Consider the following 111,393-nt stretch of genomic DNA (forward strand, 5'->3'; position numbering starts at 1 on the left):
CATCTGATCGGCCGCCAGGCCGGACTGGATGCCGGCGTGCCGGTGCTGATCCAGGTCGAGCACAACTCGCGCGAACGCTATATGCCCTGGAGCCTGCGCGAGAGCCGGCGTCTGGCCGACAAGAGCGCGGCCCTGGTCGGCGTCAGCGAGGGTGTGCGCCAGAGCCTGCTGGCGCAGGGCCTGCCGGCGGACAAGATCCTCGCCATTCCCAACGGCGTCGACCTGTCGCGCTTTGCGGTGGCCGGTGGCGAGCGCGAGGCCGGTCTTGTCATGTCGGCCCGCTTTGCGCGTCAGAAGGACCATGGGACTCTGGTCGAGGCCATGGGGCTGCTGGCCGGGCAAGGCCTGAATCCGCGGCTGCAATTGGCCGGCACCGGGCCGCAGCAGAGCCGCATCAAGGCCAAGGCGGCAAGGCTGGGCCTGGGCGGGCAGATCGTCTTCCTCGGCCACCATGCCGACATGCCTGGGCTGCTGCGGTCCCAGTCCATCTACGTGCTGTCCACCCACTACGAGGGCATGCCCCTGGCTCTGGTGGAAGCGATGGCGGCGGGCTGCGCCTGCGTGGCTTCCGATGTCATCGGCGTGCGCGGCGTCATCGAAGAGGGCGTGACGGGCCTGTTGGTGCCCGAGAGTCAGCCCCGGGCGCTGGCGGATGCCATCGCGCGTTTGCTGCGCGACCCCGCGCTGGCGGCACGCCTGGGCTCGGCGGCTCGCGAACGCGCCCTGGCCGAGCATGGCCTGGCGCTGATGCGGGAGCGCTACGAGGCGTTGATCACGCGCTGCGCCACCACTGCAGGCCACGCAGCCAGCGTCCCCGCCTGAAGTAGGCGGCCAGCAGCTCGCGTTTCGTCAGCGGCGAGCTGCTGTCGAAGCGTTCGGCGTCCAGGGCCGAACCACGCAACGCCTCTCCGTCCAACTGCTGTCTTCGACGCTTGGCACGCAGCAGGGTGCGGGCACAGAAGTGCGCGATCTCGAAGCGTGTGTCGTCGGTCAGCTTCGGCAGCTCGGCGGCCAAGCCGGCGAGAGCCCAGGTCCAGTCGTCCAGGCGCTTCACGTCGAGGCTGGCGAGCAGGCTGCCACCGCGCTGGCGGTAGGCAATCCAGACTTCGGCCACATGCAGATGCCGCGGCGTGTTCAGCAGCAGGCGCGGGTAGACGGCCATGTCCTCGAAGACGCGCCCCTCGGGGAAGCGCAGGGTGGCCGGCCAGCAGGCGCGGCGCACGACCTTGCTCCAGGGGTGGAACTGGCCGTGGACGAAGAAGCCGCGCAGGCGCTGGTCGACGTCTTCCGTCAGCACGCCAGAAGGGCCGTCGAAGCTGGCGATATGGCGGTGGCGGGGCTTGAGGGATTCTGTCGACGGGCCGTCGTCGAAGACGCGGAAGTCGCAGCTCAGCAGGTCGGGCCGGTGTTGTTCGATCAGCGCCTTCAGCCGCGGAATGACGCCGGGCTCGACAAGGTCGTCGGGGTCGATGAACCACAGATAGTCGCCGCGCGCCTCATCCAGCAGCCGGTTGCGCGCCGCGCTGACGCCGCGGTTCTCGGGTTGGCGGATCAGCCTCGCCCGCGGCAGCAACTGTTCAACAAGGGCTGCCGAACCGTCTGGCGAAGCGTCGTCGACAAAGACCAGCTCGACACCTTCATCGAGCTGAGGCTTCAGGGATTCAATGCAGGCCCTCAGCCAGGGCTCGACCCGATACATCGGGAACAACAGGCTGAGCCAAGGCACCGCGCTCACGACTTGCTGTCGAGCAGATGGCGCAGGGCGCTGAAGGGCGATACCCAGCCGCGCCGCCAGTTGCGCTCGACGACGGTGCGGTCGCCGCCGCGCAGTTTCAGCACGGCCGGCAGCACGCGGGGGCAGGGCACCAGGGCCAGGCGGGCGAACAGGTGGCGCTTGCGCCAGCCCACGCCGGCATGCCAGGCGAAGGGGCCGTCCTCGGCGCGCAGCAGCACCAGGCGCGCGATCTGCGGCTCGCGGTCCAGCAGCTCGCTGGCCGCCACATGCATCAGCAGATAGCGCTGGAAGTCTTCCGTCAGGGCCTGCACCACGCGTTCGCGCCGGCCTTCGCCTTGCAGGCGTTGCAGCAGGGCTTCGGCGCCTTCGTCCAGCGCACGGTCGAAGGCAGAGGCGAGCGCGGTGGCGAAGTGGCCGCCGGGCACCGAGGCCATCAACCAGTTCTCGACGATGGGCAGTTCGGGCCGCGTCGTGTAGCGGTCGATGTAGAAGCCGACATAGTCCGCGGCGCGCTTCTTGCGGGTCTCGTGCAGCCAGGCCAGGTCGCGGCTCAGCAGCATGGAGGCATCCATCCAGATGCCGCCGTGGCGGGCCAGCAGATGGATGCGCAGCCAGTCGGCCTGACGGTAGGCGGGCAGGGCGTCGAAGTCGGCGCGCAGCTCGGGCAGCCAGCTCATGACGCTGTCGCGGTCCAGCAGGCGCACGTCATGGTCGGGCGCGAAGCGGCGCCAGTTGGCCAGGCAGGCCTGGATGAAGTCAGGCGCGGGTGCGGCCTGCCAGTAGGTCCAGATGATCCTGGGAATGTCGTCCTGGCAAAGGGGCGCGTTGTCTCCCACCATGACGGCCCGCGTCTGCGTCGGCACCTTGGCGCGCAGCACGGTAGCCAGCTCGCGCAGCACCAGGCCGGCGATGACGGCCATCAGGCCGAGAACGACGATGTTCATTCTTTCCAGTGGTCGGCGATCCAGCGTGCCGGGCGGGCATGCCGCCAATTGCCGTTGCTGCGGCCGGCCAGCGCGTCGGGCGGGTTCATGACGCCGTGGAAGATCAGGATGCGAGCGCCCTCGGGAATGAAGGGATCACGCCAGTAGCTCGTCGGCCAGGCCGGGATGCAGTGGTATTTGTAGCTGGCGCACCAGGCGGCGTCCCAGTACTTGAGCAAGCCCCGCCGGTGCAGCACGGCGGACAGGAAGGCCTGCTCGTTGCGGAACTCGGCCTTGGCCTTGGCCTGGTCGGCGACGAACTCGGTCAGCACATCCTGGTGGGCGCCCAGCTCCCAGCGGTAGACCGAGGAATTGCCGGTGACGCGCCAGGGGCGCTTCCAGTCATGGATGACGAGGAACTCGCCCGGCACCTCGAAGAAGGGCGTGATGTCGCCGACGATGACGACGTCCAGGTCCAGGAACAGCGCGGTGCCGCTCAGGCCGTACTCGCTGACGAGGACGGGGCTGAAGGTGGTCAGCTTCTTCCAGCCGCGCTCGGGCTCGCCATTGGGCAGGGTCAGTTCGGGGATGGGGAAGCACTTCACTTCGCCGCGGATGCCTTCGGTGCGGTCGGTCAGGCAGGCGAACTGGAAGTCGCCCTTCAGATGCCGGCGCACCATCGCATACAGCCGGTTGACGTACTCGGGGCCGTACTTGGTGCCCCACTTCATGCAGACGATGGTGCGGTCAGAGCTCTTCGACATGGCGCGGCGGGTAGGTGTCCCAGTTCAGGCAACCGGGGCACTGCCAGAAATAGTGGGCGGCTTCGAAGCCGCAGGCGGCGCAGCGATAGCGCAGCAGGGGCTTGGTGGCCCTCTCCAGCGTCTGCACCATGGGGCCGGCCTCGTCGGCAGGCAGGGCGGAGGCGTTGAGCTTGAGCAGATCCGTTGCGGCTGACAGCGCCGGCTGCTCGCGCAGATGGGCGGCCAGGCGCTCGCGCTGCGGGCCGGGCTGCAGCGTGGCCAGGGCGCGCAGCAGATGCATGCTGGGCGCGCGCTGGTACTGCTCCAGCAGCAGGGCGATGGCGCGCTCGGGCTGGCCCAGGCTCTGGGCCGCGGCGGCGCAGTCGGCGGCGACGAGGTTGAAGGCCGGCGGGTTGGCGGCCAGCAGCTTGGCAAACGCCGCCAGGGCAGCCTCGGCCTGGCCGGCCTTCAGCAGCAGCTGGCCTTGCAGCACGTAAGCGCGGGCCGCTTCGGGCGCGCGGCGCTGGGCCTGGTCGAGCAGGGCCGGCACGAGGTCGGTGTGGCCCTGCGATTGCGCGACCAGAGCCTGCTCGCAGAGGTAATGGGCGATGCGGTTGGAGAAGGAGCCGGTGCCGGCCGACTCCAGCTCGGCCGCCACTTCCGCGGCCTTGGCCCAGTCGCGCGAGCGCTCGTACAGCGACAGCAGGGCCAGGCGGGCTTCGCGCTCGAAGGCGGTGCCGCGCAGCTCGGCATAGGCGGCCTCGGCGCGGTCGAACAGGCCGGCCTTGAAGAAGTCCTGGGCCAACTCGTGCTGGGCGCGATCGCGGTCGGTCTTGGGGAGGTCGCCGCGGCGCAGCAGGTGCTCGTGCACGCGTACGGCGCGCTCGGTCTCACCGCGGCGGCGGAACAGGCTGCCCAGCCCAAAGTGCAGTTCGGAGGTGTCGGGGTCGTTCTGGACGGCTTCGATGAAGGCGTCGATGGCCTTGTCCTGCTGCTCGTTCAGCAGCAGGTTGAGTCCCTTGAAATAGGCCTTGGGCGACTCGCGCTGCTCGAGCTTCCACTGCTTGGAGTCGAGCTTGGAGGCCAGCCAGCCGAGGACGAAGACGACGGGCAGGACGAAGAGCAGCCAGCGCGGATCAAACTCCATCTTGGTGGGCGGCGTAAGGGGCAGAGGGGACTTCGGTGGCCGGGGCGGGCGTGCCGGGCAGAGGTTCGGCGCGCTGGGCGGCGCGGCGGTGGCGCCACCAGGACGGCACCATGGCCAGCACGCCGAAGGCCGCGCCGAAGCCGAAGGCCAGCAGCACGATGATGACCTGCGGTGCGCGCCATTCGTGGCCGAAGAACCAGCGCACGACGGCCTCGTGGCTGTTGTTCAGCGCGAAGGCGAACAGCGTGAAGAAGAGCAGGGCCCGCAGGAGCCAGACAAGGGTGCGCATGGCCCCGGATTTTGCGTCAGGCGTCGGTGACGGGGAGATGCTTGTCGACGGCTTCGCGCAGGGCCTTGCCGGGCTTGAAGTGGGGCGCCAGCTTCTCGGGGATCATGACCTGCTCGCCGCTGCGCGGGTTGCGGCCGACGCGGGGCGGGCGGCGGCTGATGGAGAAGCTGCCAAAGCCGCGGATCTCGATGCGGTGGCCGCGCGCCAGGGCGTCGCTCATGGCGTCGAGGATGGTCTTGACGGCGAACTCGGTGTCGCGCTGGGTCAATTGGCCAAATCGTTCGGCGAGCACGGCGACGAGGTCGGAGCGGGTCATGGCGGAGCGGCTTTGTCGTTCTTGAATTGAAACAGGCCCGCTGGCGAGGCCGGCGAGCCTGTGGGGAGCATACCCGGCCTCCGAGGAAGCCGGGCAGGTCAAACAGAGCTTAGTTGCCCTGGTTGTCCAGCTTGGCGCGCAGCAGGGCGCCCAGGCTGGTGGTGCCGGCGTTCTCACGCTCGCTCGACTGGCTCAGGCGCTGCATGGCTTCCTGGTTGTCGGCGTTGTCCTTGGCCTTGATGGACAGCTGGATGTTGCGGGTCTTGCGGTCGATGTTGACGACGATCGCGGTGACTTCGTCGCCTTCCTTCAGCACGTTGCGGGCGTCTTCCACGCGGTCGCGGGAGATTTCCGAAGCGCGCAGATAGGCCATCACGCCGTCAGCCAGCTCGACTTCAGCGCCGCGCGGGTCCACGGTCTTGACCTTGCCGGTCACCGAGGCGCCACGGTCGTTGATCGTGGTGTAGGCGGTGAAGGGGTCGCTGTCCAGCTGCTTGATGCCCAGGGAGATGCGCTCGCGCTCGACGTCCACGGCCAGCACGACGGCTTCGACTTCCTGGCCCTTCTTGAAGTTGCGAACGGCGGTCTCGCCGGACTCGTCCCAAGACAGGTCGGACAGGTGCACCAGGCCGTCGATGCCCTGGGCCAGGCCCACGAACACGCCGAAGTCGGTGATGGACTTGACCGGACCCTTGACCTTGTCGCCGCGCTTGACGTTCTCGGCGAACTCTTCCCACGGGTTGGCCTTGCACTGCTTCATGCCCAGGCTGATGCGACGCTTGTCTTCGTCGATTTCCAGAACCATGACTTCGACTTCGTCGCCCAACGAGACCAGCTTGCTGGGGGCGATGTTCTTGTTGGTCCAGTCCATCTCAGACACGTGAACCAGGCCTTCGATGCCCGGCTCGATCTCGACGAACGCGCCGTAGTCGGCGATGTTCGTGACCTTGCCGAACAGGCGGGTGCCGGTCGGGTAGCGGCGGGCCACGCCGAACCACGGGTCGTCGCCCAGCTGCTTGATACCCAGCGAGACGCGGTTCTTCTCGGCGTCGAACTTCAGGACCTTGGCGGTCAGTTCCTGGCCGACCTGAACGACTTCGCTCGGGTGGCGGACACGGCGCCATGCCATGTCCGTGATGTGCAGCAGGCCGTCGATGCCGCCGAGGTCGACGAAGGCGCCGTACTCGGTGATGTTCTTGACCACGCCCTGGACGATCGCGCCTTCCGACAGCGTTTCCAGCAGCTTGGCGCGCTCTTCACCCATGGAGGCTTCGACCACGGCGCGACGCGACAGCACAACGTTGTTGCGCTTGCGGTCGAGCTTGATGACCTTGAATTCCATGGTCTTGCCCTCGAACGGGCTCATGTCCTTCACCGGGCGGGTGTCCAGGAGCGATCCGGGCAGGAAGGCGCGGATGCCGTTGACCAGGACGGTCAGGCCGCCCTTGACCTTGCCGGAGACGGTGCCGGTCACGAAGTCGCCGGACTCCAGAGCGGTTTCCAGGCTCAGCCACGAGGCCAGGCGCTTGGCCTTGTCGCGCGACAGGATGGTGTCGCCGTAGCCGTTTTCGATGGCGTCGATGGCGACGGAGACGAAGTCGCCGACTTGGACTTCCAGTTCGCCCTGGTCGTTCTTGAATTCGTCGATGGGCACATAGGCCTCGGACTTCAGGCCGGCGTTGACGACGACGAAGTTGTGTTCGACACGAACGACTTCAGCAGAGATCACTTCGCCAGCGCGCATGTCGGAGCGCTGCAGCGACTCCTCGAACATTGCGGCAAAGGATTCCATGCCGGAAGCGGCGGTTTGGGTTTGGGACATGTTGATAGATCCTGGTGCGGCGGGGAACCCCGACGCGGCGTGCAGACGAGCTGCGGGTTAAGTTGTTGACATCGCGGCCCTCAGTGAACTGACGTTCGGAGGGAAGGGCCGCGGGCCGTGGCTTCTCAAGCCTGGACCTTTTTGAAGACCCGTCAGTAACGAGCCGTCAAAAAGGCCGGCGCTTTTGCCACCAGTCCAGCACCTGGGTCACCGATTCCTCGATGCCCAGCGCCGAGTTGTCCAGCAACAGCGCGTCTTGTGCGGGAGCCAGAGGTGAGGCCGAGCGGTTCTTGTCCCGTTCGTCCCGCGCCTCCAAATCTTCGCGCAAGCTCTCGATATTAGCCGAAATCCCTTTGGAAATCAATTGCTTATACCGTCGCTCGGCGCGCGTGGCGGCGCTGGCCGTGAGGAATACCTTGAGCGCGGCATCCGGGAAGATGGCCGTGCCCATGTCCCGGCCGTCGGCCACCAGGCCGGGCAGGCGGCGGAAGTCCAGCTGCAGCTGGTTCAGGGCCTGGCGCACCTCGGCGTGGGCGGCCACCTGGGAGGCCAGCAGGCCGGTGGCTTCGGCACGCAGCCGGGCGCTGACGTCTTCGGCGCCCAGGAACACCTGGCCATTGCTGAAACGCAGTTGCAGCGTCGGCACGATGGCGGCCACGGCCTGGCCATCGTCGAGATTCAGGCCGGCGCGGCGCGCGGCCAAGCCGGTGACGCGGTAAAGGGCGCCGGAATCCAGCACGCCGAAACCCAAGGCCTTGCCGACCTCGTCCGCGAGCGTGCCCTTGCCGGAAGCAGTCGGGCCGTCGATGGTGATGACGGGAATGTCTGCGGCCTTCGCCGCGACGACGCCGAACAGGGTCTCGAAATAGTCCGGGAAGGTCTTGGCGACGCAATGCGGCTCGAGGATGCGCACCGGCACGGCTTGGTCGGTGACCAGACCATTGAAGGCAGCCAGCGAGAAGCACATGGCGACGCGGTGGTCGTCATAGGTGTGGATGGAGGCGTCCTTCCAGTCGCGCAGCGGCTGCACGCGGATCCAGTCCGGGCCTTCCTCGACCGTCGCACCCAGCTTGCGCAACTCGGTGGCCATGGCGGCGATGCGATCGGTCTCCTTGACGCGCCAGCTGGCGATATTGGTCAGCGTCGTCGGGCCGTCGGCATACAAGGCCATGACCGTCAGGGTCATGGCCGCGTCGGGGATGTGGTTGCAGTCCAGCGTGATGCCCTTCAGCGGCCAGGCGCCGCGCCGGACTTCCAGCCAGTTCGGGCCGGCCTGGACCTCAGCGCCCATGGCGGCGGCGGCCTCGATGAAGCGCACGTCGCCCTGCAGGGATTCGCTGCCCACGCCTTCGATGCGGACGGGCGTGTCGGCGGCGGCGATGGCACCCAGGCCGACGAAATAGGAGGCCGAGGACGCGTCGCCCTCGACGAAGACCTCGCCCGGCGAACGGTAGCGGCTGCCGGCCGGGATGACGAAGGCCTCCCAGCCCTCGCGCTTCACTTCGATGCCGAAGCGCGCCAGCAGGGCCAGCGTGATCTCGATATACGGCTTGGAGATCAGCTCGCCGATGACCTCGACGCGGACGTCCTGCTCGGCGACCAGCGGCAGGGCCAGCAGCAGGGCGGTCAGGAACTGGCTGGAGACGTCGCCGCGCACGCGCACCGGCGTGTCCAGGGCCAGCCTCGACGGGCCGCGCAGGCGCAGCGGCGGGTAGCCGGCATTGCCGAGGTCGTCGATCTCGCAGCCCAGGCCGCGCAGCGCGTCGACCAGGTCGCCGATGGGGCGCTCGTGCATGCGCGCCACGCCGGAAACCTCGAAGCTGCCGCCTTGCGTGGCGGCCAGCACTGCGAGGGCGGCGGTGAGGGGACGCATGGCCGTGCCGGCATTGCCCAGGAAGAGCTTGGCCTCCTTGGCACGCAATTGGGCGCCGAGGCCGTCGATGACGATGGCTTCGCCTTCGCGCCAGACGCCGCAGCCCAGCGCCCGCAGCGCGTCCAGCATGACGGCCGTGTCGTCGGAAGCCAGCAGGTCACGCACGACCGTCTTGCCTTCGCTGAGCGCGGCCAGCAGCAGCACGCGGTTGGAAATGCTCTTGGAGCCGGGCAGGCGCACCGTGCCTGCGGCGCCGCGTAGCGGCGGCAGGTCGAGGAAGGGGATCTTGAACATCACTTGCCGGCCGGGCGGCCGGGTGGGGAAACGGGGGGCGGATTGCCCCAGGCGGAGCGGCCTTCGGAAATGGGGCGCAGCGCGGCCTCGAGGCTGGCGGCGTCGCCGGATTCAATCAGGGCCTCGAGTTGGTCCAGCATGGTGCGGAAGCGCTTGGACTGGGCCAGTACCTCGTGCTTGTTGGCCAGGAGAATGTCGCGCCACACGGCGGGCTCGCCGGCGGCGATGCGGGTGAAGTCGCGAAAGCCCGGTCCAGCCAGGCTGAGATAGTCGCGCGCCGCCGGTTGCTCGGCGATGGCCTGGAAATAGGCGAAGGCCAGCAGATGCGGCAGGTGGCTGACGGCGGCAAAGGCCGCGTCGTGGTTGTGCGGCCGCATCTTCAGCACCGTGGCGCCCAGGGCCGACCAGATGTCCGTCGCGCGTTGCACCAGCATCGGGTTGGTGAAGGGCTGCGGCGTCAGGATGACCTGGCGGCCCTCGTAGAGCGTGGCCTCGGCGTGCTGCACGCCGCCCGACTCCTTGCCGGCGATGGGGTGGCAGGGCACGAAGCTCGCCGCCCGATCACCCAGCGCACGACGCGAAGCCTCGATGACGTCGCACTTCGTCGAGCCCACGTCCATGAACAGGACGCCCGGGTTGACGAGGTGGCGGATGGCCTTGAGCGTGCTCTCGGTGGCCGACACGGGGACGGCGATCAGCACGATGTCCGAGCCCGACACCGCCAGCAGGGCCGATTCGGCGGCGACGTCGATGACGCCGAGCTTCTTGGCCTGCTCCGTCGTCGACGGCGACTTGCTGTAGCCGACGACACGCTTGACCAGGCCGGCCTTCTTCATCGCCAGCGCAAAACTGCCGCCCATCAGGCCGCATCCGATCACGCCGAGCTGGTTGAACATGATTTAGTTTTTCACCGGGTAGGCGCCCAGCATCTTGAAGAAGGCGCAGAGCTCGCGCAACTCGTTCAGCGCTGCAGCGACGTGAGGCTGGGTCGGGTGGCCGTCGAGGTCGATGTAGAAGTAGTAGTCCCACTGGCCGGTGCGGGCCGGGCGGGACTCCAGGCGGGTCATGGAGACGCCATGCTTCTTCAGCGGCACCAGCAGGTCATGCATGGCGCCGGGGCGGTTGGGCACGGAGACGACCAGGCTGGTGCAGTCGCGGCCGGTGGCCGGCGGCGTGGCCATGGTCTGGGGCAGCGTGATGACGGCGAAGCGCGTGCGGTTGTAGGCCTCGTCCTGGATGGCGTGGGCCACGATGTGCAGGCCGAACAGCGTGGAGGCGCGCTCGCTGCCCAGGGCCGCCCAGGCCGGGTTCTCGGCCGCCAGGCGCGAGCCTTCGGCATTGCTGGACACCGCGCGGCGCTCGACATCGGGCAGGTGCTTGTTCAGCCAGTTCTGGCACTGGGCCAGGGCCTGGGGATGCGCCAGCACCGCCTCGATGCCGTGCATGGACGGCTCCTTGCGCATCAGGTTGTGGCGGATCAGCAGGCTGACCTCGCCGACCACGTGGCAGGGCGTGTGCAGGAAGAGGTCCAGCGAGCGCGTGACGACGCCCTCGGTCATGTTCTCCACGCCGACGACGCCGAACTGCGCGCTGCCGCTGGCCGTCGCGTGGAAGACCTCGTCGAAGTTGGCGCAGTAGGTCATGTCGGCCGCGCCACCGAAGTACTCGAGGGCGGCCTGCTCGCAGAAGGTGCCCATCGGACCCAGCACGGCGACGCGCTGCGGCGACTCCAGGGCCAGGCAGGCGGACATGATCTCGCGCCAGATGGCCGACACATGCTCGGCCTTCAGCGGGCCGGGGTTGGCAGCGCGGATCTTGTCGATGACCTGGGCGACACGGTCCGGGCGGAAGAAGGGCGTGCCTTCGGCGCGCTTGATCTCGCCGACCTGTTCGGCGACGCGGGCGCGTCGGTTCAGCAGTTCCAGCAACTGCTTGTCCAGACCGTCGATCTGGCCGCGCAGCGCCAGCAGGGCCTGGGAGGCGACGGGTTCAGCCATGGCGGGCCTCGAAATCCTTCATGAACGACACCAGGGCCTGCACGCCTTCCAGCGGCATCGCGTTGTAGATGGAGGCGCGCATGCCGCCCACCGACTTGTGGCCCTTGAGCTGCAGCAGACCGGCCGCCTTGGCCTCAGACAGGAAGCTGTCGTTCAGCTTCTCGTCCTTCAGGAAGAAGGGCACGTTCATGCGCGAGCGGCAGGTGGCGTCGACGCGGTTCTCATAGAAGCCGGACGCGTCCAGGGCCGAATAGAGCAGGGCGGCCTTGTCGATATTGCGCCGCTCGATGGCCGCGAGGCCGCGCCTGCCGCCGTATTCGAGGCCCTTGACCCACTGGAACACCAGGCCGGCGACGTAGATGCCAAACGTCGGCGGCGTGTTGTACATGGAGTTGTTCGCCGCCACGGTCTCGTAGTTGAAGGCCGTGGGGCAGATGTCCAGGGCGCGGCCGAGCAGGTCCTCGCGCACGAAGACGAGCGTGACGCCCGCGGGGCCGATGTTCTTCTGCGCGCCGCCGAAGGCCAGGCCGACGCGGCTCCAATCGATGGGGCGGGACAGCAGGTGCGACGAGCAGTCGATGACCAGGGGCACGCCGTGGGTCAGATGCGGCAGGTCGTGGAACTCGACGCCGTCGATGGTCTCGTTGGTGCAGACGTGGACGTAGGCTGCGTCGTCGCGCAGTTGCCAGTCCCTGGGGATGATTCGGCCGTTGCCTTCAGCGGCCACGTGCACATCGGCATAGCGGCGTGCCTCGGACGCGCTCTTGCGCGACCAGGAGCCGGTGACGACGACGTCGACCTTGCCGCCGCGGCTCAAGTTCAGCGGCACGATGGCGTTCTCGCCCAGGCCGCCGCCCTGCATGAAGAGGATGCGGACGTTGGCCGGCACGGCGAGCAGCTCGCGCAGATCGGCCAGGGCTGTTTCCAGGATGCTGCCAAATTCCTTGCCGCGGTGGCTCATCTCCATGACGCTCATGCCGCTGCCACCCCAGTCCAGCATCTCGCTCGCCACCCGGTGCAGCACCGGTTCGGGGAGGGTCGCCGGGCCGGCGGAGAAATTGAACGGGCGGGCAGTGGTCATCGAGGTGAGAGCGGCTACTTCTTGGGCGCCGAAGCTGCGGCCTTGGGCGCTGGTGCGGGTGCCGCGGGCTTGGAGGCCGCGGCAGGCTGTGGCTGAAGGCCCAGTTGCTTGGCGAGGTTGGTCTGCAGGGTCTTGAGGCGACCTTCCAGCGTCGGGCCGGCTTCGGTCATCACCTTTTGAGCGATGGCCTTCTGCATGTCGACGTTGGCGAGGCCGAATTTCTGGCTGAGCGGGGATTCTGCCCAGGCCACGATCTGTTTCAGTTCGTCCTCGTTGAAGCGTTCGTCCAGCAGCGCCGAAGACGTGCTGGGCAAGGTCTTGGAAATCTTGTCGCGAACGTAGGACACGTTCTCGTCCATGAACTTCTTCATTTCGGCGTCAAGCGCCTTGGCGGTAGCTTCACGCTTGTCGCTCGGCACCTGCTGCAACGCAGCGCCCACGCCCTGGATCAACGGCGCGAGCGGTTGCTGGACGAGGTTGCGTGCCATGCCTTCCGCGCTTTGCTGCTGCAGGGCGAGGAGCTTGTCGATCAGGGCCTTCTTGGCCGGAGAGGGGTCGGCCATGGCGGTGCTCGTGGCCAGCGCGACGGCGAGGGCCAGGCCCAGCTTGCGAGAAATCATGTGTCAGTCCTTGGGAGCTTCGGTGTTGTCATCGGCCGATCCGGCTTCACCGCCCTCGGCGGACGTGTCGGCTTCGTTGGCATCGTTCTCGACGATGCGTTGCAGGCCCGACAGCTTGGCGCCGTCGTCCAGTGCGATCAGCGTGACGCCCTGCGTGGCGCGGCCAAGTTCGCGGATCTCGGCGACGCGGGTGCGCACGAGCACGCCCTTGTCGGTGATCAGCATGATCTCGTCCTCCGGACGCACCAGCGTCGCGGCGACGACGCGGCCGTTGCGCTCGCTCTGCTGGATGGCGATCATGCCCTTGGTGCCACGGCCGTGGCGGGTGTACTCGACGATGGAGGTGCGCTTGCCGTAGCCGTTCTCGGTGGCGGTCAGCACGCTTTGGGTTTCGTCTTCGGCCACCAGCATGGCGATGAGGCGCTGGTCGGGCTCGAGCATCATGCCGCGCACGCCGCGGGCGGTGCGGCCCATCGGGCGCACATCGTCCTCGTCGAAGCGCACGGCCTTGCCGCCGTCGCTGAACAGCATCACGTCGTGGTGGCCGTCGGTAAGCGCAGCGCCGATGAGGTGGTCGCCCTCGTCCAGGTCGACGGCGATGATGCCGGCCTTGCGCGGGTTGCTGAAATCCTTCAGCGACGTCTTCTTCACCGTGCCCATGGCCGTGGACATGAAGATGAAGTGATCCTCGGGGAAGCTGCGGAACTCGCCGGTCAGGGCCAGCACGACGGTGATCTTCTCGCCGGCCTGCAGCGGGAACATGTTGACGATGGGCTTGCCGCGCGAATTGCGCGAGCCCTGCGGCACTTCCCAGACCTTGAGCCAGTAGACACGGCCGCGGTCGGAGAAGCACAGGATCCAGTCGTGGGTGTTGGCGATGAAGAGCTGGTCGATCCAGTCGTCTTCCTTGGTCGCCGTGGCCTGCTTGCCGCGACCGCCGCGGCGCTGGGCGCGGTACTCGCTCAGGGCCTGGCTCTTGATGTAGCCGGTGTGCGAGAGCGTCACGACCATGTCGGTCGGCGTGATCAGGTCTTCGGTGCCGAGCTCCTGCGCGTTGTGCTCGATGACGCTGCGGCGGGCGCCGAGCTTGGTTTGGCCGAACTCGGTCTTCAGCTGCGTCAGCTCTTCGCTGATGATGGTCGTCACGCGCGAAGGCGTGGCCAGGATGTCGAGCAGGTCGGCGATCTCGGCCATCACGTCGCGGTATTCGCCGACGATCTTGTCCTGCTCCAGGCCGGTCAGGCGCTGCAGGCGCATCTGCAGGATTTCGCCAGCTTGCGCTTCCGACAGGCGATAGAGGCCGTCGGCCTGCATGCCGAACTCGGCTTCCAGGCCTTCGGGACGGTAGGCGGCGCTGCCGCCTTCAGCGCGCGACAGCATCTCGCGCACCAGCGACGAATCCCAGCTCTTGGCCATCAGCGCGGCCTTGGCGACGGGCGGCGTCGGCGAGGTCTTGATGGTCTCGATGAACTCGTCGATGTTGGCCAGTGCGACGGCCAGGCCTTCCAGCACGTGGCCGCGTTCGCGTGCCTTGCGCAGTTCGTAGATCGTGCGGCGGGTCACCACCTCGCGGCGGTGCTCCAGGAACACGATGATCATGTCGCGCAGATTGCAGAGCTTGGGCTGGCCGTCGACGAGGGCGACCATGTTCATGCCGAAGCTGTCCTGCAGCTGGGTCTGCTTGTAGAGGTTGTTCAGCACAACCTCGGGCACCTCGCCGCGCTTGAGCTCGATGACCACCCGCATGCCGGACTTGTCGGACTCGTCCTGGATGTGGCTGATGCCCTCGATCTTCTTTTCCTGCACCAGCTCGGCGATGCGCTCGAGCAGGGTCTTCTTGTTGACCTGGTAGGGGATCTCGTCAACGATGATCGACTGGCGGTTGCCCTTGTCGATGTCCTCGAAATGGACCTTGGCGCGCATCACCACGCGGCCGCGGCCGGTGCGGTAGCCGTCGCGCACGCCGGCCAGGCCGTAGATGATGCCGGCGGTCGGGAAGTCTGGTGCCGGGATGATCTCCATCAGTTCGTCCACCGTGCATTCCGGGCTCTTCAGCGCGAACAGGCAGGCGTCGACGACTTCGTTCAGGTTGTGCGGCGGGATATTCGTCGCCATACCCACGGCAATACCCGCCGAGCCATTCACCAGGAGATTCGGCAAACGGGTCGGCAGAACCAGGGGCTCCTTATGGCTGCCGTCGTAGTTCGGCCCGAAATCGACGGTTTCCTTGTCGATGTCGGCCAACATTTCGTGAGCGATTTTGTCGAGACGAATCTCGGTGTATCGCATCGCCGCGGCGTTATCGCCGTCGATGGAGCCGAAGTTGCCCTGGCCGTCGATCAGCATGTGGCGCAGGCTGAACGGCTGGGCCATGCGGACGATGGTGTCGTAAATGGCCGAGTCGCCGTGCGGGTGGTATTTACCCATGGTCTCACCGACAGCCTGCGCACTCTTGCGGTACTTGGCGTTGTAGGTGTTGCCCATCTCGTTCATCGCGTACAACACGCGACGGTGCACCGGCTTCAGGCCGTCACGGGCGTCTGGCAGGGCGCGTCCCACGATCACGCTCATGGCGTAGTCGAGGTAGGAGCGGCGCATCTCCTCCTCAAGGCTGATCGGCAGGGTTTCCTTGGCGAACTGGGTCATGCGCAGCATTGCGCGCGCCTACATGGGCGCGGCGTCCTTGGAGGTAGGTGAAAGGCGCGAATTCTAAGGGCCGCGCTACCTTGTAGCAGCAGCGCAACATCGTCACCGTGCCCTTGAACGTAGGCCGCCACAATGCGTTTGCTCCGGTGCCCCCATGGCACAATCGTCGAGTCCCTAGGAGAAACCCTAAAGTCTCTCCTGAGGTTAGAGGTTGAGTACTGACTCTCGCAGGGCAACTGCGGCATTCCTTGAGAGGAGAATCATGAAGAAATTGAATCGTGTGGCGTCGCTGTTTGCGGTGGCCGCTGTCGCCGTTGCTACGTCTGGCGCATCGGCCCAGGCTATCGACAACTGGCGCGCAACCGACGGCACCGTCTGGAAGAACGGCACCAACGAATACTGCTGGCGCGACAATTTCTGGACGCCGGCCACGGCTGCCAAGGGTTGCGACGGCGAAATCAAGCCGGCGCCCGTCGTGGCTCCCCCGGCTCCGGTCGCTCCCCCGCCGCCGGCCCCCGCTCCGGTCGCTCCCAAGCCCGTGACCCCGCCGCCGGCCCCGGTCAGCGAGAAGGTCACCTTCGCTGCTGATGCCTTCTTCGACTTCGACAAGTCGACGCTGAAGCCCGAAGCCACCGCCAAGCTGGACGATCTGGTCAGCAAGACCAAGGGCATCAACCTGGAAGTCATCATCGCCGTCGGCCATACCGACTCGGTGGGCAGCGACGAGTACAACCAGAAGCTGTCGATCCGTCGCTCGGAAGCCGTCAAGCAATACCTGGTGAGCAAGGGCGTCGAGCCGAACCGCGTCTACACCGAAGGCAAGGGCGAGAAGCAGCCCGTGGCCGACAACAAGACCGCCGAAGGCCGCGCCAAGAACCGCCGCACCGAGATCGAAGTCGTCGGTACGCGCAACAAGTAAGCTCTGCGCCTTCGGGCGCTTTGCGCAAAGCCCCGCACGGCCCGCCCGTCGGGGCTTTTCTCTTTTCCGATTCCGTCATGACGATCAATGCCGATCCGCAAGAGCTCGCCAAATTCGGCGAGCTGGCCCACCGCTGGTGGGACCCTGAGAGCGACTTCAAGCCCCTGCACCAGATCAACCCGCTGCGCCTGGGCTGGATCCAGCAGCTCTGCCCGCTGGCGGGCAAGCGCGTCGTCGACGTCGGCTGCGGCGGCGGCATCCTGAGCGACTCCATGGCCCGCGCCGGCGCCCAGGTGCTGGGCATCGATCTGTCGACCAAGCCACTGCGCGTGGCCGAACTGCACGCGATGGAAGCCGGCACCGAAGGCGTCGAATACCGCGAGATCGCCGTCGAGGCCCTGGCCGCGGAACAGCCGGCCAGCTTCGACGCCGTCACCTGCATGGAAATGCTGGAGCACGTGCCTGACCCGGCTTCGGTCGTGCGGGCGCTGGCCACGCTGGTCAAGCCCGGCGGCTGGGTCTTTCTGTCGACGCTGAACCGCAACGCCAAGTCCTTCCTGCTGGCCATCGTCGGCGCCGAATACGTACTGCAGATGCTGCCCAAGGGCACGCATGAATACGCACGCTTCATCAAGCCTTCCGAGCTTGCCCAGTACTGCCGCGACGCCGGGCTGGAGCTGCAGGGCAGCCGCGGCCTGAGCTACAACCCGTTGACGCAGCGCTACAGCCTCGGCAGCGACACCGACGTCAACTATCTGCTGGCCTGCCGCCGCCCCGCTTGAAGCTCGCACCACGCTGGTCGCATCTGCGCGCCGTGCTGTTCGATCTGGACGGCACGCTGATCGACAGCGCCAACGATCTTGCAGCGGCCGCCAATGCGATGCGCATGGATCGCGGCATGCGGGCGCTGCCGCTGTCGCGGTACCGCCCGCATGGGGGCTCCGGTGCCCGCGGCATGCTGGGCCAGGCCTTCGAAGTTGCGCCTGGGCATGCTGCGTATGAAGAGCTCAAGCGCGAGTTCCTCGATCGCTACGAGACGCTGATGTACGACAGCACGACGCCGTTCGCTGGCATCGAAGCCGAACTGCTGGGATTGGTGGAGGGCGGCCTCGCCTGGGGCATCGTCACCAACAAGGCCGAGCGCTTTGCCCTGCCGCTGGCCAAGGCTCTCGGGCTTGCAGCCGCCGCCATCGTCGGTGGCGATACGACGGGCCACACCAAGCCGCATCCCGCGCCGCTGCTGGAGGCCGCAAGGCGGTTGGGCGTGGCGCCCGCGGCCTGCCTGTACGTCGGGGACGACGAGCGGGACATCCTGGCCGGCCGCGCCGCTGGCATGAAGACCGCTGCCGCGGCCTGGGGCTATCTGGGTCATGGCGGCGAATTCCGCCATTGGGGTGCGGATATCGAGCTGTCCGCGCCCGGCGAGCTCTTGAAGCAGCTCGGACTGGCCTAAAATAGGAGTTCTCTGGGGCCGACTTGGTTTCGACGTGGGTGCGGATCCGGAGTAGGGCATGTCGAGCACCAGTCCGCTCGTAAAACCACTGGAAACAAAGTAACTGCAAACGACTCTACGTTCGCACTCGCCGCTTAATTGCGGATGAGCTTCTCAACGGCAGGCCGATGGGCCGGGCTGAGTTCCGCAAGGGGCAAGGCTGAGAAGTCACTCACATCGGCTGGCGTCGCACCGGGTCACTCGGTGGGGCGTGAGATCAAGTGACTGGCGGGAAAGCTAGCGTGCCACTGCGCGAGTTGACCGTGAGATTCAAACCAGCCGGCTAAACATGTAGATCTGCCCGGTGATGGCTTGCGGACGGGGGTTCAATTCCCCCCGGCTCCACCATCCAGACGAAAAAGGCCCGTGTCGGTGACGCGGGCCTTTTTCATTTCAAGTGAGCCGGGGGGAATTGAACCCTCGTCCCTGGGCCTAGTTGAACCCTTGTCCGCGGATCAGGCCCACAGCCAGACCCTCGATGCTGAAGCTCTCGCTGTCCTCGTTGACGACGATGGGCTCGAAGTCGGGATTCTCGGGCAGCAACTGGATGCCATCGGGCCCGCGTTTGAAGCGCTTCACGGTGACTTCTTCGCCGACGCGCGCCACGACGATCTGGCCATTGCGGGCCTCCTTGGCCGACTGCACGGCCAGCAGGTCGCCGTCGAGGATGCCGATGTCCTTCATGCTCATGCCCTTGACCTTGAGCAGGTAGTCGGGCCTTTTGGAGAACAGGCTGGGCTCGACGTTGTAGGTCTGCTCGACATGTTCCTGGGCCAGGATGGGCGCGCCGGCGGCGACGCGGCCGATCAGCGGCAGCGTCAGTTGCGACAGCGAAGGGATGGGCAGGCTGAACTGACGCGCGCGATTGAGGGCGCCGAGCACTTCGGACTTGAGGCGGATGCCTCGCGAGGTGCCGCCCACGAGTTCCAGCATGCCCTTGCGGGCCAGGGCCTGCAGATGTTCCTCGGCCGCGTTGGCGGACTTGAATCCCAGCTCGGCGGCGATCTCGGCACGGGTCGGCGGGGCGCCGGTGCTTTCGATCGCATTGCGGACCAGGTCGAAGATCTGCTGCTGGCGGGCGGTAAGCTTGGGTCGGTCTTGCACGTTCGGCCTTTTGAGATGGCTGGAAATTTGTCCAGCACCTGTATTTTTGTCCAGGAAACCAAGAAATTGCAAACCTCTGATCGTTTGATCGTCATTCTGGGCACCGGCGGCACCATCGCCGGCACCGCCAAGACCGCCAGCGATGGCGTTGGATACACGGCCGCACAGCTGCGCGTCGAGGATTTGTTGGCTGCCGTTCCCGCGCTCGCCGCTCGCAAGCTGGAGGCGCATCAGGTCGCCCAGCTGGACAGCAAGGACATGGATTTCGCGACCTGGCAGAAGCTGGCGGCCGCCGTGCATCAGCAGTTGGAACGCCCCGAGGTCGCCGGCCTCGTCATCACCCATGGCACGGACACGTTGGAAGAAACGGCCTACTTCCTGCATCGCGTGCTGGCGCCGTCCAAACCTGTCGTGCTGACGGCGGCCATGCGACCGGCGACGGCACTGGCGCCGGATGGACCGCAGAACCTCTTCGATGCCGTTCAGGTGGCGGCAGAGCCAGGCGCACAAGGTGTCGTCGTCGCCTTCGCCGGCCGCGTGCATGACGCGGTTCAGGTACGCAAGACGCACAGCTACCGCGTCGATGCCTTCGAGTCGGTCGACGGCGCCCTGGTGGCGCGAGTGGAGGAGGGTGTCGTGCGCCAGGTCGGCCGCTGGCCGGTGGGCGAGGCGCTGGGCCTTGCGCGCATTGCCGCGCCCGCAGAGCGCTGGCCGCGTGTCGACATCGTCATGAACCACGCGGGCGCGGACGGCGCCGTCGTGCGCGCGCTGTCGGCCAGCGGCGTCGACGGCCTCGTGGCCGCCGGCACCGGCAACGGCACGCTGAGCCGCGGCCTGGATGCAGCCCTGCGCGAGGCCGAAGCGGGCGGTGTGCGCGTCCTGCGCAGTACGCGCTGCGACGCCGGTCCCGTCATGGATCTGCCGGGCTTGCTGCCCAGCGCGGGCGCGCTGAGCCCGGTCAAGGCCAGGATCGAGCTGATCCTGGCCCTCTTGGCCGACGCCTGATCAGCCGCGGCGACGGCGGGCCATGAAGCCCACGGCGCCGAGGCCGGCGATCAGCATGGCGTACTGGCTGGGTTCCGGCACGGCCGCGATGGTCTGGTTGACCAGGTTGCCTTCGAAGGCAAAGACATAGAACTGATTGCCATAGGGCACGGCGGCGCTGCTGCCGTTGGGGACGGCCGTCGCCAGGAAGTCGTTGTCGTTGGCCAAGTACAGCGTGTGCATGGTCTTGCCGTTGACGGTGACGTCCTGGCCGAAGGCGATGCCTTCGAGCTTGGACGGGATCTGCGCGTCGGAGATGCCGGCGGCGTTCAGCGCGGCCCGGATGTCGAGGAACTTGGTGCCGACGATGGCCACGCTGGGCTGGGTGCGCAGGTCCTTGATGCCGCTGACTTCGGTGGCGCCGGTCAGGTCGATCTTGGTGAGCTGCTTCACCACGGCCTTGGAGCCGGGCGAGCCGTCGCCCATGCCCTTGCCGTCGCGCTCCAGCACGAGGAGCTCGTGGTCGTTCAGGGCCAGCAGCTCGCTGCTGTTGTAGGCCTTGCCGTTGATCTGGTTGTCGAAGGCGAACTGGCTGACGGCACCGGTCGCGATGTCGATCTTGACGATGCGGTTGTAGCGGCCACCGTCACCGCCATCCTGGGCCAGCGGGCTCTGCATGAAGCCGAACAGGGTCTTGCCGTCGGGCGAGATGGCCAGGCCTTCCATGCCCTTGTTGGCCACACGGCCGGTCGTGTTGCCGGAGATCTCGGCAGCACCCGAGCTGCTCAGGTTGGGGGCCGCGAAGCTGTCGGGCAGGCTGAAGGTGCGCGTGCGCTGGCCGGTAGCGCGGTCGAACTGGTAGACGTAGGGGCCGTATTCATCCGAGATGAAGACGCTCTTGCCGTCGTTGGAGACACGGATGCCTTCGGGGTCGAGGCGGGCGTTGTTCGGGTTGGTCGACAGGCCGGTGGCGAAGTTGTCGGAGCGGCCCGAGAAGTACTGGGTGCTGCCGGCGGTCAGCGCGCTGCTGTTGACGATACCGGTCAGCGTCGGGGCCTTGGCCCCGTAGTTCAGCGGCGTCGCGCTGGACAGCAGCGTGGTGGCCTTCAGCGTCGGAGCGATCGTGTAGGGCAGGGCGGAGCCCGGCGCCGCGGCGACGAGGTCGAGTTGCACCGTCTGGAAGCGGCTGATGAAGGAGGTCGTGTTGTCCAGGCTGGACGCGCCCCAGTCATTGGCGTTCGGACCGCGGTCAGGCAGCGCCAGGAAGGTGTTGCCGCCGGCCCAGGCCAGGCCCGAGCCCATGCCGCCGAGCAGGTTGGCGGCGAGGCCACTCTCGAGGTTGTAGTTCAGGCCGGACAGATCGCTCAGCGAGCCGCTGAGATTGCCCATGCCGATCAGCACCGGTTCGGCCGCGCGCGAGGGGGCGGCAAGGGCCAGCAGGGCGCTGGCGACGGCGGTGATCAGGAAGGGGCGCATCGCGGGTCTCCGTGTTTGGAAAACCCGCGATGCTGGCCGGCGCGTGTGACGCCGGCGTGACGTGCGTCTTAGACGATGGTCAGCGAGACGTCGACGTTGCCGCGCGTGGCGTTGGAGTAGGGGCAGACCTCGTGGGCGGTCTTGACCAGGGCTTCCAGGGCGGCGCGGTCCATGCCGGGGACCGAGATCTTCATGTCGACCTGGATGCCGAAGGCGCCCGGCTTGTTGGCGTGCGGGCCGATGGCGACGTCGCTGGTGATGGAGACCTCGGCCGGCAGGGCGATCTTCTGCTTGCCGGCGACGGCCTTCATGGCGCCGATGAAGCAGGCGGAATAGCCGGCCGCGAACAGCTGCTCGGGGTTGGTGCCCGGGCCGCCGGCGCCGCCGAGTTCCTTGGGCGTGGACAGGGTCACGTCGATGGCGCCGTCGGACGACTTGGCGGTACCGGAACGGCCACCGGTGGCAGTGGCGGTGGCGGTGTAGAGGGCTTTTTCGATGGCCATGGTGGGCTCCTTGGGGGTGGTCAGGTGGGGTGGGGAAGAAATCAGGCGGCCGCGTCGGCGGCCCGGTTGAGTTGCAGGCGCAGCTGGGTGAGGCGCTGCGTCAGCGCGATGACTTCGTCCAGCTCGCAGGCGCTGGCGCAGGCGAGGTGGCTGGGAATGTCCAGGGCCAGCTCGCGCAGTTGGCGGCCCTGGGGCGTCAGGAAGATGTCGACACGGCGCTCGTCGTCGCTGGCGCGGCGGCGCTCGATGTGGCCCAGGGCCTCGAGGCGCTTGAGCAGCGGCGTCAGCGTGCCCGAGTCCAGCGACAGGCGCTGGCCGAGCTGGGAGACGCTTTGACCTTCGACCTCCCACAACACCAGCATGACGAGGTATTGCGGATAGGTCAGGCCCAGCGGCGCCAGCAGAGGCTTGTAGATCTTGGTCATGGCCAGCGAGCTGCTGTACAGCGCGAAGCAGAGCTGGCGGTCGAGCTGCAGCCATTCACCGCGCGGATCGGTGCTGGGGGTGGGGGTCTTGCTGCGTGCCATGGGTGTTAATGTAGCTCGCAATTCAATTGCACACAAGTTAAATGGTCTTTTGGGCGACACCGGACCCTAGGGCGATCTGAGACGATGCGCCACCCCCAATCACAGAGACGAGGAGAGAGACGATGCAGATGGTTGCAATCGGGCTGGCCGCGCTGGTGGCGCTGCTGCACCTGTACTTCCTGGTGCTGGAGATGTTCTTCTGGACCAAGCCGCTGGGTCGCAAGGCCTTCGGGCTGGACAAGGACTTCGCCGAGGCTAGCCGGGCGCTGGCGGCCAACCAGGGCCTCTACAACGGCTTCCTGGTGGCGGGCCTGGTCTACGGGCTGTGGCTGGGCGCCGCGGGCGCGGGCAAGCCCTGGCTGGTGTTCTTCCTGGGCTGTGTTGTCGTGGCCGGCGTGTTCGGCGCGGCCACGGCGTCCAAGAAGATCCTCTACGTGCAGGCGCTGCCGGGCGCCTTGGCGCTCGCGGCAGTGCTCGCGATCTAAGCGCTCATCGCCTCGATCTGCTCGCCCAGTTCCAGCCAGCGCATCTCGTCGGCTTCGAGCTGGTCGGCGATCGCCTTCAGGCGCTTGCCCATCTCGGCGATGGCCGAGGCGGCGGCGCCTTCGGCCAGCTGGGCCTCGATCTCGGCGCGCTCGGAGGCGAGGGTGTGCAGGCGTTTGTCGATGGCTTCCATCTCCTTGCGCAGCGGGCGCGTCTGCTCGGCCAGCTTGGAGCGGGCCTGGCCTGAGGCCTTGCGGTCTTCGCGCGGCGCGGGCGCAGCAGCGGGTGCGGCAGCGACGACCGGAGCCGGGGCCGGCGCCGATCCCTTCTTGGCCGCGCGGGCGGCTTCCTTGCTCTGGTCGAGCAGCCAGCGCTGGTAGTCGTCCAGGTCGCCGTCAAAGGGCTTGACGACGCCATCCGCCACCAGCCAGAACTCGTCGCAGACCTCGCGCAGCAGCGCGCGGTCGTGGCTGACCAGCATGACCGTGCCCTCGAACTCGTTGAGCGCCATCGACAGCGCCTCGCGGGTGTTCAGGTCCAGGTGATTGGTCGGCTCGTCCAGCAGCAGCAGGTTGGGGCGCTGCCAGACCAGCATGGCCAGCACCAGGCGGGCCTTCTCGCCGCCGGACAGGCTGCCGACCTGCTGGTTGACCATGTCGCCGGTGAAGCGGAACTGGCCGAGGAAGTCGCGCAGCTCCTGCTCGCGGCCGGCGGGGCCGACCTCGCGAGCCAGACGCACCATGTGCTCGAGAGGCCCTTCGTCCAGGCGCAGCACGTCCAGCTCCTGCTGGGCGAAGTAGCCGATGGACAGGCCCTTGCCCTGCGTCATCTTGCCGGCGAGCGGGGCTTGCGTGCCGGCGATCGTCTTCACGAGCGTCGACTTGCCCTGGCCGTTGGCGCCGAGGATGCCGATGCGCTGGCCGGCCAGCACCGAGCGGTCGACGTTGCGGACGATGGTGGTCGTGCCGTAGCCGGCCGCCATCTCGTCGAACATCAGCATCGGGTTGGGCAGGTTCAGCGGCTCGCGGAACTCGAAGTTGAAATCGGCGGAAGCCAGTACCGGTGCGAGCTTCTCCATGCGCTCCAGCGCCTTCACGCGGCTCTGGGCCTGCTTGGCTTTGCTGGCCTTGGCCTTGAAGCGGTCGATGAATTTCTGCAGATGGGCGACGCGGTCCTGCTGCTTGGCGAAGGCGGCCTGCTGCAGCACCATGCGCTCGGCGCGCTGGGTCTCGAAGCTGGTGTAGTTGCCGCCGTAGCGCACCAGCTTGCCTTCGTCCAGATGCAGGGTGACCTTGGTGATGGCGTCGAGGAATTCACGGTCATGGCTGATGATGATCAGCGTGCCGTCATAGCGTTGCAGCCAGGCTTCCAGCCAGACCAGGGCGTCCAGGTCCAGGTGGTTGGTGGGCTCGTCCAGCAGCATCAGCTCGGCCGGGCACATCAGCGCGCGGGCCAGCTGCAGGCGCATGCGCCAGCCGCCGGAGAAGCTGTTGACCGGCGCATCGAGCTGCACGGTCTTGAAGCCCAGGCCCATCAGCAGCGCCTGGGCGCGCGAGCGGGCGTCGAAGGCGCCGGCATCGGCCAGAGCAGCATGCGCATCGGCCATCGCATGGCCGTCGTTGGCCGCCTCGGCGGCTTCCAGCGCGACGCGGGCGGCCACCAGCGTGAGGTCGCCCTGCAGCACATAGTCGGTCGCGCCGTCGTCGGTCTCGGGCATGTTCTGGGCGACCTCGGAGCGGCGCCAGTGCCTGGGCACCTCGACCTCGCCCTTGTCGTTGCCCAGGCGATGCGTCAGCAGCGCAAACAGGCTGGACTTGCCGGCGCCGTTGCGGCCGACGAGGCCGATCTTCTCGCCGGGTTGCAGCGTGGCGGAGGCGTTGTCCAGCACCACCTTGACGCCGCGGCGCAGCGTGATGTCGCGGATGGTGATCACAGCAGGGCCTCCTTGGTCACCAGCAGCACCTGGTCGGCACCGGAGGAGGTTTCCATCCACACGACTTCGAGGTCGGGAAAGGCAGCTTCGAAGAAGGGGCGTTCGTTGCCGATTTCCAGCACCAGCACGCCGTCGTCGTTCAGCGCGGCGGGTGCGGCGCGCAGCAGTTCGCGGATGAAGTCCATGCCGTCGGCACCGCCGGCCAGGGCCAGCTCGGGCTCGGCCAGGTACTCGGCGGGCAGGGCGGCCATGCTGGCGCTGTTGACGTAGGGCGGGTTGCAGAGAATCAAGTCGTAGGGTCCTTCAGCGCCGGCCAGGCCATCGCCTTGCAGCAGGCGCACGCGCAGCGCGAGGTTGTGGCGCTCCACATTCAGCCGGGCCACGGCCAGCGCATTGATGTCGATGTCCAGCGCATCGACCTCGACGTCGGGCCAGGCCATGGCCGCCAGCACGGCCAGGCTGCCGTTGCCGGTGCACAGGTCCAGCACGCGGCGACTGGCCGGATTCAGCCAGGGATCGATGCTGGCGTCGGCAATCAATTCGGCGATGAAGCTGCGCGGCACGATGGCGCGCTCGTCGATGGTGAAGGGCACACCCTGCAGCCAGGCCTCGCCGGTCAGGTAGGCGGCCGGCTTGCGGGTCGTGATGCGCTCGTCAACCAGCGCGGCAATGGCCGCCACCTCGGCCGCGGTCAGCTCGCGCTCTTCGTGGTCGTCCAGCGCGTCCAGCGGAATGCCGAGGCGCCACAACGCCAGCCACATGGCCTCGTCGAACGCGTTCGTCGTGCCATGGCCAAAAAACAAGCCCGCCTGGGCGAGGCGGGCGGCTTGGGATTCGATGCAGTCAATCAGCTTCAAGTGCCGCGGACGTCCAGGGTGATTTCGGTGAAGCTGGCCTCGTCGTTGGCCTTCTCTTCCTTGCGCGGCGTGGCCGCCATGCGGGCGCCGGGTGTCTCGTTCTGCAGACGCCAGAGCAGGTTGGTCGGCGAATCGGCGAAGGCCAGGCCTTCCTCGCGGGTGATGGTGCCTTCGCTGATGAGCTTGGCGAAATGCTCTTCGTAGGTCTGCGAGCCCTCGGCGATGGACTTCTCCATCGCCTCCTTCACGCCGGCGAAGTCACCCTGCTCGATGAGCTCGGCCGTCAGCTTGGTGTTCAGCAGGATTTCGACGACGGGCACGCGGCCGCCGGCGGTGGCGCGCACCAGGCGCTGCGACACGACGGCCTTGAGGCCGGCGGCCAGGTCGTTCAGCAGCGCCGGGCGGGATTCCGGCGTGTAGAAGGACAGGATGCGGTTCAGCGCATGGTAGGTGTTGTTGCCGTGCAGGGTGGCCAGCACCAGGTGGCCCGACAGCGCATACGAGATGGCCGCCGTCATGGTTTCACGATCGCGGATTTCGCCGATCAGGATGCAGTCCGGCGCCTGGCGCAGCGCGTTTTTCAGCGCGATCTGCAGCGAGGCCGTGTCGCGGCCGATCTCGCGCTGGTTGACGACCGAGCGCTTGTTGCTGAACAGGTATTCGATCGGGTCCTCGATGGTGAGGATGTGCCCGGTCATGGTCTGGTTGCGCATTTCCAGCATGGCGGCGAGCGTCGTGCTCTTGCCGGTGCCGGTGGCGCCCACCATCAGGATGAGGCCGCGCTTTTCCTTGATCATCGTGCCGAGCACCGCCGGCAGCTGCAGGCTGTCCAGCGTCGGGATGTCATGCGGGATGTGGCGGAACACGCCGGCGATGGAACCGCGCTGGCGGAAGCCCGACAGGCGGAAGCTGCCGACGCCGCTGATCGACACCGCCAGGTTCAGCTCGCCCGAGTTGTCGAGCTCGGCCAGGCTGGTTGGGTCGATGACCTCGGCGATGAGCTGGCGCGGCTGGGGCGGCGTCAGGAGCTGGTCGGAGAGCTGCACGGTCTGTCCGTTGATGCGGATCAGCACCGGCATATTGGCCGACAGATAGCAGTCCGAAGCACCCTTGTCGGCCATCAGCCGCAGGATGCGCTCCATGTTGCCGCCTGACATCAGTGCCCCTCGTCAGTCGAGTACGTCTGCCGATCCCCCGAGGGGATGCGGGCCGGCTGGGGAGCGGCCCGGCGCTCGGCCCGCTGGGGTTGGCTAAACGAGCTCATGGCTTCCTCAGGCGCGCAGCAGTTCGTTGATGCTCGTCTTGGAGCGCGTCTGGGCATCGACGCGCTTGACGATGATGGCCGCATACAGCGAGTAGCGGCCGCCGTCCTTGGGCAGGGAGCCCGAGATGACGACGGAGCCGGCCGGGATGCGGCCGTAGCTCACGGTGTCGGTGGCGCGGTCGTAGATCGGCGTGCTCTGGCCGATGTAGACGCCCATGGAGATGACCGAGTTCTCCTCGACGATGACGCCTTCGACGACCTCGGAGCGGGCGCCGATGAAGCAGTTGTCTTCGATGATGGTCGGGTTGGCCTGCAGGGGCTCCAGCACGCCGCCGATGCCGACGCCGCCCGACAGGTGGACGTTCTTGCCGATCTGGGCGCAGGAACCGACGGTGGCCCAGGTGTCGACCATGGCGCCTTCGTCGACATAGGCGCCGATGTTCACGTAGGAGGGCATCAGCACGACGTTCTTGGCCTGGAAGCTGCCGCGGCGCGCGACGGCCGGCGGCACGACGCGCACGCCGCTGGCGCGCAATTGCTCGTCGCTCCAGCCGGCGAACTTGGTCGGCACCTTGTCGAAGAAGGTCAGTTCCTTGTCGCCCATGATGCGGTTGTCGTTCAGGCGGAAGGACAGCAGCACGGCCTTCTTGATCCACTGGTGCACCGTCCACTGGCCCACACCCTCGCGGGTGGCCACGCGCAGGCGGCCGGCGTCCAGTTCGGCGATGACATGGTCGACGGCCTGGCGCACATCGGGCGCGTTGACGGGGTCCAGGGACGTGCGGTTGTCCCAGGCGAGGTCGATCAGGCTTTGCAGTTCAGCGGTGTTCATCGGCGAGATTGGGTGAAAGAGACGATGCGGTGGGCGGCTTCAAGGCATTCGGCCTCGTCGGCCACCAAGGCCAGGCGGATACGGCCGGCGCCGGGGTTGTTGCCATGGGCTTCGCGGGCCAGCAGGCTGCCCGGCAGGACGGCCAGATTGTATTGAGCGAGCAGGCCCTGGGCGAAGGCGATGTCGTTACCACCGGGAACAGCCGCCCAGAGGTAGAAGCCGGCATCGGGCAGGGCCACGTCCAGCACGCCCGCCAGCAGCGGCGTGACGGCGGCGAACTTGTGGCGGTAGCGCGCCCGGTTCTCGACGACATGGACCTCGTCGCCCCAGGCCGCGATGCTCGCTGCCTGCACGATGGGGCTCATGGCACTGCCGTGATAGGTGCGGTAGAGCAGGAACTTCTTCAACAGGGCGGCGTCGCCAGCCACGAAACCCGAACGCAGTCCCGGCACATTGGAGCGTTTGGACAGCGAAGTGAAGGCGATCAGGTTGCGGAAGTCGCTGCGGCCCAGCTTGGCCGAGGCTTCCAGGCCGCCCAGGGGGGCCGCACCTTCACCTTCAGCGCGGAAATAGATCTCCGAATAGCACTCGTCCGACGCGATGACGAAGCCGTGGCGGTCGCTGAGCTCGAAAAGGGCCTGCCATTCGGACAGGGGCATGACGGCACCGCTCGGGTTGCCCGGCGAGCACACGTAGAGCAACTGGGTGCGTGCCCAGGTCGCCGCGTCGATCTGCCGCCAGTCGACGGCGAAATTGCGTGCGGGGTCGGAGTTGGCGAAGGCCACCTCGGCGCCGGCCAGCAGGGCCGCGCCTTCATAGATTTGATAGAAGGGATTGGGACAGACGACGGTCGCGCCGGCACGGCTGGGGTCCACCACCGTCTGGGCGATGGCGAACAGGGCCTCGCGCGAGCCGTTGACGGGCAGGACCTGGGTGGCCGGGTCCAGCGTCAGGCCATAGCGGCGCGAGATCCAGCCGGTGATGGCCTCACGCAGCGCCGGCGTGCCGGCCGTGGCCGGGTAGGCCGCCAGGCTCTTCATCGACGCGTTGATGGCCTCGGCGATCAGGGCCGGTGCGGCATGGCGCGGTTCGCCAATGCCCAGGGAGATGGGTGCCAGGTCCGGATTGGGCGTGATGCCGGCGGTCAGCGTGCGCAGGCGCTCAAAGGGGTAGGGCTGCAGCCTGTCGAGCCGCGGATTGACGGGAAAACTCATCCGGCGATGATAGGGCGCGGACCAAGAACCGCAGCCTGGGGAGGCACGAAGATGAATCATGCTTGGCTGGCTGCCGGGCTGCTCGTCGCGAGCGGCGTGGCTGGGGCGCAGGGCGCCTGCACCAAGGTCGTCGTGACGGCCGATCCCGAATACCCACCCTATGCCTGGTACGACGGCCAGACCCTGCGCGGCGCCAGCGTCGACGTGGTGCTGGCCGTGCTGCAGGCCATCAAACTGCCCTATGAACTGCGCTACGTCGGGCCCTTCGTGCGCGTGCTGCAGAACGCCCGCGTCGGCGAGGTGGACATCGTCACCGAGCTCAAGCGCAACAGCGAGCGCGAGCTCTATCTGGCTTTCACCGACACACCCATCTTCAGCAACCCGAGCTCGGTCTTCATCCGCGTCAATCAGAAACTGAAGTTCACCAAACGCGAAGACCTGCGCGGCCTGCATGGCGGCGTCACGCATGGCACGCGCTTCGGCGACGGGCTGGATGAATACATCGAGGCCAACCTCACCGTCGAGACCGGCCCGGGCATCAAGGAGAACTTCCTGAAGCTCGACGCCGGCCGCATCGACTACTTCATCTCGCCCCACTACCCGGCGTTGTCGCACCTGATCACCAGCGGCAACGAGGGCAAGTTCGTCGCCTTGAAGCCCCATGTGGCCGAGGCGCTGAACTATGTCGGCTGGTCGCGCCGCAGCGCCTGCCTGGGCCGACTGCAGGAGTTCGACGCCATGCTCAAGCGCTATCTGGCGACGCTGAACGCCGGGCGGCTGGTCGACGACAACCAGGACGCGTGGCGGCGAAATCCCGTGATGAAGCGTTGAAACGGAGCCCCTCGTCCAAGGAGTACCTTGGACGGTCCCCCGAGGGGACGGTGATGCTCGCGGCGTCGAACCGCGAGCACATCACCAGAGCGGGCCGGCTAGGGAGCGGCCCGGCGCTCGGCCCGCAAGAACTCAACCCAGCATGCCCGACTCGAAGCCGTGGGCCGGCAGGTCCACGCGCGGTGCGGGCGTCCAGCCCGGCTTGCGGTGCTCGGCGACGACGTTCGTGTAGATGCCGCCGCGCACATACCACTTGGCTGTGATGCGGATGAAGCGCGGGTCGGTGACCTTGACGATGTCGTCGAGGATCTTGTTGGTGACCTTCTCGTGAAAGGCGCCCTCGTTGCGGTAGCTCCAGAAGTACATCTTCAGGCTCTTGAGCTCCACGCAGAGCTCGTCCGCAATCATGTCGATGGTGAAGTGGGCGAAGTCGGGCTGGCCGGTCAGCGGGCAGTGGCAGGTGAACTCGGGCACCTGGAACTGGATGACGTAGTCGCGCTCGGGATTCGGGTTTGGGAAGACCAGGATGTCCTTGCTGGGCTTGCTCGGCGGATTCGGGGGCACCTCGCGCATCTTGGGCTTCTTCTTGGGGGCGGGGGCGGCGGACTTCTTGGTGGCCATGATTCAAAGGCTTTCTGAGAGGGTGCGAATGCTATCATCCGACCCCGTTGAAGCGCCCCTGAAAGGCGCTTTTCTTTAGCCAAATCAAGGGCTTACGTCCGAGCTACATGCGGCTGAATTCGATCAAGCTGGCCGGCTTCAAATCCTTCGCTGAACCCACGACCTTCCAGTTGCCGGGGCAACTCGTTGGCGTCGTCGGCCCCAACGGCTGCGGCAAGTCCAACATCATGGATGCGGTGCGCTGGGTGCTGGGCGAAAGCAAGGCCAGCGAGCTGCGTGGCGAGTCCATGCAGGACGTCATCTTCAACGGCTCGGGCAACCGCAAGCCGGCGGGGCGTTCCAGTGTCGAACTGGTGTTCGACAACCAATCGGCCCGCGCCGGCGGACCGTGGAACCAGTTCACCGAGATCGCCGTCAAGCGCGTGCTGACGCGCGACGGCACCAGCTCCTACTTCATCAACAACCAGCCGGTGCGTCGCCGCGACGTGCAGGACGTCTTCCTTGGCACCGGCCTCGGGCCGCGGGCCTACGCCATCATCGGCCAGGGCACCATCTCGCGCATCATCGAGAGCAAGCCTGAGGAGATGCGCCTCTTCCTCGAGGAAGCCGCGGGCGTCTCGAAGTACAAGGAACGCCGCCGCGAGACCGAGAACCGGCTCAAGGACACGCGCGAGAACCTGACCCGCGTCGACGACATCCTGCGCGAGCTCAACGCCAACCTCGAGAAGCTGGAGCGCCAGGCCGAGGTGGCGGCCAGCTACCGTGGCCTGCAGGACGCCGGCACGCTGAAGCTGCACCAGCTCTGGTGGCTGAAGCTGCGCGATGCCGGCAGTGAAGCGGCGCGGGTGAAGACCGCCCATGCCGAGGCGCTCAACGCGCTGGAGTCGCGCACCGCTGAGCTGCGCGCCGTCGAGGCCGAACTGGAAGAAGTTCGTCAGCAGCATTACGCCGCGGGCGATGAACTGCACGCTTCGCAAGGCCGTTTTGCCGATGCCCAGCTCGAAGTGAGCCGGCTGGAAGAACGCATCCGCTTCGTCGTCGAAAGCCGCAACCGGGCCCAGCAGCGCCTGGCCGAACTGCATGCCCAGGACGGCCAGTGGCGCGAGCGCGTCGAGCAATCCACCGCCGAGCTCGAAGGCATTGCCGAGCAGATCGCCGGCGCCGACGAGCAGAGCGAGATCCTGGCCGCCCAGGCCGAGGAGCAGCAGGGCCAGTTGCCCATCGCCGAAGACGCCCTGCGCGCTTCTCAGGCCCGTGCCAACGAGCAGCGCACCCAGGTCGCCCAGGTCCAGCAGCAGATCCAGGTGCTGGCGGCCGAAAGCCGCAGCGTCGACGAGCAGGCGAGGGCGCTGCGCCAGCGCGAGGGCCGGCTGACGGCCGAGTCGCGCGCTTTGGGCGCGCCGGACAACGAGGCGCTTGAAGCTCTGAAGGCCCGCAGCGCCGAGGCCGACGAGTCGCGCGACCTGTCGGACGCCCGCCTGCAGGAACTGGCCGAGCAACTGCCCCAGCTGGAAGAGCAGCGCCGCGCCGCCCAGCAGGACGCCAACGCCCAACTCGCGCGCCAGTCCGAACTGACCGCCCGCCTGGAGGCCCTGAAGGCCCTGCAGGAAAAGGTGCAGACCGAGGGCAAGCTCAAACCCTGGCTGGCCAAGCATGGCCTCGACGGCCTGCAGGGCCTGTGGACCCAACTGCACATCAGCCAAGGCTGGGAAAACGCGCTGGAAGCCGCGCTGCGCGAGCGCATGGGTGCGCTCAGCGTAGGCCGCCTGGACACGGTGCGGGCCTTCGAGCTCGACGCGCCGCCGGCCCGCCTGGCCTTCTATTCGACGCCGGCTGGCTCCATCGCCAACACGCACGAGACCCTGCCCAAGCTGACCTCGCTGCTGAAGCTGAACGATGCCGGCCTGGTCGCGCTGCTGAATGACTGGCTGGAAGGCGTCTACACGGCACCCAACCTCGACGACGCCCTGGCTGCGCGCGGAAAGCTGACCCATGGCGAGCTGATCCTGACGCCGCAGGGCCATGCCGTCGGCCAGTTCTCAGTGACCTTCTACGCGCCCGACTCCGAGCAGGCCGGCCTGCTGGCCCGCGCCCAGGAGATCGAGCAGCTGACGACGGCCCAGCGCGCCCAGAACCTGATCGCCGACGAGGCACGCCTCACCCTGTCGCGCGTCGAGCACCAGTTCAACGACGCCAACGGCCGCCTGACGACGCTGCGCCGCGAGGCCAGCGAGGCCCAGACCCGCGCTCACCAGATCCACGTCGAGTTGCTGCGCCTGACTCAGCAGGCCGAGGCCAGCCAGCAGCGCCGCAGCGCCCTGGATGCCGAACTGGCCGAGATCGCCGAGCAGCAGGAAGGCCTGCAGGAACGCCGTGCCGTCGGCGAGGCCCGCTTCGAGGAACTGGACATCCAGCTCGGCGACGCCCAGCAGCGCCATGCCGAACTCGACGACGGCGTCATCGCCGCCGAACGCAAGCTGGCCGATGCCCGCGAGCAACTGCGCACGCTGGAGCGCCGTTCACAGGAAGCCCGTTTCGCCACCCAGACCCTGGCCGCCCGCCGTGGCGAACTGCAGCGCGGCATCGAGACCGCCCAGGCCCAGATCGGCCAGGTGGCTGCCTCGGCCGCCAGCCTGCAGACCGAGCTGGACACGCTGAACGACGCCGCCGCCCAGGCCGGCCTGCAGGACGCGCTGGCCCTCAAGATGGAGCGCGAGCAGGCCCTGGCTGCGGTGCGCGCCAGCTATGACGACCTGTCCCTGCGCCTGCGCAAGGCCGACGAGCAGCGCATGACGTTCGAGCGCAGCCTGGACCCGCTGCGCGAGGCCATCACCAAGCTGCAGCTGGAAGAACAGGCTGCTCAGCTCGGTGGCGCCCAGTACCGCGAGCAGCTCGAAGCCGCCGCCGTCGACCTGGAAGCCCTGGCCAGGTCCGTCGAAGAAGGCAGCGTCAAGCTTTACGGCCTGCAGGGCGAGATCGACCGCATCAACCGCGAGATCGCGGCCCTGGGTGCCGTCAACCTGGCAGCCCTGGACGAGCTGACGGCGGCCCGCGAGCGCAAGACCTTCCTGGACGCGCAGTGCACCGACCTGAATGCGGCCATCAAGACGCTGGAAGACGCCATCCACAAGATCGACCTCGAGACGCGCGACCTGCTGGGCTCGACCTTCAACCAGGTCAACGAGCACTTCGGGCGCATGTTCCCCGAGCTCTTCGGCGGCGGCCAGGCCAGGCTGGTCATGACCGGCGACGAGATCCTGGACGCCGGCGTGCAGGTGCTGGCCCAGCCCCCCGGCAAGAAGAACAGCACCATCCACCTGCTGTCGGGCGGCGAGAAGGCGCTGACGGCCATCGCCCTGGTGTTCGCCATCTTCCAGCTCAACCCGGCGCCTTTCTGCCTGCTGGACGAGGTGGATGCACCGCTGGACGACGCCAACACCGAGCGTTATGCGCGCCTCGTGACCAAGATGAGCGCCGGCACGCAATTCCTCTTCATCTCGCACAACAAGATCGCGATGGAAATGGCTGAACAACTGATCGGCGTCACCATGCAGGAGCAGGGCGTGTCCCGCATCGTCGCCGTCGACATGGACAAGGCCCTGGCGATGGCGGAGGCGGCATGAGCGTTACCCTGACCCAGCTGCTGGCCATGGCCGGCGGCCTCGTGCTGGCCGGTGTCGTCGCCCATGGCGCCTGGGCCGCGCGCAAGGCGGGTCCCAAGCGCGCCGTGCCGCCGATGGAGGAGCCGTCCTTCGATGCGCCCCCCGCCATGCCGGTCGAAGGCGCTGCCGAGGCCGAGCCGCTGGAAGTGACGCTGCCCGCCGTGGCGCGCCCGCTGCGCCGCCCGTCCGCGCGCATCGATGCGCTGATCGACGCCATCGCGGCCATCACCGTCGAGCAGCCCGTCTCGGGCGAGCTCGCCCTGCAGCACCAGCCCGGCAGCCGTCGCGCCGGCACCAAGCCCCTGCAGATCGAAGGTCTGAACACGGAGACCGGCGACTGGGAACTGCCCGCGCCCGGCCAGCGCTACAGCGAATTCCAGGCCGGCCTGAAGATGGCCAACCGCAGCGGCGCGCTGAACGAGATCGAGTACTCCGAGTTCGTGCAGAAGGTGCAGGCCTTTGCCGACGGCGTCGGTGGCTTCGTGCAGTTCCCCGACATGCTGGACGTCGTCGCCCGTGCCCGCGAACTGGACCAGTTCGCGGCCAGCCACGATGCCCAGCTGGCCCTGTTGCTGCGTGCCAAGGCCACGGCCTGGACGCCCGGCTTTGTCCAGCAGGCGGCGGCCCGCCATGGCTTTGTCGCCGGCGCCTTGCCGGGGCGCCTGGTGCTGCCTTCGGGCGAGGAGGGCGCGCCGCCGGTGCTAACCCTGCAATTCGATGCCCAGGCGGCCCTGGCTGAGGACCCCGAGGCCCTGTCCCTGCGCGAGCTGACGCTGGCCCTGGACGTGCCGCAGACGGCCGCCGAACACGAGCCCTTCGCGCTCTGGCAGGAGTCGGCGCGCGCGCTGTCCCGCGATCTCGAGGCCGAGGTTTGCGACGACCGCGGCCAGGTGTTGGGTCTGCATGCGTTCGCGGCCATCGATGTCGAGCTCAAGAAGCTTTACGAGGCCCTGGCGGAGCGCGACCTGGCCGCCGGCTCGCCCGCCGCGCGCCGCCTGTTCAGCTGATGGCGTGACATTGGCCGCGCAAACGCCGCGGTCTGGCTGACCGCTGGCGGGGCGAAGCTCCTATAGTCTGCACGTCACACGGCTTGCAGGCCCGATGCGCAGCGGTTTCACCTCAGCTTTCAGTCCCACCCGTCTTGCGACCGCCAGCTTCTGGCTGTCGGGATGGTTGCTGTCGTTGGCTTCGCTGTTCAGCCCCGCTTGTCTGGCTGCCCCCACGCTGGCCCAGCAGATCGAAGCCATCGAGGCGAGCTATGGCAACGAGCCGCCCGAGGTGGTGGCGCGGTTGCGCCCGCTGGAAGCGCAGGCCCGGGCTCTGGGCGGCGACAACCTGCGCGTCTTCCTGGCCGCCTGGGGTTATGCCCATGGCCTGATGGACCAGTTCACCGTCGTCGATGCGGCGACGGCCGAGCTCATCGACCTGGGCGAGCGTGAACACAACGCTGCGGCCATGGCCTCGGCCTATGGGCTGCGGGCGACCATGCTGCAGCTGTCGGGGCGCATGAATGCCGCCTATGGCTGGATGAACGAGGCCCTGCCCTGGGTCGAGAAGACGCAGGACGAGCCGCTGCGCTATTGGGTCTTCATGACGGCCGGCAACATCAGCCTGGCAACGGGCCATCTGCCGGAGGGTCTGAAGGCCTACGCGGCGGCAGGACTATCGGCACAGACCCAGTCCAACCCGCGGCGGGCCGCGACGGCCCACAGCGCGCTGGCCCCCATCCGGCTGGCCCTGCGTGACATCGACGGCGCCCGGGCGGATGCGCAGCGGGCCTTTCGCTTCGCCGAAACGGCCGGCAGCCCCTCCCTGCAGCTCGCAGCCAAGCTGATCGAATCGCTGGTCGAGGAGGAGGCGGGCCGTCCCATGGCCCGGGATCGCGCGCGGGAGCAGGCGCGCCGTCTGGCTGCCAGCATTGAGCCTGCCGTGGCCGCGAGCGCTGCTGTCGTGAACCCGGCCAGCGGCAGCGCGACCTGGTTGAACACCCAGGCGGAGGTGGTGCAGGAACTGGCCGACCTGCATCTGAGCGCGCGCAACTTCACGGCCGCCTTGGCCTATGCGGAGCGGGCGCTGAAGCTGGCGCGGCAGGACGGCGGCGACGAAGACGCCGTGACCGTGGCCACGATCAGCGCGGGGCTGGCGCGGCTCGGCCTGCGTCAAAAGGCCGCGGGCGAGCAATTGGTGAACCAGGGCCTGGCCTCGCTGGCCAAGCAGGGGCGCAAGGTGCGCCTGATGGAGCAGTTGAACCGCCATGCCGATCTGCTGGAAGCCCTGGGCGACGTGGCGGGTGCCGTTCAGCAGTCGCGCAAGGCCCTGGCCCTGGAGGCCGAGTTGGTGCGCAACGACCGCGTCAGTACCGTGCTGGAACTGCAGCGCCGCTCCAGCTTCGAGCAGAACCAGCGCGCCCTCGAGGCCCTCAAGCATGACAACGAGCTGCAGGCCAGCCAGCTCGAACGCCATCGCAGCGAAAGGCTGCTGATCCTCGTCCTGGCCATCGCCATGCTCGCGGTAGTCTTCCTGACCGTGGCCCTGTACCGCCGTGCCCGCAAGGCCAACCGCACGCTGCAGGCGCACAACGCCGAACTTGCCTACGTCGGCTTGCACGACCGCGTCACCGGCCTGCCCAATCGCCGCGCGCTGGAGCTGCGGGCCAAGGAGCTCGGCAACCACAGCTTCATCGGTCTGGGTATCGCCATCAACCGCTTCAGCCGCATCATGGGCAGCCTGGGCCATGCCGCCGGTGACGATCTGCTGTGTCAGGTGGCCGCGCGGCTGCAGTCGGTCGTCGAGGCGGCCGGCGGCCGGCTCTATCGCATGGACGGGCTGTCCTTTGGTGCCATCGTGCCGGCGTCGGGCGACGACGCGGCCCTGCGTGGCCTGCTGGAGCAATTGCTGCTGGTGATGCAGCCGGTCTTCGAGGTGCAGCGCCAGCAGCTTGCCGTGACCCTGAGCGTGGGCGCCGCCGAATACCCGCGCGACGGCGACCAGACCGCGGACATCGCCAGGGCCATCCAGCTCGCCATGCGGCATGCCCAGGGCCAGCCCGGCAACAGCGCGGTGGTCTTCACCCAGGGCTTGCTGGACGACCAGCAGGGCCGGCTGCAGCTGGAGGCTCGCCTGTCGCAAGCCCTGGACCGCGGCGAGCTCGAACTCTTCTACCAGGCCCAGTGCGAGCTGAGCACGCGCAAGCTGTCGGGCTTCGAGGCCCTGCTGCGCTGGCGCAGCCCCGAAGGCCTGATCCCGCCGGACCGCTTCATCCCGCTGGCCGAGGAATCCGGCCTGATCGTGCCCATCGGCCGCTGGGTGCTGCAGCAGGCCTGCCGCCAGGCCAAGGCCTGGCACGACAGCGGCCTGGGCCAGCCGGTCGTGGCCATCAACATCTCGCCGCGGCAGTTCCAGCATCCGGAGTTCATGACTTCGGTACGCGAGACCCTGATTGCCACGGGCATGGACCCGCACTTCATCGAGCTGGAGATCACCGAGGGCGCCATGATGGACGACGCCGAGGCCACGATTGCCAAGATGGCCGAGCTGCGTTCCCTGGGCCTGCACCTGGCCATCGACGACTTCGGCACCGGCTATTCCAGCCTGGCCTATCTGAAGCGCTTCCCCATCAACCGCCTGAAGATCGACCGCGCCTTCGTGCGCGACCTCGGCCAGGACGAGGGCGGCGCGGCCATCGTGCAAGCCATGATCCAGCTGTCGCACAGCTTGGGCATGACGGTGGTGGCCGAAGGCGTCGAGGACGCCGCCCAGGAAGCCTGCCTGCGCGGCTGGCAGTGCGACGTGATGCAGGGCTTTGGCTATGCACGCCCCGTGCCGGTGGCGGACGCGACGGCCTTCATGGAGAAGGTCGGTCGCGAGGCCGGGGTGGCGGCATAAACTGACCGTCCATCCAGACCACGGACCCGGCGTTTGACCACCAGCCTGCTGCTGATTGCCCTTCTCATCGCCGCCAGCGCCTTCTTCTCGATGGCCGAGCTGTCGCTGGCCGCATCCCGCCGCTTGAACCTGCAGCAGCGCGCCGACGGCGGCGACGCCCGCGCCGCCAAGGTGCTGTCCGTGCAGGAGCACCCGGGCGACTACTTCACCGTCGTGCAGATCGGCGTCAACACCGTGGCCATCCTGGCCGGCATCGTGGGTGAGGGCGCCTTCACGCCTCACTTCGAAGCGGCCCTGCGGCTGGTGGTGGCGCCCGAGCTGGCCGCGACCCTGGGCTTTGCGGCCTCCTTCGTCAGCATCACGGCGCTGTTCATCGTCATGGCCGACCTGGTGCCCAAGCGCCTGTCCATGAACGAGCCCGAGCGCGTGGCCATGACCCTGGTCGGGCCCATGCTGCTGCTGTGCCGCGTGCTCAAGCCGCTGGCTTGGGCTTTCAGCGGCATCACCGAAGGGCTGATCCGCCTGCTGGGCCTGCCGGCCAAGCGCGACGAGACCATCAGCTATCGCGACATCCTGGCGTTGACCGAGGCGGGCTATCAGGCCGGTGTCGTCGCCGACGAGGAGCAGCAGGTCATCGCCAATGTCTTCGAGCTGGACACGCGCATCGTCGAGACGGTGATGACGGCCCGCGAGCGCATCGTCTTCTTCTCTCGGGATGACGACGATGTGCTGATCCGCAACCGCATCGCCGAGGCACCGCACTCGACCTACCTGGTGTGCGCCGGGGAGATCGACGAGGTGGTTGGCTATGTGGATGCGACCGACCTGTTCCAGCGCGTGCTGCGCGACGAGGCGATCTCGCTGCGAGAGCCTGCCGTCATCGTCAAGAAGGTGCTGATCGTGCCGGACCGGCTGACGCTGTCGGAGATGCTGATGCAGTTCCGTGAGGCCCACGAGGACTTCGCCGTCGTCGTCAACGAATACAGCCGCGTGGTTGGCGTCGTCACGCTGAACGACGTGATGAACACGGTGATGGGCAGCCTCGTCGCACCGAGCGACGAGGAGCAGATCGTGCGCCGGGAGGATGGATCTTTCCTCGCCGACGGCATCACGCCCATCCCCGAGGTGCAGCGCTCGCTGGGCATCGAGACCTGGCCGCATGCCGGCACCTACGACACCCTGGCCGGCTTCCTCATGGTGATGCTGCGCCGCATCCCGCGGCGCACCGATGTCGTGGAGTGGGAAGGCTGGCGCTTCGAGGTCGTCGACGTCGACAGCCACCGCGTGGACCAGGTCATGATCACCGCGGTAGCGCCTGCCGTCAGAACTTGAAGTTGCCGTCGGCGCGAGACTGAGAGCCGCTGGCGCAGCTCGTGAACTCGCGATTGCCGCTGCTGGTCGCCTGGTTGCTTTCCCAGGTGGCCGTCGAGCCGTCCCACTTCACGTACTTGTACTGAATCGCCGTGCCGGCCGGCAGGCTGACCGTGCCGCTCCACGGCACATTGGCGCCCGAGCCCTGGATGGTCAGCGCAAAGCCCGAGGCCGGCGCCCAGGCGCCCAGGCCCGTCACATTGCCGACGACGCGCAGGTTCTGGCCCGTCACCGTGTTGGCATTGGCGATGGTGAAGGTCACCGAGCAGTTGCTGCCGCCGCTGGTCGTCTTCTGGCCGGTGTAGATGGCCACGGCGGGGTTGCTGGCGCTGTTGTTGGCGGGCACCGTGAAGCTGGCGTTGCCGCTGGCGTCCACCGTGACCGAGTCGGCCGTGCAGCCGGTGCCGGCGGCGTTCTTGATGCCGTTGATGACGTTGCAGTAGACGCCGGCGGGCAGGCCGGTGGCGAAGGTGCGCGTCCAGGCGCTGGCGCTGTTGTTCAACGCGACGAAGCCGACATTGCCGCGGCTGAAGGCGACCTGGTTGCCGTTGTTGCCGACGATCCAGTTCTGCTGGGCCTGGTTGATGGCGGCATTGCGGAAGGCCACCATATTGGCCAGCGGCGTCCAGCGGTGGGCGAAGTCCCAGACCACGTTGATCTGCGGCACGCCGCCGCTGTAGGGGCTGGCGCTGGGCCGGTCGGCGCCGGTGTCGGTGAACTTGAAGCCCGAGTAGAGCTGGGCCTCGCCATAGCCCTGGGCCAGCATGAAGATGTGGGCCAGGGTGTAGCGCTGGCCGCCCGAGTCGGCACCACCGTTGTTGTTGATGTTCAGCGAGCCGCCGTTGCGCTCGGTGTCCCAGTTGGTGATGAAGACGGTGGCGTTCTGCGGCTGGATGAAGCCCCAGCTGCCGCCCCAGTTGCCCCAGGTGCCCATCACGGTCGGGATGCTGGCCAGGTTCAGCCCGTTGTTGTTGCGGAAGATGTCCCGCATGGCCGACGTGAACTGGAACTCGTTCAGCGTGCCGACCGGGAAGTAGCTGGGCCGGTCCACCTCGCCGTCGTTGATGATTTCCTGCGTGACCCAGATGGGCTCGCCCTTCAGCGTCGTCGGGTAGGCGGCCTTGACCGTGTTCATGATGGACGTCCAGGCGCTGGCCGGCATGTGCTTGGCCGCGTCGATGCGGAAGCCGTCGACGCCCATGGCCAGCAGGGCCTTCAGGTAGTTGACGATCTGGCCCTGCACATAGCTGCTCTCGGTCGCCAGGTCGGGCAGGCCGCCGAGTCGGCAGTTCTGGACATTGCTGCGGCCCGACGGCGAGTTGTAGTCGGCGTCGTTGATGTTGCAGTTGGCGTGGAAGTCGTTGGCGCTGAAGTAGGGGTAGGCCAGCGTCGCGGCATTCCAGGTCGAACCGTCGGTGGCCGTGCCGCTGCCATCGGCCATCTGGTTGACGACGATGTCGGCATAGACCCGCACACCGGCCGTGTGGCAGGTGTTGATCATGGTCTGCAGCTGGCTGGGCGTGCCCATGCGGCTGGTCAGGTTCACGTAGTTGACCGGCTGGTAGACGCCCCACCAGCCGTTGGCGTTCTTGGATGCGCCCGGTGGCGAGATCTGCACGCCGCCGAAGCCCTTGGGGCCCAGCCATTGCGTGCACTCGGTGGCGATGTCGGGCCAGGACCACTCGAACATCTGCACCGACGTGGAGTTCGGGTTCAGCGCGAGGGCAGAGGGGGTGACGCCGGCCGTCAGGGCCAGCGTGAGGGCGAGTGCGAGCCGGCGGCTCGCGTGCGGCAGCTTGAGCATGTTGTCTCCGGTTGGTTCGACCGCCGCCCTCGTTGCGGGGCGGCTGGATTCGGCCACTCGACTGCATGCCCTGGCCGCCTTTCCCGCTGTTGGGAAAGTGCGCGAACTCTAGGCAGAGCGGGGATGAATGACTGTAGGAAAACTACCTAAGCCGAGAAAATACCCCTAGGACGACGTCGACGAAGATGTGTCGGAAGGTGTGCTTCGGCGACGAGACGCCATTTCATTTCCCATGGCGGCCAGCGAGTCTTCTAGAAGACCGGCGCGGGCCGCAGCGAAGGCCTGGCCGTCCTCGATGGCCATGTGGGCGTCGTAAAGATCGATGTAGTGAAGTAACGAAGTCTCGTCCAGGTCGGCAGATTCGTTGCGCGTCCAGGCCAGCAAAGGTTCACGCAGCTGAGCCCACAGCCGCGTCATCTCCCCATGGTCGGCATGCAGGCGATCGGCCATGTCGGCCAGGCCTGCGGCACGCAGGCGCGGCAGCACGTGGCGCTCTTCGTCCTCGTGGTGGGCGGGGCCGGCCTTGTCGAAATAACGCAGCACGTCAGCGGCAGCGTCGCGGGCCTGGGCGTCCACGCCGCGTTCCAGCACATGGGCATGCAGGCGCCGCAGCAGGTCCAGGCTGCGCTGCACGCGCTCATGGCAGGCGGCCAGCATCTCGAAGGGTTGGTCGAAGCCCACGGCGGGGCCGGCATGCAGGACGACGCGGGATGTCATGCCGGCCATTCTCCCGCCGCGACAATGCCCCCATGACCGCCACGCCAGCCCAGCGCGCCGCCGAACTGCGCGCCCAGCTCAACCATCACGCCCATCTCTATTACGTGCTCGACCAGCCGGCCCTGCCGGATGCCGAGTACGACAAGCTGTTCCAGGAGCTGCAGGCCCTCGAGGCGGCCCACCCCGAGCTGCTGACACCAGACTCGCCGACACAGCGCGTCATCGGCGCCGTGCTGCCGGGGTTGACGCCGGTGGCCCATGTCGTGCCCATGCTGTCGATCACGACGGAGACCGACACGACGGAGGGCGGTGCCATCGCCTTCGATGCCCGCGTGCGCCGCGAGCTGGGGCTGAAGGAAGGTGACGCGCCGGTCGACTACAACGCCGAGCTGAAGTTCGACGGCCTGGCCATCAATCTGCGCTACGAGGCCGGTGTGCTGGTGCAGGCCGCCACGCGTGGCGATGGCGAGACGGGCGAGGACGTCACCCACAACGTGCGCACCATCGGCCAGATCCCGCTGCGCCTCAAGGGTGACGCACCGCCGGTGCTGGAGGTGCGCGGCGAGGTGTACATGCGCCGCGACGCCTTCGAGGCGCTGAACGAGCGCCAGCGCGCCAAGGGCGACAAGACCTTCGTCAACCCGCGCAACACGGCCGCCGGCGCCATCCGCCAGCTCGACTCGCGCCAGGCGCGCGACAAGCCGTTGAGCTTCTATGCCTATGGCCTGGGCGAGGTGCAGGGCTGGGACCTGCCGGCGACGCAGTCCGGCCTGCTGGACGCGCTGGCCGTCTTCGGCCTGCCGGTCAACGACATGCGCACGGTGGCTGCCGGCACGGCTGGCCTCGTCGAATTCCACCAGCGGGTGGCCGAAGCGCGCGACGGCCTGCCCTTCGATATCGACGGTGTCGTCTACAAGGTCAACTCGCGCGAGCTGCAAACCCGGCTCGGCTTCAAGACCCGCGAGCCGCGTTGGGCCGTGGCCCACAAATATCCGGCCCAGGAGCAGGTGACGACGCTGCTGGCCATCGACATCCAGGTGGGTCGCACCGGCAAGCTGACGCCGGTGGCGCGGCTGGACCCCGTCTTCGTTGGCGGCACGACGGTCAGCAACGCCACGCTGCACAACGTCTTCGAGATGCGCCGCAAGGGCGTGCGCGTCGGCGACAAGGTCATCATCCGCCGCGCCGGTGACGTCATTCCCGAAGTCGTCGGCCGCCTGCCGGGCCAGCGGCCGAGCTATGTGCCCAACTTCCACATGCCACGCGCCTGTCCCATCTGCAGGAGCGAGGCGGCGCGCGAGCAGGGCAGCATCGAATACCGCTGCACCGGCGGCGTGTTCTGCCCGGCCCAGCGCAAGCAGGCCATGCTGCACTTCGCCGGCCGCCGCGCCATGGACATCGAGGGCCTGGGCGACAAGCTGGTCGAGCAGCTCGTCGACGCCGGCATCGTGCAAAGCCTGCCCGGCCTCTACAAGCTCGGCGTCGCCAAGCTCGCGGCCCTGGACCGCATGGCTGAGAAGAGTGCCCGGAACATCGTCGACGCGCTGGAGAAGAGCAAGACGCCGACGCTGGCGCGCTTCCTGTTTTCGCTGGGCATCCGCCAGGTCGGCGAGACGACGGCCAAGGACCTGGCCCGCCATTTCGGCACGCTGGACAAGCTGATGAACGCCAGCGTCGAGCAGCTGCTGGAAGTGCCCGACGTCGGCCCCATCGTCGCGGCCAGCATCCACACCTTCTTCGCCCAGCCGCACAACCGCGAGGTCGTCGAGCAACTGCTGGCGGCCGGCGTGGCTCCGAAGGAAAGCGAAGGCGAGGCCGACGACCGGCCGCGACCGTTGCTGGGCAAGACCCTGGTGCTGACCGGCAAGTTCCCCGTGCTGAGCCGCGACGAGGCCCAGGCCCTCATCGAGGCAGCCGGCGGCAAGGTCAGCGGCTCGGTGTCCAAGAAGACGAACTACGTCATCGCGGGTGAAGACGCGGGCAGCAAGCTGGACAAAGCCCAGGCGCTGGGTGTGCCGGTGCTGGACGAGGCGGGCCTGAGGGATTTGCTGGCAGGTTGATCAGGGCCGGTGGGCAGGCAGCGCGTCCGGCCCCAGCACGCCCTTCACGTGTGCCCATTCGGGCACGGTCTCGAACAGATGGTCGATGAAGGCCCGCGTCTTGGCCGGCATCAGGCGGCGACTCGCCGTCAGCAGCGTCACCGGCAGCGGCTCATAGCTCCATTCCGGCAGCACCGGCACCAGGGTGCCGGCCTCGATGTCGCTGGCCACCATGCCGAAGGGGAAGCTGGCGATGCCGCCGCCGGCCCGCGTCAGTGACAGCACCAGGCCGATGGAATTGGCCTCCAGCGGGCCATGCAGATCCACCTCGGCCGTCTGCTTGCCGTTCAGCAGCTTGCGGTACATGCCCTTGGCCTGGCTCAGCACGACGAAGTCATGATCGGCCAGGTCGGCCGGCGTCTGTGGCGCGGGCCGGGCCTGCAGATACACCGGACTGGCGTAGAGGCCACGCTCCAGCAGCATGTAGCGGCGGGCGATGAGGTCGGGTTCGTCCACGGGCCCCATTCGCACCACCACGTCATAAGGCTCGTTGAAGAGGTCGACGCGGCGCGGCGTCGTGTCGATCTCCAGCTCCACCTTGGGATAGCGGCGCACGAAGCGCGAAAAACTCTCGGCCAGCACCAGCATGGCGAACTCGGCCGGCACTGAAACACGCAGCCGCCCCTGGGGCGTGGCCTCGCGCGAGGCCAGCCAGTGGCGAGTCTCGGCGATGTCGTCGTCGTGGCGCGCGGCGCGCTCGGCCAGCTGTTCGCCCAGTTCGGTCAGCGTCAGCCGGCTGGCACCCGGCACGAAGAGGCGAGCCCCCACCGAGGTCTCCAGCGCCGTCAGGCGCCGGCTCAGCGTGGCCTTGGGCAGGTCCAGCTGCCGGGAGGCCTCGGACAGCGATCCGGCCTTGTGAACCTGGGCCAGCAGCAGGAGGTCGTCGATCTTCATGGCGTCGGAGGTCTCGTTTTATTTCGTTTCGTTTCTGGAACGGTCCGTTTGAGTTTCGTGGCTATTCACAGGAAATGGAACTCTCTACAGTCCGCCGCACGATGTCAACACCCCGTCTTCTCCAGCCCCAAAGGCACCGCATCGGTGCCGGCTTCCAGGCCGACGGCCTGCGCGAGCCGCTGGCGTTGCTCGACCCCTTCATCATGGTCGACCACTTCCGCATGAGCGAGTCGGTGTTCGCGCCCCATCCCCATGCCGGCTTCTCGGCGGTGACCTATCTTTTCGACGATTCGGCCACCGGCCTGGTCAGCCGCGACTCCCTGGGCGGCGAGCACGCCATCCCTCCGGGCGGCCTGCACTGGACCCTGGCCGGGCGCGGCGTCATGCACGACGAATTCCCGGCCGAGCCTGGCCGCGAAGCCCATGGCCTGCAGATCTTCGTCAACCTGCCGGCCGACCAGAAGCTGCGCGCGCCCACCGTGATGCGCCTGGCCCCGGAGCAGATGCCGCGCCGCGAAGGCGAGGGCTGGCGCGCGATTCAGGTCTTTGGTGCCGACACCGCCTTGGAACTGCCCTGGTCGACGTCCCTGGTGCTGGTCGACATCGCCGCCGGCGCCACTTTCGACTTCGTGCTGCCCGAGGGTGAGCAGGGCTTCGCCCTCGTCATCCAGGGCAGTGGCCGTACCAAGGAACTGCCGCTGAGCGCCGGCCGGGCCCTGAGCCTGCCCGTGGGCGGCGGCGCCCGCGTCAAGGCCGACGAGGCCCTGCGCCTGGCCTGCTTCTGCGGCCGGCCCCTGCATGAACCCGTGGTGCGCCACGGCCCCTTCGTCATGAGCGACGAAGGCCAGGTCGTGGCTGCCCTGCAGCGATTCCAGTCCGGCGGCATGGGCCGCCTCAGCCCCCGACAACTCTGAACACGCGAAAACAAGGAACTCGAAATGAACGCACCGCAAGAGAACAACGCCGCCCCCAAGCCTGCCAAGAGTGGCCCGCCCGTGCCCCTGCTCATCGTCGGCGCCATCCTGCTGATCGGCGGCATCGGCCTGGGTGGCCGCATGTGGTGGCGCAGCCAGCATCTGGTGGAGACCGACAACGCCTTCGTCGCCGGCCGCATCCACCCGGTCGCGACCCGCGTGGCCGGTGTCGTCACCGAGATGCGCATGCAGGACAACGCCATCGTCAAGGCCGGCGACGTGCTGCTGCGCCTGGACCCGGCCGACGCGGCCGTGCAGATCGAGCGCCTCAAGGCCCAGATCGCCCAGTCCGACGCGAGCATCGCCACCAGCGCCGCCCAGATCGCCCAGGCCAAGGCACAAGCCGCGGCGACGTCCTCGCAAGTGACGCAGGCCGAAGCCGTGCTGGCCCGCACCGAGTTGGACGCCAAGCGCAGCCAGACCCTGTTCGGCGCCGAACTGCGCGCCACCTCCAAGCAGGAGCTCGACGCCGCCATCGCCGCGCGTGACGTGGCTCGCGCCGACCTGGCCGCCCGCAAGGCCAGTGCCTCGGCCGCCAAGGAAGCCGTCGTCGCTGCCGAAAGCGCCCGCCAGTCGGCCAACGCACAGAAGAGCGCGACCCAGGCCCAGCTCAAGGATGCCCAGAACCAGCTCGGCTATGTCGAGCTGAAGGCCTCCAGCGACGGCCGCATCGGCAAGCGCACGGTCGAAGTCGGCCAGCGCGTGCAGCCGGGCCAGCAGCTCGCGGCCATCGTCGAACCCGAGACCTGGATCGTCGCCAACTTCAAGGAGACCCAGCTCGCCAGGATGAAGCCGGGCCAGAAGGTGCATGTCAAGGTCGACGCCTTCCCGGGCAAGGACTTGCTCGCCCATGTCGACAGCTTCGCCCCGGCCTCGGGCGCCAGCTTCGCGCTGCTGCCGCCGGACAACGCGACCGGCAACTTCACCAAGATCGTCCAGCGCGTGCCGGTCAAGCTGGTGTTCGAGGCCGAGAGCCTGAAGGAACTGGGCGAGGCGGCGAACCGCATCGTGCCGGGGCTGTCGGTGCAGGTCGAGGTCGAGATCGCTGAGTAAGCGACCATGGGCAACGAAAACTACCTCCCGCCGCCGCCCGACCAGAAGGTCAGCGGCCGCACCTGGCTGGCCGTGCTGGCCAGCCTGCTGGGTGCTTTCATGGCGGTGCTGGACATCGCCATCACCAACTCCTCGCTGCGGGACATCCTCGGCGCGCTGTCGGCCACGCAGGAAGAGGGCTCCTGGATTTCCAGCGCCTACCTGGTCGCCGAGATCGTCGTCATCCCGCTGGCGGGTTTCCTGGCGATGGTCTTCTCCACGCGCCGCTACCTCGTCGTCAACGTCGCGCTGTTCCTGATCTTCAGCACGCTGTGCGGCATGGCCTGGAGCCTGGAATCGATGATCGCCTTCCGTGCGGCCCAGGGCTTCACGGGTGGCGTCATGATCCCGATGGCGATGACCCTGGTCACGCGCAAGCTGCCGCTGAACAAGCGCCCCATCGGCCTGGCCCTGTTCGGCATGACGGCGACGCTGGCCCCGACCCTCGGCCCGACCGTGGGCGGCTATCTGACCGAGCTCTATGGCTGGCCCAGCATCTTCTACATCAACTGGGCCCCCGGCATCCTGCTGATGCTCGGCGTCAGCATCGGCCTGGACAAGGAGCCGATGAACCTGAAGCTGCTGCGCGACGTCGACTGGTGGGGCATTGCCTTCATGGCCATCGGTCTGGGCTCGCTGACCGCGATGCTCGAAGAGGGCAATGCCAAGGACTGGTTCCAGAGCCCCTTCATCATCACGGCCGCCGTGCTGGCCATCGGTGGCATCTACGGCTGGGCCTGGCGCGGCCTGACGCGCAAGAACACCTTCATCGACCTGCACATCCTCGGCCGACCGAGCTTCCTGATCGCCGGCGTCATCGCCTTCACGACCGGCATGGGTCTCTATGGCTCGGCCTTCATCCTGCCGCTGTATCTCGGCCAGATCGCGAACTACACGCCGATGCAGATTGGCATCGTCATCATGTGGATGGGGCTGCCGCAGCTCTTCATCATGCCCTTCGCGGCCAAGCTGTCCACCAAGCTGGACAACCGCGTGATGATGAGCCTGGGCCTGGCGCTGTTCGCGACGTCCTGCTTCATGAACACGCACATGAGCGCCGACACGGCCGGCCCCGAGCTGTTGGCCGCGCAGATCGTGCGTGCCCTGGGCCAGCCGCTGATCATGATCACGCTGACCAATTTCGCGGTGAATGGCATCCCGCCCAACCTGCTGCCGAGCGCCTCGGGCATGTTCAACATGATGCGCAACCTCGGCGGCTCGGTCGGCATCGCCACGCTGGCCACGCTGCTCACCAACCGCGAGCATCTGCACAGCGCCCGCGTGGGCGAGGCCGTCAGCCTCTACGACCCGGCGACGCAAGCCCGCCTGGACACGCTGGCGCAGAACTTCGCCAGCAAGGGCATGGACCTCGCCACCGCTCAGGACATGGCCATGAAGGCCCTGGACAACGTGGTGCGTCGCGACAGCTTCGTCATGGCCTACAACGACGCCTTCCTCATTCTCGGCATCGCCCTCATCAGCTGCGTGTTCATCGTCTGGATGAGCAAGAAGGTGCTCGGCGGCGCCGCCGCCGCCGAAGCGGCCCACTGATTCGAAAAGAGAGATCACCATGATCCAGCTCAAGACCGTCCTCACCCTCGTCGCCACCGCGGCCCTGGCCGCCTGCACGACGCTGGGCCCCAACTACCAGGCGCCTGCCGCCAACGCACCCGCGGCCTACCGCGCGGCCAGCCCCGTGGCCGGCGCCGAACTGCAGCGCGACTGGTGGCTGATGTTCGGCGACGCTCAGCTCAATGCGCTGGAAGCACAAGCCCTGCAGGCCAGCCCCACGCTGGCCGCAGCGGCCGCTCGAGTCGAGCGAGCCCGTGCCGTCTATGCCGGTGTCAGGGCCGACGAACTGCCGCGCGTCGACGTCGGCGGCAGCGTCACCAGCTTGCGCACCTCGGCCAAGTCGGTGACGACGCCGGTCCTGGGTGGCCAGGCCATCACCTTCGACGGCACGCAGACCGGCATCCAGGCCTCGCTCGGCTGGGAACTCGACCTCTGGGGCCGCGTCAAGCGCCAGGCCGAGGCCTCGCAGGCCCAGCTCGATGCCACGACGCTGGACGCCGCCGCCGCCCGCGTCGCGCTGACGGCCGACGTCGCCGCCGCCTACTGGCAATGGCGGGCCCTGGCCGATGAAGGCCTGGCCCTGCAACGCCTGCGCGACAGCCGCGCCAACGCCTTCAAGGTCGCCCAGACTCGCTTCGATGCCGGTTCGTCGACCACCCAGGATCTCGAGCGCGTGCGCGCCGAACTCGCCTCGGCCGATGCCGACGTGGCCGACCTGCCGCGCCGCCAGGCCCTGGTGCTGAACCAGATCGCCGCATTGACCGGCCAGGGGGCTGCCGACCTCAAGCTGCAGGCCGGCTACTCCCTGCCGGTGCCGCCGCAGATCCGCGCCGGCCTGCCGTCCGAGCTGCTGCAGCGCCGCCCCGACCTGGCCCAGAGCCTGGCTCAGCTTCACGCTGCAACCGCCCAGGTCGGTATCGCCGAAGCCGCCTTCTATCCGTCCATCCGCCTGACCGGCAGCTTCGGCTACCAGAGCAAGGAGCTGGGCGACCTCGTGTCGGCCCCGGCGCGCCTCTACAACTTCGGTCCCAGCATCTCGCTGCCCCTCTTCGAAGGTGGCAAGAACAAGGCCAATCTGGCCTCGAGCAAGGCCCAGGTCGACGAGTCCCTCGCCGTCTTCCGCGGCCGCATGCTGCAGGCCCTGCGCGAAGTCGACGATGCCTTGGCCGAACTGCAGGGTCGCGCGACCGTCGTGGAAGCCCAGAACCGCACGCTGGAATCGAGCAGCCAGGCCCTGAAGGTGGCCACGAGCCGCTACGACAAGGGCGCCGTCAGCTATCTCGACGTGACCGAGGCCGAGCGCACGCCGCTGGCCACCGAGCGTGCCCTGGCGCAGCTGCGCGGTGCGCAATGGGCCGCCACGGCCCAGCTCGTCAAGGCGCTGGGCGGCGGCTGGGCCCAGCAGGGCAGCTGAGGACCGTCCTCAGCGCCGGTTTTCGTCGAACTGTTCGGCGCCCGGCACGGCCTGAAGCCAGGGCTCGCGACGCTTGACCCAGAGCTCGTAGCTGGGCACCAGTGGCGTGGGCGCCTGCGACAGGACGCCGAGCTTGATCTCGGCCTCCTGCTCGTCGAGCGAAAACAGCCGCGACCCGCAGTGGGGGCAGAAGCGCTGGCCGTGGAACTCGGCCGTCTCGCCGCTGGACTCGAACTGCGCGGCCGGCCAGACGGCGTAGAAGGTGAAGGCCGAGCCGCTCTCCTTGCGGCAGTCCATGCAATGGCAGATGCCCACGCGCAGCGGCGCGCCGCGCACGGCCAGTTGCACCCGGCCGCACAGGCACTGGCCGACGTAGCGGGTGTCGTGGCTCAACGCAGGTCCTTTGTCGAACAGACATGTTCGTGGCCATCTTCCCAGGCCTTCAGGAATCGCCGGGTTTCCGCGAGCCCCGCCGGCGGCACTCGCGCCGACCACTGCGCCTCCCAGGCTTGCACCGCATCCCCTTTGCCCTGGGCCAGGCCTGCCAGCATGCCGAGCACCAGGATCTGTTCGTTCAGGGCCTCAGGCATCGGGCCGGGCGGCTGGGCCAGCAGCTGCCGGGCCTGTGACTCGACGGCAGGCCAGTCGCGGCGCGACACCGAGGCGTACAGCGCCAGCACCTGCAGGGTGCGCGGCGACAGCCCCGGTTGGGCTCGCTGCCAGGCGGCGACATCCCACAGCGCCTGCTGATCGGCACCGTCGACGTGGCCGAGCACGGCCTGCGCCAGGTTGGCGAGGTAGATCAGCAGGCTGTCTTCGTCCAGAGCCGTCGCCCCCTTGCGCTGGGCCTGCAGGGCATCGACCAGGCGCGTGAGCCCGTCGCCGCTGTGGTCGCTGCCGGCATCGTGGCCGTCGAAGCGCTGCAGTGCCGCGACCGCCTGCTGGCGTGCCTCGAGGATGGGATGGTTGACGGCGGGACCGAGCCGGGTCGCGGCCGGCAGCGCCGCACGGCAATCCAGCACCGGCAGCACCGGCAGGCCCGACGTGCCCACGCGCAGCAGCAGCGTGGCCTGGGCCCCCTGGAAGCGCTGCCGTGGCGCGTTCAGCGAGATCGTCGGGAAGAAGTCGGAGTGGGCGCGGGCCGCCTGCATGCGCACATAGCTGCGCAACACGGCCGGCCCGCCCACGCGGCGCGCCGCCAGGTCCGCCGGCGAGCGCAGGCCGACGCGCTTCAATTCGGCCGACAGCGCCTTGGTGCGCCAGGGCAGGTCGCTGAGCGGCGCCAGCTTGTTCTGCGGCGCCAGGATCAGCATGTCGGTGGAGTCGACGAAGTAGAGCTCGCTGTTCGGGAACTCGCTGATCAGGGCCGCGATCATCTCGGCCAGCAGCGCGTCGGAAATCTCGTAGCCGTGCACCCACTGCACCAGCAGGCCGTCGGGCTTGAGGCTGCTCCTGACGCGGCGGTAGAACTCCTGCGTGAACAGGCTGGCCACGCCGCTGACCCAGGGGTTGGAGGGCTCGGACGCCACGATGTCGTAGCGCTGCTGGCCGCGGGCGAAGAACTCCCGCGCGTCCTCGAAATGGACATGCGAGCGCGGATCGGCATAGGCCCGCACATTGCGGACGCCCAGCGCCTTGGCGCCTTCCCACATGGCCGGCTCGATCTCGATGCTGTCGACGCGGCGCGGTACGGGCGAACCCAGCAGCGTGTGGGTGCTGAGCCCCGACCCCCAGCCGATGACGGCGATGTCCTGGGGCTGGGGATGCGTCGACAGCGCCAGCGCCCCGAGCATCAGCATGGTGATCTCGTCGGCGCTGGGCGGCTGGTCGAGGGCGGTCCAGCCTGCGTCCGGCTTGCCGTTCGTCGCGATGATGGAGAGGTTGTCCTTGCGCACGACCGAGATGCTGGCGGTCGCACCGTCGCGATAGAACTGCAGCTCGCGCCCGCGGGTGTCGGTGTTGCCATAGCGGAAGACGCCCGCGGACTGCAGCAGGGGATCCGGCCGCCCCCACTGCAGCATGCCGCCCAGCACGACCGCGCCGAGGGCCGCCGCGACCACGCTGCTCCCGGTCCAGCGGCCGGGGCTGGAGCCGCGCAGCAGGGCCAGGCCTATGCACAGGTCGGCGGTCGCGGCCACGAGCAGCATCAGCCCCACGCCGAGGGCAGGCATCAGCCAGTGAGCCGCCACCAGCACGCCCAGGATGGCGCCCAGCGTATTGGCCGCGTAGACCTGGCCGATGGCCCGCTCACCGGCGCCGCGGCGCAGCAGGGCCGCCGTGAACAGCGGCAGCGTCATGCCGGCGAAGAAGGCCGCCGGCATCATGATGAGCAGGGCGATGCCGGCCGTGGCCAGGTTGTAGAGGGTGTAGCCGGCGGCGCTGCGCGCCAGCGCCTGCAGCAGCCACGGTACCCAGTTGTAGGCGCTGCCCAGCAGGCCCACCGAGACCATCGCGCACAGGCCCATGGCCACCTGCACGAAGCCGGCATAGCGCACCAGGTCGCCGATGCGGTCACCCACGCGCCTGACCCACAGGCCGCCCAGGGCCAGGCCGGCGATGAAGGCAGCCAGCATCAGCTCGAAGCTGTGCAGGCTGCTGCCCAGGGCCTGGTTGAGCATGCGCACCCAGCCCAGTTCGTAGGCGAAGGAGGCGGCGCTGGACAGGAAGGTGGCGACCAGCAGGGCGGGCAGCAGGCGGCCCGGGCCGGCGTCTTCCGGATGGTCGGCGGCCGGCGCGGCGGCGATCGCGCCACCTTCCCGCGAAGCCAGGCTCAGGGCCAGGCTGGCCGCGGCCACGGCGAGGTTGAGCCCGGCGGCGGCCTGCAGGGCGCCCGGCATGCCGACGGCCGGCAGCAGGCCGAAGGTGGCCACCAGGGCCCCGAGGGCGGCGCCGATGCCATTGGTGAAGTACAGGCCGCCCAGGGTCTGCCCCTGCTGGCTGCCGGGCAGGCGCAGCACGCCGACCGCCAGCAGCGGGAAGGTGGCGCCCAGCAGCACCGTCTGCGGCGCGATCAGGGCCGCCGCGCTCAGCCATTGCCAGGTCGTGGCGGCGCCGGCGCTCTTCAGGGCCGGCAGCACATGGTCCTGGCTGTAGGCGCTGTAGGCGACGAAGACGACGTGGAAGATCAGGCCGAACACGCCGATCAGGGCTTCGGCGCCGGCGTACAGCGCGATGGGGCGACGCAGCCGCGCCGTGATGCGGCTGACGCCCCAGGCGCCCAGGGCCATGCCGCCCATGAACATCATCAGCACCAGAGTCTGGGCATAGGCCGCGTGGCCGAGCGTCAGACCCAGGTAATGCGTCCAGATGGACTGGTAGATCAGCGCCGCGCATCCCGACAGCACGAACAGGAATTGCAGGGTCCAACGCGTTCTGGCGGCAAGGGGAGCGGTGCTCATCACGTACTGGGTGGGGAGGGGTTGGTCAGCAGGGCAGCCGCCATGCGTGCGGCCGCACCCTGGTGGGCACGGGAGAAGACCTGGGCCCGCGCGGCCATGGCCTGGCGGGATGCCTCGTCGCTGCAAAGGGCCAGGCCGCGGATGACGGCGTCGTGCAGGTCGGCGCAACGCAGGGCCGCGCCGGCGGCAATCGCCAGGTCGGCCGCTTCGGCGAAGTTGAAGGTGTGGGGCCCGGCCAGCACGGGGCAACCGCAGGCCGCGGCCTCGATGAGGTTCTGGCCGCCCAGGGGCTCGAAGCTGCCGCCGAGCAGGGCCACGCTGGCCAGGCCGTAGTACAGCGGCATCTCGCGCATGGAGTCGCCCAGCCAGACGTCGGCGGCGAAGGCCTGGGGCGGCGGCTCGTCGGTCCAGGCACTGCGGCGCGCGAGCTTCAGGCCGGCGGCTTCGATGAGTTCGGCGAGCTCGTCGAAACGCTGGGGGTGGCGCGGCACGATGGCCAGCAGCGGGCGCGGGGAGGGCTGCTTGACCCACTCGTCGAGCAGCGCCTTCTCCTCGCCTTCGCGGCTGACGGCCAGCATCAGCACGGGTCGGCCCAGCTGGCGCGCCCAGGCCTGGCCGCGGGCGATCAGGGCCGGGTCCATGGCGATGTCGTATTTCAGGTTGCCGGCGACCTCGACGCGGGCCATGCCCATGGCGCGAATGCGCTCGGCGTCTGCTTCGGTCTGGGCCAGGGCCAGGCTCATGCGGCGCGCGGCCGGCCGCATCAGCGCGGCCAGGCGCTGGCCCTGGCGCAGGCTCTTGTCCGACAGGCGGGCATTGGCCAGCACCATGGGCAGCGCGGCTTTTTCGGCCTCGCGCTGCAGCATCGGCCAGACCTCGGTCTCCATCAGCACGCCGAGTCGGGGCCGCCAATGGCGCAGGAAGCGGCGCACGGCGCCCGGCGTGTCGTAGGGCAGCCAGGCCTGGGCATCGCCGTCGCGCAGCAACGACTGACCGGCCTCGCGGCCTGTGGCGGTCGAGTGCGTCAGCAGGAAGCGCAGCGCCGGGTCGCGGGCGCGCAAGGCATCGATGAGGGCACTGGCCGCCCGTGTCTCACCGAGGGAGACAGCGTGGATCCACAACCGGCCGGGCTGGGTCGCCCCCTTGTAGAAGCCCAGCCGTTCGCCGAGGGCGTGGCGGTAGAGCGCTTCCTTGGCGCCGCGCCGCCACAGCCGCAGCAGATAAAACGGCGTCAGCAGCCGCAGCGCGGCCGCATACAGGGCCAGCGCGAGGCCCTCAGGCATCAACCACCCTTGCGCGCCAGTTCATGGGCGGCCTTGAGGCGGCGCATGACGGGGTCGTTCAGCTCGCGGCTGACGGGATTCCATTGCCTGACCTGGCGGTCGATCTCGGTCTGCAGGCGCGCTGCGGTCGCGGCGTCACCCGTGGCCAGGGCCCAGATCGAGTATTCGGCGTGGGCCTCGAAGCTGCCGTACTGGCGCACCGCGGCCTCGAAGCTCTCACGGGCTTCCGCCGAGCGCGAGGTGCCGGCGTAGCAGCGCCCCAGCAGCAGCAGGACCTGGTCGGGCCGGTAGTCGGGACGTTCGGCCTTCAGCGTCTGCAGATGGGGCAGGGCGGCGTCGAAGCGCTGCGACTCGACATAGGCCCGCACAGCGCCGAAGCGCAGGTCGGGGTCGCTGGCGAAGGGCCCTTTCAGCGCACCTTCGTAGAGCCGCGCCGCCTCGGGCGCCTCGCCGTTGTTCAGCAGGGCTTCGGCCAGGCGCATCTGGTTCTGGGCCGACGGCGAGACGTCGAAGGCCGCACGGGCTTCGCGCACATCACGGCCAGGGTCCAGGGCGCGTGCCGCGGCCGACACGGCCTTGAAGGCGCCGCGCTCCAGCCGCGAGTTGGGCAGGTAGACGGCGAAGAAGTAGACCGCGCTGCCCAGCAAGGGGAAGGCGAACAGGATGAAGAGCCAGTACAGCTGCTGGCCGCTGCGCACGACATGGACCGCGCAGAACAGCGCGATCAGGATGTGCAAGCCTCCGATCAATGGCATGTGATTCTCCCTTTGATGAATGGAAGGCGGCTCTCTGGCCGCTCAACCCCTGTCAGTCAACCGTACGCATTCAGCGGGCCGAGCGCTGGGCCGCTCCCGAGCCGGCCCGCCATGGCGATGTGCTTGCGGCTCGATGCCGCAAGCATCGCCGTCCCCTCGGGGGACCGGCCAAGGTAGTCCTTGGACGAGGGGCATCAATGTCCGGCGGCGAAGGTGGCGTCCGGCTTCACGCGCTTGAGTTGCTCCAGCACGTCGTGCTGGATGCGCTCCAGCGCCTCGGGCGTGTGGCCCTCGAAGCGCAGCACCAGCACCGGCGTCGTGTTGGACGGGCGGATCAGGCCGAAGCCGTCCGCGTACTCGAAGCGCATGCCGTCGATGGTGATGATCTCCTGCACGCCCGGCAGGTCGGCCGGCGTCACCAGTTCCTTGAGCTTCTTGACGACCTCGTGGTGCTCGCCTTCGGCACAGGGCACGTTGATCTCGGGCGTGTTGAAGCTGTTGGGCAGGCCCTTCAGCACGGCGCTGGGGTCCTGGCTGCGCGACAGGATCTCCAGCATGCGGCCGGCCGTGTACATGGCGTCGTCGAAGCCATACCAGCGCTCGGCGAAGAAGATGTGGCCCGACAGCTCGCCGGCCAGCGGGGCGCCGGTTTCCTTCAGCTTGGCCTTGGCCAGGGAGTGGCCCGTCATCCACATCAGCGGCTTGCCGCCGTGTTCCTTGATCCACGGGGCCAGACGCTGGGTGCACTTGACGTCGAAGATGATCTCGGCGCCCTGGTTGCGCTTCAGGATGTCGGCGGCCAGCAGCATGATCTGGCGATCCGGCATGATCATCTCGCCGTCCTTGGTGACGATGCCGAGGCGGTCGCCGTCGCCGTCGAAGGCCAGGCCCAGTTCGGCATCGGTGGCGTGGACGATCTTCTTCAGGTCCTCGAGGTTCTCGGGACGCGAGGGATCGGGATGGTGGTTGGGGAAGTCGCCGTCGACCTTGGAGAAGATGTCGATGACCTCGCAGCCGAGGGCCCGCAGGATGGCCGGTGCCGAGGCGCCGGGGATGCCGTTGCCGCTGTCGACGACGACCTTCATCGGGCGGGCCAGCTTGCAGTCCCTGACGATGCGGGCCGAGTACTCGGCGCCGACGTCCATCTTGCCGACGCGGCCCTTGCCCGTGGCGTAGTCCTCGGCCTCGATGCGGCGGCGCAAATCCTGGATCTGCTCGCCATAGACGGCGGCGCCCTTCAGGACCATCTTGAAGCCGTTGTAGTCCTTGGGGTTGTGGCTGCCCGTGACCATGATGCCGGAGTTGCAGCCGTGCTTGATGCGGGTGGCGGCGACGTAATAGAGCATGGGTGTCGTCACGGCGCCGATGTCGACGACATCCAGGCCGGTCGATTGCAGGCCGCGGATCAGTGCTGCGACGAGGCCGGGGCCGGACAGGCGGCCGTCACGGCCGACGGCGACGGCCTTCTCGCCCAGGGCCTTGGCTTCCGTGCCGAAGGCGCGGCCCAGGGCTTCAGCGAGCTGCTCGTCCAAGGTCTTGCCGACGACGCCGCGGATGTCATAGGCCTTGAAGATGGTTGCGTTGACCTGCATGGATGCCTCGAAAACTGGGTTTGAAAATCGCGCCGGATTGTAGGCACGCGCCATGGCTGTCGATCCGTCGCGCCCACTGGCGATCCGTCGCCCGTCCAGGGGGCAGGGCCTGGGGGCCTTCCTACACTGCGCCCCATGACATTCACCCAGGAACTCAACCAGGCCCTGCGCCACCAGCGCATGCTGCTGAAGCACCGGCCGGACCGTTGGCGCTTCAGGCTGCTGATCTACATCATGTGGACCCTGGGTTTCGGCAGCTTCTTCGCCGTGATGGCGGGCCTGCAGCGCGGCAATCTGGGCTCGGCCGACTGGTGGCAGGAGCAGGTGCCGGGCAATATGCTGGTCAGCTTCTGTGTGATGGTCAGCTTCTTCGTCGGCTTCCGCAGTTTCGAGCGGCTGGCCCCGCAGCGCTGGCTGGACACCATCTCGGGCTGGCGCGATTGGCGCTCGGCGATGTTCTTCTCGCTGTCGTCGATCTTCTGTGCCCTGGTGGGCGTCATCGTCGGCCTGGGTTTCGTCGACCGCATCTGGTCGGGCCAGAACCTGCCGCAATTGCTGGGCAACCTGGGCTTCTGGCGCCAGTTTCTGGCGGTTTCGGGCCTGATCTCGGTCGTGGTGGGTTGGCGCTACCGCTCACGCTGGAAGCAGGAGGCCATGCAGGCCCGCGTCACCGAGGCCCAGCTGAAATTGCTGCAGGGCCAGATCGAGCCCCATTTCCTGTTCAACACCCTGGCCAATGTGCAGAGCCTCATCGACTTCGACCCCGAGCGGGCCAAGCTGATGCTGGAGCGCTTCACCGACTATCTGCGCGCCAGCCTCGGCCAGCTGCGCGGCGACACGACGACGCTGGCCCAGGAGTTCGCCATGCTGCAGGCCTATCTCGGCCTGATGCAACTGCGCATGGGCGAGCGGCTCAAGGTGGCGCTGTCCCTGCCGGCGGAACTCGGTGGTGTGGAGCTGCCGCCGCTGCTGGCCCAGCCTCTGGTCGAGAACGCCATCCATCACGGACTGGAGCCCAAGATCGCCGGCGGCACCGTGGCGGTCAACGCCCGGCGCGTCGATGGCCAGCTTTGGATCGAGGTGGCCGATGACGGCCAGGGTCTGGATGCACCGAAGCGCCGCGGTGGCAACGGCATGGCCGTCGACAACATCCGCGAGCGCCTGAAGGCCCGCTACGGCGCTTTCGCCACGCTCGAACTGCTGCCCCGCGACGGTGGCGGTACCCTCGCGCGCATCCAGCTTCCCCTGCCCACGCCAAAGCCATGACGACAGCCCTGATCGCCGACGACGAGCCCCATCTGGCCCAGTATCTGAAGACCCAGCTCGCCCAGGCCTGGCCCGAGCTGGACATCGTCAAGGTCGCCGCCAACGGCGTCGAGGCCGCCGAGGCGATTGCCGACCTCGAGCCCGACGTGGCCTTCCTGGACATCCAGATGCCGGGCCTGACCGGCCTGGAAGTGGCCCAGGGCATCGAGGGCGGCACGCGCGTCGTCTTCGTGACGGCCTACGACCAGTACGCCGTCGAGGCCTTCGAGGCGCGGGCCGTCGACTACCTGCTCAAGCCGCTGAAGGCCGAGCGCCTGGCGGCTTGCGTCGGCCGCCTGCGGCAGGAGGCCGCGGCGCCCGCCGGCGACGATGCCCTGGCCGCCACGATCGCGCGCCTGCTGCCGGCAGCCGGTGCGGCCTCGGCGCGCCTGCGCTATATCCGCGCCGCCCAGGGCGAACTGATGCACCAGATCCCCGTCGACGACGTGCTGTTCTTCCATGCCGACGACAAATACACCGTCGTGCAGACGGCGACGCAGGAGCACCTGATCCGCACGCCCATCTTCGAGCTCAGCGGCCAACTCGACCCTGACCGCTTCTGGCAGGTGCACCGCTCCACCATCATCAACCTCGACCACCTCGCCGGCACGCGCCGTGACGAGCAGAGCCGGCTGTTCGTCCGCATCCGCGGACAGGCCAGGGAGCTGCCCGTCAGCCGCGCCTACGTCCACCTGTTCAAGGCGATGTAGGGGCATGGGGCTGGCGCTAGAGTCGGCCCATGGCCCTGTCGCGCCGCCGCCTTCTGCTCATCATCCCGGCCTCCCTGCCGGGCAGGGCGCGGGCCGGCCCGCCGCTCGAATGGGTGGCGGGGGACCTGCCACCTTTCGCCTGGTCGGCGCCCGGCGGGCCGCGCGGCTACGCGCATGACCTGGTGATGGCGATGGCACAGCGCCTGGATCGAACGACCACGGTGCAATACCTGCCCTGGGCCCGGGCCGTGCGCATGACGGAGCAGGGGGAGCACTACGGCGTCTTCCCGCTCGCCCGCACGCCGGACCGCGAGGCGCGCTTCCAGTGGCTGGTGCCGCTGATGGCGGTCCGCTATGGCCTCTACACCCTGGCGACCGAGTCGCGGCTCGAGCTCGACCAATTGCGGGGCATGCGCGTGGGCGTCTTGCGCGGCTCGCCCATCGCAGCCCATCTGAAGGCCGAGCGGTTCACGACCCTCATCGAGGCCAAGGACTACCGCGACCTGCTGCGCCAGTTGCGCGAACATGCCCTGGATGCCGTCTATGCCGGCACGCCCATGCTTGAGGCGGCGATGGACGAGTACGGCCAGCCGCGCATGCTGTTCGTCCTGCAGACGACGCTCGGCGAGGCGACGCTCTACCTGGCAGCTTCGCTGCGCCTGGATGCGGCCGAGGCGCAGCGCTGGGTGGGCGCCTTCCACCAACTGGAAGAAGACGGGACCGTCGCGCGCCTGCGGCGTCGCTACATCCACTGAGCCCGACATCGGCCTGCAGGGGCATGTCCGAAAACTGCCAGGATCTGGCAGGGCCGCGGCCTAGACTGGCTGCATGTCCTCCGAACTCCTGCCTCCCGAAGCCGCCTACGCCGTCCTCCAGGCGCATGACGTCCGCTTCGACGGGCGGCTCTATGTCGGCGTCACGTCGACCGGCATCTACTGCCGGCCCGTCTGCCGCGTCCGCCTGCCGCGGCGCGAGAACTGCCGCTTCTTCACGACGGCGGCCCAGGCCGAAGCCGAGCGCTTTCGCCCCTGCATGAAGTGCCGGCCCGAGCTGGCCCCGCGGGCCCTGCCGTGGACGACGATGGACGCCTCGAGGACGCTGGCCCAGCAGGCCGCCGCCTGGCTGGACGCCTGCGACGACGCCGAGGCCAGCGTCGAGGACCTGGCCGGGCATCTCGGCATCACGAGCCGCCATCTGCGCCGCATCTTCCAGGCCGAACACGGCGTCTCGCCGTTGCAATACCTGCAGACGCGCCGCCTCCTCCTCGCCAAGGCCTTGCTGACCGACAGCAGCTTGCCCGTCAGCGAGATCGCTTACGCGGCCGGCTTCGCCAGCCTGCGCCGCTTCAATGCCGCCTTCGTCGAGCACTACCGCCTCCAGCCGACCGCGTTGCGCCGCGAAGGCGGGGGTACGGCACCCGTCTCGCGGCTGCGCCTGAGCTACCGCCAGCCCTATGACGTCGCCGGCGTCCTGGCCTTCCTGGCGCCACGCGCCATCGCCGGCGTCGAGGTCGTGGGGGAGGGCGGCGTGACGCGTTCCCTGGCCCTGATGCATGGCGGCGAGCGCCATGCGGGCTGGCTGCGCGTCACCTTCGACAAGGTGGGGGAGGTCGGCGTCGCACTGTCGCCGTCGCTGTGGCCGGCCGTCGGTTCCTTGCTGCCGCTGCTGCGCCGCTGGCTGGACCTCGACGCCGATCCCGAGACCATCGCCGCTGCCCTGGGCGACGGGGCCGTGCCGGGCCAACGCCTGCCGGGTTGCCTGGACCGCTTCGAGTTGACGGTGCGGGCCGTGCTGGGCCAGCAGGTCACCGTCGCCGCCGCGCGCACCTTGGCGGGCCGCTTTGTCGAGCGCTTTGGTGACGAACTGCGCGAAGCGCCCGAAGGCTGCCAATGCCTCTTCCCGACACCCGAGCGCATCGCCGCGGCGACGCGCGACGAGATCGCGTCGCTCGGCATCATCGGCCGCCGCGCCGACAGCCTCATCGCGCTGGCCCAAGCCTGGCCGACGCTGGCCTTTGCCCGCCGCGAGGGCACGCCCGAGGCAGCGGCCGAGGAACTGACGTCCGTCCCCGGCATCGGCCCCTGGACGGCCAGCTACATGCTGATGCGCGGCTGGAGCTGGCCCGACGCCTTCCCGCCCGGCGACGTGGCCCTGCGCAAGGCGCTGAGCGTCGGCGGCGACCTCGTCTCGCCCAAGGCCTACCTCGCGGCCGCGGAGCGCTACCGCCCCTTCCGCAGCTACGCCGTCCTTCATCTCTGGAGAAACTCATGAGCCATCACATCCTGCAGCGCCGCATTGCGACGCCTCTCGGCCCGCTGACGGCCGCCCGCAGCGCCGCGGGCCTGTCGGGCCTGTGGTTTGACGGGCAGAAACATCACCCGGGGCCTCTCGACGTGCCCGAGGACGACGGTTGCGACGTCGTGCTGTCGGCCACCGAAGCGGCGCTGACGGCCTATTTCAGCCACAGGCCTTTCGAACTGCCGCCGCTGGACCCGGCCGGTACGGCCTTCCAGCGCGAGGTCTGGCAGGCCTTGCTGGAGATCGAGCCGGGCGCCTCGGACACCTACGGCCATCTGGCCGAGCGCCTGGGCCGGGCGCAAGCGGCGCGAGCCCTGGGCGCCGCGGTGGGCCGCAACCCGATCTCGGTCCTGATTCCCTGCCACCGCGTCGTCGGTGCCGACGGCTCACTGACCGGTTATGCCGGTGGCCTGGAGCGCAAGAAGGCCTTGCTGAATCTGGAGAATGCGGCCGCATGAAAGCCTTCGACATCGGTGAGCTCGTCCTGCTTGCGGCCCTGTGGGGTGCGTCCTTTCTCTTCATGCGCCTCGGCGCCCATGAATTCGGTCCCATCGCCCTGGCCGCCGTGCGCGTCGGCCTGGCCAGCGTCATGCTGATTCCGTTGCTGGCCTCGCGCGGCCAACTGGCCGAACTGCGCACGCACTGGAAGGGCCTGCTCCTCGTCGGCGCGCTGAACAGCGCCATCCCCTTCGCGCTGTTCTCCTTTGCGGCCCTGTCCATCACGGCGGGCCTGTCCAGCATCGTCAACGCGACGACGCCGTTGTGGACGGCCGTCGTCGCCTTCGTCTGGCTGCGTCAGGGCCTGACGCCATGGCGGGTGCTGGGCCTCGTCATCGGCTTTGCCGGCGTGGCCTTCCTGGCCTGGGACAAGGCCAGCTTCAAGTCGGGTGAGGAAGACCATGCCGGCCTGCTGGCCGTGCTGGCCTGCGCGACGGCGACCTTCTGCTACGGCGTCGCGGCCAACGCCACCAAGCGCTATCTGACGGGGGCCTCGCCCTTGGCCGTCGCCACCGGCAGCCAGTTCGCGGCGGCCCTGATGCTGGCCCTGCCGGCGGCGTGGCTGTGGCCCGCGGCCATGCCGAGCGGTGGTGCCTGGGGAGCCGCCCTGGGCCTGGCCGGCCTGTGCACGGCCCTGGCCTACATCCTCTACTTCCGCCTGATGAGCCGGGTGGGGCCGACGAATGCGGTGTCGGTGACCTTCCTGATCCCGCTGTTCGCCATCCTGTGGGGCGCCATCTTTCTCGCCGAGGCCGTCACGGCGCAGATGATCATCGGCGGCGGCATCGTGCTGGTCGGCATCGCCCTGGCCCTGGGCCTGGTGGGGCCCAAAAAGCGCTGAAGGAAGAGGGCGGTCCCAAGACGTGGTAGCGTGCGGCCCACAAGAAGTGGTAGCGCTACCTTTTGCGCCTGGAGACTGCATGACTTCCTCTTTCCCCGTCCGCCGCTGGGCCCGCGCCCTGGGCCTGCTGGCCCTTCACCTGCTGAGCACGGTCGCCATCGCCCAACCCTCCGGCGGCCCCTATGGCCCGGTGCCGCAGCGTTATGCCGTGCCCAAGGCGGCCCACGTCTACTTCGTGGCGCCAGACGCCAAGGCCGAGGCTTCCGGCGCGTCGATCAGCGAGCCCACGACGATCGAAACGGCCATCGCCCGCGTCGTCACCGGCGACGCCATCGTCATGCGCGGCGGCACCTATCGCACCGGTGGCCTGCAGCTCAACCAGGGCATCACCATCCAGCCTTACCTCGACGAAGTGCCGGTGCTCAAGGGCACGCAGGTGGCGGCCGACTGGCAGAGCCTGGGCAACAACATCTGGCGCACCAGGTGGGCGACGCTCTTCCCCGCCCAGCCCATGGGCTGGTGGCAGCGCGATCGCGAGGGCACGAAGACGCCGCTGCACCGCTTCAACAACGACATGGTCTTCATCGACGGCGAGGCCCTGCAGTCGGCCGGCTGGGAAGGCGAGGTCAGCGCCAAGGCCTTCTATGTCGACTATGACAAGGGCTTTGTCTACATCGGCACCAACCCCGCCGGCCGCCTTGTCGAGATCACGGCCCGCGACATCGCCCTGCACCGGCCCTCGCGCGAGGTGCATGGCAAGGCCTCGGACCGCAAGGGCCCGACGCTGCGCGGCCTGACCTTCACGCAGTACGCCTACCGCGCCATCGACATCGAGGGCAGGAAGCCCGCCACCAAGGTGTCGGAAGAGCCGACCGACGACCCCGTCGGCCCGACGCCAGAAGACCAGCATGGCAAGGAGGTCGTCGGCACGCTGCTGGAGAACGTCACCATCAGCCACTGCTCGCGCGTGGCCGGCTATTTCCGCGGCGACAAGCTCGTCATCCGCAACTCGCTGATCAGCGACACCAGCACCGAGGGCATCTATGTCATCGGCTCATCCGACGTGCTGCTGGAGCGCAACCTGATCCGCCGCAACAACGTCCAGAAGCTGACCGGCTACTTCCCGGCTGCCGTGAAGATCTTCAACCAGTCCAACCGCGTCACGGTGCGCGACAACCTCATCATCGACCAGCCCAACTCCAACGGCGTCTGGTACGACGTGGGCAACCGCGACGGCGTCTTCATCAACAACTACGTGGAAGGCGCCCAGGCTGGCCTGTTCTTCGAGATCTCCAAGGGCGTCACCGTCGCCGGCAATGTCTTCGTCAACAACCAGCAGGGCATCCGCGTGCTGAACAGCTCGGGCGCCAGGGTCATGTACAACACCTTCTTCAACTCGCCGGTGCTGATCGACCGCAACGAGCGCAGCGCCCAGGGCGACCATTTCGGCTGGCATCCGCAGACCGGACCGGACGTCAACGAGCGCGTCGGCCATGTCTTCGAGGGCAATCTGCTGGTGGCCGACACCGGCGTGAAGGGGCCTTTGCTGCGCATCGAGCAGGCTCCCGCCACCTGCGGCAAGGTCACCGAGGCCATGACCAGCCGCGTCGACGGCAATGTCTATCTGCGCGCCGAGGGTGGCAAGGGAGGCCAGCCGTTGATCAGCTGGGCCCCGGTGGCGGCCGCGGCCTGCCAGACGACGTTCGCCAACCTCGACGCCTTGCGCCAGGGCGTGCCGGGCGTGGAGGCCAAGGGCAGGGCGCTTCAGCCCTACGAGGGCGCCGTCTTCAGCAGCCCTGAGTTGCGCCGCTTCGAGCTGGCGCGCGTGCCCGATGGCGTGCAGCCGCTGCCGGTGTCGGCCGATTTGCGCAAGCTGCTGGGCTGGGAGGCCACCCATCTGCCGGGTGCCCTCCCGGCTGTCCGATGAATCGGAGACCACCATGCTCTTCAAGCGCATCGCCCATGTCTGCCTGCATGTGACCGATCTGCAGCGCTCGCTGGCCTACTACGCCAGGCTGGGCTTCACCGAGGTCTTCCACTTCACGCGCAAGGGCAGGGACTTCGGTCGCTATCTGCGGGTGGCTGATCAGTGTTATTTGGAGCTGTTCGAAGAGCCCGAGCGCGGCCCGGTGGTCAACAACGGCCTCGTCCATTTCTGCCTCGAGACCGAGGACCTGGACGGCCTGATGGGCCATCTTGACGCTCAGGGCGTCGCCTACACGCCGAAGAAGCTGGGCGGCGATTTTTCCTGGCAGATCTGGCTGCAAGACCCCGACGGCAACAAGTTCGAGGTCCACGGCTACACCGACAAGAGCATGCAACTGCGCGGCGGCAGCATGGAGGCGGACTGGTGAGGTCGGCGACCGCAGCCGCGCTGTTGCTGGCCAGTACGGCCGCCTGGGCCGGGCCACCGCTGCGCACGGAGGACGATGGCGCAGCTTGCGCCAGTCCGCCGCGCGAAGCCTTTGCGAACCTGCCGTCGATGGCCGCGTTGCCCGACCCCTTCATCGACCGCACAGGCCGCGCCTTGACGCGAAAGGCCGACTGGCCCTGCCGCCGCCGCGAGGTCAGCGAGCAGTTGCAGCGCTTCGAGCTGGGCAGCAAGCCCGCACCCTTGGCAGGCAGCGTCAGCGCCACCGGCGACGCGACTTCGCTGGCCGTCACGGTGAAAGACGGCGAGCGCAGCGTCAGCTTTGTCGCCAGTGTGCAGCTGCCCAGCAGCGGCAAGCCGCCGTACCCGGCCCTGATCGGCATCGGCCGCTCATCGCTGAACAATGCCGAGCTGCTGCAGCGCGGCGTGGCCCTCATCAACTTCCCGAACGACGACATCGCCGAGCAACGGGGCGGGGCGTCGCGCAACCGGGGCAAGTTCTTCACCCTGCATCCGCAAGGCGAAGGCACGGGCGCCCTGGTGGCCTGGGCCTGGGGCGTGAGCCGTCTCATCGACGCGCTCGAACTCGGCGCGTTGCCGGGCATCGATGCGCGCCGCCTGGGCGTGACGGGTTGCTCCCGCAATGGCAAGGGCGCCCTGATGGCGGGGGCACTGGACGAACGCCTGGCCCTGACCATCGTGCAGGAAAGCGGCTCGGGCGGCACGGCTTCCTGGCGCATCTCGGATGCCCAGAAGGCTGCGGGCCAGAACGTGCAGACCCTGGGCCAGATCGTCCAGGAGAACGTGTGGTTCCGCGCGAGCTTCGGCCAGTTCGGCGCCAGCGCTGCGCGCCTGCCCTATGACCATCACCAGGTGCTGGGCCTGGTGGCGCCGCGCGGCCTGCTGGTCATCGAGAACACGTCGATGGAATGGCTGGGTGCCCAGAGCACCTACACCACCGCCCTGGCGGCCCGCGAGATCTGGACGGCCCTGGGCGCGAGGGACAGCATGGGGGTGTCGCAGGTGGGGGGCCATGCCCATTGCGCCTTGCCGGCAGCCCAGGCCGTGGAAGTGAACGCCTTTGTCGACCGCTTCCTCAAGGGCCTGGCAGTCGACACCGATGTCATGCACACCGACGGCAGCTTTGCCGTCGAGCGCGAGCGCTGGATGCCCTGGAGGACTCCCGCGCTGGACTGATCAGCTCACTTCGACTTGGCCTCCGCAGCGCTGCCGTCCAGCCGGATCACGCGGCGCGAACGGCTTTCCGTGTCGTCCAGCGATTCGCTGATGAGGCGGTTGTGCTGCTCCCAGTCCTCGGCGCTGCGGATGATGCTGGGCTTGATGAGGACGACGAGTTCGCGCTTGCGGCCGTTGTTGGCACGGTTGCCGAACAGCATGGACGTCAGCGGGTTGCTGTCGGCACCGGGCACGCCGGAGCCGCGGCGGGTGGCTTCCATCTGCATCAGGCCGCCGATGGCGACGATGTGGCCGTCGGGAATGCGCACGACGGTGTCGCTCTCGTTGACGCTGGCGCTGGCCAGCGGCAGGCGGAAGTTGCCCACCGAACCGAGGTCGACCTGCTTGACCCTCTCGGTCACGTTGGAGACCGAGGGGTGGATGTGCAGCGTGATCATGTCGGCCGCGTCGATCTGCGGCGTGACGTCGAGCGCGATGCCACTGAAGAAGGGCGTCAGCGTCAGCGTCGGGATCTGGTTGGTCGTGCCGTTCGTGCCGCTGGTGCCGGTGTTGGTGCCGCTGTTGCTGCCGCTGATGCCGGTGATGAAGTAGTCGTCGGTGCCGACCTTGAGGACGGCCTTCTGGTTGTTCAGCGTCGCGATGCGGGGGCTGGACAGGATCTGCGTGTCGCCATGGCTCTCGACAAAGGCGAGCAGCGCCTGGAAGCCGCCGCGCGCCAGCGCCAGGCCCAGCGTGCCGCCCCCCGAGGAGGGCAACGGGATGAGGTCGGGCCAGGCCGGGCTCTGCGTGCCGGTGGACAGCACCGGGAAGCCCCGCGTGTTGCTGACCAGCGGGTTGATGATGGTGCTGACGCCGGTCGGGATGGACGGGTTGACGCTGGTCTGGCCGATGGCGCCGTTCTGGGCGATGCGCGACCAGTCGATGCCGCTCTGGTAGCCCTCGCGCAGCTCGACCTCGACGATCTTGGCCTCCAGCATGACCTGGCGCTCGACGGCGATGCGTGTCGCCTTCAGCCAGGCCTCGACGTGGCGGAGTTCGTCGGGCATGGCGCGCACGGCGACCGTGCCGGTCTGGGGGCTGACGATGACGGTGCGGCCTTCGCCGCCGCCGACCAGGGCCCGCAGGGCGCTCGTGGTCTCGCCCCAGAAGTCGTTGGCGACCTTGGTGCTGAGCTGGCTGCTTTCCTGCTGCAGCACGGTGTTGGTGCTGCCGGGGCTGGCTGTGTTGCCACCGCTGGGCGTGCCACCGTTGCCGGCCTGGTTGTTGGAGCTGCTGGCTGGCGCGGCGCCGGAGCTGACGCGCACCTCGCTGCGGCCGCTGCGCTGCAGGGCCAGGGCGTTGATGGTGAAGACGCGGGTCTGCAGCGCCGGCGGGAAGACGGTGATGCGGCGGCCGTCGATGGAATAGTCGAAGCCATAGACGTCGCGGATGGCGTCCAGCGACTCGCGCACCGTGACGCCCTTGAGCGTGACCGACAGCTGCCCCGACACGGCGGGGTGCACGATCATGCTGTAGCGCGTGTCGCTGACCAGGGACAGGAAGACGTCGCGGGCGGGGGCGCCGTTGACGATGAGGTCGAAGCGTGGCTCCGGCGGCAGGGCCGGGGCGGCAACGGGCGTGGCCACCGCGACCGGGGCGGGTGCTGCCGAGGCGGCCGAGGCGGGCGGTGCGGCACGCTGGGCCTGCAGTTCCTCGCGCAGGGCCTGGCTGGGCTGGGCCACGCGCAGCGGCTTGTCGGCACAACCTGACAGCCCGGCTGCCAGCAGCGCGACGGCGGCGCTGGCCAGCAGTGTTCTATGGACGGGGGCCTTCATGGCTTCTCCTTGGATTTCTTGACGCCGGAAGCCGACGCGGCGGCCTCAGGGGGCGGGCGCTTTTCGACGCCTGCATAAAGCGGTTCGCGCCTGACCTGGCCGGCTTCGCGCAGCCAGACGGCCTGTTCGGTGATGCGCTCGATGCGCGCGCCGTCGATCTGTTCGCCGACGCCGTAGCGGCGGCCGCGCTGCACGACATAGGCCTTGCCGCCGGCGAAGACGACCTGGCGGATGGCGTTGTCGGCGGTGGCGTCGGCCGCGGAGGCGGCCGATGCGGCGGAGGCCGCTGCCATGGCGCTGCGCAGCGCGCCCGGCAAGGCGGTGGGATCGCGGGCCGGTTCGTCGGCGGCCTGGACCTGGGTGGCGATCGACAGCAGGGCGATGAATGCCGCTCTCATGGCTGCACCTTCAGCAGATAGATCTGGGCCAGCAGGCGCGGGGGTTCGTTGGGACCGCCGCTGATCAGGCGCATCTCGCCCCAGCGCAGCGTCGGCAGTTCGCGCTCCAGGGCCTGCAGATAGCGCTGGGTGTCGCGGTAGCTGCCCTGCAGCTGCAGTTGCACGCCCTGCCAGTGCATGCCCGGCATGCTGGCGGGAAGGGCCGGGCCGGCCGTCGCGGCCGATGCGGCGGCGGAGGGCAGGCTGACGGGGGTGTCTTCCAGCAGCGTCAGCCTTTCCAGCACCAGCCCGGGCTGCTGCGACAGCACCCGTTGCAGCAAGGCCGACAGCCCTTCGGCGGGGCCGATGGCGCTGACGCGGCGCAGCTCGTCCTCGAGCCGGTGGCGTTCGTTGCGCTCCGCTTCGAGCTGGCGCTGCAATTGGGCGACGGGCGTGCCGGCGCTGCTGCCGCTGGTGCTGATGAACTGCTCGCGCAGCTTGCTGATTTCGGTGGCCTGCTGGGTCTGGGCGTCGCTGCGCAACTTGGCGCGGGTCGCTTGGGGCGACAGCACCAGGTTGTCGAACAGCAGCACCAGCACGGCGACGACGCACAGGAACAGGAAGGCGCGTTCGCGCAGGCTGAGGGTGTCGATGCGCTTGGCCTGGCGCTCCCAGCCCCGTAGCAAGGGGGAGAGGCGGCGGCGCAGCAGGGCGAGGTCGACGGGGGTCTGGGCCTTCATCGGACGGCTCCGGAAGCGGCGGCCGCCACGACGGCAGGGGCGCTGACGACGCGGAAGGACCAGACGGGCAGGCCGCTGCCGATCAGCGGGCTGCCACGCGCCAGCAGCGGGTCGCCCGCGGTCTCGGTACCCGGCGCGCCGAGGCGTTCGACGCGCAGGGCCGACAGCTGCTGGCCGGCCAGCAGCGGATGGGCGGCCAGCCGCGCCAGCCAGGGCCGCAGCACCGCGGTGTCCAGCGTGCCGCCGATCAGTTCGACGCGGCCCGGCGCATAACGCAGTTCGCTGAGCCAGGCCGATTCGGGCAGGGTGCTGGCAATCAGTGCCAGCAGGTCGGAATGGCGTTGCCCGCCTGCGTCGACGCCCAGCACCTTGAGCAGGGCGCGTCTGTCGGCGTTGCCGGCCGCCAGCGGCAGCAACTGCTGCTGCACGGTGGCGGCGTCCAGCGGCGCGGGCAGGCCAGCCTGGGCCACCATGAGGTGCTGGCGCTCGGTCGCGTACTGGGCGAGCAGGGCCTGGTGCTGGGCTTCGGCGCTGCGGTCGCGCTGCTGCAGCCAGAGCGCCGTCGCCAGGCCCGCGACGAGCAGCAGGCCGGTGGCCTGCAACAGTGTCAGCGCCGAGAAATAGCGCTTGGGTGCCAGCAGGATGGGCGTGAGCAGATTGATTTGCTGGGCCATCAGCGGTTCACAGCTTTCGGATCTCGGTGCGCAGGGCGGCGCCCAGCAGCGGCAGGCAGGCGCCCAGGGCCTTGGCCGGGTCGCCCTCGGGCGCGGGCGCGTCCGGCGCGAACGCGACCAGGGGGTCGAGGGCCACGGTGCGCTGGCCGAGCTCGCGCTGGATCAGCGTCGCGACCTCGGCGCCATGTTCGGCGGTGACGACGTACAGCCGCGCCAGCGGCAGTTCGGGCCAGCTGCGCTCCCAGACGTCGATGGAGCGCTGCAGCTCCACGACCAGGGGCGACTCCTGGGCGGCGCCCGCGTCGAACGCGCCGCCGGGCTGGTACTCGAAGCCCAGCGGCAGCTCGGCCACGCCGGTCTCGGCCTGCTCGCCGCGGGCGCGCGCCAGCAGACCGGGGTCGCCTTCCAGGCGCCGCGTGTAGAAGAGTTCGTCGCCGGCGCAGACGACCAGCAGGCAGTGGCGCTCGTCGATATGGACGGCGGCGCAGGCACGTGCGGCCAGGTCGTCGGCGCGGGCCTGGGCGGCGAGCAGGTTGCGCAGGGCCGTCTCCCAGACGTCGACGATGCCGATATGGGCGCTGATGGCCGCGGCGCCATCGGTCAGCGACTTGATGGCGCTGTTGCGGGCCGCGATGACGAAGAGCTGGCGCTGCGCACGCTCGACGTCGCCGCCGACGTGCATGACGTCCAGCGTCAGCTCGGCCACATCGACGTCGACCATTTCCTTGATCTGCCAGCGTGCGGCGGACTTGAGCTCCTCCTGCGGCACATTGGGCGTGTCGACCTTGAGGATCTGGTAGTCGGCCGGGTCCAGCAGCGCGATGGCGTCGCCTGCGGGGACGGGTCTTGCCTCCGGCAGCAGGCCCCAGCGGAGCAGGCGTGCCGGCTCGTCACCTGGCGGGCCGTCGGTCAGCACGAAGGCATGCTGCTCGCCGACGCGGCGCAGCAGCAGGCGCTGACCGCTGCGATTTGGGGACCAGGGCCAGCGCATCAGAAGTTCTCCCGCTGGTAGACGACGCCGTTGCTGCCGCGGTAGACGCCCCAGGTGGCACGGGCGCTGGGGTCGCTGTTGCCCCCGCACCAGGCGCCGCGCAGGGCCGCCAGGTTGGCACCGGTCGTGGCGGCCTTCGTGCGCCAGCCGGAGGGCATGCAGGACGCGTCTGCCGGGCTGGCGCCAGGGTTGAGCGCGATGGCGACGTCCATGCTGCCCACATGGCCGCTGCCGGGCTTGTTGAAAGTGATGAAGGTATTGCCCGCCGGGTTGACGGTGACCGTGTTCGGATTCATGACGGCGTCTCCCGCCGTGACGGCGTCGGCGGCCGCGAGCGTCCTGCGGAAGTTGCCGAAGCTGAGGTTGGCGGCGGTCACGCGGGTGCAGGAATCCAAATCGTTGGTCTTGTAGGTGTTGGTGCTGCTGTCCCAGTACTGGGCGGTCAGCGGCAGGGTCAGGGCTCTATCGGCAGCGCTCATGCCATTTTGTAGGCGCAGCCGACCATAGCGCAGGGGGATTTGCCCCAGCAATGTGCTGTCAACAACGTTCGGGGGGTAGTCGGTGTCGAGATTCAGGGCCAGCATGGCGACGCCGTCGGCATCCACCGGCGCGATGCCCCACTGCGCGGCGCTGTAGGGTCCGACCGGCGCGGCGCCGCGGGTCACGTTGAGGGTGAAGCTGACGGCGGCGACGCCGGCATTCCAGGCCCCTGCGCCGTTGGTCAAGGCGTACTGGGCCGCCTTGAACATTGTCGTGCCGGAGATGCCGGCCAGGTTGTGGTTGGCTGGCGCCGAGGCGACGAGCTTGGCGAAAGTGCCGGCGTAGTTCTGCGTCGTGGCGCCGGCCGCGTTCTGGGCCGTCAAGGTGAAGGCAATGCCGATGTCCTCGCCGAGGTAGCTGAAGGTCGAGGCCGGCGAGCAGGAGAGGGCGCTGCGATGGGTGGGCGTGAAGCCGCTGACCGCGAAACCGGCCGGGACGAAGCGGCCGATGCGGGCATTCTGGGTGCCGTCGGCCTTGAAGGCATTGGCGTCCAGGGCCAGGCTGCTGGACAGGAAGTTGCCGACGACGGCGCTGGTGTTGAGCAGGAAGCTGCCAACCTCGCTGTAGGCCAGGTTGCTGACGGTGGCGCTGCCGCCCGAGAAGCTGGCGCTGGCGATGACGTTGTTGCTGATCGTCCCCAGCACGCCGCCGTTGGCGGGCGTCGGGATCTGGGATGCGGCCACGGGCGTCAGGTTCACCCCGCTGTTGAAGCTGGGCGCCAGGCCGCCGGCGGTGATCGTGGCCAGGTTGGCGCTGGCATCGGGGACGCCGGTGCCGCTGCTGTCGGCGCCCGCCGTCCATCGGTAGGCGCCGACCGTGGCCGAGAAGGCGCCGCCCGCCTTGCCGAAGACGGCGTCGCTGGGGTTGCTGCCGCCCGGGTTGCCGGTGCCCGACAGCGTGAGACCACTGACGACGAGGGCAAAGGGCCGCACGGTCAGCGGGCCGAGGCTGCCGCTGATGGTTGCGCTGGCATAGGTCAGCGAGTCGTCGTCCAGGTTGAGGGTGTACTGGCCGATATCGCTCGTGCCGAGATTGAGCGTGGCGACGCCGGCCGTGAAGGCCAGGGCGATGTTGTCGCTGGACGGCCGGGCATTGGGCACCGTCAGCGCCGGGCTGACGACGGTGGGCGCCGTCCAGGAGCCGCTGCTGTCGGTGCGCCACAGCTTCATGCTGCGCGTCGCGCTGAAGTCGGTGGCGACGCCGCAGCTGCCGGTGGTCGGGTCCTTCTTGATCAGGGACACCTGCAGGTCATGCGGCCGGCCGGCGACGGCGATGTTGCTGCCGGCGACCTTGCTGTTCAGGTCCTCGGCCCAGACGAAGGCGTTGTTGTTGAACTGGATGGCGGCCGAGGTCGTCGTCGTGCCGGGCGTGAGGCTGTCGACCGCCGTGAGGCGGACCGCCTGGGCCAGGCTGTGTGACAGCTGCAACCGGGCGACGCCGAGGTCGGTGGCGACGAAGCGGTAGCTCGCGTTGCCGCTGCCCGGCGTGCCTGGCGTCAGCACGCCCAGCGGCACCGGCCCCGAGCCCAGCGTCCAGTCACCGCGGTTGCTGGAAGTGCTGAGGTTGACGGTGCCGGTGTAGCCCGTCATCACGGTGTTGCAGGCGGCGTCGCTGCAGGCGCGCACGGTCACCGTGATGGGGGCGCAGGTGCTGCCGGTCGCGGCGCTGGGCACGGCCTCGACGTGGTCCAGCGGCGGCGGGCAGCTGTGGGTGGGCGCCATGTCGGCCGTCAGCTCGACGGCGCTGATGTCGTAGTTGTAGACCCGCATCTCGTCGATGGTGCCGTTGGCCGAGTTCAGCGTGGCGTTGGCGGGGGCCGTCGCGCTGCGGTTGTCGCCGACGAAAAGGGTGCCGATGCTGTTGTCCAGGCTGCCCGTCGTCGTGCCGCTGGCGGCGCCGGCCTGCAGGCCGTTGATGTAGATGCGCAGGCTGCTCTGGCCCGCGCCGGCCGCCAACCGCCAGCTGACGGCAATGTGCTTCCAGGTGCCGGCGGCGACGACCTGGGCACTGGTGGTGGCGGACAGCAGCGTGCCGGCACTGTCGGCGATGGTGGCGCGCAGCGAGCCGTCGCTCTGGCGGACGAGGAAGAAGGGGCGGCTCGTGGAGGTGGTCGCGTCCAGCAGCATCGCGGCCGCGTTGTTCCAGGTCGTGTTGGCGGCGTACCAGAGGGTCACGGCACCCTGGGAGCCGATGGCCGATGGCACGCCGAGCAGGGTGTCGACGGCCGAGCTGGTGCTGGTCGTGTTGGCCGGGATGCTGAGGCCGCGGCAGACATAGCCGCCGGCCACCGTCGTCGCCGTGCCGACGCGAACGCCATTGTTGCTGTTGGTGGTGCTGTCGAGCACCTCGCCGACGCGGCCGCTGTAGCTGTATTCGTCGAAACGGTATTCGGCCCGGCGCGTCGGCGTGCCGTTGGCCAGGAACCAGCGGATGGCGCTGCCGTTGGCGTTGTAGCCACTGTTGTAGGAGTACTGGGTGTAGTCGCTGCTGTCGACCTGCACACCGATGGTGGCGTTGGAGCCGCTGGCATTGGCGTTGCCGTACTGGTATTTGAACTCGCCGTTCTCGAACAGGATGATCTGGAAGGTGTAGGGCGTGCTGGTGTTGTACTGGTAGACGCCGTTCCACGACACGACCAGATAGCGATTGGGCGCTGTGCCCTTCTGTTCCCAGGTCACGCCGCCGCTGCCGGCCTGGCTGGGGTTGAGGTCGGTCCAGTAGGCGAGGATGACGTTGGTCGTGGCTGCGTTCGTGCAGCCGCTCTGGGTGCCTGACGCTCCGGCGGGCAGGGCCGTGTTGGTGTAGGTGCGGAAGAAGCCGGTGTCGGTGCCGAACTGCAGGCCGCCGTTGCTCAACACGCGCACCGAGGTGTAGGCCGTGCCGGCGAAGGTGAACTTGAAGCCGCCGGTGAAGCTGATGGTGGCCTTGTCGTCGTCACCGGGGTAGCTGGTGCAGGTGCGGTCCCAGGTGATGGTGTTGGCGCTGGTCTCCCAGGCGAAGCTGTCGCTGCGGAAGGTGTAGCTGGACGCCGCCTGCGCGATGCCCGTGCACAGCAAGCCCAGTAGCACCAGCAGCAAACGCCATGTCTTCATTTGGCCAGGCTCCGGCTCAGTTGGCGCTCGGCATAGGCCGGCTCGTTGGCGCCGCCGTTCGGGCAGGCGCCGCCGCTCGGGATGTTGCAGGCCGTCGCGATCAGCACATAGAAGGCCAGCTGGGTGTCGCCGTCGCTGACCGTGCCGGCGGCCGGCGTGCGCGTGCAGCTGACGGTCACGGTGAAGTCGGACAGCTGGTCGGGCAGGGCGATGTTCTTCGTGCCGAAGCAGGCCGGCTTGGCCGCGCCGGGCAGGATCTGGAAGCTCCCCCATTCCAGGCCGGCCAGGGCGGCCTGGTAGGCCCTGGAAGCCGCCAGCTCGCCGGCCGAGCCAAGTTGCTGGCGCTGGCTCAACGAGGCCAGCGCGACACCCATGGCGGCCAGGGCCACCAGGATGAAGAGCATGGACATCATGGTGAAGCCGCGCTGGTTCATGGCATGTTGTCCACGTGGACGGCGTGATAGAGGGTGACGGTCTCGCCGGCACGGGTCAGCGAGATCCGCAGCGTGACCAGGCCGTAGCGCGCAGCGACGGCGCCCGCGTTGAAATCGAAGCTGCAGGCCGACACGTCACGCGCCAGCACGGCACTGGTGCCGCCCGTCGGCGGATCGGGCTGGGCGGCATTGAAGCCATAGCCGGTGTAGCGCGTCAAGGTCTGCGCCGTCGTGTCGCAGCGGTAGCTGACGGGGGGCTCGATGGCATAGACGCGATAGGGCGGGGCCTGCAGCGAGGTGGGCAGGGCGGCGCCGGCCACCGCGACGTTGGCGACGCTGCCGGCGCCCGTCGTGGCGGTGCGCACATTGCTGAGCGTGTAGGCGTCGGCGTCCGGAATGCCGGCGCCGAGGTTGTACCAGGCGAGCTGCTGGCTGGCATGGCTGAGGGTGAGGGCCGGTCCGATGATGTTGAACGCAGGAATCGGCGCGACGCCGAACTGCAGCGCCGTCGCGCCCTCGGTCACATAGCGTGCCGCGCCACTGACCGGGATGAGCTCCACGCTCATGCCGCTGGCCGACACGCGGGCGCTGTTGGGCAGGGCCAGCGTCAGGTCGCGCGCCATGCGGCGCAGGGCGGTGTCGGCCTCGTCGCCGAGCTGGGCCCGGGCGGCGCTGGAGAAGTAGGCCGTTGTTGCCGGCACGATGAAGACGGCGACGAGGGCGATGACGACGCCGGTGATGGCGATGACCATCACGGACTCGATCAGGGTGAAGCCGCGCTCGGTTCGCATGTCAGTCGGGCGCGTTGGGGGCGTAGCGCGTGCGCCAGCCCTGCAGGCTGACGACGCTGCCGTCGGGGGCGGTGACGGCGACGGTGATCTTCAGCGCGTCGCCCGCCGAGGGGATGCTGTCCAGCGCGGCGGCAGCCACGGTCACCGATGCGGCGTAGCCCGACAGGCCGGCAATGGCCGTGTTCGTCACGTCGCGGATGCCAGCCATGGAAAAGCCGTTGTAGTCGTTGACGTTGTTGAAGAAGTTGGCTGGCCCGTAGCGGGTCTGGCCGGCTTCGGGGCCCATGTTCTCGGGGAAGGTGCAGGCGCCCGCGTTGGCGACCGTCGCGACATTGGGATCCTGGGCGGGGTCGCACCAGGTGAAGGGCATCAGCTCGACCTCGCGCAGCAGCGATTCGGCGATGGCCAGCTGCTGGCGGCGCACCATGGGATCGGTGCTGGCTGTCGTCGCGGTGACGAAGACCTTCAGCATCGCCGCCAGCGCGATGCCGACGACGACGACGAAGAGCAGCAGTTCGATCAGGGTCAGGCCGCGCGAACGCCGCCCGCGGTGCAGGGCCGGCATGCGGGAAATGCTAGCCGAGCAACCCATGGTCCAAGCCTCAAGGAGTCGGGTAAATCAGGCCCGTGTCCGCCTCGACGCGGTAGGCCTGGTTGTAGCTGCCGTAGGCCACCGTGACGGTCATCGCTGCCCCCGAGCTGGTCGCGGTCGCACCGCTGTTGGCATTGTTGAAGGTGACCGTGCGGCTGCCGCCTTCGGCGATGCAGGGGCTTTCGGTGGCGGGGCAGGGCAGGGAGTCGATGACCGTGCCGCTGCCCAAGGCATAGGCCCAGGTGACGCCCGTCCCGGTGATGGTCTCGGCGATGGGGCGGCGCTGCTGCAGGGCCAGCCTGAGCATGGCCTGGTGGCGTGCCTGCAGGTCGTCGCCAAAAGTACGCAGCCGCCACAGCGTCGTGTCCACCACCTTGGGGAGGGCGAACACCGCCAGGGCGGCTGTGATCACGATGACGAGGATGAGCTCGATCAGCGTGAAGCCCGCGTCGGAGCGCGGGGTGCCGGTCATCAGGTACCGGTGACCGTGAAGGTGGCGGTCTTGTTGGTGTAACCGGTCAGCACACAGGTGCTCACGGTGACGTTGGAGGTCACGGCGCTGTCGGTGGTCACCGAGAAGCCGGTGGGCAGGGCGTTTTGCAGCGCACCCACGACGTCGGAGCACTTGACCACGTTCACGCCGTTGGCGCTGTTGGCCTTGCGGGCGGCGTAGTTGATGGCCGAGGCGGAGCTCAGGGCACCGGCCACGCCGTTGACGGACGCCTGCTTGGCGTCGTCGTCCACGGCCACGAACTTGGGCAACGCGACGGCAGACAGCACGCCGAGGATGACGATGACCATCACCAACTCGATCAGGGTGAAGCCGGCTTGCTGGGACTTGTTCATGGATGCCTTCCTGCGCTCTCTGCGCTGTGGTGCGATGACGGGACTATCGGCCACGGGTCCAGCGATGAGAAGTGAATAGCTCACGAGTTTTATGATGGCTCGACACTGGCCTGCAAACCGTTGCAAGCTTCACACCCTGGGTGTGGTTTCAGCGCCCCATCGCGGCCTGGCCGAGGTTCCACAGCGGCAGGAAGACACCCAGGGCCAGCACCAGCACCATGCCGCCGATGATGGTCAGCAGGATGGGCTCGATGGCGGCGGACAGGCCCTTGATGGCGAAGTCGGTCTCGCGTTCGTACATCTGCGCGATCTCGGTCATCAAGGTGTCCAGCTCGCCGGTCTCCTCGCCCACCGCAATCATTTGCAGAACGATGGGGGTGAAGACGCCGGTGCCGGTGGCGCAGCGCGAGATGCTTTCGCCCCGCTCGACGCCGTCGCGCATCTGCTCGATGCGGGCGCCGATGTAGGCGTTGTCCACGGTCTGGGCCACCACCGTCAGCGCCTGGCTGATGGGTACGCCGGAGCTGCTGGCCAGCGCGAAGCTGCGCGCGAAGCGGGCCAGCGTGGCCTTCAGCACGATATTGCCGGCGATGGGCAGCCTGAGCTTGAAGCGGTCCCAGGTATAGCGGCCCGTGGGCGTGGCGATCCAGTTGCGCCAGGCCAGGCCGGCGCCGATGAAGCCGGCGACGACCAGGGGCCACCATTTCACCGTCCACGCCGAGAAGCCGAGCAGCACGCGCGTCATCACCGGCAGCTCGGTCTTGAAATGGGAGAAGACGTCGGCGAACTTGGGCAGCACGAAGATGTTGATGACGACCAGCGCGATGCCCATGGCGACGATCACCATGACGGGATAGCGCAGCGCCTGCTTGATGCGGGCGCGGATGTCGAGCTCGAACTCCAGGTGTTCCGACAGGCGCTGGAAGACCTCGGTCAGCTTGCCCGTCAGCTCGCCGACGCGGGTCATGGCGACGTAGAAGCTGCTGAACACGGTGGGATGGCGGGCGAAGGCCGTGCCCAGCTCGCGCCCCTGGTCCAGGCTGGCCCGCACGTCCTGCAGCAGGGCCACGATGCCGGGGTGGCTGGTGGAGGCCTCCAGGCCGGCCAGGGCGCGCAGGATGGGCACGCCGGCCTTCTGCAGGGTGTAGAGCTGGCGCGTCAGCACCAGGGCGTCTTCCTGGCTGATGGGCTTGGCGAGCAGAGCCTCGAGCCAGTTGCTGCCGCCCGCCACGCTGACGGCCTCGGCCGTTGCCTCGATGCTGACCGGCACGACGCCGCCGGCCATCAGCTGGGCGGCGACGGCGTCGCTGTTGACGGCGTCGACGATGCCTTCGACGAGCTCGCCGCGGCCGTTGCGCCCCTTGAAGGCGAAATTGCTCATTCAGCGTCCACGCTGATCCGTACCGCTTCGGCCAATGAGGTCTTGCCCTCGCGCACCAAGGCCAGGCTGCGGTCGGCCAGGGTCTTGCCCTTGAGCGACCTGCGGGCGGCCGTCAGGAAGCCGCCGGCATCGCTGTTCTGGATGGCCAGGGCCATGTCGGAATCCAGCTCCAGCATCTCGTAGATGCCGCGCCGGCCCTGGTAGCCGGTGCCATTGCATTCGGCGCAGCCGCGGCCGGCGACGCTTTTCACCGGGCCCGGCTCTTCACCGTTCAGAGCGATCACCTCGTTGATCCAGGCCTGCTCCTGCGGCGTGGCGTGATGGGGTTCGGCGCAGTGCTTGCAGATGCCGCGCAGCAGGCGCTGGGCCAGCACGGCTTGCAGCGAGGTGGCCACCATGAAGGGGGGCGCGCCCATGTCCAGCAGCCGGAAGGGCGTGGAGACGGTGTCCTTGGTGTGCAGCGTGGACAGCAGCAGATGGCCGGTGATGGCAGCCCGCAGGCCGATCTCGGCCGTCTCGGCGTCGCGCATTTCGCCCACCAGGATGACGTCAGGGTCCTGGCGCAGCGCGGCGCGCAGCACCTTGGCGAAGTCCAGCTCGATCTTGTCGTTGACCTGCACCTGGGTCAGGCCGGGCAGGCGGTATTCGATGGGGTCTTCGGCCGTGATGATCTTGAGCTTCTCGGAGTCCAGCTCGGCCAGCGAGGCATAGAGCGTCGAGGTCTTGCCGGAGCCGGTCGGGCCGGTGACGAGGATCATGCCGGAGTCGCGATTGAGCAGCTCGCGGTAGCGCTTGAGCATGTCCTCGGGCATGCCGATGGCGTCCAGGCGGCGCAGGGCCGAGCCCTGGCCCAGCAGGCGCATGACGACGGATTCGCCGTACTGGCTGGGCATGGTGGACAGGCGAACGTCCAGGGTGCGATCGGACAGGCGCAGCGTGAAGCGGCCGTCCTGGGGCAGGCGCTTCTCGGAGATGTCGAGGCCGGCCATCAGCTTCAGGCGCTGGGCCAGGGCGGGCGCGATGCGCTTGTCGGCCTGCGTGAGGGTCTGCATCAGGCCGTCGACGCGGTTGCGGATCAGCAGCTCGCCTTCCTGGGGCTCGATGTGCACGTCCGACGCGCCGGCGCGGGTCGCGTCCTCGAACACCGACTGCAGCAGGCGCACGACCGGCGCGCCTTCCTGGCCGACGCTGGCCTGCAGGGCGCCGAAGTCGACGGCGTCGCCGATGTCCTTTTCCAGGGCCTTGGCCAGGCCGGAGATCTCGTCGCTGCGGCGGTAGTGCTTGTCGAAGACGGCCGGCAGCTGGCTTTCGGCCACCACGGCCATGGCCAGGCGGCGCTTGAGGATCTTGGCCAGCTCGTCGAAGCCGAACAGGTCCAGCGGGTCGGCCATGGCGACCAGCAGGGTGTCGCCGCGCTCCTCCAGCACCAGGGCGCGGAAGCGCCGCGCCGGCGTCTCGGGCAGCAGGCGCACGAGGTCGGTCTTGAGCGGGAAGGTCTTGAGGTTGACGAAGGGCGCGCGCAGCTGGCGGGCCAGCACATGGGCCAGGGCCTCCTCGGTGATGAGGTTGGCCTCGATGAGGATGCGGCCCAGCTTCTTGCCGGTGGCGCGCTGCAGCTCCAGGGCCTGGCCGAGCTGCTCGGCCGAGATCAGCTGCTGCTCGACGAGGACGTCGCCCAGGCGGAGCTTGGGGCGGGGGGCTGCTGCGGCGGCTTCTGCGGGCGCTTCACTCATCGACTCGGACCTTCAAGATCATGCGTTGCTGGTGGCGTGGACTTCGGCGAGGGAGGTGATGCCCTGCAAAACCTTGATGATGCCGTCCTGGCGCAGCGAACGCATGCCTTCCGCCAGCCCAGCGTGATGTAGTTCCTCGGCACGGGCCCCCGTCTGGATCATGCGGCGTATGTCCTTGGAGACAGTCAGCAGTTCGTGCAGGCCCGCGCGGCCCTTGTAGCCGCTGCCGCCGCAGGCCGTGCAGCCGGGGCTGTGGTACTTCAGCAGCCGGCCGCCCTGGCCATAGGTCTTGATCCATTCCGCCATCAGCGCCAGCTTGCTGGGCCGCCCCTCGGCCGGGAAGACGTGCAGATAGTCGTCCAGCAGCTCCTGCAGTTCGGCCTCTGTCATGGGCTCGCTGGTGCGGCAGGTCGGGCAACTGCGCCGCACCAGGCGCTGGGCCAGCACGGCCAGCAGCGAGTCGGCGAAGTTGAACGGGTCCATGCCCATGTCGAGCAGGCGAGTGATGGTCTCGGGCGCGCTGTTGGTGTGCAGGGTGGACAGCACCAGGTGGCCCGTCAGCGAGGCCTCGACGGCGATCTCGGCCGTCTCCTGGTCGCGGATCTCGCCCACCATGATGACGTCGGGGTCGGCGCGCAGGAAGGCGCGCAGGGCCTTGGCGAAGGTCCAGTCGATCTTGGGGTTCACCTGGACCTGGCGCAGACCGGCCTGGGTGATTTCGACCGGATCCTCGGCCGTCCAGATCTTGCGCTCGGGCGTGTTGATGTGGCTGAGGGCCGAGTGCAGCGTCGTCGTCTTGCCGGAACCGGTGGGGCCGACGCACAGCACCATGCCATAGGGCCGGGCCACGGCCGCCTGCAGGGCCGAGAGATTGGCCGGGCTCAGGCCGATGCGCTCCAGCGGCATGGGCTTGCTGCTGGCCAGCAGGCGCATGACGACGTCTTCCAGGCTGTTGTTGGTCGGGATGGTCGCCACGCGCAGCTCCAGCTTGTGCTGGGGCGAGAACTTGGCGAAGTTGATCTTGCCGTCCTGGGGCTTGCGGCGCTCGGAGATGTCGAGGTCGCACATGATCTTGATGCGGGCGATCATGGCGTTGCGGTAGGTATGGGGCAGCTCCAGATAGGGCTGCAGCACGCCGTCGCGGCGGAAGCGGATCTTGAGCTTCTCGCGGCCGGGATAGGTCTCGATGTGGATGTCGGACACGCCCTGGTTGTGCGCCTCGATGATCATCGAGTTGATGAGTCGCACCAGCGAGTTGTCGCTCTGCTCGATGGGCGCTTCTTCTTCCCGGGCCGAGCGCTCGCTGCTGTCGCGTTCCAGGCTTTCGATGAGCTTGTTGGAGCTGTCCAGCGGGAAATCGGGCTGGAAGTCGGGCAGGGGGTCGGTGTTGCCGCGCGGCAGGGCCTCTGCGCCGTAGCGGTCGAAGGTCGCGGGGATGGCGAACTGCAGGGTGCCGAGCTTGGTCAGCGTCGGCACGACCTTGAGCTGGGTGATGAACTCGACCTCGTCGAGGGCGTCGCGCCGCGTCGGGTCTTCCATCGCGACGACGAGGCGGCCGTCGCGCAGCACCAGGGGCAGCACCTCCAGGCGCTTGGCCACGGCATGGGGCAGCTTGCGCACGGCGTCGGGCTCCACGGCGAAGTTCTCGACGTCGACAACCGGATAGCCCATCTTGCGCGCCAGTGCCGATTGCAGCTGGGCGCGGCTGATGACGCCCTTGCGCACCAGCAGTTCGCCCAGCGGCACGGAGCGGTCGTCGCGCTGCTGCACCAGGGCCAGCTCGAGCTGTTCGGGCGTGACCAGCTCCAGGGCCAGCAGGGCCTCGCCGATGCGCACCATGGGCATGCGGGCCTGCTGTTCGATGGCCTGCAGCAACTGCTCGGCCGTGACGATCTGCTGGTTGACGAGGATGTCGCCGACGCGGCGCTGGCGCAGGCCGCTTTGCTCGATGGCGGCGGCATCGAGCTGCTCGGGCGTGACGAGTTCGTCCTTCAGCAGCAGGTCGCCCAGGCGCTCGCCGATCTCGAAATGCGCCAGCACCTCGCGCGGAATGAAGACACGGCGCACCGAGTCGTCATCGTCGGCCAGCGGCGGGAACAGGAAGAGACCGAAGCCGTCGTGGTGGTGGCCGATGGTCGTGCCCTTGAGCTCGTCGCCACCGTTGAAGACGATGCGGAAATCGCTGCGCGGACGCTGGTCGACGCTGAGGGGCGAGTGCAGGTCGCTGGCGTCACGCGGCGGCACGGTCAGCGGATTCAGCAGCTTGATGGCGCGGAACTGGCTGAACTTCAGCGGCATGCTGTTGCGCGCCGGCGGCACATTGATCTGCACGATGCGCTCGCTGGCCTCGAGCTTGAGCAGCTGGCCGATGCTGCGGCTGTTGTTCAGCCCGAGGATCTCGCAGGCCTCGGCACCGCGCTGCACCTGGGGCTGGGGGTAGGCGGCATAGGGCGGGGTGGGCCAGAGGAAGCCGGAGGCCGCCGGGCCCGCCGCGGGAGCGTCGGCATCGACATGAGGCCAGGGCAAAGGCTGGGACGGGTCGGTCATGGGCTCGGGCAGCGGGGGGTGTCGACGATTATGGAGGGCCGTGGGCGGCCCGTTCCCCTGAAAAGCATCGCAGGGCGGCCAGGGCCCGGCTTCGGGACAATGGCGCCATGAATATCCTGCTCACCGGTTTCGAACCCTTTGGCGGCGAAGCCATCAATCCTTCCTGGGAAGTCGCCCGGGCCCTGCAGGGCCAGGTCATCGCCGGCGCCGTCGTGCAGGCACGCTGCCTGCCCACGGCCTTCGGCGCGGCGCCTGCGGCCCTGGCCGCGGCCTTGGCCGAGGTCCGGCCCATGGTCGCCATCTCCCTGGGCCAGGCCAGCGGCCGCACCGAGATTTCCATCGAGCGAGTCGCCGTCAACCTCATCGATGCCCGCATTGCCGACAACGCCGGCGACCGGCCGCAGGACGTGGCGATACGCGCCGAAGCACCCGCGGCCTACTTCTCGACCCTGCCCATCAAGGCCATCCGCAACGGCCTGCGTGCGGCCGGCCATCCGGCCGGACTGTCGCTGACGGCCGGCGCCTTCGTCTGCAACCAGGTGTTCTTCGAGCTGCAGCACCAGCTTGCCGGCCAGGGAATGAAGAGCGGCTTCATCCACATTCCGGCCCTGCCCGAGCAGGCCGCGCGCAGCCAGCCGACGGTGGCCAGCATGAGCCTGGCTGCCCAGGTGGAGGCGATCAAGCTGGCGATCGCGATCGCGCTGACGGGCGACGAGGCGCTGGCTGCGGCCGAAGCCGACGAAGGCGCACCGGTCGCCTGAGGACTATTCCTCGGTGTACTGGCGCCAGCGCGCGCTGGCTTGGCGCATCAGGTGGACCTGGCGGAAGAAGCGGCGACAGTTGCTGCAGATGCGGTGATGCAGGCGCAGCGACAGGCGCTCGGCCAGCGGCACGCTGCGGTCCTCGGCCTGCAGCGTGATCTGCGTGGCCTCCCGACAGGTGATCTTCAACTTGATCAAGACGCTCCTCCATTGGGCGCCGCATTGAACCAGCCCGCTTGCAGGCAGTCCCTCAGCCTCAACCGGGCCCGGTGCAGCATGACCCACAGGTTGGTCGGCGTGATGGCCAGTTCCTTACAGATCTCGTCGGACTCCAGCTCCAGCCATTCCCGCATCATGAACAGGCGCCCCTGCTGGCCTGGCAGCTTGTCGACGCAGGCCTCCAGCACCTTCATGAAGTCCAACTGGCGCAGCACGTCCTCAGGGTTGCCCCAGTCGTGCTGGGTTTCGCGCCAGTGACCGTCGCTGGCGAAGAGCAGGTCGTCCAGGTCTTCGCCGTCGTCGGTGCTGGCCGTCGTCGAGAGCTCGCGGCTGTTCTTGCGGATCTGATCGATGAGCTTGTGCTTGAGGATGCCGACCAGCCAGGTCTTGAGCTGGCTGCCGCCGGCGAAGGACTGGGGTTTCTCCAGCGCGGCGAGCAGGGTTTCGGAGACGGCATCCTCGGCCCAGGCCGGGTTGCGCAGCTGCAGCCGGGCGTATTTCAGCAAGGCGGGGCGCAGCGCCTCGATCTGGCGGCAGAAATCGGGAGAGGCAGTCATGGCGGCGCGCAGTGTAAGGACTCGGGCATGTCTTGCGACTTCGTTCTCGCCGCCGCATCATCGGCCGCCTTTTACCCCCCAACCCTTTGGAGACCTGTCCATGAAGAACGCCACCCTCGTGTCCTCCGCCCTCGCTGCCGCCCTGTCGCTGGGCCTCGTCGCCCAGGCCCAGGCCGCCGACGCTGCCAAGGAAAAGTGCTACGGCATCGCCAAGGCCGGCCAGAACGACTGCGCCACCGCCAACGGCAGCCATTCCTGCGCCGGCCAGTCCAAGGCCGACAAGGATGCCAACGAATGGAAGTACGTCGCCAAGGGCACGTGCGAAAAGGAAGGCGGCTCGACCAAGGCTCCCGCCAAGAAGTGACCGCTTGACGGCCATGACCCCTTCGGCGCCGGCCGGTCCCTGTGTGGACTGCGTGGGAATTGGCTGGCGCCAGCCTCATTACGAGACCTTGCTGGCCGAGCGCCCGTCGCTCGGCTTCATCGAGGTCCATTCCGAAAACTTCTTCGCCGACGGCGGCATCACGCTGGCCGTGCTGGACGCGGGCCGCCAGGCCTACGACGTCAGCCTGCACGGTGTCGGCCTGGCCCTGGGCTCGGCCGCGGGGCTGGATGAAGGTCATCTGCAACGTCTGGCCCGTCTCGTGGCGCGCGTGCAGCCGCGCTGGGTGTCCGACCATGCCTGCTTCGCCCGCGTGGGCTCGGGCCTGCACGCGGCCGACCTGCTGCCGATTCCCTTCACCGACGAGTCCCTCGCATTGATGGTCAAGCACGTCCAGCAGGTGCAGGAGCGCCTTGGACGCCCCCTGCTGGTCGAGAACATCAGCGCCTATGTCGGCTGGTCCGGCGACACCCTGGCCGAACCCGAGTTCTTCAACGAGCTGGCGCGGCGCAGCGGCTGCGGCCTGCTGCTGGACGTCAACAACCTCTTCGTCAATGCCCGCAACGACGGCCTCGCGCCCGACGCCGCTGCGCGTGAGGCCATGCGCTGGGTCGATGCCATCCGCCCGGGCAGCGTCGGCGAGATCCATCTGGCCGGCCATTGCGAACGCGAGGACGGCCTGGTCATCGACGACCATGGCAGCCGCGTGCGCGACGAGGTCTGGCGCATCTACGAGCACGCCATCCGCCGCTTCGGGCCGACGCCAACGCTGATCGAATGGGACACCGACGTGCCCGACCTCGGTGTGCTGCTGGCTGAAAGCCAGCGGGCGAGGGCGGTGGCAGCATGAAGGCCGAGCAGCAGGCCCTGGTCGATGCGCTGCTGGGCCGTGGCGACGCGCCGGCGACGCTGACGGGTGCCGAACGCGGCCTGGCGGCCTACCGCGGCAACGTGAAGGCGTTGTCGGCCCAGGCCCTGGCCGTGCCCTTTTCGAGACTGCGCGCAGAACTGGGCGAGGACGAGTTCGCGTCGCTGGCCTGGACCTTCTGGCGCCGGCATCCGCCCGAGAGCGGTGACCTGGGCCAATGGGGCGGGGCGCTCGAAGCTTTCCTGGTCGAGCGTGCCGGCGAGGCTTCAGGCCTGCCCGATCTGGCCCGGCTGGACTGGGCCTTGCATAGCGCCGAGCGTGCCGCGGACGCGGAGCTGGACGTCGCCTCGTTGAACCTGCTGGGCACGACGCCGCCCGAATCCCTGCAGCTGCTGCCGCGGCCCGGCATCGCGCTGATCGAGCAGCAGCAGGGGCCGGTGCTGGTCTGGCGCCGGGGCTGGCGTGGCGAGTGGCAGCCCCTGTCGACGGCCCAAGCCGCCTTCTTCGCCGCGCTGCTGCGGGGGGTGAATCTTGCCGAGGCGCTGCAAGCGTCGGAAGTGAAAGGTTCTGCGCTTGAAGCCGACTTTGATTTCGGCGCCTGGCTGCAGGCCGCGCTACAGAACGCCTGGCTGCTTGGGGTCAGGATCCAGCCCAACCCTCATCCCACTTCGACGCCATGAAAGCTCTTGTCTCCGCCGCGCTGCGCGCCTTCACCGATCCCGGCCTTCAGCCCTCCCGGCTGCCGGCGCCGCTGGACACGGCGGTCAGCCATCTGCAGTCCATGGCGCTGCTGGCCGCGCGTCTGTATGTGGCGAACGTCTTCTTCGCGTCGGGCCTCACCAAGCTGCGCGACTGGTCGTCCACGCTGGCCCTGTTCAACGACTACTACCAGGTGCCGCTGCTGCCCCCGGCCCTGGCGGCCTACGCAGGCACGGCCGGTGAGGTGGTGCTGCCGGCGCTGCTGGTGCTGGGGCTGATGGGGCGCTTTGCCGGCCTGGGCTTGTTCGTCGTCAACCTGATGGCGGCCCTGTCCCTGCCCGCGGAAGACCTGTCTCCCGCCGGCGTGTTCCAGCACAGCCTTTGGGGTGTGCTGGCCGTGGTGATCGCCCTGTGGGGCGCGGGCCGTTGGTCGGTCGATCACCTGGCCTTGAAACGGCTTCGCCAACCGTAAACAACCGCCACATCTGGAAACGACAGGGAAACCAGGTTTGTCCTAGTCTGTCGGACAGTTAACGACGGTCCGTCCATGGAGTTTTCAGAGCTGTTCACGCAGAGCGCGCGCGATGTGTTGCCGCACGCCAGAAGGAAGGGGCTGGTCGCCTATTTCGACTATCGGGGGCCCCGCCTCGAGCTTGAGGATCCGGGGCCCTATCTGCGGGCCGGCATCCATCGCATCCTGCTTGGCATCGTCGATTGCTTCGAGTCGGGCTTCGTCATGTTCAGCGCGGAAGTCCAGCCGCCCGTCTTCGGCCGCAGCGGCATCGTCATTCATGCCGCAGGCACGGGGTCGAGCCGCCCTGCCGATGTGGTGGGCGTTCTGCAGCGTCTGCACCTGATGTCCGAGACGGCCGATCCGGACCACGGCCCGGTTGACCATGCCGAAGGCCCATGCCCGGCCACCAGCGGCACCGTCCAGTTCGTCGACGCGGGTCAAAACGGTCTCGTCATCTCTCTGAGTGGCGAAGTGGCTGGAGAGGAGCCGCCCTTCGAGCACGCGCCGGACGCCGCCGGCACCGTGGCGTGGCTGGTCAGCTCATTGCCCGGCGCGCTGGACTCGGTCGAGCTGCGATTGCGCCAGCTGGGCTGGCATGTGGTGTCGTTCGGATCATTGGAAGACGCCGCTGCGGCGACGTCCGCCGGATTGGCGCCGATGCTGATGATCGTCGCCGAGCAGGATGGCGGCGAGCTGCAGTTGCTTGAACAGGTGGCACGGGCCCTGCCCAGCCTCTGGACGGTACTGGCCGTGGTCTCGGGCTCCGACACGCTGCGCATGCGGGGCCGTGGCTCGGTCGACATCCGCGTGCTGCCGCTGAGCCCTCTGGAGCTGGAGCGTTTCACCGCTCACGTCGATGAGCGCACCTCGACGGCCCTGTCGCGGCTGTCGTCGCCAACGCCGCTCTACGTCCAGGAATGCCGACGCGTGCTCGTGGTCGACGACAACGTGGTGAACCAGATCGTCACGCGCGGCCAGCTCGAGGCGCTGGGCTACGAGGTGGTCGTTGCCGGCGACGGCATCGAAGCCCTCGATTCCTGCTGCGACGAGCCTCCCGACATGGTGCTGATGGACGTGGACATGCCGGTGATGGACGGGCTGGAGGCCAGCGAGCACCTCAGGTCCCTGCAGCGCATCGGCACCTTGCCACCGTTCCCCATCGTCGCGGCGACTGCCGGCGACAGCGAGCTGCGGCGCAGCGTCTGCTTCAGCGCCGGCATGGATGGTTTCCTCAGCAAGCCCATGAACCTGCAGGCCCTGGCCGACGAACTGCACCGGGTGTTGCCGGGACGGGCCATCCCCGCAGAGGCTTGAAGCCTACTCGCGCGGCCTGAAGGTCAGGATGATGACGGGCGGCACGCGGCCGTCGTCGCGCGGCAGCACCTCGGTCTTGTCGATGGCCCGCAGCACGGCGCGATCCCATTCGGCATCGCCGCTGGCCTTGAGCACCTTGCTGCCCAGGATGCGGCCGTCGGGGCCCAGCGTCACCTGGACCTCGGCGGTCGGGTTGGCGGCGCTGTCGTCAGAGTAGATGATGAGCGGCCGGATCTTGCCCTTGACGCGACCCACCCAGCCGGCTGAAGGCGCCGCATTCTGCGCGGCGGTGCCGCTGGAATTCGGCGTGCCACCGGCCATCCCCTGGATGCGGCGCAGGAACTCCTGGCGCTGGGCCTCACGCTTGGCATCCGCGTCCTTGGCTTCCTTCGCCTCTTTGGCGTCCTTGGCGGCCTTGTCCTTCTTGTTGCGCTCCTGCTCTTCCTTGGCGGCCTTCTCTTTGGCCGCCTTGTCCTTGGCTTCCTTTTCCTTGATCGCCTTCTCGCGCTCGAGCTTGGCTGCTTCCTCGCGCGCCTTCTCTTCCTTGCGCTTCTTGTCCTTGGCGATGGCGATGTCGGCCTCGCGCTGCTGCTCGGCGGCGGCCTCTTCGGCGGCGCGTTGCTGGGCGCGGGTGTCGGGCTTGGGCGCCTCGGGTTCGGGCTCGGGCGGCGCCTCTTCGCGCGGCGCGGCGACCTGGGGAATCGACGACCACAGCTCGGCCTCGAAGGCCGGTGAGGAGTCGCTGTGCCAGTTCAGGCCATAGCTGAGGGCGAGGATGAGCAGGCCGTGGGCGATCAGGGCCAGGGTCAGGCCCCGGCCCATGCCGGCGACCTCGGGGGGGCGCAGAGTCGCGGCTGTCATCTCACTTGGAAGATGCGCCGCTCTTCACGGCCAGGCCCACGCGCTGGACGCCGGCACGCTGCAAGGTGTCCATGACCTGCACGACGGCCTCGTACTTGACGTTCTTGTCGGCCGAGATGACGACGGGGCTGTTGGGGTCCTTGCCCTGGCCCTTCTTGACGCGCTCGGCCAGACGATTCACCGGGATGGACTCGGGCTCGAGCTGGTCGATCTTGATCTTGAGCTTCTCGTCGGTGCCGACGATGACCTGGATGACATGTTCGGGCTGCTGGCGGCTTTTTCCCACGCTGGGCAGGTCGACGAGGCCGGTCGTGATCAGCGGCGCGCTGACCATGAAGATGATGAGCAGCACCAGCATCACGTCGATGAAGGGGACCATGTTGATCTCGTTCATCGTGCGGCGTCGGCGGCCGCCACGGGCGGAGACGGCAGCCATCAGTGTTGGGTCGCGTTGCGTTGCAGGATGTTGGAGAACTCTTCGATGAAGGTCTCCAGCGTGATGGCGCTGCGGTCGATCTGCCGCGCGAAGCGGTTGTAGGCCAGCACGGCGGGGATGGCGGCAAACAGGCCGATGGCCGTGGCGACCAGGGCTTCGGCGATGCCGGGGGCCACGGTGGCCAGCGTGACCTGGGTCAGGTTGGACAGGCCGACGAAGGCGTGCATGATCCCCCAGATGGTGCCGAACAGGCCCACATAGGGCGAGACCGATCCCACCGAGGCGAGGAAGGACAGATTGCTTTCCATCGCGTCCAGCTCGCGCTGGAAGCTGGCGCGCATGGCGCGGCGTGCCGCATCGAGCAGGGCACCGGCGTCGGTCACGCGCTTCTCGCGCAGCTTCAGGAACTCGCGCATGCCGGAGGCGAAGATGCGCTCCAGCGGTGCGCCGTCGGTGCGGTTGCCGACCGACTGGTAGAGGTCGTTCAAGTTCTTGCCGCTCCAGAACTCGGCCTCGAAGGCGTCGTTGCGGCGCTTGATCTGGCCCAGGCCGATCAGCTTGCCGAAGATGACGCTCCAGCTCGCCAGCGACACCAGCAGCAGGCCGGCAATGACAAGCTGCACCGCGAAGCTGGCGTGCAGGATCAGGGAGACGATGGACAGGTCTTGATTCATGAGGCTATCGCTGCGACGACAGAGTCGGGCAGGCGTTGGGGTTTCAGGTCGTCGGCGCGCACGCAGCCGATGCGGATCTCGCCTTCGCAGAGCAGCGTGTCGCCCCGCAGGGCGCGCTGGCGCACGATGAGGCTGGCGCGGCCTGCCGGCTGGGGTTCGACGGTGACGGTCAGCAGGTCATCGAGCCTGGCCGGCGCGACATAACGCAGGCTGGTGCCGGCGACGACGAAGATGATGCCGGTCTCTTCACGCAGCTGATGCTGCTCGACACCCGCCGCGCGCAGCCACTCGGTACGGGCGCGCTCGAAGAACTTCAGGTAGTTGGCGTAGAAGACGATGCCACCGGCGTCGGTGTCTTCCCAGTACACACGGATGGGGAAATGGAACTCGCTCACACCAGCACCTCGCGCAGGCGGGCGACGGCCTCTTGGAGGTCCTCGATCGACGAGGCGAAGGACAGGCGCATCCAGCGCTGCGGATCGGCCAGGCCGAAGTCGCGACCCGGCGTCAGCGCGACCTGGGCGCTCTCCAGCAGTTCGTGGGCGAAGGCCCAGCTGTCGGCGTGGAAGCGGCTGATGTCCATCCAGGCATAGAAGGCGCCGTCGGGCGGTACCGGCACGCTCAGACCGAGGTCGTTCAAGGCCGGCACGATGTAGTCGCGGCGCTGCTTGAGCACGGCGCGGCGGCGTTCGAACTCGGCGATGGACTCGGGTTCGAAGCAGGCCAGGGCCGCCTTCTGGGCCAGCGTCGACGGGCAGATGTAGAGGTTCTGCGCCAGCCGCTCGATGGCCGGAACGAGGTCAGGCGGCAGCACCAGCCAGCCCAGGCGCCAGCCCGTCATGCCGAAGTATTTGGAGAAGCTGTTGACCGAGACGATGTCCTCGCCAAGCGCCAAAGCACTGTGGCCGAAATGCTCTTCGTAGCTCAGCGGCAGATAGATCTCGTCGACGACCGTGACGCCGCCGCGCTCGCGCACAAAGCCCACCATGTCGGCCAACACCTCGGGTGCGATGGAGGTGCCGGTAGGGTTGCTGGGCGAAGCCAGCAGCACGCCGCGCGTGGCGCTGGTCCAGGCATTGCGAACCTGTTCGGCACCAAGCTGGAAGCGCTCGGCAGCGCCGGTGGGCAGCAGGCGCGGCGTCGCGTCGGCCGCCGTCACGAAATGGCGGTTGCAGGGGTAGCAGGGGTCGGGCATCAGCACCTCGTCGCCGCGCTCGAAGAGGGCGAGGCAGGCGAGCTGCAGGCCGGCCGAGGCGCCGGCGGTGATGGCGATGCGTTCGGGCGCGATGTTCAGAGCGTAGCGCTCGCCGTACCAGCGCGAAATGGCTTCGCGCAGGGCGGGCAGGCCGAGGGCATCGGTATAAGGCGTCGCCCCTTGGGCGACCTGGGCCGCGGCCTCGCGCACCGCGGGGGCAGCGCCGAAGTCGGGCTCGCCGATGTTGAGGCGGATCATGCGCCGGCCGCCCTGGGCCGGATCGCACAGCGGGCCAGCCGCGACCCGGGCCGCGGCCTTGGCCAGCTCCATCACATAGAAGGGCTCGATGCGGTCGAGCCGCGTGGCGAGCTTCATCAGCGCTTGGCGGCCACCTCAACGGGGCGCAGGTCGACGGCAGCGCGGTCGAGGACGCCATTCACGTATTTGTGGCCGTCGGTGCCGCCGAAGGACTTGGCCAGTTCGACCGCTTCGTTGATGGCGACCTTGTAGGGGATGTCGATGCAGTGCTTGAGCTCGTAGGCGCCGATCATCAGGATGGCGTGCTCGATGGGCGACAGCTCGGTGGTCTTTCGGTCGACATGGCGCGACAGGATGGCGTCGAGGTCGGCGGCTTCGGCGACGCAGCCGGCCAGCAGCGCGTCGTAGTGCTTGACGTCGAGCTTGGCATAGCCTTCCTGCTCACGGCCCAGGGCGTTGATGGCGCCGATGTCCTCGCCGGTCAGCAGCCATTGGTAGAGGCCCTGCACGGCGGCCTCGCGCGAACGGCGGCGGGCCGACTTGACGGGCGCGCGCTTGGCGGCAGGTTTGGCCGTCTTGGAGGCGGTCTTTTGAGGTGCGTTCACTCGATCTCTTTCAGCAGGTTGGCCATCTCGACGGCGACGCGGGCGGCGTCGCGGCCCTTGGGTTCGGCGCGGGCCCAGGCCTGGGCTTCGTTCTCGACGGTCAGGATGGCGTTGGCGATCGGAATGCCATGGTCCAGGCCGACACGGGTCACGGCCGCGCCGCTCTCGTTGGCGACCAGCTCGAAGTGGTAGGTCTCGCCGCGGATGATGCAGCCCAGGGCGATCAGCGCGTCGTAGTCATTGCTCTCGGCCAGGGCCTGCAGGGCCAGCGGCACTTCGAGGGCACCGGGCACGGTGATGTGGCGGATTGCCTCGGCCGGCACGCCCAGCACCGACAGCTCGGCCAGGCAGGCGCTGGCCAGCGACGAAGTGATGGCGTCGTTGAAGCGCGCCTGGACGATGGCGATGGTCAGTTCGCTGCCGTCGAGGGCGCCCTCGAAGCTCGGCAGGCCTTGTTCGGAATCTTGCATCGCGGGCCTTTCGGGATCAGCAGTTGGGAGGGGCCGTGAAGCCGGTCACTTCGAGGCCGTAGCCGGTCATGCTGGGCATGCGGCGCGGGCTGCCGAGCAGCTTCATGCGGTGCACGCCCAGGGCCTTCAGGATCTGGGCGCCGACGCCGTAGGTGCGCAGGTCCATGGCGCCCTTGACGGCCGGCGTGGCCTTCTCGGACTGGGCGCGAGCCAGCACGCCGGCGGCGTCTTCACCGCAATTCATCAGCACGGCGACGCCGGCCGGGGAGGCCTTGATGGCGGCCAGGGCCGCGGGCAGGCCCCAGGAGTGGCCGCAGGCGCCTGCTTCCAGCAGGTCCATGACCGACAGCGGCTCGTGCACGCGCACCAGCACGTCGTCAGTGGCCGTCCATTGGCCATGGCTGAGGGCGAGGTGGGTGGCGCCGGTGCGGTCGGTGAAGATCTGGCAGTCGAACTCCCCCTGGGCCGTGTTCAGGCGGCGCTCGGCAACACGCGTGATCAGGCTTTCGTTGCGGCTGCGGTATTCGATGAGGTCGGCAATGGTGCCGATCTTCAGACCGTGTTCCTGGGCGAAGACCTCCAGGTCCGGCAGACGGGCCATGGTGCCGTCGTCCTTCATGATCTCGCAGATCACCGAGGTGGACGACAGGCCGGCCATGCGGGCCAGGTCGCAGCCGGCTTCGGTATGGCCGGCGCGCATCAGCACGCCGCCGTCCTGGGCCTGCAGCGGGAAGATGTGGCCGGGCTGGACGAGGTCGCTGGCCTTGGCGTCGGGCGCGACGGCGGCTTGCACGGTGCGGGCGCGGTCGGCGGCCGAGATGCCGGTGGTGACGCCGGTGGCGGCCTCGATGGAGACTGTGAAGGCCGTGCCATGCTGGGTGCCGTTGCGGCGCGTCATCGGCGGCAACTGCAGGCGCTCGCAATGCTCGCGGGGCAGGGTCAGGCAGATCAGGCCACGGCCGTAGCGGGCCATGAAGTTGATGGCCTCGGGCGTGACCCGGTCGGCCGCCAGCACGAGATCGCCTTCGTTTTCACGGTCTTCCTCGTCGACGAGGATGACCATGCGGCCCGCGGCCATCTCGGCCACCAGCTCGGGAATAGGGGAGATGGGCATAGCCGGCGATTGTAGGTGGCGACCCTAGCGGCTGGCGCCGCGTAGGGCGTTACTTCGGGCGCAGGCGCAAGCGCAGATCCTGGCCGACTTGTGTGGCCTCGATGAAGCGCCAGCGCCGGGCGTCGCCCAAACCGGGCAGCGGAGCCAGGGCGGCGAGCGGCCGCCCCTCGCCGATCAGCAGCGGCGCTTGGTAAATGAGGAGTTCGTCGACCAGGCCGGCATCGAGAAAGGCGCCGGACAGGGTCGGGCCGGCTTCCACGTGCAATTCGTTGATGCCTTGAGCGCCGAGATCGGCCATCAGGGACGCCAGATCGAGGCGGCCACCGCCGATGACCCGGGTGTCGCCCGGCGGCCGCAGGATGCGCGCGCCGGGCGGCATGCGGCCTTGCGGGTCGAGCACGATGCGCAGCGGCTGGCGTGCCGTGGGCACGAGGCGCACGTCCATGCGTGGGTCATCGGCCAGCACGGTGCCGATGCCGGTCAGCACGGCTCCGGCGCGGCGGCGCCAGGCATGGCCGTCGGCGCGCGCGGCTTCGCCGGTGATCCACTGACTGCGGCCGTCGGGCAGGGCGGTGCGGCCGTCCAGCGAAATCGCCGACTTCAGCCGCACGAAGGGCCGGCCGCGGCGCATGCGCGAGAAGAAGCCGATATTGAGCTCGCTGGCCGCTTCGGCCGTGGCGCCATCGGCCAGTTCGACCTCGATACCCGCGGCCTTCAGTCGTGCGAGGCCCTGGCCGGCCACCTGTGGATTCGGATCCTCGACCGCTGCCACGACGCGGGCAATGCCCGCCGCGATCAGCGCATCACAGCAGGGCGGCGTGCGGCCATGGTGGGAGCAGGGCTCCAGCGTGACGATGGCAGTCGCGCCGCGGACGTCGTGGCCACGGGCGGCGGCGTCGCGCAAGGCCATGACCTCGGCATGGGCCTGGCCGGCCGGCTGGGTGTGGCCGGCGCCCAGCTCACGCCCGTCCGGCGCGAGGATGACGCAGCCGACGCGGGGATTGGGGTCGGTGAGGCCGATGGCCTGCTCGGCCAGCGAAAGCGCTCGCTGCAGCGCCGCGGTGATGGCGGGCAAATTCATGCCGGCAGTCTAGCCAGCGATCAGGGCTGCAACTGCAGGGTCGAGTAGTCGGCGAACACGCCCGCGTTGAGGTCGACGGCAGGCGCCGTCGGGCAGCTCAGGTTGCCGCGAACGACGAGGAAGTTCTGGCGCGCCAGCGAGCCTGCGACCCGGCCATAGACCGCCGGGTGTTCTTCGTTCTCGATGCCCTTCCAGTCGCCCGTGAACATGCCGTGGCTGCCGTTGTAGTCGGCGCTGTAGCGGCAGACCTTGTATTCGGCGGCGGTCGTGCCCGTGCTGAAGCCCGTCAGCTGCAGCCGCCCCGACCAGAGCTTGGTGGTGCTGTCGGGGTAGACGATGCAGTTGTAGGTGACGAAAGCCTGGGTGCTGGGCGCCGCGGCGGGCGAATCGTTGAAGCAGTCGAAGCTGGGCGCCGTGTCCGTGAAAGAGTCCAGCACCATGTTGCCACCGCTCATCACCGGCACGCCCTGTGGGTCGAGGTGGGGCAGGGAGTAGCTGCCACTGACGATGCTCAGGTCGAGCGGAATCGCAAAGGCTTCCGGCACGGCGGGGTTGGGCGGGTTGACGTTGGAGAAGCGGACCGTCCCGCTGAGCAGATAGCCGATGGTGTTGTTCTTGCAGGAGTCGACGTCGGCGGCGGTGAGCGTGGACACGGCCGTGCCCGGCGTGATGCTGCACTTGCCGGTGATGACGCCGGTCACGTTGTTGAAGACCCAGACCTTGTCGGCGGTGTTGCTGGGAATGAAGGCGCTGACCTGACGGTCCAGTTGCTTGGCGCCCGGCGGAATGACCGGGCTTCGGGCCGACGGCTGGGTGACAGCACCAGCGGGCGGCCGGAAGCCGACGGCCGCACTGAAGATGGGATCGGTGGCCGAGATGACGGTGTCCAGATTGACGAACTGCGGAGCACCCGCCCGGTCGGTCCAGTTCACGGTTATCCGCACCTGGCTGCCCTGGGCATTGGGCAGCGGCGTGACGAGGCGCTGGACGTTGTAGGTCGTGTTGGAGTCGACCGGTGCCATCGGGACCGCGACCGCCTGGTTGGTGATGTCGCTGTAGGCATAGGCGGTGGGCGGCGTCGACGCGGTTCGGGTCAGCACGGAAAAGTCGCGCAGCTCGGCCATCTGCGCCCGGGCGATGCGCATGGCCTCACTGCGTTGCTTGGCGACGTCGGCACCGAGTCGCAGATTGCTCATCAGGCCCACCAGGGCGAGCATGCCGAAGGACATCACCAGCAAGGCCACCAGGGCCTCGATCAGCGTGACACCGCGCTGGCGACGCAGGGGCCGCCGGGCCGACGGGGAATGCAGGGGCGTGGACATGGCGGACTCGGTCATTTGGTGTCGTAGTCCTTCCAGCCGCCGGGCACACGCGCATAGCTGCCGAGGCGGTTGCGCAGTTCGTTGGCGATGGACTGCTGGTAGACGACGTCCATGCGCCCCACCGTGTTCATGGCGCCCTGCACCACCAGCATGCCGTTGATCTGCGAGGCCGCCGGGTTGGTGTTGGTCCAGTTCAGGTTGCCGAGCACGACGAGCATGCCGTTGAGCTGCATGGGACCCGTGATGGTGACCGGCCCGCTCACGACGACCAGGACCGGTCGGGCCGGGGTGCCGATGGTGACGTTGTTGCTGATCGTCATGCCCGCCGGAACCATCAGCATGCGCATGCCGGCGTTGAAGGCGTTGACCAGATTCGCCGAGCAGTCGCCGCCTCCGCAGGCGAGCTGGCGGGCCGCCGGGTGGTTGGGATAGCGGCTGGGCACCACGCCCATGAAGTTGCGGAAGAAGGTGTCGTCGCCGACCTGGGTGTTCGGCAGGTTGAGGAGGTAGTCGTCGTTGAAGAGGCTCGCCTGGCTCGCCGGCGTGCCCGGCACGCTGTCCATGCGGCTGTCGTCCAGGGCCGGCGCAGGGCCACCCGAGACGACGAGCAGGCCGCCGGAGCGCGGATCGGTATTGTGCAGTCCCAGGCCGCCGACGCCCGAGGTCGTCAGATTGCCCCTGACGGTCAGCGGGGCGGCGGGCGAGGACGGCACGGCACCGATGAAGCCGATGGAGGTCTTGTGCACGGCCATGGCCGCCGCCGTCTGGCTGCGCGCTTCGGCATCCGTGCTGGCGCAGTTGTCGACGCTGCTGTCGGTGCAACCATAGGTGGTCACCTCGAAGCTGCCGTAGTGCAGGGTGGGGTCGGTGCCTACGGCAACGCCAAAACTCGGAATCAGGGCACCGGCGAGCGGCGTGGGAGGCTGGACCGCGCGCGTGTTGGGCTGGGGGCAGCGGCAGGTGAGGCCGGTGCCGGTCGAGGAGCAGTCGACGGCAAGGCTGGGCAGGGGCGTCGTGATCTGGCTCGTCGTCGCGCGGTCATCCGGCGACACGTTCAGGTACAGGTCGACGAAGCGCGTGCCACCGGTGGCGATCGGAGTGCAGCTGTTGTTGATGGCCGTGCCATTCAACATGGCCAGCGTCCACTCGGTGGCGCCTTCCGCCATTTCCTGGGCCATGCTGGCGCGGTAATAGCTGCCGGCGATGCGCTGTTCGAACATCAGGCTGCGGTTGGCGTAGGCGGCCAGCAGCGCCATCACGAGGAAGAGCACCATGACCACGACCAGCGTGGCCGCACCGCGCTGCGGACGGGCTTGGGCGATGGCAAACGCGCGCTTCATGGGCACATCCCGCTGATGTCGTCGGTGCGGATCTTTTCCTTGACGTTCAAGGTGCGCGTGACGTTGGGGTCGGACTTGGCGACGGCCTGGATGGTGAAGTCGACCCGCCTGATGGTTTGCGTCGGGCAGTTGCCCAGGGCCTTGCAGGAAGGATCGCAAAGATCGTCGAGGGGGATCTGCTGCGTGACGATGCTGGGCACGAAATTCGTGATCCTGACGACGTCGGGATCGGTGATGGGCTGCCAGTTGGGCCGGCCGTTGACCAGGCCCAGCTGGATATAGAGCGCCTGGTTGCCGGTATCCCAGCGAACGCCGAACTGCTCGTTGTTCGCCAGGACATTGCTCGTGTTCAGGACGCCACCCGTCGCTTTTGCATAGCGGTAGTAGAGGTCGGCATTCGCAGCGCCCAGGGTCAGCTCGGCATAGGGGCTGGAAGCGGCGTCGGCGGCGGGCGTGGCGCCACCATTGCGCGCCGGCTCCCAGACACCACTGGCAGGCAGGCCGCGATAGCCGGCCCTGCGCATTTCCTGCTGCAACAGGTCGGCGGCGATCCGCAAATCCTGCTGCATCTGGACTTCCAGCATCAGCCGGCGGTGTTCGTTGATCTGGCGCGTGGCCACGACGGCCGCGCCGGCCGTGACGATCAGGCCGACGGTGATGCCCACCATCAGTTCAACCAGACCCATGCCCCGCTGGGTGCCGCCCGGACCGCGATGGAAAGTACTCAGCATGGGGTGTACCCGCTCATGTCGCCGTTGGGCGAACAGACCCTGACTCGTCCGATCAAATTGACCTCGACGCGCAGCTTGAAGCCCCTGCTCAGCCCCTCCACATTGACCTGGAAGCCCTCGGTTTCCATTCGGTTTTGTTCGCGCATGAAACGGATGTTGTTGGGCGAACCGGCCCAGGTGGTGGCGCTGGCGTCGAACTTCACATGGTTCCTGGGCAACTGGAACAGGCGCAGCGCCCTCTGGGTGGTGTTCGGGCAGACGTTGTTGGCCGGCAGATAGCAGCGGCAGCGGTTGAGCGGCGCCGTTGTGGCGACCAGGGCGCAACTCAGCTTGTTGGCCGGATCGGGATCGAAGCGGACGAACAGAAGGGAGTTGGTCGAATTCGTTTCGGCCTTGGCGTAGTTCAGGACGCCGGCCACTTCCTCGGCCGCGGCGATGACGCGGCGCTTCTCCAGCAGGTCGGCCATCGAGGGCACGGCCACGGCCAGGATGATGGCGATCACGCCCAGGCTTACCAGGATTTCAATCAAGGTCAGGCCCGCCACGCGGGCCTTGAGCTCATGAAACTGCTTCTTCATGGCTAGCGGGGCCAGCATTCGGTGCTGGTGTCCCTGTCGGCCCCGCTGTTGCCGGGGTCGCCGGTCGCGGAGTACAGGGGCGTGGCACCGGTCAGCGTCACGACCAGGGTCTTGCAGGTCACGTCGCGGGCCTGTTTGCCGGTACTGATGGGCGTCGCCGTCGCGACGTAGCCGATGCCGAAGCCCGGCACGGCGCCGACGCCGCTCAGCGTGACGTCATAGAGCGGAGTGATCTGGCTGATGTTCACACCCAGGGCAGCGACCGTCGACGCATAGGTGGAGTTGTTGCTGCGAAAACGCTCCTGGGCCTGCATGACGGCGGTCAAGGCCGAAATGGCATCCGCGCGCCGGGCGCGCTGCATGTGCGCGGTGTAGGCGGGATAGGCAATCGCGGCGAGGATGCCGGCGATGGCCAGCGCAACCATCAGCTCGATGAGGGTAAAACCGTGGCGTCGCGGGCGTGTGCAGGTGCGCATGAGTCGATTTTGGGCAGCACTTCACGGTGACTCGTTGTTACAAATGCCGTTCATCCGTCGAATTGCGCCGCTAGTCGGCATCCACCACGAATGAGGGAGCATCAGGCGCATTTCGCCATCGCGCTGACCTTGTTGGTGCCCACGTAGCAGCTGCGCACCCGCCCGGTGATGGCCACGACCTGGCGGATGGTCTGGCCGCCGCTGACGCTGAGTTCGATGCTGCCCGTCTGGGTGACCAGGCCCTGGCGATGCTGGAACTCCAGGGTCTCGGCATTGCTGCTCAGCCGCACCGGCTTGCTGGCGGGCAGCCACTCGGCCTTGATGACATGGCTGCTCAGCTTCTTGCAGACCGGCTGGCCGCCGGCGCAATCGCAGTCGTCCTTGCCGCCGATATACATCACATAGCAGGCGTTGGCGCCTTTGCCGCTGACGCGGAAGTAGACCGAGTCGCTCAGGCGGGCCGCCTCGCTGCGCGCCAGGCGCAGGTTGTCGGCCAGGGCCTCGGCGCTGACGCGCAGCTTTTGCTGCTGGCGCAGCGTGCCCATGGCGGGCACGGCCTGGCCGGCGACGGCGGCGCAGATGCCGACGCCGACGCAGAGTTCGACAAGGGTGAACCCACGGCTTTGGCGGCGGGTGTTGGCGATGCGGTTCATGGCGATTCCCTGGGTTCGTTGCGAATGAACGAACTCTAGAAACCACCGACCGTGACGTCTTTCCTCCTTTGGGCGGATCAACGGGGGAGGGGCCGCGGCGGCGTCCCCCCAACATCCCCCGAAAGAGGGATGGGCTCAGCCAGGCGTCAGATCTCGCGGATCAGCTGGCGGAACTCGTCGACGTCCTCGAAGCTGCGGTAGACGGAGGCGAAGCGCACATAGGCGACCTTGTCGATGCGCTTGAGCTCGCGCATGACGAGTTCACCCAGGCGGGTGGACGCGATCTCGCGCGCACCGCTGGCGAGCAGCTTTTCCTCGATGCGATTGATGGCCGCATCGATCTGCTCGACGCTGACCGGCCGCTTGCGCAGGGCCAGTTGCATGGAGGCGCGCAGCTTGGAGGCGTCGAAATCGGCGCGCCGCCCGTCCTTCTTGACGACCGAGGGCAGGGCGATGTCCGGCCGCTCATAGGTCGTGAAGCGCTTGTCGCAGGACAGGCAGCGGCGCCGGCGCCGGACGACGTCGCCCTCGTCCGATTCCCGGGTCTCGGCGACCTGGGTCTCGGTGTGAGAGCAGAACGGGCAGCGCATTGCGGGGAATTAACCGCGGTAGACCGGGAAGGCCGCCGTCAGCTTGGCGACCTTCTCGCGCACGGCAGCCAGGTTGGCCTCGTCATGCGGCTTGTCCAGCACGTCGGCGATCAGGTGGGCGGTCTGGCGGACCTCCTCTTCCTTGAAGCCGCGCGTCGTCATGGCCGGCGTGCCCAGGCGGATGCCGCTGGTGACCATGGGCTTCTGCGGGTCGTTGGGGATGCCGTTCTTGTTGCAGGTCATGTGGGCGGCGCCCAGGATGGCCTCGGCTTCCTTGCCGGTCAGGTTCTTGGGGCGCAGGTCCACCAGCATGACATGGCTCTCGGTGCCGCCGGAGACGATGCGCAGGCCGCGCTCGATCAGCGTGTCGGCCAGCACCTTGGCGTTCTTCACGACCTGCTGCTGGTAGGCCTTGAACTCGGGCGTCAGCGCTTCCTTGAAGGCCACGGCCTTGCCGGCGATGACGTGCATCAGCGGGCCGCCCTGGATGCCGGGAAAGATGGCCGAGTTGATCTTCTTGGCGATCGCCTCGTCGTTCGTCAGGATGATGCCGCCGCGCGGGCCGCGCAGGCTCTTGTGGGTGGTGGACGTGACGACGTCGGCGTGGGGCAGGGGGTTGGGATAGACGCCCGCGGCGATCAGGCCGGCGTAATGGGCCATGTCCACCATGAAGTAGGCGCCGATCTCCTTGGCGATCTTGCCGAAGCGTTCGAAGTCGATGCGCAGGGAATAGGCGGAGGCGCCGGCAATGATGAGCTTGGGCTTCTTCTCGCGGGCCAGGGCTTCCATGGCGTCGTAGTCGATCTCTTCCTTGGCGTTCAGGCCGTAGGAGATGACGTTGAACCACTTGCCGCTCATGTTCAGGGCCATGCCGTGGGTCAGGTGGCCGCCTTCGGCCAGGCTCATGCCCATGATGGTGTCGCCGGGCTGCAGCAGCGCGAAGAAAGCACCCTGGTTGGCCTGCGAGCCGGAGTTGGGCTGCACGTTGGCGTATTCGGCACCGAACAATGCTTTAAGGCGGTCGATGGCGAGCTGCTCGACGACGTCGACGTACTCGCAGCCGCCGTAGTAGCGCTTGCCGGGGTAGCCCTCGGCGTACTTGTTGGTCAGCTGGCTGCCTTGCGCCTGCATGACGGCCGGCGAGGTGTAGTTCTCGCTGGCAATCAGCTCGATATGGTCTTCCTGGCGGCGGTTCTCGTTCTGGACGGCGGTCCAGAGCTCGGGGTCGACCAGGGCGAGGGTGGAGGTGTTGCGGTCAAACATGCTGGTGTTCCGAAGGTCAGGCGGTAAATCCAAGGCGACCACGGCAGGCGTGACGTCCAAGGCTGCCCAGGCGAACGGCTGAAAGCGGTTCGCAAAAACCGCCTCACGCTCCCCGGTGGTGTCCCACCTCGGGTCAGCTCGTGACCCTGATCGCCAGTCGCGTGAACGCCCAGTGTATGCCAGCGGCGCCCACGCTCGAGGGTCTTGCGCGCCGTGAGCATGGGGGTGGCTTTCTCAGCGGAGCAAGGCCACCTGCGCGGAATCGCCACCCGTGGGGGCCGACGCGGCCTCGCGCATCGGCGGACGCACGGTCGTCATGGTCGGCACCGTGCGGCCGGCGGCGACCGCCTTCAGCATTTCATGCTCGGCCAGCACGCGGGCGGCATAGCCGGTGTCTTCGGCCAGGTTGGCCGCGCCGACGTAGTAGCGCAGGCCTTCTTCCAGGCCACCGGCGCGCTGCATGCATTCCTTCAGCACCTGCACGCCGACGCGCAGGTTCGTCACCGGATCGAAGGCCGCCAGCGTGCCGCCGAAGGCTTCGTACTTGTCATCGTGCACCCGCGTCATGACCTGCATCAGGCCTTGGGCGCCCACGGAACTCTGGGCAAAAGGGTTGAAGCGTGACTCGATGGCCATGATGGCCAGGATCAGCGTCGGCTCGACCTTGGCGCGCTGGCCGACGGACCAGGCTTCCTGCACCAGGCGGCTGATGGGCTCGGGTGCCACGCTGTAGCGGCGCGCCAGCCAGTGGGCGACGGCGGCCTGCTGACGGCTCAGTTCGCGGGGATCGGTGGCGGTGGCACGGGCGATGGCATCCGGCTCGGCGGCGGCCATCAGCGTGTTGCCTTCGGCCTCGGCGCGGGCTTCCTGGCGGGCGTTCAGCCAGCCCAGGGTGGCCGTTTCCAGCTTTTCGCGCAGGCCAGCCTGGCTCGTGAACACCAGCAGCACCGACACCACGGCCAGCCCGACGAGGGCCAGCGTGTTGTGGCTGACCACGAGCAGGCCGTTGCCGATGTCCTTCACGAACAGCGACGCCGAATCCCGCGTGAGGCGAGCCAGGCTGAACAGGTCTTGACGTGTCGTCATGCGACTCCTTGTGTCGCAGCCCGCCTCAGGCTGCCTTGTCGGGGCGGTCTGGGCGGAGCGACGGTGATAATTTCCCGGCCTATTGCCTTGGTCTGTGGCATCTCTGTGCCCGGAGGACCCGGCCGGTTGGGTTTCAGTAAAAACCCGAAGCGGCCGAATTTTACGAGTCGAAGATAACCAGTCAAGGCTGTTTGTCTCGTTCAAAACTACTTTTGGTTATGAAATACAGCGACCTGAGGGACTTCATCGCCGGCCTGGAAGGCCTTGGCGAGCTCAAGCGCGTGCGCGAAAACGTCTCGCCGGTGCTGGAGATGACGGCCCTCAGCGACCGCGTGCTGAGGGCCGGCGGACCGGCCCTGCTTTTCGAGGCGCCGACCGGCCATGCCACCCCCGCCTTGACCAATCTTTTCGGGACAACGCGTCGCGTCGCACTCGGCATGGGTGCTGACTCTCTGGCCGATTTGAGGGATGTCGGGCGGGTGCTCGCCAGCCTCAAGGAGCCCGATCCGCCCAAGGGGCTGAAGGACACGGCGAAGCTGCTGCAGATGGCCAAGGCGCTGTGGGACATGAAGCCCGCCGTGCAGCGCCGCGCGCCCTGCCAGGAAGAGGTGTTCGAGGGCTCCGACATCGACCTCGGCCGCCTGCCCATCCAGACCTGCTGGCCGGACGACGCAGCCCCCCTGATCACGTGGGGTCTGGTCATCACCCGGGGGCCGACACGCACCCGCCAGAACCTCGGCATCTACCGCCAGCAGCTGATTTCGCGTCGCCAGGTCATCATGCGCTGGCTGGCGCACCGTGGTGGTGCACTTGATTTCAGAGACTTCTCTCTAACTCATCCCGGCGAACCATTCCCCATCGCCGTGGCCCTGGGCGCGGACCCGGCCACCATCCTCGGTGCCGTTACGCCGGTGCCGGATTCCCTGTCCGAGTATCAGTTCGCCGGCCTGCTGCGCGGCTCGCGCACGGAGCTGGTCAACACCGGCGTCGGCAAGAACCAGCCGCTGCAGGCGCCGGCCTCGGCCGAGATCGTGCTGGAGGGGCACATCCCCACGGCCGCACCCGGCTTCACCGGCGTCAGTGAGCGCGGCGTGCCGCTGAAGGAGAAGGGGGGCTACCTCCACGCGCTGGAAGGGCCATTTGGCGACCACACCGGCTACTACAACGAGCAGGACTGGTTTCCCGTCTTCGAGATCACGCGCCTGACCCAGCGCAAGAACCCGATCTATCACTCGACCTACACCGGCAAGCCGCCCGACGAACCCGCCATCCTCGGCGTGGCCCTCAACGAGGTCTTCGTGCCCATCCTGCAGAAGCAGTTTCCGGAGATCGTCGACTTCTATCTCCCGCCCGAGGGCTGCAGCTACCGCATGGCCGTCGTGTCCATCAAGAAGTCCTACCCGGGCCACGCCAAACGGCTGATGTTCGGCATCTGGAGCTTTTTGCGTCAGTTCATGTACACCAAGTTCATCGTCGTCGTGGACGACGACATCGACACGCGCAACTGGCAGGAAGTGATCTGGGCCATCACGACCCGCATGGACCCGGTGCGCGACACCACGCTGGTCGACAACACGCCCATCGACTACCTTGACTTCGCCTCGCCCGTCAGCGGCCTGGGCGGCAAGATGGGGCTGGACGCGACCAACAAGTGGCCCGGTGAAACCTCCCGCGAATGGGGCCGCGGCATCACGCTGCCGGCCGAGGTCACAAAGCGCGCCGAGGCGCTATTCGGACAACTCTTCTTGAAGCCCTGAGGGCACTCGCCTACTGTTGAGTTGCCTATTCAGGCACAACCTCTGGCGCAATCCCTTGCGCGCCAGGAGCCCTTCGGCAAATCGCCGTGGAGCCCCAAGGTGGCCTCGCCACCCACCCCGCCCGGCCTTCAAGCCCGGCGGGGTTTCTATTTCCAGCTTCTGCCGCTACCTTCCGGCCCACCAGGCCAGGGTTTCGTAGACCACGTAGCGCACCCGCGCAAAGCCTTCCACGGAGGGGCACCAGTCGTCGAAGCTGCTGAGCGCGTCGTCGCGCAGGCCCACGGGCGCGGGCACTATCGTCAAGCCCAGCGGCGCGGCCTCGGCTTCGAAGGCCCGCAGCGCGCGGCGCATATGGGCGTCGTGCGTGACCAGCACGACCTGCTTCACGCCGGCCTGGGCCAGCAGGGGCAGGGTGTGAGCGGCGTTCTCCCGCGTGTCGCGCGAGCTGGCCTCCGTCCAGCGCAGGGCCAGGCCGTAGTCCTGCGCGGCGACGCGGCCGACGATGGCGGCCTCCGGCTCGCGGAGCTCGGTCGCCGTCCAGCCGATGCCGCCCGAGAAGGCCAGGGGCCAGCCGCTGCGCCGGGCGACCCAGACGCCGTAGGCCAGGCGTTCAGCGGTGATGCGGGTCGGGATGCCGGCATCGAACTCCGGCGCACGGCGCCTGACGCCCCCACCCAGCACCAGCACCGCACCGTCGGTGCGCCCGCGCAGCGCATTGACCTGGGCCGGCGCGAGGGCCACCGGCTGGCCGACGGCGCGGCTCAGCAACTCGCCGCCCGCCTCCGTGGCCGACAGCCACACGCCGACCAGGGCCAAGCCGAGCAACAGCCCGCCGAAGCGCCGTCCGCGCCGGAGCCGCCAGCCGCCCCAGGCCGCCAGCAACAGCATCGGCGCCGGTGGCAAAAGGGCTGCCAGCAGCAGCGTCTTGAAACCTGAATAGTCAAGGGAGATCACACGCGGCATCTTCGCCGACATCAATAATGCTTTTACCGTGATCTCGACCCAAGCTTCCCCCGTCCGTATCGCCCTGTGGACCATCGCCGCGCTGTCGGCCCTGGTCACCTTGCTGCTTCTCATCGTCACCCTGGCCCTGCCGGGCTGGGTCACTGGCCGCGGCGCCGCCCTCGCCACCGAGGCGCTGGGCCGTTCCGTCACCATCGAGGAAGCCAGCTTCCAGCCCTGGCGCCTGGCCCTCATCGTCGAAGGTCTGACCATCGCCGGCCCGAAGTCCGGCCAGCCGCCGTTGTTCAAGCTGCAGAAGATGGATGTGGCCCTGTCGCTGCGCTCGCTGCTGCGTGGGCGGGCCGTCGTCGAGTCCCTCGCACTGACCCAGCCCGAGCTACGGCTGGCCCGCCTGGATGAAGGCCGCTACGACGTCGATGACCTGATCCAGCGCTTTGCCGCCAAGCCCGGCGCGCCGGAGCAGCCCGACCCCGAGTTCGCCGTCTACAACATCGAGCTCAGCAACGGTCTGCTCCTCTTCGACGACCGCCCGGTCCAGCGCAAGCACGAACTGGCCGGCCTGCATCTGGCCCTGCCTTTCGTGTCGACGCTGCCGGCTGACATCAAGGTCAAGGTGCTGCCGCACCTGAGCGGCAAGCTCGACGGCGTCGCCTTCGACAGCCGCGCCGAGGCCTTGCCTTTTGCCGACGACGCCAGCGCCCGCCTGTCCTTCAAGCTCGCCGGCCTGGACCTCGCGCCGCTGGCCGCCTATGTGCCTGCCAGCGCGCCCATCCGCCTCGGTGGCGGCAAGCTGGACATCGACCTGGCCCTCGATTTCGCCGAGCGCCCCAAGCAGCCACCCGGCGTCAAGCTCAGCGGCCTCATCCAGTTGCACGAACTGGCCCTGGCCCTACCCGACGGCCAAGCCCTGCTGGGCTTCAAGCGCCTGAGCCTGCCCTTGACCGACGTGCAGCCGCTGCGACGCCAGCTCGGCTTCGGCCAGATCCTGCTCGAGTCGCCTGACGCGTGGCTGAGGCCACTGCCGGCGGGGCAGGGTGGGGCGGCAGGCTCCGCGGCGCCGACGCCGTGGCAGCTCAGCGTCGCGGGCTTGGAGATCAAGGACGGTCGCTTCAACGTCAACAAGGACCTCGCGCTGGAAGCCATCCAGCTCAAGCTCGGTGCGGCTGCCTGGCCGGTCAAGACCCCCGCCCAGGTCGACGCCAGCTTGCGACTGGGCGACGCCACGATGAGTGCCCAGGCCAGGTTGTCGCCGGAATTGCTGGAAGCCGATGCCGAGCTGAAAGGCCTCGCCCTGGAGCGCCTGGCGCCCTGGCTGCCGCTGCCCGCTGGCGCCAAGCTGTCTGCGGGCCTGTCCTCCAAGGCTGGGCTGCGGCTCAAGGACCCACTGGCCGACGGCGCGGCCGACCGCCTGCAGATCTCCCTGGCCGACGCCCGCGTGGCCGACGTCCGCGTCAGCCTGCCCGGCACACCCAAGCTGCTGACCCTGGCCTCGGTCCAGCTCGACAAGGCCAGCATCGAGCCCGCTGCACACAGCGTCGTCCTCGGCACGCTGACACTCGATGCGCCGCGGGCCCAACTGGATCGCGAACGCGATGGTCGTCTCAATATCGCAGCCCTGATGCCGCCGGACAGCGCGGCCTCCGCGCCGGCCGGCCCGGTCTGGAAGCTGCAACTGGCCGGCCTCAGCATCGAACGCGGTGCGCTGCGCTGGCGTGACGCGGCCGTGCCGGCCGGCGTGGCGCACGTGGCCCTGGCCATCGAGCCCCTGCGCGTGCAACTCGGTGCGACCCGCTGGCCTGCCACCGCGCCCGTGCAGGCCCGGTTGTCGACGCAGATCGCCGCCCTGGGCGCCAACGACCAGCCCGTTGCCGCCAGCGCCGGCAGCCTGGAGTGGAACGGCAGGTTCGGCCTGGCCCCGCTGTCGGCCACCGGCGCCCTGCAGACCAAGGCCCTGCCGCTGCAACTGTTGAATGCCTACCTCGACCCGGCCTGGGGCCTGCATCTTCAGCGCGCCGAGCTGGGGCTGAAGGCCGAGGTCAATGCCAGCCAGCAACCCGGCGGTGCCTGGCAGGCCGATGTGGGCGGCGACGCGCGCGTCGGTCCGCTGGCCCTGATGCAGGCCCGCTCGGTCGATGGCCAGCACGTCGTCGGCGAAGACCTGCTGAGCTGGCAGTTGCTTCAGCTCGACGGTCTCAAGCTTGCGCTGTCGCCCGGTGCGCCGCCGCGGCTGGCCGTGCGCGAGGCTCAGCTCGACGACGCCTATGCCCGCCTCATCGTCAACGAGCAGGGTCGTTTCAATCTGCGCGACATCGGCCCGGCCGAGGCAGCGTCGGCCCCCGCGCCGGCGGCGGCTTCATCCGCACCGCCGCCCGAGGTCTCGGCCGAACGCATCCGCGTCAACCGCGGCACCGTCGACTTCAGCGACCGCTTCGTGAAGCCCAACTACAGCGCCCGCCTGACGGACCTGCAGGGCTCGCTGGGCGCCTTCTCGTCTGCCAGTCCGGCCATGGCGCCACTGACGCTGAAAGGCAAGGTCGCCGGCACTGGCCTGCTGGAAATCGACGGCCAGCTGAGGCCCGGCAGCCCGCCAGCCCTGGACATCGCCGCCAACGCCACCGACATCGAACTGGCACCGCTGTCGCCCTATGCCGGCAAATACGCCGGCTACGCCATCGAGCGCGGCAAGCTGTCCACCAAGCTGCACTACAAGGTCGAGCCCGGCGGCCAACTCGTGGCCAGCAACCAGATCATCCTGAACCAGCTGACCTTCGGCGACCGCGTCGAGAGCCCCGACGCCACCTCGCTGCCGGTGCGCTTCGCCGTTGCGCTGCTCAAGGACAGCAACGGCGTCATCGACATCAACCTGCCCGTCAGCGGTTCGCTGAACGACCCCGAGTTCAGCGTCGGCGGCCTGGTCTGGAAGCTCTTCCTCAACCTCATCGGCAAGGCGCTGACCTCGCCCTTCGCCCTCTTCAGTGGCAGCGATGCCCCCGAGGAGGCCCAGATCGCCTTTGCGCCCGGCGGCGCCGAACTGGGCGATACGGCCAAGCTCGACCGCATCGCCAAGCTGCTGGTGGACAAGCCCGGCGTGCAACTGACGCTGACCGGCTGGTCGGGCATCGCCGCCGAGGGCCAGGCCCTGCGCGAACAGCGCCTGGCCCATGCGCTGAAGGCCGAGAACGCCGCCACGCCCGACGCGGCGCTGAAGCGCCTCTTTGAGGCCACCAAGCTGCCCAACAAGCCCAAGAACCTGATCGGCCTGAACAAGGACCTGCCCCCGGCCCAGATGCGCGGCCTGCTGCTGAACAGCTATGCCATCGACGACGACACCCTGCGCCAGCTGGCCGTGACTCGCGCCACCGCCGTACGCGACGCCCTGCTGGCCCGCGGCGCACCCAATGCGCGCGTCTTCGTCGCCGCCCCCAAACTCTGCGACCAGGGTTGTGACGAGACCTGGCGCCCCCACGTCGAGTTGTCCCTCGGCGCACATTGAAAGTCATTCCATGTCCTCACCCCATCTCGAACGCATCACCCTGGGCGGCGGCTGCTTCTGGTGCCTGGAAGCCGTCTACGAACGCGTGCGCGGCGTGCATCACGTCGAGAACGGCTACAGCAACGGCCAAGGCGGCAAGCCCACCTACGAGACCGTCTGCGGCGGCAACACCGGCTTTGCCGAAGTCGTGCGCGTGGACTTCGACCCGGCCGAGGTCTCGCTGCGCGAACTGCTCGAGGTCTTCTTCACCATCCACGACCCGACGACGCTGAACCGCCAGGGTGCCGACGTCGGCACCCAGTACCGCTCGGGCATCTATTGGCACACCGAGGCCCAACGCCAGCTCGCCGCCGAAGTGCTGAAGGAGGTCAACGACCACCACGCCGGTCGTGCCGTCACCGAGCTGCTGCCCGAGACCAACTACCACCCGGCCGAGGCCTACCACCAGCATTACTACGCCCGCAACCCCGACCAGGGCTATTGCGCCTTCGTCGTCGCCGGCAAGGTGGACAAGTTCCTGTCCACCTTCAAACGCCTGGTCAAGTGATGCTGGGCTGGGGCGGGCTGCGTCATCGCTACACCGGCGGCGCCGAGATCGCCTACGCCGACTTCAGCCTGGCCGAGGGCCGGCATCTGCTGCTGCGTGGCGCTTCGGGCTCGGGCAAGTCGACGCTGCTGGCCCTGCTCGCAGGCCTGCTGCGCGTGCAGCAGGGTGAGCTGATCGTCGCCGACACGGAGCTGCACAGCCTCAGCCCGCGCGAGCTGGATGCCTGGCGAGGTGCGACCTTGGGTGTCGTGCCGCAGCGCCTGCATCTGAGCGAGGCCCTGACCGTGGCCGAGAACCTGGCCTTGCCGGCCCTGGCTGCGGGCCAGCGGGCCGACCGGGAGCGTGCACAGGAGCTGCTGGCTGCGCTGGACATCGCCGAACTGGCCGGGCGCCGCCCCCATCAGCTCAGCGTCGGCCAGGCCCAGCGCGTTGCCCTGGCCCGCGCGCTGATGCGCCGGCCGCGCCTGCTGCTGGCGGACGAACCCAGCGCCAGCCTGGACGACGAGCACGCCCTGCACATGCTGGCCTTGCTGCTGACCACGGCCGAGCGGGAAGACTGCACGCTGATCATCGCCAGCCATGATGGCCGCGTCATCGACGCGTTGGGCGGGCGAGATGACGTGGCCGAGCTGGTGCTGGCGGGGCAGCGCGGCGACGCTTCGGCCGACCCGACGACCTATTGGTCCAGCGGGGTGACGCGATGATCCGCCTGGCCTGGCGTTATCTGTGGTCCAGCCCGCTGACGACGGCGCTGAACCTGCTGCTGCTGACCCTGGGCCTTGCCGCCGTGACCTTCGTGCTGCGCGCCAGTGCCCAGGTCGAAGCGGGACTGAAACGCGACCTTGCCAGCATCGACCTCGTCGTCGGCGCCAAGGGCAGCCCCATGCAGATCATGCTGGCGGGCGTCTTCCACCTCGATGCGCCGACGGGGAATATCCCGCTCACCACACTGGAGCTGTTGAAGCAGCAGCCACTGGTGGCGCAAGCCGTGCCGCTGTCGCTGGGCGATTCCTTCCACGGCTACCGCATCGCCGGCACGACGCCGGACTATCTCGAGCTCTACGGCGGCCAACTGGGACAGGGCGCTTTGTGGACCCAGCCCATGCAAGCCGTGCTCGGCGCCGAGGTTGCGCGCGCCAGCGGCCTCAAGGTCGGCGACCGCTTTGCCGGCAGCCATGGCCTGGCCGAAGGCGGTGGGGCCCATGGCGACCACCAGTTCGAAGTCGTTGGCGTGCTGGCTGAATCGGGCAGCGTGCTGGACCGCCTCGTGCTGACCGACCTGGCCTCGGTCTGGGAGGTGCACGAGGATCATGCCGCCCACGATGAGGACGCGCCCAAGGAGATCACGCTGGCCCTGGTGCGCTACCGCAGCCCGCTGGCGGCTGTGATGCTGCCGCGCTGGGTCAATGCCCAGGACGGCCTGCAGTCCGCCGCGCCGGCGCTGGAAACGGCCCGGCTGATGCGACTCGTCGGCGCCGGCACCGAGGTGCTGCGCGGCTTCGGCATCGTGCTGCTGGCCGCGGCCGGCCTGTCGGTATGGGTGGCGCTGCTGCATGCGGTGCGGGCCCGCCAGGGCGACCTCGCGATGCTGCGCATGCTGGGCGCGCCAGCCCGACGTGTCGCAGCGCTGATTGCGCTGGAGGCCTTGCTGCTGGCTGGCCTCGCGGCCGTGCTGGGCCTGGCCGCGGGCCATGGCCTGGTCGCGCTGCTGGAGCGGCTGCTGGCCGAGCGCCAGTCCCTGCGCCTGGGATCTTTGGGCTGGAGTGAAGCCGAGTG

General features: G+C 68.4%; 101 protein-coding genes, 1 other RNA gene, 2 pseudogenes and 1 riboswitch (2 of these 105 cut by a window edge). Of the genes and pseudogenes, 37 read left to right on the plus strand and 67 right to left on the minus strand.

All coding sequences use genetic code 11. The features are described 5' to 3' along the window. On the plus strand, window positions 1–822 hold the 3' portion of the coding sequence (locus AC3WOE_RS19100; protein WP_492692681.1) for a glycosyltransferase. 309 nt of this gene lie to the left of the window's left edge; the window shows 822 of its 1,131 coding nt (coding positions 310–1,131); its start codon lies beyond the left edge, outside the window; it ends in the stop codon at window positions 820–822. On the opposite strand, the gene AC3WOE_RS19105 is transcribed toward AC3WOE_RS19100, so the two are convergent. The 13 genes from AC3WOE_RS19105 to gyrA all read right to left on the minus strand — a co-directional run bounded on the left by AC3WOE_RS19105 (window position 773) and on the right by gyrA (window position 15,486). Further along, window positions 773–1,735 carry a glycosyltransferase family 2 protein gene (locus AC3WOE_RS19105; protein ID WP_492692683.1) on the minus strand — a complete coding sequence of 321 codons (963 nt, stop codon included), beginning with the start codon at window positions 1,733–1,735 and terminating at the stop codon, window positions 773–775. The genes AC3WOE_RS19100 and AC3WOE_RS19105 overlap by 50 nt on opposite strands. Continuing rightward, entirely contained in the window at window positions 1,732–2,679 is a 948-nt protein-coding gene (locus AC3WOE_RS19110; protein ID WP_492692684.1) for a glycosyltransferase family 32 protein, read from the minus strand. The genes AC3WOE_RS19105 and AC3WOE_RS19110 overlap by 4 nt, the downstream gene beginning before the upstream one ends. After that, entirely contained in the window at window positions 2,676–3,422 is a 747-nt protein-coding gene (locus AC3WOE_RS19115; protein ID WP_492692685.1) for a glycosyltransferase, read from the minus strand. Before AC3WOE_RS19115 ends, AC3WOE_RS19110 begins: the two co-directional genes overlap by 4 nt. Further along, on the minus strand, window positions 3,406–4,548 hold the full coding sequence (gene lapB, locus AC3WOE_RS19120) for a lipopolysaccharide assembly protein LapB (protein WP_492692686.1): 1,143 nt from the start codon (window positions 4,546–4,548) through the stop codon (window positions 3,406–3,408). The genes AC3WOE_RS19115 and lapB overlap by 17 nt, the downstream gene beginning before the upstream one ends. Then, window positions 4,538–4,837, minus strand: coding sequence for a LapA family protein (locus AC3WOE_RS19125; protein WP_492692687.1), 300 nt, complete (start codon window positions 4,835–4,837; stop codon window positions 4,538–4,540). The genes lapB and AC3WOE_RS19125 overlap by 11 nt, the downstream gene beginning before the upstream one ends. Before the next feature lie 16 nt (window positions 4,838–4,853). Beyond that, window positions 4,854–5,153 carry an integration host factor subunit beta gene (locus AC3WOE_RS19130; RefSeq protein WP_056202110.1) on the minus strand — a complete coding sequence of 100 codons (300 nt, stop codon included), beginning with the start codon at window positions 5,151–5,153 and terminating at the stop codon, window positions 4,854–4,856. Window positions 5,154–5,262: 109 nt separating this feature from the next. Continuing rightward, window positions 5,263–6,975 carry a 30S ribosomal protein S1 gene (gene rpsA / locus AC3WOE_RS19135; protein WP_492692688.1) on the minus strand — a complete coding sequence of 571 codons (1,713 nt, stop codon included), beginning with the start codon at window positions 6,973–6,975 and terminating at the stop codon, window positions 5,263–5,265. A 166-nt stretch (window positions 6,976–7,141) separates the two neighbouring features. Further along, window positions 7,142–9,142, minus strand: a complete 2,001-nt coding sequence (locus AC3WOE_RS19140; protein ID WP_492692689.1) for a bifunctional 3-phosphoshikimate 1-carboxyvinyltransferase/cytidylate kinase — start codon at window positions 9,140–9,142, stop codon at window positions 7,142–7,144. Then, window positions 9,142–10,038, minus strand: coding sequence for a prephenate dehydrogenase (locus tag AC3WOE_RS19145; RefSeq protein WP_492692690.1), 897 nt, complete (start codon window positions 10,036–10,038; stop codon window positions 9,142–9,144). Before AC3WOE_RS19145 ends, AC3WOE_RS19140 begins: the two co-directional genes overlap by 1 nt. A gap of 3 nt (window positions 10,039–10,041) precedes the next feature. Then, entirely contained in the window at window positions 10,042–11,139 is a 1,098-nt protein-coding gene (pheA, locus tag AC3WOE_RS19150) for a prephenate dehydratase (RefSeq protein WP_492692691.1), read from the minus strand. Continuing rightward, on the minus strand, window positions 11,132–12,220 hold the full coding sequence (gene serC / locus AC3WOE_RS19155) for a 3-phosphoserine/phosphohydroxythreonine transaminase (RefSeq protein WP_492692692.1): 1,089 nt from the start codon (window positions 12,218–12,220) through the stop codon (window positions 11,132–11,134). The genes pheA and serC overlap by 8 nt, the downstream gene beginning before the upstream one ends. 14 nt (window positions 12,221–12,234) lie before the next feature. Further along, window positions 12,235–12,840 (minus strand): DUF2059 domain-containing protein, encoded by a 606-nt coding sequence (locus tag AC3WOE_RS19160; protein ID WP_492692693.1) that lies wholly within the window; start codon window positions 12,838–12,840, stop codon window positions 12,235–12,237. A 3-nt stretch (window positions 12,841–12,843) separates the two neighbouring features. Further along, entirely contained in the window at window positions 12,844–15,486 is a 2,643-nt protein-coding gene (gene gyrA, locus AC3WOE_RS19165; protein ID WP_492692856.1) for a DNA gyrase subunit A, read from the minus strand. Window positions 15,487–15,748: 262 nt separating this feature from the next. Here gyrA and ompA point away from each other — a divergent pair, with 262 nt between their 5' ends. The 4 genes from ompA (at window position 15,749) to ssrA (ending at window position 18,245) form a co-directional block, all read left to right on the plus strand. After that, a complete protein-coding gene (gene ompA, locus AC3WOE_RS19170; RefSeq protein ID WP_310259496.1) occupies window positions 15,749–16,405 on the plus strand; it encodes an outer membrane protein OmpA in 657 nt (218 codons plus the stop codon). Between the two features lie 77 nt (window positions 16,406–16,482). Then, window positions 16,483–17,187, plus strand: a complete 705-nt coding sequence (gene ubiG, locus AC3WOE_RS19175; protein WP_492692694.1) for a bifunctional 2-polyprenyl-6-hydroxyphenol methylase/3-demethylubiquinol 3-O-methyltransferase UbiG — start codon at window positions 16,483–16,485, stop codon at window positions 17,185–17,187. After that, window positions 17,184–17,858 carry an HAD-IA family hydrolase gene (locus AC3WOE_RS19180; protein ID WP_492692695.1) on the plus strand — a complete coding sequence of 225 codons (675 nt, stop codon included), beginning with the start codon at window positions 17,184–17,186 and terminating at the stop codon, window positions 17,856–17,858. Before ubiG ends, AC3WOE_RS19180 begins: the two co-directional genes overlap by 4 nt. A gap of 14 nt (window positions 17,859–17,872) precedes the next feature. Beyond that, window positions 17,873–18,245: a transfer-messenger RNA gene (gene ssrA / locus AC3WOE_RS19185) on the plus strand. 84 nt (window positions 18,246–18,329) lie between these two features. On the opposite strand, the gene lexA is transcribed toward ssrA, so the two are convergent. After that, window positions 18,330–19,001 (minus strand): transcriptional repressor LexA, encoded by a 672-nt coding sequence (lexA, locus tag AC3WOE_RS19190; protein WP_492692696.1) that lies wholly within the window; start codon window positions 18,999–19,001, stop codon window positions 18,330–18,332. Window positions 19,002–19,085: 84 nt separating this feature from the next. Here lexA and AC3WOE_RS19195 point away from each other — a divergent pair, with 84 nt between their 5' ends. Further along, window positions 19,086–20,006 (plus strand): asparaginase, encoded by a 921-nt coding sequence (locus AC3WOE_RS19195; protein WP_492692697.1) that lies wholly within the window; start codon window positions 19,086–19,088, stop codon window positions 20,004–20,006. Here AC3WOE_RS19195 and AC3WOE_RS19200 read toward each other — a convergent pair. The 4 genes and pseudogenes from AC3WOE_RS19200 to AC3WOE_RS19215 all read right to left on the minus strand — a co-directional run. Continuing rightward, a pseudogene (locus tag AC3WOE_RS19200) lies at window positions 20,007–20,096 on the minus strand (PEPxxWA-CTERM sorting domain-containing protein); the annotation flags it as partial. 108 nt (window positions 20,097–20,204) lie between these two features. After that, a pseudogene (locus tag AC3WOE_RS19205) lies at window positions 20,205–21,461 on the minus strand (esterase-like activity of phytase family protein); the annotation flags it as partial. 68 nt (window positions 21,462–21,529) lie between these two features. Continuing rightward, window positions 21,530–21,964, minus strand: a complete 435-nt coding sequence (locus AC3WOE_RS19210) for an organic hydroperoxide resistance protein (protein WP_439462759.1) — start codon at window positions 21,962–21,964, stop codon at window positions 21,530–21,532. 41 nt (window positions 21,965–22,005) lie between these two features. Further along, a complete protein-coding gene (locus tag AC3WOE_RS19215; RefSeq protein ID WP_492692698.1) occupies window positions 22,006–22,491 on the minus strand; it encodes a MarR family winged helix-turn-helix transcriptional regulator in 486 nt (161 codons plus the stop codon). Window positions 22,492–22,613: 122 nt separating this feature from the next. Between AC3WOE_RS19215 and AC3WOE_RS19220 the strand changes: the two genes are divergently transcribed. Next, window positions 22,614–22,976, plus strand: a complete 363-nt coding sequence (locus AC3WOE_RS19220) for a DUF1304 domain-containing protein (protein ID WP_492692699.1) — start codon at window positions 22,614–22,616, stop codon at window positions 22,974–22,976. On the opposite strand, the gene AC3WOE_RS19225 is transcribed toward AC3WOE_RS19220, so the two are convergent. From AC3WOE_RS19225 to dapC, 5 genes are all read right to left on the minus strand, one after another. After that, window positions 22,973–24,907, minus strand: a complete 1,935-nt coding sequence (locus tag AC3WOE_RS19225; RefSeq protein ID WP_492692700.1) for an ABC-F family ATP-binding cassette domain-containing protein — start codon at window positions 24,905–24,907, stop codon at window positions 22,973–22,975. The genes AC3WOE_RS19220 and AC3WOE_RS19225 overlap by 4 nt on opposite strands. Then, window positions 24,904–25,764 (minus strand): 50S ribosomal protein L3 N(5)-glutamine methyltransferase, encoded by an 861-nt coding sequence (gene prmB, locus AC3WOE_RS19230; protein ID WP_492692701.1) that lies wholly within the window; start codon window positions 25,762–25,764, stop codon window positions 24,904–24,906. Before prmB ends, AC3WOE_RS19225 begins: the two co-directional genes overlap by 4 nt. Next, window positions 25,761–26,906 carry a PilT/PilU family type 4a pilus ATPase gene (locus tag AC3WOE_RS19235; protein WP_492692702.1) on the minus strand — a complete coding sequence of 382 codons (1,146 nt, stop codon included), beginning with the start codon at window positions 26,904–26,906 and terminating at the stop codon, window positions 25,761–25,763. The genes prmB and AC3WOE_RS19235 overlap by 4 nt, the downstream gene beginning before the upstream one ends. Before the next feature lie 129 nt (window positions 26,907–27,035). Then, entirely contained in the window at window positions 27,036–27,860 is an 825-nt protein-coding gene (gene dapD / locus AC3WOE_RS19240; protein WP_492692703.1) for a 2,3,4,5-tetrahydropyridine-2,6-dicarboxylate N-succinyltransferase, read from the minus strand. Further along, window positions 27,857–29,074, minus strand: a complete 1,218-nt coding sequence (dapC, locus tag AC3WOE_RS19245; RefSeq protein ID WP_492692704.1) for a succinyldiaminopimelate transaminase — start codon at window positions 29,072–29,074, stop codon at window positions 27,857–27,859. The genes dapD and dapC overlap by 4 nt, the downstream gene beginning before the upstream one ends. 51 nt (window positions 29,075–29,125) lie before the next feature. On the opposite strand from dapC, the gene AC3WOE_RS19250 reads away from it, so the two are divergent. After that, a complete protein-coding gene (locus AC3WOE_RS19250) occupies window positions 29,126–29,905 on the plus strand; it encodes a substrate-binding periplasmic protein (RefSeq protein WP_492692705.1) in 780 nt (259 codons plus the stop codon). A 132-nt stretch (window positions 29,906–30,037) separates the two neighbouring features. Here AC3WOE_RS19250 and queF read toward each other — a convergent pair whose 3' ends face one another. Next, the gene (gene queF, locus AC3WOE_RS19255) at window positions 30,038–30,478 is read right to left on the minus strand and encodes a preQ(1) synthase (RefSeq protein ID WP_310265053.1); all 441 of its coding nucleotides are present in this window, start codon (window positions 30,476–30,478) and stop codon (window positions 30,038–30,040) included. A 155-nt stretch (window positions 30,479–30,633) separates the two neighbouring features. Here queF and smc point away from each other — a divergent pair, with 155 nt between their 5' ends. From smc to paeA, 4 genes are all read left to right on the plus strand, one after another. After that, entirely contained in the window at window positions 30,634–34,149 is a 3,516-nt protein-coding gene (gene smc / locus AC3WOE_RS19260) for a chromosome segregation protein SMC (RefSeq protein WP_492692706.1), read from the plus strand. Further along, a complete protein-coding gene (locus AC3WOE_RS19265; RefSeq protein ID WP_492692707.1) occupies window positions 34,146–35,195 on the plus strand; it encodes a cell division protein FtsZ in 1,050 nt (349 codons plus the stop codon). The genes smc and AC3WOE_RS19265 overlap by 4 nt, the downstream gene beginning before the upstream one ends. Before the next feature lie 94 nt (window positions 35,196–35,289). Next, window positions 35,290–38,073: a putative bifunctional diguanylate cyclase/phosphodiesterase gene (locus AC3WOE_RS19270; RefSeq protein ID WP_492692708.1), complete on the plus strand. Its 2,784-nt coding sequence runs from the start codon at window positions 35,290–35,292 to the stop codon at window positions 38,071–38,073. Window positions 38,074–38,106: 33 nt separating this feature from the next. After that, a complete protein-coding gene (gene paeA / locus AC3WOE_RS19275) occupies window positions 38,107–39,405 on the plus strand; it encodes a polyamine export protein PaeA (RefSeq protein WP_492692709.1) in 1,299 nt (432 codons plus the stop codon). Here paeA and AC3WOE_RS19280 read toward each other — a convergent pair. Both AC3WOE_RS19280 and AC3WOE_RS19285 read right to left on the minus strand, forming a co-directional pair. Continuing rightward, entirely contained in the window at window positions 39,395–41,248 is a 1,854-nt protein-coding gene (locus AC3WOE_RS19280) for a carbohydrate-binding module family 20 domain-containing protein (RefSeq protein ID WP_492692710.1), read from the minus strand. The genes paeA and AC3WOE_RS19280 overlap by 11 nt on opposite strands. A 165-nt stretch (window positions 41,249–41,413) precedes the next feature. Next, complete coding sequence (locus AC3WOE_RS19285) at window positions 41,414–41,965, minus strand: hemerythrin domain-containing protein (RefSeq protein WP_492692711.1); 552 nt, start codon at window positions 41,963–41,965, stop codon at window positions 41,414–41,416. A 32-nt stretch (window positions 41,966–41,997) separates the two neighbouring features. Between AC3WOE_RS19285 and ligA the strand changes: the two genes are divergently transcribed. Next, window positions 41,998–44,025: an NAD-dependent DNA ligase LigA gene (gene ligA / locus AC3WOE_RS19290; RefSeq protein ID WP_492692712.1), complete on the plus strand. Its 2,028-nt coding sequence runs from the start codon at window positions 41,998–42,000 to the stop codon at window positions 44,023–44,025. Here ligA and AC3WOE_RS19295 read toward each other — a convergent pair whose 3' ends face one another. Continuing rightward, the gene (locus tag AC3WOE_RS19295) at window positions 44,026–44,958 is read right to left on the minus strand and encodes a LysR family transcriptional regulator (RefSeq protein ID WP_492692713.1); all 933 of its coding nucleotides are present in this window, start codon (window positions 44,956–44,958) and stop codon (window positions 44,026–44,028) included. It abuts the gene before it with no gap. Window positions 44,959–45,059: 101 nt separating this feature from the next. On the opposite strand from AC3WOE_RS19295, the gene AC3WOE_RS19300 reads away from it, so the two are divergent. Genes AC3WOE_RS19300 through AC3WOE_RS19315 form a run of 4 tightly spaced genes read left to right on the plus strand, consistent with a single transcriptional unit; the run spans window position 45,060 to window position 50,010 of the window. Next, complete coding sequence (locus tag AC3WOE_RS19300) at window positions 45,060–45,872, plus strand: pirin family protein (RefSeq protein WP_492692714.1); 813 nt, start codon at window positions 45,060–45,062, stop codon at window positions 45,870–45,872. Between the two features lie 24 nt (window positions 45,873–45,896). Further along, on the plus strand, window positions 45,897–46,985 hold the full coding sequence (locus tag AC3WOE_RS19305; protein WP_492692715.1) for an HlyD family secretion protein: 1,089 nt from the start codon (window positions 45,897–45,899) through the stop codon (window positions 46,983–46,985). Between the two features lie 6 nt (window positions 46,986–46,991). Beyond that, the gene (locus tag AC3WOE_RS19310; RefSeq protein WP_492692716.1) at window positions 46,992–48,575 is read left to right on the plus strand and encodes a DHA2 family efflux MFS transporter permease subunit; all 1,584 of its coding nucleotides are present in this window, start codon (window positions 46,992–46,994) and stop codon (window positions 48,573–48,575) included. A 19-nt stretch (window positions 48,576–48,594) separates the two neighbouring features. Further along, window positions 48,595–50,010, plus strand: a complete 1,416-nt coding sequence (locus AC3WOE_RS19315; protein ID WP_492692717.1) for an efflux transporter outer membrane subunit — start codon at window positions 48,595–48,597, stop codon at window positions 50,008–50,010. A gap of 9 nt (window positions 50,011–50,019) precedes the next feature. Here AC3WOE_RS19315 and AC3WOE_RS19320 read toward each other — a convergent pair whose 3' ends face one another. The 5 genes from AC3WOE_RS19320 to AC3WOE_RS19340 form a co-directional block, all read right to left on the minus strand. Continuing rightward, window positions 50,020–50,403: a GFA family protein gene (locus AC3WOE_RS19320; protein WP_492692718.1), complete on the minus strand. Its 384-nt coding sequence runs from the start codon at window positions 50,401–50,403 to the stop codon at window positions 50,020–50,022. Continuing rightward, entirely contained in the window at window positions 50,400–53,408 is a 3,009-nt protein-coding gene (locus AC3WOE_RS19325; protein ID WP_492692719.1) for a fused MFS/spermidine synthase, read from the minus strand. The genes AC3WOE_RS19320 and AC3WOE_RS19325 overlap by 4 nt, the downstream gene beginning before the upstream one ends. Beyond that, window positions 53,408–54,691: a 3-deoxy-D-manno-octulosonic acid transferase gene (locus AC3WOE_RS19330; RefSeq protein WP_492692720.1), complete on the minus strand. Its 1,284-nt coding sequence runs from the start codon at window positions 54,689–54,691 to the stop codon at window positions 53,408–53,410. Before AC3WOE_RS19330 ends, AC3WOE_RS19325 begins: the two co-directional genes overlap by 1 nt. Next, window positions 54,691–55,446, minus strand: a complete 756-nt coding sequence (locus tag AC3WOE_RS19335; RefSeq protein ID WP_492692721.1) for a tetratricopeptide repeat protein — start codon at window positions 55,444–55,446, stop codon at window positions 54,691–54,693. Before AC3WOE_RS19335 ends, AC3WOE_RS19330 begins: the two co-directional genes overlap by 1 nt. A gap of 194 nt (window positions 55,447–55,640) precedes the next feature. Further along, entirely contained in the window at window positions 55,641–57,038 is a 1,398-nt protein-coding gene (locus AC3WOE_RS19340) for a phosphomannomutase/phosphoglucomutase (RefSeq protein WP_492692723.1), read from the minus strand. Window positions 57,039–57,173: 135 nt separating this feature from the next. Between AC3WOE_RS19340 and AC3WOE_RS19345 the strand changes: the two genes are divergently transcribed. The 9 genes from AC3WOE_RS19345 to AC3WOE_RS19385 all read left to right on the plus strand — a co-directional run bounded on the left by AC3WOE_RS19345 (window position 57,174) and on the right by AC3WOE_RS19385 (window position 66,258). Then, window positions 57,174–58,304, plus strand: a complete 1,131-nt coding sequence (locus AC3WOE_RS19345) for a sensor histidine kinase (RefSeq protein ID WP_492692725.1) — start codon at window positions 57,174–57,176, stop codon at window positions 58,302–58,304. Then, window positions 58,301–59,053 (plus strand): LytR/AlgR family response regulator transcription factor, encoded by a 753-nt coding sequence (locus tag AC3WOE_RS19350; protein ID WP_492692726.1) that lies wholly within the window; start codon window positions 58,301–58,303, stop codon window positions 59,051–59,053. The genes AC3WOE_RS19345 and AC3WOE_RS19350 overlap by 4 nt, the downstream gene beginning before the upstream one ends. Before the next feature lie 29 nt (window positions 59,054–59,082). Then, the gene (locus tag AC3WOE_RS19355; protein ID WP_492692728.1) at window positions 59,083–59,808 is read left to right on the plus strand and encodes a substrate-binding periplasmic protein; all 726 of its coding nucleotides are present in this window, start codon (window positions 59,083–59,085) and stop codon (window positions 59,806–59,808) included. Window positions 59,809–59,881: 73 nt separating this feature from the next. Beyond that, window positions 59,882–61,324, plus strand: a complete 1,443-nt coding sequence (locus AC3WOE_RS19360; protein ID WP_492692729.1) for a DNA-3-methyladenine glycosylase 2 family protein — start codon at window positions 59,882–59,884, stop codon at window positions 61,322–61,324. Next, on the plus strand, window positions 61,321–61,809 hold the full coding sequence (locus AC3WOE_RS19365) for a methylated-DNA--[protein]-cysteine S-methyltransferase (RefSeq protein ID WP_492692730.1): 489 nt from the start codon (window positions 61,321–61,323) through the stop codon (window positions 61,807–61,809). Before AC3WOE_RS19360 ends, AC3WOE_RS19365 begins: the two co-directional genes overlap by 4 nt. Next, a complete protein-coding gene (locus tag AC3WOE_RS19370; RefSeq protein WP_492692731.1) occupies window positions 61,806–62,690 on the plus strand; it encodes a DMT family transporter in 885 nt (294 codons plus the stop codon). Before AC3WOE_RS19365 ends, AC3WOE_RS19370 begins: the two co-directional genes overlap by 4 nt. 79 nt (window positions 62,691–62,769) lie before the next feature. After that, window positions 62,770–64,617, plus strand: coding sequence for a right-handed parallel beta-helix repeat-containing protein (locus AC3WOE_RS19375; protein WP_492692732.1), 1,848 nt, complete (start codon window positions 62,770–62,772; stop codon window positions 64,615–64,617). Window positions 64,618–64,630: 13 nt separating this feature from the next. Further along, window positions 64,631–65,044: a VOC family protein gene (locus AC3WOE_RS19380; RefSeq protein ID WP_492692733.1), complete on the plus strand. Its 414-nt coding sequence runs from the start codon at window positions 64,631–64,633 to the stop codon at window positions 65,042–65,044. Further along, window positions 65,041–66,258, plus strand: coding sequence for a glucuronyl esterase domain-containing protein (locus AC3WOE_RS19385; RefSeq protein ID WP_492692734.1), 1,218 nt, complete (start codon window positions 65,041–65,043; stop codon window positions 66,256–66,258). The genes AC3WOE_RS19380 and AC3WOE_RS19385 overlap by 4 nt, the downstream gene beginning before the upstream one ends. 5 nt (window positions 66,259–66,263) lie before the next feature. Here AC3WOE_RS19385 and AC3WOE_RS19390 read toward each other — a convergent pair whose 3' ends face one another. From AC3WOE_RS19390 to AC3WOE_RS19455, 14 genes are all read right to left on the minus strand, one after another. Then, the gene (locus tag AC3WOE_RS19390; RefSeq protein ID WP_492692736.1) at window positions 66,264–68,072 is read right to left on the minus strand and encodes a secretin GspD/PilQ domain-containing protein; all 1,809 of its coding nucleotides are present in this window, start codon (window positions 68,070–68,072) and stop codon (window positions 66,264–66,266) included. After that, window positions 68,069–68,470: a hypothetical protein gene (locus AC3WOE_RS19395; RefSeq protein ID WP_492692737.1), complete on the minus strand. Its 402-nt coding sequence runs from the start codon at window positions 68,468–68,470 to the stop codon at window positions 68,069–68,071. The genes AC3WOE_RS19390 and AC3WOE_RS19395 overlap by 4 nt, the downstream gene beginning before the upstream one ends. Beyond that, on the minus strand, window positions 68,467–69,189 hold the full coding sequence (locus tag AC3WOE_RS19400; protein WP_492692738.1) for a hypothetical protein: 723 nt from the start codon (window positions 69,187–69,189) through the stop codon (window positions 68,467–68,469). The genes AC3WOE_RS19395 and AC3WOE_RS19400 overlap by 4 nt, the downstream gene beginning before the upstream one ends. Further along, window positions 69,186–69,863, minus strand: coding sequence for a PilN domain-containing protein (locus tag AC3WOE_RS19405; protein WP_492692739.1), 678 nt, complete (start codon window positions 69,861–69,863; stop codon window positions 69,186–69,188). Before AC3WOE_RS19405 ends, AC3WOE_RS19400 begins: the two co-directional genes overlap by 4 nt. 7 nt (window positions 69,864–69,870) lie before the next feature. Then, window positions 69,871–70,854 (minus strand): hypothetical protein, encoded by a 984-nt coding sequence (locus tag AC3WOE_RS19410; RefSeq protein ID WP_492692740.1) that lies wholly within the window; start codon window positions 70,852–70,854, stop codon window positions 69,871–69,873. Continuing rightward, window positions 70,854–74,486 carry a DUF8613 domain-containing protein gene (locus tag AC3WOE_RS19415; protein WP_492692741.1) on the minus strand — a complete coding sequence of 1,211 codons (3,633 nt, stop codon included), beginning with the start codon at window positions 74,484–74,486 and terminating at the stop codon, window positions 70,854–70,856. The genes AC3WOE_RS19410 and AC3WOE_RS19415 overlap by 1 nt, the downstream gene beginning before the upstream one ends. Further along, complete coding sequence (locus tag AC3WOE_RS19420) at window positions 74,483–74,920, minus strand: agglutinin biogenesis protein MshP (protein WP_492692742.1); 438 nt, start codon at window positions 74,918–74,920, stop codon at window positions 74,483–74,485. Before AC3WOE_RS19420 ends, AC3WOE_RS19415 begins: the two co-directional genes overlap by 4 nt. Then, entirely contained in the window at window positions 74,917–75,711 is a 795-nt protein-coding gene (locus tag AC3WOE_RS19425) for a PulJ/GspJ family protein (protein ID WP_492692743.1), read from the minus strand. The genes AC3WOE_RS19420 and AC3WOE_RS19425 overlap by 4 nt, the downstream gene beginning before the upstream one ends. 1 nt (window position 75,712) lies before the next feature. Further along, the gene (locus AC3WOE_RS19430) at window positions 75,713–76,276 is read right to left on the minus strand and encodes a type IV pilus modification PilV family protein (protein WP_492692744.1); all 564 of its coding nucleotides are present in this window, start codon (window positions 76,274–76,276) and stop codon (window positions 75,713–75,715) included. Window positions 76,277–76,313: 37 nt separating this feature from the next. Beyond that, window positions 76,314–76,775 (minus strand): prepilin-type N-terminal cleavage/methylation domain-containing protein, encoded by a 462-nt coding sequence (locus tag AC3WOE_RS19435; RefSeq protein WP_492692746.1) that lies wholly within the window; start codon window positions 76,773–76,775, stop codon window positions 76,314–76,316. Beyond that, entirely contained in the window at window positions 76,775–77,149 is a 375-nt protein-coding gene (locus tag AC3WOE_RS19440; RefSeq protein WP_492692747.1) for a prepilin-type N-terminal cleavage/methylation domain-containing protein, read from the minus strand. The genes AC3WOE_RS19435 and AC3WOE_RS19440 overlap by 1 nt, the downstream gene beginning before the upstream one ends. A gap of 148 nt (window positions 77,150–77,297) precedes the next feature. Then, on the minus strand, window positions 77,298–78,530 hold the full coding sequence (locus AC3WOE_RS19445) for a type II secretion system F family protein (protein ID WP_492692748.1): 1,233 nt from the start codon (window positions 78,528–78,530) through the stop codon (window positions 77,298–77,300). After that, window positions 78,527–80,263 (minus strand): GspE/PulE family protein, encoded by a 1,737-nt coding sequence (locus AC3WOE_RS19450; protein ID WP_492692749.1) that lies wholly within the window; start codon window positions 80,261–80,263, stop codon window positions 78,527–78,529. The genes AC3WOE_RS19445 and AC3WOE_RS19450 overlap by 4 nt, the downstream gene beginning before the upstream one ends. Window positions 80,264–80,281: 18 nt before the next feature. Next, window positions 80,282–82,810 carry a GspE/PulE family protein gene (locus AC3WOE_RS19455; RefSeq protein WP_492692750.1) on the minus strand — a complete coding sequence of 843 codons (2,529 nt, stop codon included), beginning with the start codon at window positions 82,808–82,810 and terminating at the stop codon, window positions 80,282–80,284. A gap of 107 nt (window positions 82,811–82,917) precedes the next feature. On the opposite strand from AC3WOE_RS19455, the gene pcp reads away from it, so the two are divergent. Further along, the gene (gene pcp, locus AC3WOE_RS19460) at window positions 82,918–83,571 is read left to right on the plus strand and encodes a pyroglutamyl-peptidase I (protein ID WP_492692751.1); all 654 of its coding nucleotides are present in this window, start codon (window positions 82,918–82,920) and stop codon (window positions 83,569–83,571) included. A 3-nt stretch (window positions 83,572–83,574) separates the two neighbouring features. Here pcp and AC3WOE_RS19465 read toward each other — a convergent pair whose 3' ends face one another. Both AC3WOE_RS19465 and AC3WOE_RS19470 read right to left on the minus strand, forming a co-directional pair. Further along, window positions 83,575–83,769, minus strand: a complete 195-nt coding sequence (locus AC3WOE_RS19465; RefSeq protein WP_492692753.1) for an anti-sigma factor family protein — start codon at window positions 83,767–83,769, stop codon at window positions 83,575–83,577. Then, entirely contained in the window at window positions 83,766–84,347 is a 582-nt protein-coding gene (locus AC3WOE_RS19470; protein WP_492692754.1) for a sigma-70 family RNA polymerase sigma factor, read from the minus strand. Before AC3WOE_RS19470 ends, AC3WOE_RS19465 begins: the two co-directional genes overlap by 4 nt. 100 nt (window positions 84,348–84,447) lie before the next feature. On the opposite strand from AC3WOE_RS19470, the gene AC3WOE_RS19475 reads away from it, so the two are divergent. From AC3WOE_RS19475 to AC3WOE_RS19495, 5 genes are all read left to right on the plus strand, one after another. Continuing rightward, complete coding sequence (locus AC3WOE_RS19475; protein ID WP_492692756.1) at window positions 84,448–84,711, plus strand: BufA1 family periplasmic bufferin-type metallophore; 264 nt, start codon at window positions 84,448–84,450, stop codon at window positions 84,709–84,711. A gap of 13 nt (window positions 84,712–84,724) precedes the next feature. Beyond that, window positions 84,725–85,579 (plus strand): MNIO family bufferin maturase, encoded by an 855-nt coding sequence (gene bufB, locus AC3WOE_RS19480; RefSeq protein WP_492692858.1) that lies wholly within the window; start codon window positions 84,725–84,727, stop codon window positions 85,577–85,579. Further along, window positions 85,576–86,277, plus strand: coding sequence for an HvfC/BufC N-terminal domain-containing protein (locus AC3WOE_RS19485; RefSeq protein ID WP_492692758.1), 702 nt, complete (start codon window positions 85,576–85,578; stop codon window positions 86,275–86,277). The genes bufB and AC3WOE_RS19485 overlap by 4 nt, the downstream gene beginning before the upstream one ends. Next, complete coding sequence (locus AC3WOE_RS19490) at window positions 86,274–86,768, plus strand: DoxX family protein (protein WP_492692759.1); 495 nt, start codon at window positions 86,274–86,276, stop codon at window positions 86,766–86,768. Before AC3WOE_RS19485 ends, AC3WOE_RS19490 begins: the two co-directional genes overlap by 4 nt. Window positions 86,769–86,843: 75 nt before the next feature. Further along, complete coding sequence (locus AC3WOE_RS19495) at window positions 86,844–88,124, plus strand: response regulator (protein ID WP_492692761.1); 1,281 nt, start codon at window positions 86,844–86,846, stop codon at window positions 88,122–88,124. A 3-nt stretch (window positions 88,125–88,127) separates the two neighbouring features. Here AC3WOE_RS19495 and tolA read toward each other — a convergent pair whose 3' ends face one another. The 18 genes from tolA to AC3WOE_RS19585 form a co-directional block, all read right to left on the minus strand. Then, window positions 88,128–88,985, minus strand: a complete 858-nt coding sequence (tolA, locus tag AC3WOE_RS19500; protein WP_492692762.1) for a cell envelope integrity protein TolA — start codon at window positions 88,983–88,985, stop codon at window positions 88,128–88,130. A 1-nt stretch (window position 88,986) separates the two neighbouring features. Beyond that, entirely contained in the window at window positions 88,987–89,421 is a 435-nt protein-coding gene (tolR, locus tag AC3WOE_RS19505) for a protein TolR (RefSeq protein ID WP_492692764.1), read from the minus strand. Continuing rightward, complete coding sequence (tolQ, locus tag AC3WOE_RS19510; protein ID WP_492692766.1) at window positions 89,421–90,095, minus strand: protein TolQ; 675 nt, start codon at window positions 90,093–90,095, stop codon at window positions 89,421–89,423. The genes tolR and tolQ overlap by 1 nt, the downstream gene beginning before the upstream one ends. Continuing rightward, window positions 90,092–90,490 carry a tol-pal system-associated acyl-CoA thioesterase gene (gene ybgC / locus AC3WOE_RS19515; RefSeq protein WP_492692767.1) on the minus strand — a complete coding sequence of 133 codons (399 nt, stop codon included), beginning with the start codon at window positions 90,488–90,490 and terminating at the stop codon, window positions 90,092–90,094. The genes tolQ and ybgC overlap by 4 nt, the downstream gene beginning before the upstream one ends. Continuing rightward, window positions 90,487–91,665 (minus strand): pyridoxal phosphate-dependent aminotransferase, encoded by a 1,179-nt coding sequence (locus tag AC3WOE_RS19520; protein ID WP_492692769.1) that lies wholly within the window; start codon window positions 91,663–91,665, stop codon window positions 90,487–90,489. Before AC3WOE_RS19520 ends, ybgC begins: the two co-directional genes overlap by 4 nt. Then, complete coding sequence (gene nusB / locus AC3WOE_RS19525) at window positions 91,665–92,153, minus strand: transcription antitermination factor NusB (protein ID WP_492692771.1); 489 nt, start codon at window positions 92,151–92,153, stop codon at window positions 91,665–91,667. The genes AC3WOE_RS19520 and nusB overlap by 1 nt, the downstream gene beginning before the upstream one ends. After that, a complete protein-coding gene (gene ribH / locus AC3WOE_RS19530) occupies window positions 92,150–92,623 on the minus strand; it encodes a 6,7-dimethyl-8-ribityllumazine synthase (protein ID WP_492692773.1) in 474 nt (157 codons plus the stop codon). The genes nusB and ribH overlap by 4 nt, the downstream gene beginning before the upstream one ends. A gap of 16 nt (window positions 92,624–92,639) precedes the next feature. Beyond that, a complete protein-coding gene (gene ribBA, locus AC3WOE_RS19535) occupies window positions 92,640–93,737 on the minus strand; it encodes a bifunctional 3,4-dihydroxy-2-butanone-4-phosphate synthase/GTP cyclohydrolase II (protein WP_492692774.1) in 1,098 nt (365 codons plus the stop codon). Between the two features lie 49 nt (window positions 93,738–93,786). After that, on the minus strand, window positions 93,787–94,818 hold the full coding sequence (ribD, locus tag AC3WOE_RS19540) for a bifunctional diaminohydroxyphosphoribosylaminopyrimidine deaminase/5-amino-6-(5-phosphoribosylamino)uracil reductase RibD (protein ID WP_492692776.1): 1,032 nt from the start codon (window positions 94,816–94,818) through the stop codon (window positions 93,787–93,789). A 20-nt stretch (window positions 94,819–94,838) separates the two neighbouring features. Continuing rightward, window positions 94,839–96,155: a type IV pilus modification PilV family protein gene (locus tag AC3WOE_RS19545; RefSeq protein WP_492692777.1), complete on the minus strand. Its 1,317-nt coding sequence runs from the start codon at window positions 96,153–96,155 to the stop codon at window positions 94,839–94,841. Next, window positions 96,152–97,480: a PilX N-terminal domain-containing pilus assembly protein gene (locus AC3WOE_RS19550; RefSeq protein WP_492692779.1), complete on the minus strand. Its 1,329-nt coding sequence runs from the start codon at window positions 97,478–97,480 to the stop codon at window positions 96,152–96,154. The genes AC3WOE_RS19545 and AC3WOE_RS19550 overlap by 4 nt, the downstream gene beginning before the upstream one ends. Then, window positions 97,477–98,166, minus strand: coding sequence for a PilW family protein (locus tag AC3WOE_RS19555; RefSeq protein WP_492692780.1), 690 nt, complete (start codon window positions 98,164–98,166; stop codon window positions 97,477–97,479). The genes AC3WOE_RS19550 and AC3WOE_RS19555 overlap by 4 nt, the downstream gene beginning before the upstream one ends. 38 nt (window positions 98,167–98,204) lie before the next feature. After that, window positions 98,205–98,756, minus strand: a complete 552-nt coding sequence (locus AC3WOE_RS19560) for a pilus assembly FimT family protein (RefSeq protein ID WP_492692781.1) — start codon at window positions 98,754–98,756, stop codon at window positions 98,205–98,207. A gap of 35 nt (window positions 98,757–98,791) precedes the next feature. Then, window positions 98,792–99,265, minus strand: coding sequence for a type IV pilin protein (locus tag AC3WOE_RS19565; protein WP_492692782.1), 474 nt, complete (start codon window positions 99,263–99,265; stop codon window positions 98,792–98,794). Window positions 99,266–99,366: 101 nt separating this feature from the next. After that, window positions 99,367–99,918 carry a GspH/FimT family pseudopilin gene (locus tag AC3WOE_RS19570; RefSeq protein WP_492692783.1) on the minus strand — a complete coding sequence of 184 codons (552 nt, stop codon included), beginning with the start codon at window positions 99,916–99,918 and terminating at the stop codon, window positions 99,367–99,369. Window positions 99,919–100,064: 146 nt separating this feature from the next. Continuing rightward, window positions 100,065–100,508, minus strand: a complete 444-nt coding sequence (gene nrdR / locus AC3WOE_RS19575; protein WP_119046304.1) for a transcriptional regulator NrdR — start codon at window positions 100,506–100,508, stop codon at window positions 100,065–100,067. Window positions 100,509–100,517: 9 nt separating this feature from the next. After that, a complete protein-coding gene (glyA, locus tag AC3WOE_RS19580; RefSeq protein WP_492692785.1) occupies window positions 100,518–101,771 on the minus strand; it encodes a serine hydroxymethyltransferase in 1,254 nt (417 codons plus the stop codon). Window positions 101,772–101,828: 57 nt separating this feature from the next. Next, window positions 101,829–101,942, minus strand: a riboswitch (ZMP/ZTP riboswitch). Between the two features lie 63 nt (window positions 101,943–102,005). Continuing rightward, window positions 102,006–102,857, minus strand: coding sequence for a lytic transglycosylase domain-containing protein (locus AC3WOE_RS19585; RefSeq protein ID WP_492692786.1), 852 nt, complete (start codon window positions 102,855–102,857; stop codon window positions 102,006–102,008). 218 nt (window positions 102,858–103,075) lie between these two features. Between AC3WOE_RS19585 and ubiD the strand changes: the two genes are divergently transcribed. Then, entirely contained in the window at window positions 103,076–104,614 is a 1,539-nt protein-coding gene (ubiD, locus tag AC3WOE_RS19590) for a 4-hydroxy-3-polyprenylbenzoate decarboxylase (protein WP_492692787.1), read from the plus strand. A gap of 165 nt (window positions 104,615–104,779) precedes the next feature. Here the strand turns inward: ubiD and AC3WOE_RS19595 are convergent, their stop codons facing one another. Further along, window positions 104,780–105,568, minus strand: a complete 789-nt coding sequence (locus AC3WOE_RS19595) for a YdcF family protein (protein WP_492692789.1) — start codon at window positions 105,566–105,568, stop codon at window positions 104,780–104,782. A 37-nt stretch (window positions 105,569–105,605) separates the two neighbouring features. Between AC3WOE_RS19595 and AC3WOE_RS19600 the strand changes: the two genes are divergently transcribed. The 4 genes in view from AC3WOE_RS19600 to AC3WOE_RS19615 are tightly spaced (at most 10 nt apart) and all read left to right on the plus strand, a layout consistent with a single transcriptional unit that may run on beyond the window. Then, the gene (locus AC3WOE_RS19600) at window positions 105,606–109,070 is read left to right on the plus strand and encodes a DUF748 domain-containing protein (protein WP_492692791.1); all 3,465 of its coding nucleotides are present in this window, start codon (window positions 105,606–105,608) and stop codon (window positions 109,068–109,070) included. 10 nt (window positions 109,071–109,080) lie between these two features. Continuing rightward, window positions 109,081–109,617 (plus strand): peptide-methionine (S)-S-oxide reductase MsrA, encoded by a 537-nt coding sequence (msrA, locus tag AC3WOE_RS19605; protein ID WP_492692792.1) that lies wholly within the window; start codon window positions 109,081–109,083, stop codon window positions 109,615–109,617. Further along, the gene (locus tag AC3WOE_RS19610) at window positions 109,617–110,321 is read left to right on the plus strand and encodes an ABC transporter ATP-binding protein (protein WP_492692794.1); all 705 of its coding nucleotides are present in this window, start codon (window positions 109,617–109,619) and stop codon (window positions 110,319–110,321) included. The genes msrA and AC3WOE_RS19610 overlap by 1 nt, the downstream gene beginning before the upstream one ends. Continuing rightward, window positions 110,318–111,393, plus strand: partial view of an ABC transporter permease gene (locus tag AC3WOE_RS19615; protein WP_492692795.1) — the 5' portion only. The gene runs 106 nt beyond the window's last position; 1,076 of the gene's 1,182 nt are visible here — the first part of the coding sequence; it begins with the start codon at window positions 110,318–110,320; its stop codon lies off the right edge, out of view. Before AC3WOE_RS19610 ends, AC3WOE_RS19615 begins: the two co-directional genes overlap by 4 nt.

The organism is Roseateles sp. FW305-36, assembly GCF_058787015.1.

Excerpts from the sequence above, each read along its gene's own strand:
- AC3WOE_RS19345 (WP_492692725.1), top strand. The coding sequence starts at position 57,174 with ATGACATTCACCCAGGAACTCAACCAGGCCCTGCGCCACCAGCGCATG.
- rpsA (WP_492692688.1), bottom strand. The coding sequence starts at position 6,975 with ATGTCCCAAACCCAAACCGCCGCTTCCGGCATGGAATCCTTTGCCGCA.
- AC3WOE_RS19360 (WP_492692729.1), top strand. The coding sequence starts at position 59,882 with ATGTCCTCCGAACTCCTGCCTCCCGAAGCCGCCTACGCCGTCCTCCAG.
- dapC (WP_492692704.1), bottom strand. The coding sequence starts at position 29,074 with ATGAGTTTTCCCGTCAATCCGCGGCTCGACAGGCTGCAGCCCTACCCC.
- AC3WOE_RS19295 (WP_492692713.1), bottom strand. The coding sequence starts at position 44,958 with ATGAAGATCGACGACCTCCTGCTGCTGGCCCAGGTTCACAAGGCCGGA.
- AC3WOE_RS19375 (WP_492692732.1), top strand. The coding sequence starts at position 62,770 with ATGACTTCCTCTTTCCCCGTCCGCCGCTGGGCCCGCGCCCTGGGCCTG.
- tolA (WP_492692762.1), bottom strand. The coding sequence starts at position 88,985 with ATGACAGCCGCGACTCTGCGCCCCCCCGAGGTCGCCGGCATGGGCCGG.
- ubiG (WP_492692694.1), top strand. The coding sequence starts at position 16,483 with ATGACGATCAATGCCGATCCGCAAGAGCTCGCCAAATTCGGCGAGCTG.
- lapB (WP_492692686.1), bottom strand. The coding sequence starts at position 4,548 with ATGGAGTTTGATCCGCGCTGGCTGCTCTTCGTCCTGCCCGTCGTCTTC.
- AC3WOE_RS19365 (WP_492692730.1), top strand. The coding sequence starts at position 61,321 with ATGAGCCATCACATCCTGCAGCGCCGCATTGCGACGCCTCTCGGCCCG.
- AC3WOE_RS19335 (WP_492692721.1), bottom strand. The coding sequence starts at position 55,446 with ATGCCATTGATCGGAGGCTTGCACATCCTGATCGCGCTGTTCTGCGCG.
- AC3WOE_RS19450 (WP_492692749.1), bottom strand. The coding sequence starts at position 80,263 with ATGAGTGAAGCGCCCGCAGAAGCCGCCGCAGCAGCCCCCCGCCCCAAG.
- dapD (WP_492692703.1), bottom strand. The coding sequence starts at position 27,860 with ATGAACACCGCTGAACTGCAAAGCCTGATCGACCTCGCCTGGGACAAC.
- AC3WOE_RS19585 (WP_492692786.1), bottom strand. The coding sequence starts at position 102,857 with ATGACGACACGTCAAGACCTGTTCAGCCTGGCTCGCCTCACGCGGGAT.
- AC3WOE_RS19495 (WP_492692761.1), top strand. The coding sequence starts at position 86,844 with ATGGAGTTTTCAGAGCTGTTCACGCAGAGCGCGCGCGATGTGTTGCCG.
- AC3WOE_RS19350 (WP_492692726.1), top strand. The coding sequence starts at position 58,301 with ATGACGACAGCCCTGATCGCCGACGACGAGCCCCATCTGGCCCAGTAT.
- pheA (WP_492692691.1), bottom strand. The coding sequence starts at position 11,139 with ATGGCTGAACCCGTCGCCTCCCAGGCCCTGCTGGCGCTGCGCGGCCAG.
- AC3WOE_RS19475 (WP_492692756.1), top strand. The coding sequence starts at position 84,448 with ATGAAGAACGCCACCCTCGTGTCCTCCGCCCTCGCTGCCGCCCTGTCG.
- AC3WOE_RS19490 (WP_492692759.1), top strand. The coding sequence starts at position 86,274 with ATGAAAGCTCTTGTCTCCGCCGCGCTGCGCGCCTTCACCGATCCCGGC.
- AC3WOE_RS19110 (WP_492692684.1), bottom strand. The coding sequence starts at position 2,679 with ATGAACATCGTCGTTCTCGGCCTGATGGCCGTCATCGCCGGCCTGGTG.
- AC3WOE_RS19300 (WP_492692714.1), top strand. The coding sequence starts at position 45,060 with ATGTCAACACCCCGTCTTCTCCAGCCCCAAAGGCACCGCATCGGTGCC.
- AC3WOE_RS19220 (WP_492692699.1), top strand. The coding sequence starts at position 22,614 with ATGCAGATGGTTGCAATCGGGCTGGCCGCGCTGGTGGCGCTGCTGCAC.
- bufB (WP_492692858.1), top strand. The coding sequence starts at position 84,725 with ATGACCCCTTCGGCGCCGGCCGGTCCCTGTGTGGACTGCGTGGGAATT.
- AC3WOE_RS19395 (WP_492692737.1), bottom strand. The coding sequence starts at position 68,470 with ATGAGAGCGGCATTCATCGCCCTGCTGTCGATCGCCACCCAGGTCCAG.
- AC3WOE_RS19355 (WP_492692728.1), top strand. The coding sequence starts at position 59,083 with ATGGCCCTGTCGCGCCGCCGCCTTCTGCTCATCATCCCGGCCTCCCTG.
- AC3WOE_RS19425 (WP_492692743.1), bottom strand. The coding sequence starts at position 75,711 with ATGCGAACCGAGCGCGGCTTCACCCTGATCGAGTCCGTGATGGTCATC.
- AC3WOE_RS19235 (WP_492692702.1), bottom strand. The coding sequence starts at position 26,906 with ATGGAGCGCATCCTGCGGCTGATGGCCGACAAGGGTGCTTCGGACTGC.
- AC3WOE_RS19250 (WP_492692705.1), top strand. The coding sequence starts at position 29,126 with ATGAATCATGCTTGGCTGGCTGCCGGGCTGCTCGTCGCGAGCGGCGTG.
- AC3WOE_RS19435 (WP_492692746.1), bottom strand. The coding sequence starts at position 76,775 with ATGACCGGCACCCCGCGCTCCGACGCGGGCTTCACGCTGATCGAGCTC.
- AC3WOE_RS19285 (WP_492692711.1), bottom strand. The coding sequence starts at position 41,965 with ATGACATCCCGCGTCGTCCTGCATGCCGGCCCCGCCGTGGGCTTCGAC.
- AC3WOE_RS19520 (WP_492692769.1), bottom strand. The coding sequence starts at position 91,665 with ATGAAGCTCGCCACGCGGCTCGACCGCATCGAGCCCTTCTATGTGATG.
- ribH (WP_492692773.1), bottom strand. The coding sequence starts at position 92,623 with ATGCAAGATTCCGAACAAGGCCTGCCGAGCTTCGAGGGCGCCCTCGAC.
- AC3WOE_RS19325 (WP_492692719.1), bottom strand. The coding sequence starts at position 53,408 with ATGAGCACCGCTCCCCTTGCCGCCAGAACGCGTTGGACCCTGCAATTC.
- AC3WOE_RS19330 (WP_492692720.1), bottom strand. The coding sequence starts at position 54,691 with ATGCCTGAGGGCCTCGCGCTGGCCCTGTATGCGGCCGCGCTGCGGCTG.
- AC3WOE_RS19340 (WP_492692723.1), bottom strand. The coding sequence starts at position 57,038 with ATGCAGGTCAACGCAACCATCTTCAAGGCCTATGACATCCGCGGCGTC.
- tolQ (WP_492692766.1), bottom strand. The coding sequence starts at position 90,095 with ATGAATCAAGACCTGTCCATCGTCTCCCTGATCCTGCACGCCAGCTTC.
- AC3WOE_RS19280 (WP_492692710.1), bottom strand. The coding sequence starts at position 41,248 with ATGCTCAAGCTGCCGCACGCGAGCCGCCGGCTCGCACTCGCCCTCACG.
- gyrA (WP_492692856.1), bottom strand. The coding sequence starts at position 15,486 with ATGACCCAGTTCGCCAAGGAAACCCTGCCGATCAGCCTTGAGGAGGAG.
- smc (WP_492692706.1), top strand. The coding sequence starts at position 30,634 with ATGCGGCTGAATTCGATCAAGCTGGCCGGCTTCAAATCCTTCGCTGAA.
- AC3WOE_RS19405 (WP_492692739.1), bottom strand. The coding sequence starts at position 69,863 with ATGGCCCAGCAAATCAATCTGCTCACGCCCATCCTGCTGGCACCCAAG.
- AC3WOE_RS19420 (WP_492692742.1), bottom strand. The coding sequence starts at position 74,920 with ATGAACCAGCGCGGCTTCACCATGATGTCCATGCTCTTCATCCTGGTG.
- AC3WOE_RS19370 (WP_492692731.1), top strand. The coding sequence starts at position 61,806 with ATGAAAGCCTTCGACATCGGTGAGCTCGTCCTGCTTGCGGCCCTGTGG.
- AC3WOE_RS19310 (WP_492692716.1), top strand. The coding sequence starts at position 46,992 with ATGGGCAACGAAAACTACCTCCCGCCGCCGCCCGACCAGAAGGTCAGC.
- msrA (WP_492692792.1), top strand. The coding sequence starts at position 109,081 with ATGTCCTCACCCCATCTCGAACGCATCACCCTGGGCGGCGGCTGCTTC.
- AC3WOE_RS19400 (WP_492692738.1), bottom strand. The coding sequence starts at position 69,189 with ATGAAGGCCCAGACCCCCGTCGACCTCGCCCTGCTGCGCCGCCGCCTC.
- AC3WOE_RS19115 (WP_492692685.1), bottom strand. The coding sequence starts at position 3,422 with ATGTCGAAGAGCTCTGACCGCACCATCGTCTGCATGAAGTGGGGCACC.
- glyA (WP_492692785.1), bottom strand. The coding sequence starts at position 101,771 with ATGTTTGACCGCAACACCTCCACCCTCGCCCTGGTCGACCCCGAGCTC.
- ompA (WP_310259496.1), top strand. The coding sequence starts at position 15,749 with ATGAAGAAATTGAATCGTGTGGCGTCGCTGTTTGCGGTGGCCGCTGTC.
- AC3WOE_RS19315 (WP_492692717.1), top strand. The coding sequence starts at position 48,595 with ATGATCCAGCTCAAGACCGTCCTCACCCTCGTCGCCACCGCGGCCCTG.
- AC3WOE_RS19445 (WP_492692748.1), bottom strand. The coding sequence starts at position 78,530 with ATGAGCAATTTCGCCTTCAAGGGGCGCAACGGCCGCGGCGAGCTCGTC.
- AC3WOE_RS19305 (WP_492692715.1), top strand. The coding sequence starts at position 45,897 with ATGAACGCACCGCAAGAGAACAACGCCGCCCCCAAGCCTGCCAAGAGT.
- AC3WOE_RS19210 (WP_439462759.1), bottom strand. The coding sequence starts at position 21,964 with ATGGCCATCGAAAAAGCCCTCTACACCGCCACCGCCACTGCCACCGGT.
- AC3WOE_RS19440 (WP_492692747.1), bottom strand. The coding sequence starts at position 77,149 with ATGAACAAGTCCCAGCAAGCCGGCTTCACCCTGATCGAGTTGGTGATG.
- AC3WOE_RS19555 (WP_492692780.1), bottom strand. The coding sequence starts at position 98,166 with ATGGGTCTGGTTGAACTGATGGTGGGCATCACCGTCGGCCTGATCGTC.
- AC3WOE_RS19485 (WP_492692758.1), top strand. The coding sequence starts at position 85,576 with ATGAAGGCCGAGCAGCAGGCCCTGGTCGATGCGCTGCTGGGCCGTGGC.
- AC3WOE_RS19410 (WP_492692740.1), bottom strand. The coding sequence starts at position 70,854 with ATGCGCTGGCCCTGGTCCCCAAATCGCAGCGGTCAGCGCCTGCTGCTG.
- ribBA (WP_492692774.1), bottom strand. The coding sequence starts at position 93,737 with ATGCCCATCTCCCCTATTCCCGAGCTGGTGGCCGAGATGGCCGCGGGC.
- AC3WOE_RS19390 (WP_492692736.1), bottom strand. The coding sequence starts at position 68,072 with ATGAAGGCCCCCGTCCATAGAACACTGCTGGCCAGCGCCGCCGTCGCG.
- AC3WOE_RS19125 (WP_492692687.1), bottom strand. The coding sequence starts at position 4,837 with ATGCGCACCCTTGTCTGGCTCCTGCGGGCCCTGCTCTTCTTCACGCTG.
- AC3WOE_RS19130 (WP_056202110.1), bottom strand. The coding sequence starts at position 5,153 with ATGACCCGCTCCGACCTCGTCGCCGTGCTCGCCGAACGATTTGGCCAA.
- ubiD (WP_492692787.1), top strand. The coding sequence starts at position 103,076 with ATGAAATACAGCGACCTGAGGGACTTCATCGCCGGCCTGGAAGGCCTT.
- AC3WOE_RS19565 (WP_492692782.1), bottom strand. The coding sequence starts at position 99,265 with ATGCGCACCTGCACACGCCCGCGACGCCACGGTTTTACCCTCATCGAG.
- AC3WOE_RS19215 (WP_492692698.1), bottom strand. The coding sequence starts at position 22,491 with ATGGCACGCAGCAAGACCCCCACCCCCAGCACCGATCCGCGCGGTGAA.
- tolR (WP_492692764.1), bottom strand. The coding sequence starts at position 89,421 with ATGGCTGCCGTCTCCGCCCGTGGCGGCCGCCGACGCCGCACGATGAAC.
- AC3WOE_RS19610 (WP_492692794.1), top strand. The coding sequence starts at position 109,617 with ATGCTGGGCTGGGGCGGGCTGCGTCATCGCTACACCGGCGGCGCCGAG.
- AC3WOE_RS19265 (WP_492692707.1), top strand. The coding sequence starts at position 34,146 with ATGAGCGTTACCCTGACCCAGCTGCTGGCCATGGCCGGCGGCCTCGTG.
- AC3WOE_RS19380 (WP_492692733.1), top strand. The coding sequence starts at position 64,631 with ATGCTCTTCAAGCGCATCGCCCATGTCTGCCTGCATGTGACCGATCTG.
- nrdR (WP_119046304.1), bottom strand. The coding sequence starts at position 100,508 with ATGCGCTGCCCGTTCTGCTCTCACACCGAGACCCAGGTCGCCGAGACC.
- serC (WP_492692692.1), bottom strand. The coding sequence starts at position 12,220 with ATGACCACTGCCCGCCCGTTCAATTTCTCCGCCGGCCCGGCGACCCTC.
- queF (WP_310265053.1), bottom strand. The coding sequence starts at position 30,478 with ATGCGCGAGGTGCCCCCGAATCCGCCGAGCAAGCCCAGCAAGGACATC.
- AC3WOE_RS19415 (WP_492692741.1), bottom strand. The coding sequence starts at position 74,486 with ATGAAGACATGGCGTTTGCTGCTGGTGCTACTGGGCTTGCTGTGCACG.
- AC3WOE_RS19145 (WP_492692690.1), bottom strand. The coding sequence starts at position 10,038 with ATGTTCAACCAGCTCGGCGTGATCGGATGCGGCCTGATGGGCGGCAGT.
- pcp (WP_492692751.1), top strand. The coding sequence starts at position 82,918 with ATGAATATCCTGCTCACCGGTTTCGAACCCTTTGGCGGCGAAGCCATC.
- ribD (WP_492692776.1), bottom strand. The coding sequence starts at position 94,818 with ATGAATTTGCCCGCCATCACCGCGGCGCTGCAGCGAGCGCTTTCGCTG.
- AC3WOE_RS19160 (WP_492692693.1), bottom strand. The coding sequence starts at position 12,840 with ATGATTTCTCGCAAGCTGGGCCTGGCCCTCGCCGTCGCGCTGGCCACG.
- AC3WOE_RS19545 (WP_492692777.1), bottom strand. The coding sequence starts at position 96,155 with ATGACCGAGTCCGCCATGTCCACGCCCCTGCATTCCCCGTCGGCCCGG.
- AC3WOE_RS19550 (WP_492692779.1), bottom strand. The coding sequence starts at position 97,480 with ATGAAGCGCGCGTTTGCCATCGCCCAAGCCCGTCCGCAGCGCGGTGCG.
- AC3WOE_RS19470 (WP_492692754.1), bottom strand. The coding sequence starts at position 84,347 with ATGACTGCCTCTCCCGATTTCTGCCGCCAGATCGAGGCGCTGCGCCCC.
- AC3WOE_RS19430 (WP_492692744.1), bottom strand. The coding sequence starts at position 76,276 with ATGCCGGCCCTGCACCGCGGGCGGCGTTCGCGCGGCCTGACCCTGATC.
- AC3WOE_RS19270 (WP_492692708.1), top strand. The coding sequence starts at position 35,290 with ATGCGCAGCGGTTTCACCTCAGCTTTCAGTCCCACCCGTCTTGCGACC.
- AC3WOE_RS19140 (WP_492692689.1), bottom strand. The coding sequence starts at position 9,142 with ATGTTCAAGATCCCCTTCCTCGACCTGCCGCCGCTACGCGGCGCCGCA.
- ligA (WP_492692712.1), top strand. The coding sequence starts at position 41,998 with ATGACCGCCACGCCAGCCCAGCGCGCCGCCGAACTGCGCGCCCAGCTC.
- AC3WOE_RS19455 (WP_492692750.1), bottom strand. The coding sequence starts at position 82,810 with ATGACCGACCCGTCCCAGCCTTTGCCCTGGCCTCATGTCGATGCCGAC.
- AC3WOE_RS19570 (WP_492692783.1), bottom strand. The coding sequence starts at position 99,918 with ATGAACCGCATCGCCAACACCCGCCGCCAAAGCCGTGGGTTCACCCTT.